Annotated in this window: 86 protein-coding genes (1 of these 86 running past the window's edge); 63 read left to right on the plus strand and 23 right to left on the minus strand. The window is 66.1% G+C overall.

All coding sequences use genetic code 11. The annotated features are described in order from the left end of the window. The 5 genes from guaA to HMPREF2716_RS29535 all read left to right on the plus strand — a co-directional run. On the plus strand, positions 1–1,175 hold the 3' portion of the coding sequence (gene guaA, locus HMPREF2716_RS25885; protein WP_003105901.1) for a glutamine-hydrolyzing GMP synthase. Its footprint begins 403 nt before the window's first position; only the last 1,175 of its 1,578 coding nucleotides appear in the window; the start codon falls outside the window, past its left edge; it ends in the stop codon at positions 1,173–1,175. A gap of 286 nt (positions 1,176–1,461) precedes the next feature. Then, positions 1,462–3,039, plus strand: a complete 1,578-nt coding sequence (locus HMPREF2716_RS25890) for a glucosamine inositolphosphorylceramide transferase family protein (RefSeq protein WP_070622051.1) — start codon at positions 1,462–1,464, stop codon at positions 3,037–3,039. A 135-nt stretch (positions 3,040–3,174) separates the two neighbouring features. Continuing rightward, positions 3,175–3,408 carry a hypothetical protein gene (locus tag HMPREF2716_RS29530; protein ID WP_124173797.1) on the plus strand — a complete coding sequence of 78 codons (234 nt, stop codon included), beginning with the start codon at positions 3,175–3,177 and terminating at the stop codon, positions 3,406–3,408. 269 nt (positions 3,409–3,677) lie between these two features. Beyond that, positions 3,678–4,640, plus strand: a complete 963-nt coding sequence (locus HMPREF2716_RS25895) for an SDR family NAD(P)-dependent oxidoreductase (RefSeq protein ID WP_023099263.1) — start codon at positions 3,678–3,680, stop codon at positions 4,638–4,640. Positions 4,641–4,710: 70 nt separating this feature from the next. Further along, on the plus strand, positions 4,711–5,859 hold the full coding sequence (locus HMPREF2716_RS29535; RefSeq protein WP_033862821.1) for an MFS transporter: 1,149 nt from the start codon (positions 4,711–4,713) through the stop codon (positions 5,857–5,859). 51 nt (positions 5,860–5,910) lie between these two features. On the opposite strand, the gene HMPREF2716_RS25905 is transcribed toward HMPREF2716_RS29535, so the two are convergent. Then, on the minus strand, positions 5,911–6,825 hold the full coding sequence (locus HMPREF2716_RS25905; RefSeq protein ID WP_009313493.1) for an AraC family transcriptional regulator: 915 nt from the start codon (positions 6,823–6,825) through the stop codon (positions 5,911–5,913). 190 nt (positions 6,826–7,015) lie between these two features. Between HMPREF2716_RS25905 and HMPREF2716_RS25910 the strand changes: the two genes are divergently transcribed. The 3 genes from HMPREF2716_RS25910 to tadA all read left to right on the plus strand — a co-directional run bounded on the left by HMPREF2716_RS25910 (position 7,016) and on the right by tadA (position 10,105). Further along, complete coding sequence (locus HMPREF2716_RS25910; RefSeq protein ID WP_033862822.1) at positions 7,016–8,011, plus strand: NADP-dependent oxidoreductase; 996 nt, start codon at positions 7,016–7,018, stop codon at positions 8,009–8,011. A gap of 163 nt (positions 8,012–8,174) precedes the next feature. Further along, a complete protein-coding gene (locus tag HMPREF2716_RS25915; protein ID WP_070622052.1) occupies positions 8,175–9,575 on the plus strand; it encodes a multicopper oxidase family protein in 1,401 nt (466 codons plus the stop codon). After that, positions 9,557–10,105, plus strand: coding sequence for a tRNA adenosine(34) deaminase TadA (tadA, locus tag HMPREF2716_RS25920; protein WP_083318200.1), 549 nt, complete (start codon positions 9,557–9,559; stop codon positions 10,103–10,105). Before HMPREF2716_RS25915 ends, tadA begins: the two co-directional genes overlap by 19 nt. Positions 10,106–10,191: 86 nt before the next feature. On the opposite strand, the gene HMPREF2716_RS29260 is transcribed toward tadA, so the two are convergent. After that, positions 10,192–10,431: a hypothetical protein gene (locus HMPREF2716_RS29260; protein ID WP_152959661.1), complete on the minus strand. Its 240-nt coding sequence runs from the start codon at positions 10,429–10,431 to the stop codon at positions 10,192–10,194. Between the two features lie 62 nt (positions 10,432–10,493). Here HMPREF2716_RS29260 and HMPREF2716_RS25925 point away from each other — a divergent pair, with 62 nt between their 5' ends. Continuing rightward, on the plus strand, positions 10,494–11,750 hold the full coding sequence (locus HMPREF2716_RS25925) for an aromatic amino acid transport family protein (RefSeq protein ID WP_003092694.1): 1,257 nt from the start codon (positions 10,494–10,496) through the stop codon (positions 11,748–11,750). 125 nt (positions 11,751–11,875) lie between these two features. After that, positions 11,876–12,460, plus strand: coding sequence for a DUF2239 family protein (locus HMPREF2716_RS25930; RefSeq protein WP_003113820.1), 585 nt, complete (start codon positions 11,876–11,878; stop codon positions 12,458–12,460). A 13-nt stretch (positions 12,461–12,473) separates the two neighbouring features. On the opposite strand, the gene mltF is transcribed toward HMPREF2716_RS25930, so the two are convergent. Beyond that, positions 12,474–13,946, minus strand: coding sequence for a membrane-bound lytic murein transglycosylase MltF (gene mltF, locus HMPREF2716_RS25935; RefSeq protein WP_034043516.1), 1,473 nt, complete (start codon positions 13,944–13,946; stop codon positions 12,474–12,476). 286 nt (positions 13,947–14,232) lie between these two features. Between mltF and purL the strand changes: the two genes are divergently transcribed. The 3 genes from purL (at position 14,233) to HMPREF2716_RS25945 (ending at position 18,911) form a co-directional block, all read left to right on the plus strand. Continuing rightward, positions 14,233–18,129, plus strand: coding sequence for a phosphoribosylformylglycinamidine synthase (gene purL / locus HMPREF2716_RS25940; protein WP_003104809.1), 3,897 nt, complete (start codon positions 14,233–14,235; stop codon positions 18,127–18,129). A gap of 6 nt (positions 18,130–18,135) precedes the next feature. After that, positions 18,136–18,414 (plus strand): CDGSH iron-sulfur domain-containing protein, encoded by a 279-nt coding sequence (locus tag HMPREF2716_RS29265; RefSeq protein ID WP_003113822.1) that lies wholly within the window; start codon positions 18,136–18,138, stop codon positions 18,412–18,414. A gap of 179 nt (positions 18,415–18,593) precedes the next feature. Further along, entirely contained in the window at positions 18,594–18,911 is a 318-nt protein-coding gene (locus tag HMPREF2716_RS25945; RefSeq protein ID WP_003092679.1) for a YqfO family protein, read from the plus strand. A gap of 167 nt (positions 18,912–19,078) precedes the next feature. Here HMPREF2716_RS25945 and nagE read toward each other — a convergent pair whose 3' ends face one another. From nagE to HMPREF2716_RS25980, 7 genes are all read right to left on the minus strand, one after another. After that, a complete protein-coding gene (nagE, locus tag HMPREF2716_RS25950) occupies positions 19,079–20,791 on the minus strand; it encodes an N-acetylglucosamine-specific PTS transporter subunit IIBC (RefSeq protein ID WP_003117449.1) in 1,713 nt (570 codons plus the stop codon). Between the two features lie 24 nt (positions 20,792–20,815). Next, complete coding sequence (ptsP, locus tag HMPREF2716_RS25955) at positions 20,816–23,344, minus strand: phosphoenolpyruvate--protein phosphotransferase (protein ID WP_003143174.1); 2,529 nt, start codon at positions 23,342–23,344, stop codon at positions 20,816–20,818. 16 nt (positions 23,345–23,360) lie between these two features. Further along, positions 23,361–24,383: an SIS domain-containing protein gene (locus HMPREF2716_RS25960; RefSeq protein WP_003148055.1), complete on the minus strand. Its 1,023-nt coding sequence runs from the start codon at positions 24,381–24,383 to the stop codon at positions 23,361–23,363. Beyond that, the gene (gene nagA / locus HMPREF2716_RS25965) at positions 24,380–25,471 is read right to left on the minus strand and encodes an N-acetylglucosamine-6-phosphate deacetylase (RefSeq protein ID WP_003104817.1); all 1,092 of its coding nucleotides are present in this window, start codon (positions 25,469–25,471) and stop codon (positions 24,380–24,382) included. The genes HMPREF2716_RS25960 and nagA overlap by 4 nt, the downstream gene beginning before the upstream one ends. Positions 25,472–25,487: 16 nt before the next feature. Beyond that, positions 25,488–26,231, minus strand: coding sequence for a GntR family transcriptional regulator (locus HMPREF2716_RS25970; protein WP_003117452.1), 744 nt, complete (start codon positions 26,229–26,231; stop codon positions 25,488–25,490). Positions 26,232–26,473: 242 nt separating this feature from the next. Further along, the gene (locus tag HMPREF2716_RS25975) at positions 26,474–26,974 is read right to left on the minus strand and encodes a L,D-transpeptidase family protein (RefSeq protein ID WP_003092667.1); all 501 of its coding nucleotides are present in this window, start codon (positions 26,972–26,974) and stop codon (positions 26,474–26,476) included. A 62-nt stretch (positions 26,975–27,036) separates the two neighbouring features. Then, positions 27,037–27,591: an NUDIX hydrolase gene (locus HMPREF2716_RS25980; protein ID WP_003092665.1), complete on the minus strand. Its 555-nt coding sequence runs from the start codon at positions 27,589–27,591 to the stop codon at positions 27,037–27,039. Between the two features lie 140 nt (positions 27,592–27,731). Between HMPREF2716_RS25980 and HMPREF2716_RS25985 the strand changes: the two genes are divergently transcribed. Genes HMPREF2716_RS25985 through HMPREF2716_RS26005 form a run of 5 tightly spaced genes read left to right on the plus strand, consistent with a single transcriptional unit; the run spans position 27,732 to position 31,066 of the window. Beyond that, the gene (locus HMPREF2716_RS25985; RefSeq protein ID WP_003092664.1) at positions 27,732–28,343 is read left to right on the plus strand and encodes a CoA pyrophosphatase; all 612 of its coding nucleotides are present in this window, start codon (positions 27,732–27,734) and stop codon (positions 28,341–28,343) included. Between the two features lie 37 nt (positions 28,344–28,380). Next, a complete protein-coding gene (locus HMPREF2716_RS25990) occupies positions 28,381–28,905 on the plus strand; it encodes a gamma carbonic anhydrase family protein (protein WP_003092662.1) in 525 nt (174 codons plus the stop codon). After that, a complete protein-coding gene (locus HMPREF2716_RS25995) occupies positions 28,902–29,096 on the plus strand; it encodes a DUF1289 domain-containing protein (protein WP_003092660.1) in 195 nt (64 codons plus the stop codon). The genes HMPREF2716_RS25990 and HMPREF2716_RS25995 overlap by 4 nt, the downstream gene beginning before the upstream one ends. A gap of 37 nt (positions 29,097–29,133) precedes the next feature. Further along, entirely contained in the window at positions 29,134–30,315 is a 1,182-nt protein-coding gene (purT, locus tag HMPREF2716_RS26000; RefSeq protein ID WP_003092658.1) for a formate-dependent phosphoribosylglycinamide formyltransferase, read from the plus strand. A gap of 1 nt (position 30,316) precedes the next feature. Then, positions 30,317–31,066, plus strand: a complete 750-nt coding sequence (locus tag HMPREF2716_RS26005; RefSeq protein ID WP_023117128.1) for an SGNH/GDSL hydrolase family protein — start codon at positions 30,317–30,319, stop codon at positions 31,064–31,066. A gap of 7 nt (positions 31,067–31,073) precedes the next feature. On the opposite strand, the gene HMPREF2716_RS26010 is transcribed toward HMPREF2716_RS26005, so the two are convergent. From HMPREF2716_RS26010 to HMPREF2716_RS26020, 3 genes are all read right to left on the minus strand, one after another. Continuing rightward, the gene (locus tag HMPREF2716_RS26010) at positions 31,074–32,387 is read right to left on the minus strand and encodes an MFS transporter (protein ID WP_003113829.1); all 1,314 of its coding nucleotides are present in this window, start codon (positions 32,385–32,387) and stop codon (positions 31,074–31,076) included. A gap of 303 nt (positions 32,388–32,690) precedes the next feature. Next, a complete protein-coding gene (locus tag HMPREF2716_RS26015) occupies positions 32,691–33,983 on the minus strand; it encodes an HlyC/CorC family transporter (RefSeq protein ID WP_003111904.1) in 1,293 nt (430 codons plus the stop codon). A gap of 12 nt (positions 33,984–33,995) precedes the next feature. Continuing rightward, positions 33,996–34,796 carry a cytochrome C assembly family protein gene (locus tag HMPREF2716_RS26020; protein ID WP_003092649.1) on the minus strand — a complete coding sequence of 267 codons (801 nt, stop codon included), beginning with the start codon at positions 34,794–34,796 and terminating at the stop codon, positions 33,996–33,998. A 300-nt stretch (positions 34,797–35,096) separates the two neighbouring features. Here HMPREF2716_RS26020 and ffh point away from each other — a divergent pair, with 300 nt between their 5' ends. The 6 genes from ffh (at position 35,097) to HMPREF2716_RS26050 (ending at position 39,208) form a co-directional block, all read left to right on the plus strand. Next, entirely contained in the window at positions 35,097–36,470 is a 1,374-nt protein-coding gene (gene ffh, locus HMPREF2716_RS26025) for a signal recognition particle protein (RefSeq protein ID WP_019681281.1), read from the plus strand. A gap of 209 nt (positions 36,471–36,679) precedes the next feature. Next, positions 36,680–36,931: a 30S ribosomal protein S16 gene (gene rpsP, locus HMPREF2716_RS26030; protein WP_003092643.1), complete on the plus strand. Its 252-nt coding sequence runs from the start codon at positions 36,680–36,682 to the stop codon at positions 36,929–36,931. Positions 36,932–36,946: 15 nt separating this feature from the next. Next, positions 36,947–37,474, plus strand: a complete 528-nt coding sequence (gene rimM, locus HMPREF2716_RS26035) for a ribosome maturation factor RimM (protein WP_003092640.1) — start codon at positions 36,947–36,949, stop codon at positions 37,472–37,474. 6 nt (positions 37,475–37,480) lie between these two features. Next, the gene (gene trmD / locus HMPREF2716_RS26040; protein ID WP_003119312.1) at positions 37,481–38,239 is read left to right on the plus strand and encodes a tRNA (guanosine(37)-N1)-methyltransferase TrmD; all 759 of its coding nucleotides are present in this window, start codon (positions 37,481–37,483) and stop codon (positions 38,237–38,239) included. Positions 38,240–38,280: 41 nt separating this feature from the next. Then, the gene (gene rplS / locus HMPREF2716_RS26045; protein WP_003092637.1) at positions 38,281–38,631 is read left to right on the plus strand and encodes a 50S ribosomal protein L19; all 351 of its coding nucleotides are present in this window, start codon (positions 38,281–38,283) and stop codon (positions 38,629–38,631) included. A 151-nt stretch (positions 38,632–38,782) separates the two neighbouring features. After that, positions 38,783–39,208 carry an acyl-CoA thioesterase gene (locus tag HMPREF2716_RS26050; protein ID WP_003092635.1) on the plus strand — a complete coding sequence of 142 codons (426 nt, stop codon included), beginning with the start codon at positions 38,783–38,785 and terminating at the stop codon, positions 39,206–39,208. A gap of 69 nt (positions 39,209–39,277) precedes the next feature. On the opposite strand, the gene HMPREF2716_RS26055 is transcribed toward HMPREF2716_RS26050, so the two are convergent. Both HMPREF2716_RS26055 and HMPREF2716_RS26060 read right to left on the minus strand, forming a co-directional pair. After that, entirely contained in the window at positions 39,278–39,964 is a 687-nt protein-coding gene (locus HMPREF2716_RS26055; protein WP_003119314.1) for a cyclic di-GMP-binding domain-containing protein, MshE-related, read from the minus strand. 112 nt (positions 39,965–40,076) lie between these two features. Next, positions 40,077–41,912: a cation:proton antiporter gene (locus HMPREF2716_RS26060; RefSeq protein WP_003100653.1), complete on the minus strand. Its 1,836-nt coding sequence runs from the start codon at positions 41,910–41,912 to the stop codon at positions 40,077–40,079. Positions 41,913–42,126: 214 nt separating this feature from the next. Here HMPREF2716_RS26060 and xerD point away from each other — a divergent pair, with 214 nt between their 5' ends. From xerD to thrC, 4 genes are all read left to right on the plus strand, one after another. Then, complete coding sequence (xerD, locus tag HMPREF2716_RS26065) at positions 42,127–43,023, plus strand: site-specific tyrosine recombinase XerD (RefSeq protein WP_003092629.1); 897 nt, start codon at positions 42,127–42,129, stop codon at positions 43,021–43,023. 126 nt (positions 43,024–43,149) lie between these two features. Beyond that, positions 43,150–43,878 carry a bifunctional protein-disulfide isomerase/oxidoreductase DsbC gene (gene dsbC / locus HMPREF2716_RS26070; RefSeq protein ID WP_003092626.1) on the plus strand — a complete coding sequence of 243 codons (729 nt, stop codon included), beginning with the start codon at positions 43,150–43,152 and terminating at the stop codon, positions 43,876–43,878. A 213-nt stretch (positions 43,879–44,091) separates the two neighbouring features. Continuing rightward, on the plus strand, positions 44,092–45,396 hold the full coding sequence (locus HMPREF2716_RS26075) for a homoserine dehydrogenase (protein WP_003100657.1): 1,305 nt from the start codon (positions 44,092–44,094) through the stop codon (positions 45,394–45,396). 52 nt (positions 45,397–45,448) lie between these two features. Further along, positions 45,449–46,858 (plus strand): threonine synthase, encoded by a 1,410-nt coding sequence (gene thrC, locus HMPREF2716_RS26080; RefSeq protein WP_003092622.1) that lies wholly within the window; start codon positions 45,449–45,451, stop codon positions 46,856–46,858. Positions 46,859–46,911: 53 nt separating this feature from the next. Here thrC and HMPREF2716_RS26085 read toward each other — a convergent pair whose 3' ends face one another. Further along, on the minus strand, positions 46,912–48,117 hold the full coding sequence (locus HMPREF2716_RS26085; protein ID WP_030048692.1) for a poly(ethylene terephthalate) hydrolase family protein: 1,206 nt from the start codon (positions 48,115–48,117) through the stop codon (positions 46,912–46,914). 112 nt (positions 48,118–48,229) lie between these two features. On the opposite strand from HMPREF2716_RS26085, the gene HMPREF2716_RS26090 reads away from it, so the two are divergent. Next, entirely contained in the window at positions 48,230–48,514 is a 285-nt protein-coding gene (locus tag HMPREF2716_RS26090) for a DUF3509 domain-containing protein (RefSeq protein WP_003092618.1), read from the plus strand. 184 nt (positions 48,515–48,698) lie between these two features. Here HMPREF2716_RS26090 and HMPREF2716_RS26095 read toward each other — a convergent pair whose 3' ends face one another. Beyond that, the gene (locus tag HMPREF2716_RS26095; protein WP_004351428.1) at positions 48,699–49,928 is read right to left on the minus strand and encodes a CaiB/BaiF CoA transferase family protein; all 1,230 of its coding nucleotides are present in this window, start codon (positions 49,926–49,928) and stop codon (positions 48,699–48,701) included. Between the two features lie 304 nt (positions 49,929–50,232). On the opposite strand from HMPREF2716_RS26095, the gene HMPREF2716_RS26100 reads away from it, so the two are divergent. The 11 genes from HMPREF2716_RS26100 to HMPREF2716_RS26150 all read left to right on the plus strand — a co-directional run bounded on the left by HMPREF2716_RS26100 (position 50,233) and on the right by HMPREF2716_RS26150 (position 66,465). Continuing rightward, a complete protein-coding gene (locus tag HMPREF2716_RS26100; protein WP_003092612.1) occupies positions 50,233–50,853 on the plus strand; it encodes a biofilm formation regulator BacA in 621 nt (206 codons plus the stop codon). Positions 50,854–50,867: 14 nt separating this feature from the next. Then, the gene (locus HMPREF2716_RS26105) at positions 50,868–51,563 is read left to right on the plus strand and encodes a PspA/IM30 family protein (RefSeq protein WP_023517937.1); all 696 of its coding nucleotides are present in this window, start codon (positions 50,868–50,870) and stop codon (positions 51,561–51,563) included. A gap of 55 nt (positions 51,564–51,618) precedes the next feature. Beyond that, positions 51,619–52,260: a hypothetical protein gene (locus tag HMPREF2716_RS26110; RefSeq protein ID WP_003100672.1), complete on the plus strand. Its 642-nt coding sequence runs from the start codon at positions 51,619–51,621 to the stop codon at positions 52,258–52,260. 35 nt (positions 52,261–52,295) lie between these two features. Then, positions 52,296–54,362 (plus strand): flotillin family protein, encoded by a 2,067-nt coding sequence (locus HMPREF2716_RS26115; protein WP_003113833.1) that lies wholly within the window; start codon positions 52,296–52,298, stop codon positions 54,360–54,362. Between the two features lie 149 nt (positions 54,363–54,511). Next, entirely contained in the window at positions 54,512–59,752 is a 5,241-nt protein-coding gene (locus HMPREF2716_RS26120; RefSeq protein ID WP_023517936.1) for a DNA repair ATPase, read from the plus strand. 18 nt (positions 59,753–59,770) lie between these two features. Continuing rightward, the gene (locus HMPREF2716_RS26125) at positions 59,771–60,463 is read left to right on the plus strand and encodes a phospholipase D-like domain-containing protein (RefSeq protein ID WP_003100680.1); all 693 of its coding nucleotides are present in this window, start codon (positions 59,771–59,773) and stop codon (positions 60,461–60,463) included. A 106-nt stretch (positions 60,464–60,569) separates the two neighbouring features. Further along, a complete protein-coding gene (locus HMPREF2716_RS26130) occupies positions 60,570–61,109 on the plus strand; it encodes a YaeQ family protein (protein ID WP_003092594.1) in 540 nt (179 codons plus the stop codon). 43 nt (positions 61,110–61,152) lie between these two features. Further along, on the plus strand, positions 61,153–62,868 hold the full coding sequence (recJ, locus tag HMPREF2716_RS26135; RefSeq protein ID WP_003100681.1) for a single-stranded-DNA-specific exonuclease RecJ: 1,716 nt from the start codon (positions 61,153–61,155) through the stop codon (positions 62,866–62,868). Between the two features lie 286 nt (positions 62,869–63,154). Continuing rightward, positions 63,155–64,651 carry a M4 family elastase LasB gene (gene lasB, locus HMPREF2716_RS26140; protein ID WP_003113835.1) on the plus strand — a complete coding sequence of 499 codons (1,497 nt, stop codon included), beginning with the start codon at positions 63,155–63,157 and terminating at the stop codon, positions 64,649–64,651. Between the two features lie 168 nt (positions 64,652–64,819). Continuing rightward, positions 64,820–65,926 (plus strand): NADH:flavin oxidoreductase/NADH oxidase, encoded by a 1,107-nt coding sequence (locus tag HMPREF2716_RS26145; RefSeq protein ID WP_043494970.1) that lies wholly within the window; start codon positions 64,820–64,822, stop codon positions 65,924–65,926. A gap of 188 nt (positions 65,927–66,114) precedes the next feature. Beyond that, on the plus strand, positions 66,115–66,465 hold the full coding sequence (locus HMPREF2716_RS26150; protein ID WP_003100685.1) for a hypothetical protein: 351 nt from the start codon (positions 66,115–66,117) through the stop codon (positions 66,463–66,465). A gap of 12 nt (positions 66,466–66,477) precedes the next feature. Here the strand turns inward: HMPREF2716_RS26150 and nalC are convergent, their stop codons facing one another. Then, positions 66,478–67,119, minus strand: coding sequence for an efflux system transcriptional repressor NalC (gene nalC, locus HMPREF2716_RS26155; protein ID WP_003109635.1), 642 nt, complete (start codon positions 67,117–67,119; stop codon positions 66,478–66,480). Positions 67,120–67,323: 204 nt separating this feature from the next. Between nalC and HMPREF2716_RS26160 the strand changes: the two genes are divergently transcribed. The 3 genes from HMPREF2716_RS26160 (at position 67,324) to HMPREF2716_RS26170 (ending at position 69,307) form a co-directional block, all read left to right on the plus strand. Then, a complete protein-coding gene (locus HMPREF2716_RS26160; RefSeq protein WP_003143203.1) occupies positions 67,324–67,749 on the plus strand; it encodes a hypothetical protein in 426 nt (141 codons plus the stop codon). A 7-nt stretch (positions 67,750–67,756) separates the two neighbouring features. Continuing rightward, entirely contained in the window at positions 67,757–67,918 is a 162-nt protein-coding gene (gene armR / locus HMPREF2716_RS26165) for a MexR antirepressor ArmR (RefSeq protein ID WP_003100689.1), read from the plus strand. 147 nt (positions 67,919–68,065) lie between these two features. Next, entirely contained in the window at positions 68,066–69,307 is a 1,242-nt protein-coding gene (locus tag HMPREF2716_RS26170; protein WP_004351418.1) for an MFS transporter, read from the plus strand. 98 nt (positions 69,308–69,405) lie between these two features. Here HMPREF2716_RS26170 and HMPREF2716_RS26175 read toward each other — a convergent pair whose 3' ends face one another. Then, entirely contained in the window at positions 69,406–69,747 is a 342-nt protein-coding gene (locus tag HMPREF2716_RS26175; RefSeq protein WP_003092567.1) for an FKBP-type peptidyl-prolyl cis-trans isomerase, read from the minus strand. A gap of 210 nt (positions 69,748–69,957) precedes the next feature. On the opposite strand from HMPREF2716_RS26175, the gene HMPREF2716_RS26180 reads away from it, so the two are divergent. Beyond that, positions 69,958–71,664: a WG repeat-containing protein gene (locus HMPREF2716_RS26180; RefSeq protein WP_003100693.1), complete on the plus strand. Its 1,707-nt coding sequence runs from the start codon at positions 69,958–69,960 to the stop codon at positions 71,662–71,664. A gap of 78 nt (positions 71,665–71,742) precedes the next feature. On the opposite strand, the gene HMPREF2716_RS26185 is transcribed toward HMPREF2716_RS26180, so the two are convergent. The 3 genes from HMPREF2716_RS26185 to HMPREF2716_RS26195 form a co-directional block, all read right to left on the minus strand. Next, entirely contained in the window at positions 71,743–72,546 is an 804-nt protein-coding gene (locus tag HMPREF2716_RS26185; protein WP_003162524.1) for a PA3715 family protein, read from the minus strand. Between the two features lie 120 nt (positions 72,547–72,666). Beyond that, on the minus strand, positions 72,667–73,308 hold the full coding sequence (locus HMPREF2716_RS26190; RefSeq protein ID WP_003092560.1) for a two-component system response regulator TtsR: 642 nt from the start codon (positions 73,306–73,308) through the stop codon (positions 72,667–72,669). 323 nt (positions 73,309–73,631) lie between these two features. Then, positions 73,632–75,494: a flavin monoamine oxidase family protein gene (locus HMPREF2716_RS26195; RefSeq protein WP_003113842.1), complete on the minus strand. Its 1,863-nt coding sequence runs from the start codon at positions 75,492–75,494 to the stop codon at positions 73,632–73,634. Between the two features lie 321 nt (positions 75,495–75,815). On the opposite strand from HMPREF2716_RS26195, the gene HMPREF2716_RS26200 reads away from it, so the two are divergent. Beyond that, a complete protein-coding gene (locus tag HMPREF2716_RS26200) occupies positions 75,816–76,511 on the plus strand; it encodes a tellurite resistance TerB family protein (RefSeq protein ID WP_003092554.1) in 696 nt (231 codons plus the stop codon). 36 nt (positions 76,512–76,547) lie between these two features. On the opposite strand, the gene HMPREF2716_RS26205 is transcribed toward HMPREF2716_RS26200, so the two are convergent. After that, positions 76,548–77,453, minus strand: coding sequence for a LysR family transcriptional regulator (locus HMPREF2716_RS26205; RefSeq protein ID WP_003092552.1), 906 nt, complete (start codon positions 77,451–77,453; stop codon positions 76,548–76,550). 171 nt (positions 77,454–77,624) lie between these two features. On the opposite strand from HMPREF2716_RS26205, the gene HMPREF2716_RS26210 reads away from it, so the two are divergent. The 18 genes from HMPREF2716_RS26210 (at position 77,625) to HMPREF2716_RS26295 (ending at position 98,186) form a co-directional block, all read left to right on the plus strand. Then, a complete protein-coding gene (locus HMPREF2716_RS26210) occupies positions 77,625–79,298 on the plus strand; it encodes a GMC family oxidoreductase (protein ID WP_003159433.1) in 1,674 nt (557 codons plus the stop codon). A gap of 108 nt (positions 79,299–79,406) precedes the next feature. Continuing rightward, positions 79,407–81,026: an MFS transporter gene (locus tag HMPREF2716_RS26215; RefSeq protein ID WP_023517933.1), complete on the plus strand. Its 1,620-nt coding sequence runs from the start codon at positions 79,407–79,409 to the stop codon at positions 81,024–81,026. Between the two features lie 266 nt (positions 81,027–81,292). Further along, positions 81,293–82,921, plus strand: a complete 1,629-nt coding sequence (wspA, locus tag HMPREF2716_RS26220; protein WP_003106291.1) for a Wsp signal transduction system chemoreceptor WspA — start codon at positions 81,293–81,295, stop codon at positions 82,919–82,921. Between the two features lie 4 nt (positions 82,922–82,925). Further along, a complete protein-coding gene (locus HMPREF2716_RS26225) occupies positions 82,926–83,441 on the plus strand; it encodes a chemotaxis protein CheW (protein ID WP_003106290.1) in 516 nt (171 codons plus the stop codon). Further along, the gene (locus HMPREF2716_RS26230; RefSeq protein WP_003122132.1) at positions 83,438–84,706 is read left to right on the plus strand and encodes a CheR family methyltransferase; all 1,269 of its coding nucleotides are present in this window, start codon (positions 83,438–83,440) and stop codon (positions 84,704–84,706) included. Before HMPREF2716_RS26225 ends, HMPREF2716_RS26230 begins: the two co-directional genes overlap by 4 nt. Further along, on the plus strand, positions 84,699–85,388 hold the full coding sequence (locus tag HMPREF2716_RS26235) for a chemotaxis protein CheW (protein ID WP_003103738.1): 690 nt from the start codon (positions 84,699–84,701) through the stop codon (positions 85,386–85,388). The genes HMPREF2716_RS26230 and HMPREF2716_RS26235 overlap by 8 nt, the downstream gene beginning before the upstream one ends. Beyond that, positions 85,385–87,694, plus strand: a complete 2,310-nt coding sequence (wspE, locus tag HMPREF2716_RS26240) for a Wsp signal transduction system sensor histidine kinase WspE (RefSeq protein ID WP_003103736.1) — start codon at positions 85,385–85,387, stop codon at positions 87,692–87,694. The genes HMPREF2716_RS26235 and wspE overlap by 4 nt, the downstream gene beginning before the upstream one ends. Beyond that, positions 87,691–88,698 (plus strand): Wsp signal transduction system protein-glutamate methylesterase WspF, encoded by a 1,008-nt coding sequence (gene wspF / locus HMPREF2716_RS26245; RefSeq protein ID WP_003092534.1) that lies wholly within the window; start codon positions 87,691–87,693, stop codon positions 88,696–88,698. Before wspE ends, wspF begins: the two co-directional genes overlap by 4 nt. A 107-nt stretch (positions 88,699–88,805) precedes the next feature. Beyond that, complete coding sequence (gene wspR, locus HMPREF2716_RS26250) at positions 88,806–89,849, plus strand: Wsp signal transduction system regulator diguanylate cyclase WspR (protein WP_003103734.1); 1,044 nt, start codon at positions 88,806–88,808, stop codon at positions 89,847–89,849. A 122-nt stretch (positions 89,850–89,971) separates the two neighbouring features. Continuing rightward, positions 89,972–91,067, plus strand: a protein-coding gene (gene prfB / locus HMPREF2716_RS26255) for a peptide chain release factor 2 (RefSeq protein ID WP_010895661.1) whose coding sequence is annotated in 2 segments (ribosomal slippage) — positions 89,972–90,043 and positions 90,045–91,067 — 1,095 coding nt in all. Because the reading frame shifts where the segments join, the coding sequence is not laid out codon by codon here. A gap of 181 nt (positions 91,068–91,248) precedes the next feature. Next, positions 91,249–92,754: a lysine--tRNA ligase gene (lysS, locus tag HMPREF2716_RS26260; protein ID WP_003103728.1), complete on the plus strand. Its 1,506-nt coding sequence runs from the start codon at positions 91,249–91,251 to the stop codon at positions 92,752–92,754. A 211-nt stretch (positions 92,755–92,965) separates the two neighbouring features. Continuing rightward, positions 92,966–93,679, plus strand: a complete 714-nt coding sequence (locus HMPREF2716_RS26265; RefSeq protein WP_003092520.1) for a TetR/AcrR family transcriptional regulator — start codon at positions 92,966–92,968, stop codon at positions 93,677–93,679. Between the two features lie 96 nt (positions 93,680–93,775). Then, entirely contained in the window at positions 93,776–94,327 is a 552-nt protein-coding gene (locus HMPREF2716_RS26270) for a hypothetical protein (RefSeq protein WP_003103725.1), read from the plus strand. An 8-nt stretch (positions 94,328–94,335) separates the two neighbouring features. Beyond that, positions 94,336–95,631, plus strand: a complete 1,296-nt coding sequence (locus HMPREF2716_RS26275) for a flavohemoglobin expression-modulating QEGLA motif protein (RefSeq protein WP_003092515.1) — start codon at positions 94,336–94,338, stop codon at positions 95,629–95,631. Positions 95,632–95,699: 68 nt separating this feature from the next. Next, positions 95,700–96,446 carry a TIGR00266 family protein gene (locus HMPREF2716_RS26280; protein WP_003113847.1) on the plus strand — a complete coding sequence of 249 codons (747 nt, stop codon included), beginning with the start codon at positions 95,700–95,702 and terminating at the stop codon, positions 96,444–96,446. Further along, a complete protein-coding gene (locus HMPREF2716_RS26285) occupies positions 96,443–97,348 on the plus strand; it encodes an alpha/beta hydrolase (RefSeq protein WP_017148397.1) in 906 nt (301 codons plus the stop codon). Before HMPREF2716_RS26280 ends, HMPREF2716_RS26285 begins: the two co-directional genes overlap by 4 nt. Then, positions 97,345–97,668, plus strand: a complete 324-nt coding sequence (locus HMPREF2716_RS26290) for a PA3694 family proteiin (protein WP_003092509.1) — start codon at positions 97,345–97,347, stop codon at positions 97,666–97,668. Before HMPREF2716_RS26285 ends, HMPREF2716_RS26290 begins: the two co-directional genes overlap by 4 nt. Beyond that, a complete protein-coding gene (locus HMPREF2716_RS26295) occupies positions 97,665–98,186 on the plus strand; it encodes an O-acetyl-ADP-ribose deacetylase (RefSeq protein WP_003092502.1) in 522 nt (173 codons plus the stop codon). The genes HMPREF2716_RS26290 and HMPREF2716_RS26295 overlap by 4 nt, the downstream gene beginning before the upstream one ends. Positions 98,187–98,314 lie beyond the last annotated feature (128 nt).

Genomic DNA, 98,314 nt, shown 5'->3' on the forward strand with positions numbered 1-98,314 from the left:
TCGGCCTCGACGTGTGGATGAGCCACGGCGACAAGGTCACCGAGATGCCGGCCGGCTTCCACATCCTGGCCAGCACCCCGAGCTGCCCGATCGCCGCCATGGCCGACGATGCCCGCGCCTACTACGGCGTGCAATTCCACCCGGAAGTCACCCACACCAAGCAGGGCCTGCGCATTCTCTCGCGCTTCGTCCTCGACATCTGCGGTTGCGCCGCGCTGTGGACCCCCTCGAACATCGTCGACGACGCCATCGCCACCGTGCGCGCCCAGGTCGGTTCCTCCAAGGTCCTGCTAGGCCTCTCCGGCGGCGTGGACTCCTCGGTGGTCGCCGCGCTGCTGCACAAGGCCATCGGCGACCAACTGACCTGCGTGTTCGTCGACAACGGCCTGCTGCGCCTGCACGAAGGCGACCAGGTGATGGCCATGTTCGCCGAGAACATGGGCGTGAAGGTGATCCGCGCCAACGCCGAGGACAAGTTCCTCGGCCGCCTGGCCGGCGTCGCCGACCCGGAAGAGAAGCGCAAGATCATCGGCCGCACCTTCATCGAAGTCTTCGACGAAGAAGCCACCAAGCTGCAGGACGTGAAGTTCCTCGCCCAGGGCACCATCTACCCCGACGTGATCGAGTCGGCCGGCGCCAAGACCGGCAAGGCCCACGTGATCAAGTCGCACCACAACGTCGGCGGCCTGCCGGAGGACATGCAGTTCGAACTGGTCGAGCCGCTGCGCGAACTGTTCAAGGACGAAGTGCGCAAGATCGGCCTGGAGCTGGGCCTGCCCTACGACATGGTCTACCGCCACCCGTTCCCCGGCCCGGGCCTGGGCGTGCGCATCCTCGGCGAGGTGAAGAAGGAGTACGCCGACCTGCTGCGCCAGGCCGACCACATCTTCATCGAGGAACTGCGCGCCTTCGACTGGTACCACAAGACCAGCCAGGCGTTCGTGGTGTTCCAGCCAGTGAAATCGGTCGGCGTGGTCGGCGACGGCCGTCGCTACGCCTGGGTCGTCGCCCTGCGCGCGGTGGAGACCATCGACTTCATGACCGCGCGCTGGGCGCACCTGCCCTACGAACTGCTGGAGAAGGTCTCGAACCGCATCATCAACGAGATCGCCGGTATCTCCCGGGTCACCTACGACGTGTCGAGCAAGCCGCCGGCGACTATCGAGTGGGAGTGAAGCCACTTCTTCCCTGGTGATTCATCCGAAAGACAACGGCCGTAAGGCCGTTGTCTTTTATGGCTCCGCCAAATGATGTCTGTATAGCGTTGGCTGGTGGTCCGGCAACTGTTTAACGGCCGTTTTACGGTTGAACCGGCCCGTCGATCATGAGATATACTGCTTCGCTTTAATGATGCTTTGCTAATTGTCATGGCAGCTTTTCAGTGAAAAGTGTCGGTTTCTCGGGGCTGTCGAAATTTCGCAGCATTTTTGGGGTTTCATTGTTTCAGAGGCGAGTTTCGGGATGAAAATAAAGGCCGCGTTGATTGTTGATGATCTTTCATTGAGTGAGTGGCAAAAGCGGGCGATTGAAGACTCTTCTGAGTATCTTGATATTCAATTGGTTCTCAGTTGTCGTAATAGCGCGACCAAGAAAAGTGTCATCAAGCATTGCGGGTATTATTTTCTCAATATTCTTTCCCTGAAGAATGATATGACTCGTCGAGTGCAGTTAGACTCTCGTGGCTCAGAAGTCATTCATTTCGATTCTGATTACGAAGGGGCCTGGCAGCGCATCCCGGAAGATGTCTGCGCCCGAATTCTGGATAAGGGAATAAAGCTGGTCATCAAGTTTGGCATGTCTCTGCTCCGCATCGATGGAGGATTGCAGAGGCTGGACATTCTTTCCTACCACCATGGCGATCCAGAGTACTACAGGGGGCGGCCCGCGGGCTTTTATGAGATCTATGAAAATGCAGACAGCGTCGGGATCATAGTCCAGAAGCTCTCCAACAAACTGGACGCCGGCGAGGTCTTGGTGCGCGGGTACTCCAAGGTTCATCACCACTCCTACAAGAAAACCTCAAGAAACTTTTATCTGAATTCGGTCGTGCTGCTTCGCAAGGCGCTTGTCAATTACTCTCGGGGAGAGCAGGTGGTATTAGAAAAGCTGGGCAAAAACTACCGTCTGCCCAGCAATTTCACCGTCTTCAAGTTTTTCTGCAAGACTATCTTCCGGGGGCTTGCCCGGCTATCGTACGGGGCGTTTTTCGAAAAAAAATGGAATGTCGTTGCGCTTCCTTACAACGATATTCCTTCGTTGCAAGAATTGTCCGTCTCAGCAGGAAAGATTCCGAAGGTGGAGAAGGGGTATACTTTCTACGCCGATCCTTTCTTTAGTGCGGACGGTAAGCTGATACGTCTCGAAGCCTTGAATGCTAGCAACGGTCTGGGTGAAATCATTGAATTGAAGGCCCAGAGTCTTGACTTTTCACGTGTGATCTTGAAGGGGAATCATTTTTCCTATCCCTATTCGTTCGAGGCGTCTGGTGTCGAATATCTGATACCGGAAGTCGCCTCTCATTCCGCTCGCTGTCTTCTGCCTCCTCCTTTCGCTCTGGAGAGCAAGAAGCTATTCCAGGGAATGGAGGGTGAGCGGATTCTGGATGGCACGCTTTTCGAACACGGGGGCAGGTACTACCTGTTCTGCGGCCAGGCGGTATCAGGTTCGGACAACCTTTATCTTTATGTCGGCGAGAGCCTGGAAGGACCCTACACTTCCCATCCCTGTAACCCTGTGGTGATGAATCCCGGCTCCGCACGAATGGGCGGGCGTATCTTCAAGGAGGGAGGAAAGCTTTACCGGTTCGGTCAGAACAACTCCTATGGTTATGGAAGCAGTCTGGCCGTAAACGAAATCGAGGTGCTCGATCCAGAGCATTATTCGGAGAAGCGTGTAGCAAACCTGGCGTTCCAGGACGCACGCGGTCCGCATACCATCGACATTCATGGGCAAACCATGATCCTCGATTTCTACCAGGACAGATTTTCGCTTCTGGCGGGGTATCGCCGTTTGGTGGCCAGGCTGCTCAGCAAGGGCTGAGCCATTTCCGCGTCGCCAGCAAGTTACCCACGAACTGGGCGGAGCGACTACTGGTCGTAGAGACGCACATGGGGCAGGGTGGCCGACAGGTCGCCGTCTTCTATGTATGCGTTTTGGCAGGCCGGCGAATTTTTGATGTTAGCCATCGATTTTCTTCGCTCGGCGGCGGAAGCTTCTGTGGTTTTACCTCTTCCCGAGCAAGCGAGGGAGCGGCTTCAACAAGCAAGTACAAGTCAGGCTCATGTCGAACGGTTATCCACCAAAGTATCGCTCTGGATTGATGGCTTGCGCGCAGTGGCGGTGCTTTCCGTCATTGTGTTCCATGCCTTCCCGGAAGTGTTCGGTGGAGTGACCTGCCCCCAGTTTTAGTACAGTTGCCTAGTTAGTAGGCCCTAGGGTTGATATCAATTTTTCCTGCTTCAGCTGCTGTTGGCGAGTTCGCCAACGTACAGCAAATTCTGCGCCGTCCCGTGCTTTTCTTGCAGCGGTGATGAAACAGCTGCTTACGGGATCGGACGATCTCGATAGGAAACTGGATTCCGCTGCATTCGGAATCCAGTTTTCCACTTCGATAATGACCCTCGTCCCAAGAGCCAGCGCTATCCGCCTGGCCGCTTCCGCATGCGAGGAGAGTTCTCATGGCTATCAGGCAAACCCCCATCAATTCGGGATTCGGAGCGAAAACGCAGGCCAGCGAGGTGATGGCGGGGCGAGACCTCTCCGGAAAGACCGCCATCGTGACCGGCGGCTACTCCGGTCTTGGCCTGGAAACCACGAAGGCGCTGGCCGACGCGGGCGCGCGGGTCATTGTTACGGCGCGTAGACCGGATGTGGCAAGGGAGGCGCTGCTCGGGCTCGACGAAGTCGAGGTGCAGGCGCTCGACCTGGTCGAGTTGACCAGCGTGCGTCGGTTCGCCGAGGCCTTCTCCGCCTCGCGCCGTCGTGCCGATATCGTCATCAACAACGCCGGTGTGATGGCCTGTCCTGAGACCCGCGTAGGCCCGGGCTGGGAGGCGCAGTTCGCGACCAATCACCTTGGCCACTACGCCCTGGTGAACCTCTTGTGGCCGTCGCTCGCGGACGACGCGCGAGTGGTCGCCGTGTCCTCCGCCGGGCACCACTACTCGGCGATCCGCTGGGACGACGTGCAGTTCGAACGGGGCTACGACAAGTGGCTGGCTTATGCGCAGTCGAAGACTGCCAACGCCCTGTTCGCCATCCAGTTGGATGCGCTGGGTCGCGAGAGGGGTGTGCGTGCCTTCGCATTGCATCCGGGCAGCATCGCCACACCGTTGCAACGCCATGTTCCACGGGCGGAGATGATCGCCCTGGGCTGGATGGACGAAGCCGGCAACCCGGCCAGCCCCGACACGCTCAAGACCCCGCAGCAGGGGGCTGCCACCCAGCTATGGGCTGCGACCTCTCCGCTGTTGGCGGGGATGGGCGGGCTCTACTGCGAGGATTGCGACATCGCAGGCGTCGCGCCGGACGACTCGCGCACCCTGGCCGGCGTACGCGAGCATGCGATCGATCCGGAGCAGGCCCGCCGCCTCTGGAGGCTTTCGGCGACGCTCACCGGGATCGACGCATTCGCGTCCTAGTCGAGCACACGGAAGACGCCGCGGATACCGCGCTTTCGCTGTCCATCAAACAAGCACCGGGATCGATCGAATGACCTCCAGCAGCGTAGGGAAAGGTATTGCCATCTCCGGCATGTTCTTCATGCTCGGATTGTGTTTCGGGAGCCTCAGCTCCCGGATGGCCACGATAAAAGACGGACTCCAGCTTTCCGACGGGGTGTTCGGCAGTGCGCTTTTCGCCATGTCGGCCGGGGTGGTGCTTTCGTTGCCGGTATCCGGCTGGATGATCGCGAAGCTCGGCAGCAGAAACGTTGGAGTAACGGCGATTCTCACGAACGCCGTTCTGCTGTCCTTGGTTCCCTTGGCTTCTAGCGTCTACCAGCTTGCTGCCCTGTTGTTCGTATCGGGGTTCTCCTATAGCGCGGTCAATGTGTCGAACAATACCCAGGCAAGCCTGTCGGAGGCGCTCAGCGGAAAGACCGAGTTGCCGTTCTTCCACGGTATATGGGGGTTGGCGGGATTCGTCGGCGCCGGGTTCGGGGCGTTGATGATCGGGCAGGACTTTGCCTTGTCCACGCATTTCGGCGTGATATCGGTGATCGCCTTCCTGGCCGCCCTGGTCTGCTGGCGCTTTCTCCACGACCAGCCTGGCGCGGAGCGGGTCGGGCGGGCCTTCGCGATGCCGGACAGGAGGCTTTTCAACTACGGGCTGATCGTTTTTTTCTCGATGGCCTGCGAAGGCATCATGTACGACTGGAGCGTCGTCTATTTCCAGGACGTGGTATCGGCCGAGCGGCAACTGGTCGGAGTCGGCTTCATGGTGTTCATGGGCGCCATGACTGTCGGCCGGCTTCTGCTGAACCGAGTCGCCGACCGTTTCGGTACGCGCAGCACCTTGCAGTGGAGCGGGGGGCTCGCCTTGATCGGCATGGTCACGACGATCGCCTATCCGAGCCTGCTGGCGTCGATCATTGGCTTCTGCCTTGTCGGTCTCGGCATCTGTACCGTCATTCCGCTGGTGGCGGGGGCCGCCGCCCGCTCCTCGAGCATGGCGCCGAGTTCGGCTATCGCAGCCGTTCTGACGATCGGATTCCTGGGCACGTTGATCGGCCCGCCGCTGATCGGCTTTCTCTCCGAAGCGTTCGGCCTGCGTTATGCCTTCGGCGCGTGCGTGGTCCTGGCCATCGGGATCATCCTTCGGGCGGGAAAGATACCGTGGCAAGCTCCGTCGGTCGTTTGACCATGCGCTCGACCGCTCGGGGAACCTGCCGCATGGGCGGTTCGCCGAGCGCTATGCCCTGCTGGCCTGCCGGCTGCGATAGTCTCTGGGCGAGCATTTCATGATGCGTTTGAAGGCGTTGCTGAAGGCGCTGTCCGAGCCGTAGCCCAGGGTTTGCGCGATCGAGGAAATCGTCGCTTTGCTGTCGCGCAGGGCGCGAGCGGCCAATTGCATACGCCAGTGCGATACATATTCCAGCGGCGCCAGTCCCGCGGTTTGCTTGAAACGCAGGGCCAGCGTGGAGCGCGAGGTACCCGCTACGTCGGCCAGGCGCTCGACCGTCCAGACTTTGGCCGGCTCGGCGTGGATCGCCCGGATCGCCGCGCCTATGCGCGGATCGGACAACGCCAGCAGCCAACTGGGCGTGTCGCTGCCCTCGCCGGCGAGATAGAGCCGCAGCACCTGCGCCAGCATGATGTGACCCAGGTGGCGAGCGATCAGCGCGCTACCGGGTGACGGGCAGGAAAACTCATGGGCCAGTCGGTGCAGGGCCCAGCTCAGTACGGATGCCTGGTCCGAATCGCTTTTCACGACGGTCACCGGAGGCAGCCCGTCGAACAGCAGGTTGGCTTCTTCGCCAAAGGCGAAGCGACCGCCGATCAGGAAACAATCCTCGCTTTCCCCATAGTGCGCGACGCCGTCAGGGGCATCTCGGTAGAGCAGCGTGGCGTCGGCGGCGGGAAGGGATAGATCGCTGCCGACCAGCAGCGGACTGCGGCAGGACACCAGAAAGCAGTCGCCCGCTTCCAGTCGGATCGGCTCTTCCATGCCGTCGGTGGCCAGCAGGCAAGCGCCACGGACTACCACGTTGAACTTCACACCTTCCGGTGCCGGAAAGCGGAGTGCCCAATCGCCGCCGGTCTTCAGGGCGCCGAAGGAGGAGTCCTGGCTGTTGACCAGGGAAAGGACTTCGGAGAGAGGATCCATTGATGCTGGACGATCGCGATAGAAGATAGGAGTTTTTTGCATTCTAAGTCCGGAGATGTTCTCTCACAATGAGATTGCATCAGGTTGCCATCGACTCGGAGAACAGCATGCACGACAGACAGTTTCACATGCCTCCCGCTTTCGGCGGTGAGGCCAGCGACAGTGTCGCTCTCGCGGCGGGAGAGAAGCGATGATCAACCGTCAGATCGTTCTGAGTGAGCTTCCCCGGACTGCGCTCGCTGTCCGGCATTTTCAGGGGCGCGAGGTGCGTTGTCCGGTTCCGGCCGACGGTGAGCTGTTGCTTCGTGTCCTGTACATACCGCTGGACGCCGCCAGCCGGGCCTGGATGCACGGCGCGACCTATCGCCCCGGCCTCGTGGCCGGGGAGGTGATGGCGGGGTTGGGGCTGGCCGAGGTGGTGGAATCGCGCTCGGCGTCGTTCCAGCCCGGCGACCTGGTCTGTGCCGAGACCGGCTGGCAGACTTTCGCGGTCGTGCCGGCGGCCGGGCTCATCAGGCTGCCGCGCCTGGAGCCCCTCACGCATCTGCTCAGCGTCTACGGCGTAGCAGGCCTGACGGCCTATTTCGGCCTTCTCGAATGCGCCAGGCCGGTGCAGGGCGAAACGCTGGTAGTGTCTGCCGCCGCCGGTGCCGTCGGCTCTATCGTCGGGCAGATCGCCAGGATCAGGGGCTGCCGTACCGTCGGCATTGCGGGAGGCGCCAGCAAATGCGCCTGGCTGGTTCGTGAACTGGGTTTCGACGCGGCACTCGACTACAAGACGGGGACGCTGGCCGATGACTTGCGGCGGACCTGTCCGGACGGGATCGACGCGTATTTCGACAACACTGGCGGTGCAATCCTCGATGCCTGCCTGGCGAACATGGCGGAGCATGGACGGGTCGCCTGTTGCGGCGCGATTTCGCAATACGACCTGGACCGACCCGCCGCCGGTCCTGCCGGGATCCCCGGGCTACTCATCATCAAGCGCCTGACGTTGCGCGGATTCCTTCTTGGCGACTTTCTCGAGAGCAGAGAGCGGGCGCTCTCCGATCTCAAGGCATGGGTCGACTCCGGGCAGATCAAGGTATACGAGGATGTGCTCTACGGGCTGGAAAGCCTGCCGGCGGCTCTGGTCGGCCTGTTGAATGGCGAGAACTTCGGCAAGCGCATCGTGAAGGTAGCCTGAGCGCAGTCCGCGACCAGCGATCCGCCGCTGGCGCTGGGGAGCTCTTTTGCTTGCTGCAGGTCAGCGGGAGTGTATTTGTTCCGAGCGAGAACTCGCCTTGCGGGCGTGGAAATGAGAAAATCTATCATTTCCCAGCCGCAGTACCCGCGAAGGTGAAGGCTCCATGACATTTACCCGTAGACAAGTGCTCGGCGGCCTCGCCGGGCTGGCGGTGGTCGGCCTCGGCGCCGGCGGCGCGCGCCTCTGGCTGGCGCGTCCGCAGGTGGCGCAGGAGTACGACTACGAACTGATCGCCGCGCCGCTGGACCTGGAGATCGTCCCGGGCTTCAGCAGTCCGGCGCTGGCCTATGGCGGCCAGTGCCCCGGCGTGGAGTTGCGGGCGAAGCAGGGCGAGTGGCTGCGGGTGCGCTTCACCAACAGGCTGGACGAACCGACCACCATCCACTGGCACGGCATCCGCCTGCCGATCGAGATGGACGGCGTACCGTACATTTCCCAGCCGCCGGTGCAGCCGGGCGAGAGCTTCATCTACCAGTTCAAGACCCAGGACGCCGGCAGCTACTGGTACCACCCGCACCTGATGAGCAGCGAGCAGCTCGGCCGCGGACTGGTCGGCCCGCTGATCATCGAGGAGCGCGAACCCACCGGGTTCCGCCACGAGAAGGTTCTCTGCCTGAAGACCTGGCACGTGGACGAGCAGGGCGCCTTCACCCCCTTCAGCGTGCCGCGCCAGGCCGCGCGAGAAGGCACCCGCGGGCGCTATTCGACGATCAACGGCAAGCATGTGCCGACCATCGACCTGCCGGCCGGGCAGATCGTCCGGGTGCGCCTGCTGAACGTCGACAACACCGTCACCTACCGTCTCAACCTGCCCAACGGCGAGGCGAGGATCTATGCCATCGATGGCCATCCGGTGGAACCGCGCGGATTCGAGGGGCAGTACTGGATCGGCCCCGGGATGCGCCTGGAGCTGGCGCTGAAGGTGCCGGAAGCGGGCACCGAGCTGTCCCTGCGCGACGGGCCGGTACGCCTGGCGACGATCCGCAGCGTGGCCAGCGCCGAGGCACCTGCCGGCGACTGGCCGAAGCCGTTGCCGGCGAATCCGGTGAGCGAACCGGACCTGGCCAATGCCGAGAAGATCGGTTTCCGTTTCGAGTGGGTCGGGGCGATGTCCGATACCAGCGGCAAGAATCCCTATCCGTCGTTCTGGCAGATCAACGGCAAGGCCTGGGAAGGCGGCGAGGAGCACAAGCACAACGCGCCGCCGCTGGCCAAGCTCAAGGAAGGCCAGAGCTACATCTTCGAGCTGCGCAACATGGCGCAGTACCAGCACCCGATCCACCTGCATGGGATGGCCTTCAAGGTGCTGGATTCGGATCGCCGGGACATCATCCCGTACTTCACCGACACCTACCTGCTGGGCAAGAACGAGACTGCCCGCGTCGCGCTGGTGGCGGACAATCCGGGCCTGTGGATGTTCCACTGCCACGTCATCGACCATATGGAGACCGGCCTGATGGGGACCATCGCGGTCGGCGAGGCCTGGTGCGGGGGACTAAGCTGATCAGCAACGGCAAGGGCTACCCGACGGTAAAAGGCGTGCGTCCGATCATCGATCGCAGCCGGGACCCGCATTTCATGCGCGAGGCCCTGGCAGAGGCGGAAAAGGCCGCGGCCCTCGGCGAAGTGCCGGTGGGCGCGGTTCTGGTGCGCGAGGGCGAGATCATCGGGCGGGGCTTCAACCGGCCGATCAGCAGCCACGATCCCAGTGCCCACGCCGAAATGCTGGCGATCCGCATGGCAGCGGCGGAGACGGGCAACTACCGGCTGCCAGGCAGCACCCTGTATGTGACCCTGGAACCCTGCAGCATGTGTTCCGGACTGCTGGTGCACGCACGCATCCAGCGCCTGGTGTACGGCACGGTCGAGCCCAAGTCGGGCGCAGTGGAAAGCCGTGGGCGATTCTTCGAGCAGGAGCATCTCAACCATAGGGTCATGGTCGAGGGCGGCGTGCTGGCGGAAGAATGCAGCCAGGCGCTCTCGGCGTTCTTCCGCGCGCGGCGCGAAGCGGCGAAGAAGCCTCGCGAAGACTGACGGATGTTTCTCTTTTCGAACGCTCCGGCTGAAACGTTAAAGCACGCCCTGGCGCCTTCCTCTCCTTCAAAAGCCATCTGCATCAATTATTTATCCGGATATTTCGGACGATCGGCATAGGCGTAAAGTCGTAGTCGCCGCGCGCTTCCTTCGTCGAATTGTGTGATATTTTGCACGGCCGCTTGAGCAAGCGGCCCGCAGGCAATGGCTTCAGGTGAGAGCGAGCCCGCCTGCGGATACCCCCGCCGGACCGCGCAGCCGAAAAGCGCGGCCGGTCCGGAGGCGTCCGCGATTCCCGGCCCTGCATTGTCCTCGAAGAAGGCCATCGGTACGGCGGTCCTGGCCGCCTCCCGCACAATGCCAATTCGAAATGCAGGGAGTTGTTGTCATGAGTGATACCCGGGTCCAGCAGTATCAGGATCACGCCGGGGCGGAAGCCGTCGATTCCTCGGGACTGGAGGTCAAGCGCCTGACGTTCCTCGAGGCGGTGGCGATGATCGTCGGAACCAACATCGGCGCAGGCGTGCTGTCCATGGCCTACGCCAGCCGCAAGGCCGGCTTCATGCCATTGCTGCTCTGGCTGGCGGTGGCCGGCCTGTTCACCACCATTTCCATGCTCTACGTCTCGGAAACCGCCCTGCGCACGCGCACCCACAACCAGTTGAGCGGCCTTGCCCAGCGCTATGTCGGCTCCTTCGGCGCCTGGGCGATTTTCCTGTCCGTGGCGGTCAACAGCATCGGCGCGCTGATCGCCTACATGAGCGGCAGCGGCAAGATCCTCAGCGCCTTCTTCGGTATCAGCCCGGCCCTGGGCAGCGTGCTGTTCTTCATTCCGGCCGCTGGCGTGCTGTACCTGGGGCTGAGCGCCATCGGCAAGGGCGAGAAGTTCATCAGCATCGGCATGGTCAGCATGATCCTGATCCTGGTGGCGGCCACCCTGCTCAACGACAATACCGAGTTCGCTCGCCTGCTCGAAGGCGACTGGATCTACATGGTCCCGGTATTCAACATCGCGGTGTTCTGCTTCTCCGCCCAGTACATCGTCCCGGAGATGGCCCGTGGTTTCAGCCACGCCCCGGAGCGCCTGCCGAAGGCGGTGATCACCGGGATGCTGACCACCTTCGTCCTGCTCAGCATCGTGCCGCTCTCGGTGATCGCCCTGACCGGCCTGGAGAACCAGTCCGAAGTCGCCACCCTGGCCTGGGGCAAGGCGCTCGGCGAATGGGCCTTCTTCACCGCCAACACCTTCGCCCTGTGCGCCATGCTGACGTCCTACTGGGGCCTGGGCGGTAGCTTCCTGACCAACATCTTCGACAAGTTCCACAAGCTCGGTCCGGAGAACCGGCCGAAGACCCGCCTGCTGGTGCTGGCGATCGTCGCGCTGCCGCCGTTCGTCCTGGCCTACAGCGGGCTGGTCGGCTTCGTCAACGCGTTGTACTTCGCCGGGGCCTTCAGCGGGGTGATTCTCTCGATCATGCCGATCCTGATGCTGCGCTCGGCGCGTAGGAACGGCGACTTCGAGCCGGCCTGGAAATGCGGCTGGATCGCCCATCCGGCGATCCAGGCGGTGATCGTGACGATCTACCTGGCCAGCGCCGCCTACGCCATTTGTAGCGCCATGAACCTGCTGCCGGCCGGCTGGTAGGTCATCGCTGCCGGAAGAGGCCGCCATAGGGCGGCCTTTTTCATGGGATTTATTTTATCCGGATAATATTGTCGCTCTATTTATATCCGGGTATTATTCGGGCGTTCCATCCATGGGAGCCTGTCATGGCCAATGATCCATACATCCAATCCTTCACCTGCTTCGACGGCACGCGCCGGCTGCTGACGGCGGCGCTGCCGGAGGTCGCGCTGGCCTTGAAGCAAGCGGTCGCCGGCGGTGCAGCCGGACCGCTGCTGGTATTCGACAATGCCACTGGGCGCTCCGTCGATCTCGATATCCGTGGTTCCAGCGAGGACCTGCTGGCGCGCCTGGTCGTCGCAGGCGAGCGGCAACCGGCGGAGGAGGCCGCGCCGCGCGGGCGCGGGCGGCCGAAGCTGGGCGTGGTGGCGCGCGAGGTGACCTTGTTGCCGCGCCATTGGGAATGGCTCGCCGCGCAGCCCGGGGGCGCCTCGGTGGCGCTGCGCAAGCTGGTCGAGGAGGCGCGCCGCAGCCAGTCCGGGCGTGCGCGGCAGGCGCAGGAGCGCGCCTACCATTTCATGAATGCGATGGCCGGCGACCTGCCGGGCTTCGAGGAGGCGACGCGTGCGCTGTTCGCCGGGGATCGCGAGGGCTTCGCCGAGCGGATCGCCGGCTGGCCGACCGATGTGCGCGAGCACGCCGCCTGGCTGGCAAGCGACGGAGAATCCTGAGGGGAGGGGGCGGCTAGAGTTTCTCGTCGCCGCTGTCTTCTTCCGGGCGCGTCTTGTTCACGCCGGGCAGGTGCAACCCGCTCTCGGCGATCTGGCTGCCTTCCATCTGCGGCTGGGTCACCCAGGTGAGGATGTCGTAGTAGCGCCGCACGTTCTGTACGAAGTGCACGGTCTCGCCGCCGCGCGCATAGCCGTAGCGGGTCTTGGCGTACCACTGCTTCTGCGCCAGGCGCGGCAGCATCTTCTTCACGTCCAGCCACTTGTTCGGGTTGAGGCCTTCCTTCTCGGCCATCTTGCGCGCGTCTTCCAGGTGCGCGCCGCCGATGTTGTAGGCGGCCAGGGCGAACCAGCTGCGGTCCGGTTCCTTGATGCTCTCGGGCAGTTCGCTGCGGATCTGCACGAAATACTTGCTGCCGCCCTGGATGCTCTGCTTCGGGTCGAGCCGGTTGGACACGCCCATCGCCTGGGCGGTCCGGTTGGTCAGCATCATCAGGCCGCGCACGCCGGTCTTGGAGGTGGCGCCGGGCTGCCACAGCGATTCCTGGTAGCCGATGGCGGCGAGCAGGCGCCAGTCGGTATCCAGCTGCTTGCCGCTCTGCTTGAAGTGGCTTTCGTAGCGCGGCAGGCGTTGCTGCAGGTGCTGGGCGAAGGTGTAGGCGCCGACGTAGCCGAGTACGTCGACATGCCCGTAGTAACGGTCCTTCAGGCGTTGCAGCAGGCCTTCCTTCTTGGCCTGGTCGAGGAACGCGTTGACCTCGTTCATCAGGCTGTCGTCGTCGCCCCCCGGCAAGGCCCAGGCCAGCCCGCGGGCTTCGCCGAAGTCGAAGGCGACGCGGACGTTGGGGAAGTACACCTGGTTCATCGCCAGTTCGTTGGAGTCGACCAGGGTCAGGTCGATGTCGCCGACGTCGACCATGCGCAACAGGTCGACCACTTCGACAGCATCGGATTCTTCGTACTTCAGTTCGGGATACTGCTTCTTCAGCTCGGCGAGCTGCTCCGCGTGGCTGCTGCCCTTGAGCACCATGATGCGCTTGCCGACCAGGTCTTCCGGGCGGGTCGGGCGCTGCTGGCCGTTGCGGTAGATGATCTGCGGGGTGACGTCGAGGTAGGTGTGCGAGTAGCGCACGCTGGCGTCGTCTTCGCGTCCCGGGGTCAGGCCGGCCGCGGCGAGCGCCGGGCCGCCCTCGCGGGAAAGCTGGGCATAGAGGTCGTCGAGGTTGTCGGCGGTCTCGATCTTCAGCTCGACGCCGAGGCGCTCGGCGAAGCGCTTGGCCATTTCGTATTCGAAGCCGGTTTCGCCGTTGCGGTCCTGGAAGTAGGTGGCCGGGCTGTTGCGGGTGATCACGCGCAGTACGCCCTCCTTCTGCACGCGCTCCAGGGCGGTAGGGGCTTTCGCCTCGCTACAGCCCGCAAGCAGCAGAAAGATGCCGGTCGCCAACAGCCAGGCGGCGCAACGTAAGCGGTACGCGGTCAGGGCAAACATCGGCGCAGTATACGCAAAGGCGAGACGGCGCCATATCTCGACAGCCGGGACCTTCTCTGCTATCGCCGGGATACCGTTCGTCCGCCGTTTCGCTTGCCCCGTCGCAGAGCGCTGCGGCGCCGTTCTCGAAGTGCTTCGAAGCGGGCCGCCGCGGATCCGATGGAGGGCTATGCGATAGCCATCGGCGCGGGTGCCGCCGGACGGTGCTTTACGGTAGAATGCACGGCCTCTGCGGGCCGGCTCGGCCGGCCCCCACACCTTCCCGTCTCCAGAGGCTGTTCCGACAATGCTGATCCTGCGCGGCGCTCCCGCCCTTTCCGCTTTCCGCCACGGCAAACTGCTCGAGCAACTGACCCAGCACGTACCTGCCGTTACCGGGCTGTACGCTGAGTTCGCGCATTTCGCCGACGTCACCGGCGCGCTCACCGCCGACGAGGAGCAGGTGCTGGCGCGGCTGCTGAAATACGGCCCGAGCGTGCCGGTGCAGGAGCCCAGCGGACGGCTGTTCCTGGTGGTGCCGCGCTTCGGCACCATCTCGCCGTGGTCGAGCAAGGCCTCCGACATCGCCCGCAACTGCGGCCTGGCGAAGATCGACCGGCTGGAGCGCGGCATTGCCTACTATGTGCAGGGCGAACTGTCCGAGAGCGACGCCCAGCAGGTCGCCGCCCGCCTGCATGACCGCATGACCCAACTGGTGCTGGACCGCCTGGAAGGCGCCGCCGAGCTGTTCAGCCATGCGCAGCCCCGCCCGCTCACCGCCGTCGACGTGCTTGGCGGCGGTCGCGCCGCGCTGGAGAAGGCCAACGTCGAGTTGGGCCTGGCCCTGGCCGAGGACGAGATCGACTACCTGCTGAAGAGCTTCGGCGAACTGGGGCGCAACCCGCACGACGTCGAGCTGATGATGTTCGCCCAGGCCAACTCCGAGCATTGCCGGCACAAGATCTTCAATGCCAGTTGGGACATCGACGGGCAGGCCCAGGACAAGAGCCTGTTCGGCATGATCAAGAACACCTACGAGATGAACCGCGAAGGCGTGCTGTCCGCATACAAGGACAACGCCGCGGTCATCGTCGGCCATGTCGCCGGGCGTTTCTTCCCCGATCCGCAGACCCGCGAATACGCCGCCAGCCGCGAGCCGGTGCAGATCCTGATGAAGGTGGAGACCCACAACCACCCGACCGCCATCGCGCCGTTCCCCGGTGCCTCCACCGGTTCCGGCGGCGAGATCCGCGACGAGGGCGCCACCGGCCGCGGCGCCAAGCCGAAGGCCGGCCTGACCGGCTTCACCGTGTCCAACCTGCAGATCCCCGGTTTCGAACAGCCCTGGGAAGTGCCCTACGGCAAGCCCGAGCGCATCGTCACCGCGCTGGACATCATGATCGAGGGCCCGCTGGGCGGCGCCGCGTTCAACAACGAGTTCGGCCGTCCGGCGCTGACCGGCTACTTCCGTACCTTCGAGCAGAAGATCGCTACCCCTCACGGCGAGGAAGTGCGCGGCTACCACAAGCCGATCATGCTCGCCGGCGGCATGGGCAACATTCGCGACGAACACGTGCAGAAGGGCGAGATCAGCGTCGGCGCCAAGCTCATCGTCCTTGGCGGCCCGGCCATGCTGATCGGCCTGGGCGGCGGCGCCGCCTCTTCGATGGCCACCGGCGCCAGCTCCGCCGACCTCGACTTCGCCTCGGTGCAGCGCGACAACCCGGAAATGGAGCGACGTTGCCAGGAAGTGATCGACCGCTGCTGGCAGCTCGGCGAGCGCAACCCGATCAGCTTCATCCATGACGTCGGTGCCGGCGGCCTGTCCAACGCCCTGCCGGAACTGATCAACGACGGCGGCCGCGGCGGTCGCTTCGAGCTGCGCGCGGTGCCCAACGACGAGCCGGGCATGAGCCCGCTGGAAATCTGGTGCAACGAGTCGCAGGAGCGATACGTGCTGTCGGTGGACGCCGCCGACTTCGAGACCTTCAAGGCCATCTGCGAGCGCGAGCGCTGCCCGTTCGCGGTGGTCGGCGAGGCCATCGAGCAGCGCCAACTGACCGTCGCCGACAGCCATTTCGACAACAAACCGGTGGACATGCCGCTGGAAGTCCTGCTCGGCAAGGCGCCGCGCATGCACCGCGCGGTCACCCGCGAGGCCGAGCTGGGCGACGATTTCGACGCCGCCGGGCTGGAGCTGCAGGAAAGCGTCGAGCGCGTCCTGCGCCATCCCGCCGTGGCCAGCAAGAGCTTCCTGATCACCATCGGCGACCGCACCATCACCGGGCTGGTGGCCCGCGACCAGATGGTCGGGCCCTGGCAGGTGCCGGTGGCCGACTGCGCCGTCACCGCCACCAGCTTCGACGTCTACACCGGCGAGGCCATGGCGATGGGCGAACGTACCCCGCTGGCGCTGCTGGACGCCCCGGCTTCCGGGCGCATGGCCATCGGCGAGACGGTCACCAACCTGGCTGCCGCGCGTATCGGCAAGCTGTCCGACATCAAGCTTTCCGCCAACTGGATGGCCGCCGCCGGCCACCCCGGCGAGGACGCGCGCCTGTATGACACGGTCAAGGCCGTGGGCATGGAACTGTGCCCGGAACTGGGCATCACCATCCCGGTGGGCAAGGACTCGATGTCCATGAAGACCCGCTGGCAGGACAATGGCGAGGACAAGAGCGTCACTTCTCCGGTCTCGCTGATCGTCACCGGCTTCGCCCCGGTCGCCGACGTGCGCCAGAGCCTGACCCCGCAACTGCGCCTGGACAAGGGCGAGACCGACCTGATCCTGATCGATCTCGGCCGCGGCAAGAACCGTCTCGGCGGCTCGATCCTGGCCCAGGTCCACGGCAAGCTCGGCCGCGCCGTGCCGGACGTCGACGACGCCGAGGACCTGAAAGCCTTCTTCGCGGTGATCCAGGGACTCAATGCCGACGGCCATATCCTCGCCTACCACGACCGTTCCGACGGCGGCCTGATCACCAGCGTGCTGGAGATGGCCTTCGCCGGTCACTGCGGCGTCGAGCTGAACCTCGATGCCCTGGCCGATAGCCGCGAAGAGCTGGCGGCCGTGTTGTTCAGCGAGGAACTGGGCGCGGTGATCCAGGTTCGCGAGGGCGCCACTCCGGAAGTCCTCGCGCAGTTCAGCGCCGCCGGTCTCGACGACTGCGTGGCGGTGATCGGCCAGCCGGTCAACGGCTACGAGATCAACCTGAACTACAACGGCGAGACCGTCTACAGCGCCCAGCGCCGCATCCTGCAACGCATCTGGAGCGAGACCAGCTACCAGATCCAGCGTCTGCGCGACAACGCCGACTGCGCCGAGCAGGAGTTCGACGCGCTGCTGGACGAAGACAACCCCGGGCTGTCGATCAAGCTCAGCTACGACGTCAACGACGACATCGCCGCGCCCTACATCAAGAAGGGCGTGCGGCCGAAAGTGGCGATCCTCCGCGAGCAGGGCGTCAACGGCCAGGTGGAGATGGCCGCGGCGTTCGACCGCGCCGGCTTCGCCGCGATCGACGTGCACATGAGCGACATCCTCGCCGGGCGGGTCGACCTGGACGCCTTCAAGGGCCTGGTGGCCTGCGGTGGCTTCTCCTACGGCGACGTGCTCGGCGCCGGCGAGGGCTGGGCCAAGTCGATCCTCTTCAACGCCCGCGCCCGCGACGGCTTCCAGGCGTTCTTCGCGCGCAAGGACAGCTTCGCCCTCGGCGTCTGCAACGGCTGCCAGATGATGTCCAACCTGCACGAGCTGATTCCCGGCACCGAGTTCTGGCCGCACTTCGTGCGCAACCGTTCCGAGCAGTTCGAGGCGCGGGTGGCGATGGTCCAGGTGCAGGAGTCGTCGTCGATCTTCCTGCAGGGCATGGCCGGTTCGCGCCTGCCGATCGCCATCGCCCATGGCGAAGGCCATGCGGAGTTCGAGTCGGAGGAAGCGTTGCTCGAGGCCGACCTTTCCGGCTGCGTGTCGCTGCGTTTCGTCGACAACCACGGCAAGGTCACCGAAGCCTACCCGGCCAACCCCAACGGGTCGCCGCGCGGCATCACCGGGCTGAGCAGCCGCGACGGCCGGGTCACCATCATGATGCCGCACCCCGAGCGGGTGTTCCGCGCCGTGCAGAATTCCTGGCGTCCGGACGACTGGCAGGAAGACGGCGGCTGGCTGCGCATGTTCCGCAACGCCCGGGTCTGGGTGGACTGATCCGGCATGGCGGGCGATGCGGACTCCAACTCGTCGCCCGACCTTCTTCCCGAGGTTCGCCGGGTCTCTCCCGGCGACACCTTGCGGCTCTGTACCTGCGGGGCTTCGGCTTCGCTTCCCGATTGTCCCGCCGACTGCCGCAACGGCCTGACGCTCCACGCGACCCGCGAGCGCCTGTTGCTGTTGTGCCGCTGCGGGCGCTCCGCCGACCTGCCGTATTGCGACGGCAGCCATGCGCCTTCCGCCTCCGGGCTGAAGGCCAGGTGGCGGCGTTTCCGCGGCTGAGCGTAAATCTGTGAACGCCCGCACGAAGGTGTTGTGACGAGCGAACAAATGTTGCGCTTATCTGTCGTAAAGGCAGCGTCAAATATTCATCATGTCAAGGCAAAGTGCCATTATTTGGCGTCGGCAGTCGCACAACCACCGACCGCCTCGTGCAGCATTCGATTCGTGCGGAGAAAACGATGTACAAGCTGTGTTTCTATGTGCCTGAGAGCCATCTGGATGTCGTCAAGCAAGCGGTGTTCGCCGCGGGTGGCGGGCGCATCGGGGCGTACGACAGTTGCTGCTGGCAGTCCCTTGGCCAGGGCCAGTTCCGGCCCCTGGACGGTAGCCAACCCTACCTGGGCCAGGTCGGCCAGGTCGAGCACGTGGCGGAGTGGAAAGTGGAGCTGGTGGTGGCCGACGAGCTCATCCACGCCAGCGTCAAGGCGCTGAAGGCGGCGCATCCCTATGAGACCCCGGCCTACGAAGTCTGGCGCCTGACCGACATGGTCTTCTGAGTTTTCCTCGGACAAGCAAGAAGGGCGGCCAATTGCCGCCCTTTTCGTTATCCGCCTCACGGGGAGAGCCCGACCCGGGGCTGTGGCGTGGCGCGAACAACCGCTTCGCGATTATCGAACCCGAACGGGGGAGCTGTGGCGTAGGGCGAGGTCCAGCCCTCCTGCCGTCAGCGCCGCAGTAGCGGTTGCAGGGCCTGGCTCAGGGCCGCGGCGCGGGGGCCCACCAGGATATGGCAGATGCCGCCGGCGAGGGAGCTGACGCCCTGTCCGCCGAGACGACGCAGTTGCTCGGTGGCCAGCTTGCGTTCGTCCGCCACGCTGACCCGCAGGCGGGTCAGTGCGACGTCCCGTACCTCGCGCAGGTTGCCGGCGCCGCCGAGGGCGCCGAGCCAGGCCTGGGCTTCGGCGGCGTCGACGGTGGCCTGCATCGACACCACCTCTTCGGCTGCGTTCGGACTGCCCAGCGGCGGTACGGCTTCGCCCGGTTGCGTATCGAAGGGCAGGGCGCGGCGGATCTCGTCGGCGATGCTGTCGGCCTGTGGGCCGACCACCACCTGCAGGCTGCCGGCCTTGCCCGGACGTACCACGGCCATCGCACCGAGGGCCTTGAGCTGGGCGTCCGAGGCCTTGTCGCGGTCGACCAGGCGCAGACGCAGGCGCGTGGTGCAGGCGTCCACCACTTCGAGGTTGGCTGCGCCACCCAGGGCGCGGATGAATGCCGGGGCGCGCTCGGCTTCGGCGTTGTCGCCCGATTCGCTGCTCGCGTCGTCTTCGCGGCCCGGGGTCTTCAGGTTGAAGCGGCGGATGCAGAAGTCGAACACCAGGTAATAGATGCCGGCATAGAGCAGGCCCAGCGGCCAGAGCATCCAGCCGTGGGTGGAACGGCCCCAGCCCAGGGCGAGGTCGATGGCGCCACCGGAGAAGGTGAAGCCGAGGCGGATGTCGAGCAGGTCGGTGAGGGCCATGGACAGGCCGGTGAGCAGCGCATGCAGCAGGTAGAGCAGCGGCGCGAGGAACATGAAGGCGAACTCCACCGGCTCGGTGACGCCGGTGAGGAAGGCGGTCAAGGCCATCGACAGGAGCAGCCCGCCGATCAGCTTGCGCCGCTCCGGACGGGCGTTGCGGTACATCGCCAGGCAGGCGGCGGGCAGGCCGAACATCATCACCGGGAACATCCCGGCCATGAACTGGCCGCCCTTCGGGTCGCCGGCGAAATAGCGCGCCAGGTCGCCGGTGACGACGCGCCCGGTTTCCGGGTCGGTGAAGCTACCGAAGACGAACCACACCAGGTTGTTGAGGATGTGGTGCAACCCGGTGACGATCAGCAGGCGGTTCAGCACGCCGAAGGCGAAGGCGCCGAAGCTGCCGCTTTCCAGCATGAGTTGGCCGAGGCCGTTGATGCCCTGTTGCAGCGGTGGCCAGATCACCCCGAACAGCAGGCCCAGGCAGACCGCGCTGATCCCGGTGGCGATCGGCACGAAGCGGCGGCCGCCGAAGAACGCCAGGTATTCCGGCAGCTTCACGTCCTTGAAGCGGTTATACAGGGCGCCAGCCACCAGGCCGCTGATGATGCCGGAGAGCACGCCCATGTCGATGCCCGGATCGATCACCTTGAGCACCGAGATCATCACCAGGTAGCCGATGGCGCCGGCGAGGCCGGCGGTGCCATTGTTGTCGCGAGCGAAACCGACGGCGATGCCGATGGCGAAGATCAGCGCCAGGTTGGCGAAGATCGCCTTGCCGGCGTCGTGGACCAGCGGAATGTCGAGCAGGTCGACGTCGCCCAGGCGCAGCAGCAGGCCGGCGATCGGCAGGATCGCGATCGGCAGCATCAGGGCGCGGCCCAGGCGTTGCAGGCTTTCGATCAGGAACGGGGGCATGGCGGTGGTCTCCGATTGTTCTTGTCAGGCCAGCGGCCAGTGTTGCAGGCAGGCGTCGCGCACCGCCCGGGCGCTGCCCAGGTCCAGTAGCGCCTGGGCGTGGCGGCGGCATTCAGCGGCGTCGAGCTGGCGCACCCGGGTCTTGATCTCGCCGACCAGGTTCGGCCCGACGGACAATTCCTCGACCCCGAGGCCGACCAGTACCGGTGTCGCCAGCGGGTCCGAGGCCAGCGCACCGCAGACGCCGACCCAGCGGCCGTGGCGGGCTGCTCCGGCGCAGGTCTGGGCGATCAGCCGCAGCAGCGCCGGGTGCAGGGCGTCGATGCGGTCGGCCAGGCCGGCGTGGCAACGGTCCATGGCCAGGGCGTACTGCGACAGGTCGTTGGTGCCGATGGAGAGGAAGTCGGCGTGTTCGGCCAGTTGATCGGCGAGCAGGGCGGCGGAGGGCACTTCGATCATCACCCCGAGTTCGGGCAGGCGCTCGATCCCCAACTGCGTGGCCAGCTCGCCGAGGCGGCGACGGATGGCGCGCAGTTCGTCGACCTCGCTGACCATCGGCAGCAGTATCCGGCAGCGTTCCAGTGGTTCGACCCTGAGCAGCGCGCGCAACTGCTGGTCGAGCAGCTCCGGGCGCGCCTGGCCGAGGCGGATGCCGCGCAGGCCCAGTGCTGGGTTTTCTTCCACCGGCAGCGGCAGGTAGTCGAGGTGCTTGTCGCCGCCGACATCGATGGTGCGGATGATCACCTTGCGCTGGCCCATGGCGTCCAGGACCTCCTGGTAGGCGTTGCGCTGCTCCTCTTCGTCGGGCGCGGCGCGGCGCTCGAGGAAGAGAAACTCGGTGCGTAGCAGGCCGACCCCGTCGGCGCCGTTGGCGAAGGCTTCGGCGGCCTCGCGCGGCGAGGCGACGTTGGCGCCGATCTCGATGCGCCGGCCGTCGCGGGTGAGCGCCTCGCGCTGCGCATCGGCCTGCTGGCGGCGGTGTTGTTCCTCGCGCTGCGCCACTTGCAAGGCGACCTGCTCCAGGCGTCGAGCGTCGGGGCTGAGTTCCAGCCGGCCCTGGCCGGCGTCCAGTACTACCTGCCGGCCTTCCTCCAGCTCCAGCAGCCCGGCGCCGAGCGCCACCAGGCACGGCAGGCCCTTGCTACGGGCGAGGATGGCCACGTGGGAGGTGGCGCCGCCTTCGGCCATGCACAGGCCAGCCGCGCCGGCATCCACCAGCGGCGCGAGGTCGGAGGGGGTGATCTCCCGGGCGGCGACGATGGCCCCAGCAGGCACCCGCAACGGTGCGGTGTCGCCGAGCAGCACCCGCAGCACGCGTTTTTCCAGGTCGCGCAGGTCGTTGGCGCGCTCGGCCAGCAGCAGGTTGCCCAGCGCCTGGAGAATCTCGCACTGGGCCTGAATCGCCCGGTGCCAGGCGTGGGCGGCGCCGACGCCCTGGTCGATCAGCATGTCGGCGGCGTCCAGCAGACCCGGGTCTTCCAGCAGCGCGAGATGCGCGGAAAAGATCGCCGCTTCGTTCTCGTCGCCGCCGAGCCTGGCCTGCTGCAGGCTCCCCTGTACGTCGTCGCGCACCCGTTGCAGGGCCTGGTCCAGGGCGAGGTGCTGTTCCTCGGGACGATGCCGGCCGTCATCCGCCGGCAGGCTGATGGCGCCGAGCCGCGCCAGGGGACCGCTGGCCAGGCCGGGCGAAGCGCAGACGCCGGCCAGGGTACCGGCGACAGCCGCAGGTCGCGCCGGCTCGCCCGGGGCGATGGCGCGCGGGGCCTCCTTCGGAGCCCCCGCGGTGGCGCTGGCGAGGGCCGCGAGCAGGGCGTCGAGGGCCGCCTCGCTGTCTTCGCCGCGACAGATCACCTCTACCTCGTCCTGTTCGGCGACCCCCAGGCCCATGATGCCGACCAGGCTGTCGACGCTGGCCACCTGCCCGGCGAAGTGCAGTTCGGCCTGGCTGGAAAAGCCCTGCGCGGTCTTCCGTAGCAGCGCTGCCGGGCGTGCGTGCAGACCGCCATGATGGGCGACCCGCGCCCGCCCGCGGACCTGGCGCTGCGCGGAGCCTTCGCCAGGCGCGGGATTGGCCGGACGTTGCTCGGCCTTCTCCGGACTCAGTTGCAGGAGCGGCGCGCCGACCTCCACCGGGTTGGTGGTCAGCGGGCGTACCTGGAAGCCGTCGCCGTTGGTCAGGATCATCACCGTGATCAGACTGCGGCTGCCGCGGGCGACGCGGTCCAGGTCGAAGCGCAGCAGCGGCTGGCCCTCGATCACCCGCGCACCTTCCTCGACCAGCGCCTCGAAGCCTTCGCCTTGCAGCTGTACGGTATCGAGGCCGACGTGCAGCAGCAGCTCGGCACCGTTGTCGGCGCGCAGGCTGAGCGCGTGGCGGGTTCGCGCCAAGTGGCTGACCAGCCCGGCGCAGGGCGCGTGCAGGCAGTCGTTGAGCGGGTCGATGGCGATGCCTTCGCCCAGGGTGCCGCTGGAAAACACCGGGTCGGGTACTCGGTTGAGCGGCATCACGGGGCCGCTCAGGGGCGCTTTGAGGGCGAGATTCTTGTTGTTCATGGGCGCGCGCTCAGGCTCAGTGGGTTCGGGTGACTTTGCTCAGGTGCCGTGGCTGGTCCGGGTCCATGCCGCGGGCTTCGGCCAGGCCGGCGGCCATGACGTAGAAACTCTGGATCGCCAGGATCGGATCGAGCGCCGGATGCGCGGCGCGCTGCAGCGGCAGGTCGCGTTCGGCGATGTCGTCCGGGGCGGCGAGCAATACCTGCGCACCGCGCTGGCGCATATCCTCGGCGAGCGCCAGCAGGCCTTCCTGCTCCGGGCCGCGGGGAGCGAACACCAGCAGCGGATAGCGCTCCTCGACCAGCGCCATCGGTCCATGGCGGACCTCGGCGCTGCTGAAGGCCTCGGCCTGGATCGCCGAGGTTTCCTTGAATTTCAGCGCGGCCTCCTGGGCGATGGCGTAGCCGGCGCCGCGACCGATCACCATCAGCCGCTGGCAGTCGCGCAGGACCTCGATGGCCGGCGACCAGTCGAGCCTGGCGGCCTGCTCCAGCCCGGCCGCCAGGCCCTGGCCTGCGGCCAGCAGGGCATTGTCGCGCTGCCAGTGGGCGAGCAGGCGGGCGCTGGCGCTGAGCGTGGCGATGAAGCTCTTGGTCGCTGCGACGCTGCGCTCGGCGCCGGCGCAGAGCGGCACGACGAATTCGCTGGCGGCTTCCAGCGGCGAATCCTCGGCATTCACCAGGGCGATGCCCAGGGCGCCGCGTTCGCGCAGGATGCGCAGGCTGTCCACGAGATCGGGGCTCTGCCCGGACTGCGAGAAAGCGAAGACGGCCTGCCCGGCGACACGCAGCGGCGAGCGGTTCAGGGTCACTACCGACATGGGCAGCGAGGCCACCGGCAAGCCGGCGTGCTGCATGGCCAGGTAGGCGAAGTAGCTGGCGGCATGGTCGGAGCTGCCGCGCGCGACGGTCAGCGCCAGGTTCGGATCGACCTCCCGCAGGCGCTGGCCAAGCGCCGGCAGGCAAGCGTCGAGCACGGCCAGTTGACGGCTCGCCACCGTGGCGGCGGAGAGCGCTTCCTCGAGCATCAGCGAAGTCATTCGAGTTCTCCTTCCACCATCACGGCGTCGAGTTCCAGGGAGCGATCCAGGCGCACCACATCGGCCCAGGCTGCGGGCGCCAGGCGGCCGCGCTCGGCGAGGCCGAGGTAATCGGCGGGGAATTGCGAAAGGCGTTGCGAGGCTTCGGCCAGGGGCAGGCCGATCTTCACCAGGTTGCGCAGCGCCTGGTCCATGGTCAGGGTGCTGCCGGCCAGAGTGCCGTCGGGCAGGCGCACGCCGCCCAGGCACTTGGTCACCGTGTGGCTGCCGAGCTTGTACTGGCCGTCGGGCATGCCGGCGGCGGCGGTGGAGTCGGTCACGCAGTACAGGCACGGGATCGAACGCAGGGCCACCCTGATGGCGCCGGGATGGACATGCAGCAGGTCGGGGATCAGCTCGGCGTAGCGTGCGTGGGCCAGGGCCGCGCCGACGATACCCGGTTCGCGGTGGTGCAGGCCGGTCATCGCGTTGTAGAGGTGGGTGAAGCTGCTGGCGCCGGCTTCCAGTGCGGCCACGCCATCCTCGTAGCTGCCCAGTGTATGGCCGATCTGCAGGCGTACGCCGCGCTCGGCGAGGGCGCGGATCAGCGGTCGGTGTCCGGCGATCTCGGGGGCGATGGTGATCACCCGGATCGGCGCGCGGCGCAGGTAGTCCTCGACTTCCTCGAGCACCGCGGCATGGGCGAAGTTGGGCTGCGCGCCGAGCTTGCCGGAGTTGATGTAGGGGCCTTCCAGGTGCACGCCGAGTATCCGTGAACCGCCCTCCAGCGAGCGGCGGCAGTAATCGCCGAGCTGGCTGAGGATGTCGGCGATCTCCTCGCGCGGTGCGGTCATGGTGGTGGCCAGCAGCGAGGTCGTGCCGAAGCGCCGGTGGGTACGGGCGATGGTGGCGAAGGCGTCGCCACCTTCCATGATGTCGCGGCCGCCGCCGCCGTGCACATGCAGGTCGATGAAGCCTGGCAGCAGGTACGGATCGGCGTTGCCGGCCGGATCGCAGGGCTCGCCTTCGATCCGCTGGATACGCCCGTCCTGGATGTGCAGGCGGCCGAGGACCCAGCCTTGCGGGGTGAGAATGTTGCCTTCGAGCATGGCGGCTCCGTGTCGGTCAGCGTCGCAGTTCGGCGACGAAGTCGTAGTAGTCGTTGCGGCAGTAGGTGTCGGTCAGCTCGATCGGGGTGTTGTCCTCGAGGTAGCCGATCCGGGTCATCAGCAGCATCGCGGTGCCCGGCGCGATGCCGACCAGCGCGGCATCGGACGCGGACGCGTTGATCGCGCGCACGTGCTGGAGGGCGCGGACCACTGGGCGACCGATGCCGTCCAGGTATTCGTAGAGGGAATCGCCGACCGCTGTCGGGTCCGGCAGCAGGCGCGCCGGCAGGGTGCTGTTCTCGATCGCCATCACTGTGCCGTCGGCCTTGCGCAGGCGCTTCATGCGCGTGACCTTCTCGGTCGGCGAGAGGCCGAGGCGGATCAGTTCGTCGTGGGTGGGCAGGGCGATGCCGCGCTCTAGCCAGGTGGAGCCGGGGGTGAAGCCTTTCAGGCGGAGCATCTCGCTGAAGCTGGAGAGACGCGACAACGGTTGTTCGAGACGCGGCGTAATGAAGGTGCCGGAGCCCTGGTTGCGGCGGATCAGGCCCTGCTCGAAGAGTACTTCGAGGGCCTTGCGCGCGGTGACGCGGGAAATGTTCAGGGTTTCGCTGAGGTTGCGTTCGGAGGGCAGCGCTTCCTCCGCTTTCCACTGGCCGGCATGGATCGCGCTCTCGAGATTGCGCGCCAGCTGCAGATAGAGGGGGGTGGGTTGCGCCTCGTCGGGACGCAGGGCCAGGAGCAGGTCGTGGGCTGTCTTCATGAGAGGTTCCGATGCGGATTGTGTTGTTGTCGCCCGGTAATGCTGGGAAAACTAATACCACTTGAATACCACGTCAATGCCAGTTGTGCGTCGCGCACGCGTCAGCCAGCCGTCCCGTCGATTGACTCGGCCTGAGTAAGGGATGCAAGGGTTTGACGGATAAAAGAAAACGCCGCCGGAAAATCTCGCGGCGGCGTTCCTGGCGTGGCTGACGGCTGACGAGTGGTATCAGCCTGGTTCTGTCAGGGGCGGATCTCGATCAGCGTGCCGTCTTTCACCACGCTCCAGACTTCGCGCATGTCGGTGTTGTTCATGGCGATACAGCCATTGGTCCAGTCCAGGGTGGAGAAGTACCACTCCGGGTATTCGTCATCCAGCGGGGTGCCGTGGATCATGATCATGCCACCGGCCGGCAGGCCCTTTTCCCGGGCCTTGGCCACGTCGCGGGCGTTGGGGTAGGAAATGTGCATGGAGAGGTTGTAGTTGTTGCTGGTCTTGCGCCAGTCGATCCAGTAGAAGCCTTCCGGGGTGCGGTTGTCGCCTTCGGCCAGCTTCGGGCCGGTCGGGCGCTTGCCCAGCGAGACACGGTAGCTTTTCAGGACGTTGCCTTTGTTGAGGAGCAGCAGTTTTCGCTCGGACTTGAGCACCAGGACCTTGTCCACCTTGCCTTCCAGGCTCGGCGCGGCATTGGCCTGGGTCAGACTGGCGAAGGTCAAGCACAGCAAAGCAAGCAACCAGCGCATGGAAGTGAAATCCCCGATGTTCCCTTGAGCCGCAACGGCGGCGGTGTTCGAGTGTTTGGCGTTCAGTCTTTCTTATAGGAAGCCAGCATAGGTGCAATGGCTTCGTTGCGCACCGGGAAGCAGCCTTCGCGGCGGTCGCTGAAGTAGCATTCTAAGGTACGGCCGATGGTCGGAAAAGCCAGCTCCGACCAGGGAATCTCCGCTTCGTCGAAAAGCCGCACCTCCAGGCTTTCATCGCCGGCGGAGAAATCCAGGTCGAGCAGCTCGGCGCGGAAGAACAGGTAGACCTGGCTGATGTGCGGCAGGTCGAAAAGGGTATAGAGCTGCAGGTCGCCGATCCGCGCGTTGGCTTCTTCCTCTGTCTCGCGGGCCGCCGCCTGGGCGAGGGTCTCGCCGTTCTCCATGAAGCCGGCCGGCAGCGTCCAGTAGCCCAGGCGCGGCGCAATGGCGCGACGGCAGAGCAGGACCTGGCCGTCCCACACCGGCAGGCTGCCGGCGACGATACGCGGGTTCTGGTAGTGCACGGTGTGGCAGGCGTCGCAGACGTAGCGCAGGCGGTTGTCGCCGTCCGGGATGCGCTGGACCACCGTGGCGCCGCACAGGCTGCAGAATTTCATGCCAGGTTCTTCTTCGGGGAAAGGCCTATCTTGCTCGGCTGGCCGGGAGGCGACAAGGCCCCGTGCGGGAGGGGTGGGCTGGCCGGGGCTTTCGTGCCATGATCTCGGGGAAACGACAAGACCTCGGAAACCCCGGCAGTATGAACTGCACGCTCGACGAGCTGCGCCAACGCATCGAGGCGCACCGCCCCCGCCAACTGGATACCGACCAGCGCTTCCCCCAAGCGGCCGTGCTGGTGCCCATCACCCGCAGCGACGATCCGGAGCTGGTGCTGACCCTGCGCGCCGCCGGTTTGTCCACCCATGGCGGCGAGGTCGCCTTCCCCGGCGGGCGGCGCGACCCGGAAGATGCCGACCTGGTGCGCACCGCCCTGCGCGAGGCGGAGGAGGAGATCGCCTTGCCGCCGGGCCTGGTGGAAGTGGTCGGGCCGCTGAGCACCCTGGTCTCGCGGCATGGCATCGAGGTCACTCCCTATGTCGCCTTCATTCCCGACTTCGTCGAGTACCAGCCCAACGACGGCGAGATCGCCGCGGTGTTCAACGTGCCGCTGAGTTTCTTTCGCGACGACCCGCGCGAGGTCACCCACCGTATCGACTACTTCGGCCGCAGCTGGTACGTGCCCAGCTATCGCTTCGGCGAGTTCAAGATCTGGGGCCTGACGGCCATCATGGTGGTGGAGTTGGTCAACCTGCTGTACGACGACCCCATCGACCTGCACACGCCGCCGGCTTCGTTCATCAAACTGAGTTGACCGACGGGGCGCAGACCCCGGCCATGAGGAGATCGCGATGAAATACCGCCTGGGCGATGCCCGCGTCGAAACCCATCCCGACAGCTGGATCGCGCCCAGCGCAGCGGTGATCGGCAAGGTTCGCCTGGATGCCGGCGCCAGCGTCTGGTTTGGCGCGGTGCTGCGCGGCGACAACGAGCTGATCCATATCGGCGAGCACAGCAACGTCCAGGACGGCTCGGTGATGCACACCGACATGGGCTATCCGCTGACCCTCGGCAAGGGCGTCACCGTCGGCCACAACGCCATGCTGCATGGTTGCAGCGTGGGCGACTACAGCCTGGTGGGGATCAACGCGGTGATCCTCAATGGGGCGAAGATCGGCAAGTACTGCATCATCGGCGCCAACGCGCTGATTCCCGAGGGCAAGGAGATTCCCGACGGCTCGCTGGTGATGGGCTCGCCGGGCAAGGTAGTGCGCGAGCTGAGCGAGCCGCAGAAGAAAATGCTCGAGGCCAGCGCCGCCCACTATGTGCACAATGCCCGCCGTTACGCCCGCGACCTCGTCGAGGACCCGGCGTGAACGAGCGACCGGTGGCTTCGCCCTGCGTGCATGTCTGCGCGCTGGACGAGCAGGACATCTGCATCGGCTGCCAGCGCACGGCGGCCGAGATCACCCGCTGGGGCCTGATGAGCAACGACGAGCGCCGCGAGGTGCTCGGTCGCTGTTTCGAGCGCGCCAAGGCGCAAGGGCTGGTCAGCGGTTCCGCCTGAAGCGGATTCCGTTTTCTTTCATTTCCGAGGTTCTTCCATGACCCGTATCGGTACCCCCCTGTCGCCGAGCGCGACCCGCGTCCTTCTCTGTGGCTCCGGCGAGCTGGGCAAGGAAGTCGCCATCGAGCTGCAACGCCTGGGTTGCGAAGTGATCGCCGTCGATCGCTATGGCAACGCGCCGGCCATGCAGGTGGCACATCGCAGCCACGTGATCAGCATGCTCGACGGCGCCGCCCTGCGCGCGGTGATCGAGCAGGAGAAGCCGCACTACATCGTGCCGGAGATCGAGGCCATCGCCACCGCGACCCTGGTCGAGCTGGAGGCCGAAGGCTACACCGTGGTGCCCACCGCCCGCGCCGCGCAACTGACCATGAACCGCGAGGGTATCCGCCGGCTGGCTGCCGAGGAGCTCGGCTTGCCGACCTCGCCCTATCACTTCGCCGATACCTTCGAGGACTACCGCCGTGGCGTCGAGCGCGTCGGCTACCCCTGCGTGGTGAAGCCGATCATGAGTTCGTCGGGCAAGGGCCAGAGCGTCCTGAAAGGCCCCGACGACCTGCAGGCGGCCTGGGACTATGCCCAGGAAGGCGGGCGCGCCGGCAAGGGCCGGGTGATCGTCGAGGGCTTCATCGATTTCGACTACGAAATCACCCTGCTCACCGTGCGCCACGTCGACGGCACCACTTTCTGCGCGCCGATCGGTCACCGCCAGGTCAAGGGCGACTACCACGAGTCCTGGCAGCCGCAGGCGATGAGCGCGCAGGCTCTGGCCGAGTCCGAGCGGGTCGCCCGGGCAGTGACCGAGGCCCTCGGCGGACGCGGGCTGTTCGGCGTCGAACTGTTCGTCAAGGGCGACCAGGTGTGGTTCAGCGAGGTGTCGCCGCGTCCGCACGATACCGGCCTGGTGACCCTGATTTCCCAGGATCTTTCCGAGTTCGCGCTGCACGCGCGGGCGATCCTCGGCCTGCCGATCCCGGTGATCCGCCAGCTCGGCCCGTCGGCCTCGGCGGTGATCCTGGTGGAAGGCAAGTCCCGGCAGGTCGCTTTCGCCAACCTCGGCGCCGCGCTGAGCGAGGCGGATACGGCGCTACGCCTGTTCGGCAAGCCGGAAGTGGATGGCCAGCGGCGAATGGGCGTGGCCCTGGCGCGCGACGAGTCGATCGACGCCGCCCGCGCCAAGGCGACCCGGGCCGCCCAGGCGGTTCGCGTCGAACTCTGAGATGCGCCGGCTGGCAACGCTGGCCTGGTGGGCGGCGGCTCTGCCGTTGCTGCCGCTGGCGGTGCCGCTGGCTATCCGCACCCGCCGCCGAGCCTTGCGCCTGGCGCCCGCGGCGGGACCTCGCGAAGGGCTGGTCGGTGGGGCCGGTGCCGAAGAGCCGCTGCGCTTGCTGTTGTTCGGTGAGTCGACAGTGGCCGGGGTCGGCGCCAGTTGCCTGGACTACGCCCTGGCCGGCCGCCTGGCCGCGGCGCTGGGCGAGCGTCTGCGGCGCCCGGTGGCCTGGCAGGCGCTGGGCGAGAACGGTATCACCAGCGGCGAGGCGCGCGAACGCTTGCTACCGCAGGTGGCGGGACGTTTCTTCGACCAGGTGATCCTGGTCTTCGGCGTCAATGACACCACCAGCCTGCGCTCCCTCGAACGCTGGCGCGCCGACTGCGCGGCCCTGATCGACGGCTTCCAGGCGGCCGGCGCGCAGGTGACCTGCACCGCGGTGCCGCCGCTGCAGCATTTTTCCGCCTTGCCCGGGTTGCTGCGGGCCCTGCTGGGGTGGCGCGGGCGGCTGCTCGACGAGGCGCTGTGCGATCTCGCTGGCGCGACCGGCGCCGGCTACTGCCCGATCTCGCTGGACCTGCTTCCGGGCTACCTGGCCATCGACGGCTTTCATCCGTCGCAGCTGGGCTACCAGGTCTGGGCCGGGGCCCTCGCCGACTGGTTGGCGGCGAGGGAGAAGGGCGGCGTCGCGGTAGTCTGAGCGAGACTCAGGACACTGCGCCGAGGTCGTTGTCGCGGGTTTCCTTCAGGCACAGCACCGCCAGCAGGCTGAGCAGCGCCGCTGCGGAGACGTAGCCGCCGACCCAGCCCAGGCCGCCGATGCCGACCAGCTTCTGGGCGATATAGGGCGCCACCGAGGCGCCGAGAATGCCGCCCAGGTTGTAGGCCGCCGACGCGCCGGTGTAGCGCACGTGGGTGGGGAATATTTCCGGCAGCAGCGCGCCCATCGGGGCGAAGGTGACCCCCATCAGGAACAGCTCGATGCAGAGGAACAGGGCGACGCTGAACGTCGAGCCCTGGCTGAGCAGCGGCTCCATGGCGAAGCCGGAGGCGATCGCCGCCAGGCTGCCGAGCAGCAGTACCGGCTTGCGTCCGAAGCGGTCGCTGAGCCAGGCCGACAGCGGCGTGGCGGCGGCCATGAAGAGCACCGCGAGGCACAGCAGACCAAGGAACTCCTCGCGGCTGAAGCCGAGGCTGGCCACCCCGTAGCTCAGCGAGAACACCGTGGAGATATAGAACAGCGCATAACACACCACCATCGCCAGGGCGCCGAGCAGGGTCGGCCGCCAGTGCTGGGCGAACAGCTCGGCGATCGGCAGGCGGACCCTCTCGTGCTTGGCCATGGCCTTGGCGAACACCGGGGTTTCCGCCAGCTTCAGGCGTACGTAGAGGCCGACCACGACCAGCGCCGCGCTGAGCAGGAACGGGATCCGCCAGCCCCACTCACGGAACTGCTCCTCGCTGAGCAGCATCGCCAGGGCCAGGAACAGGCCGTTGGCGGCGAGGAAGCCGATCGACGGGCCGAGCTGGGGAAACATGCCGAACCAGGCGCGCTTGCCGGCCGGCGCGTTCTCCGTGGCCAGCAGCGCGGCGCCGCCCCACTCGCCGCCGAGGCCGAGGCCCTGGCCGAAGCGCAGCACGCAGAGCAGCAACGGCGCCCAGTAGCCGATGCTGTCGTAGCCGGGGAGGACGCCGATCAGGGTGGTGGATACCCCCATCAGCAGCAGCGAGGCGACCAGGGTCGACTTGCGCCCGATGCGGTCGCCGAAGTGGCCGAACAGCGCCGAGCCCAGCGGACGGGCGAGGAAGGCGATGCCGAAGGTGAGGAAGGCGCTGAGCATCTGCGCGGTGCCGGATGTCTGCGGGAAGAATACCGGACCGATCACCAGGGCGGCGGCAGTGGCATAGACGTAGAAATCGTAGAACTCGATGGCGGTGCCGATGAAGCTGGCGACTGCGACCCGGGTGGTCGAGTTGGCCGGTTCCGGAGCGGCGTCGGCGGCGAGGGTGGCGGCGGTCATGGTGGGAAGGTCCCTGGCAGTCGGGGCACGACGGAGTGCTTCCGTGCGGCCGGATGGTTATGGCCAGTGCGCCGATGCGGCGGCGCGGCGCCCGGGTGGGGCGGACGAGATCGGTCGCGCAGGGAGGATGGGGCTGCGCGCCGTGCGCCGGCTGGTACCGTCGGCATCGGGGCCGGGCGGGCAGGCGGGACTGGCGGGTGACTGGCCGGGGCTCGGGCTGCGGGTAGCGGCGGAACCGGCGGCAGGGCTGGATAAGCTGGGGTCGATTATAGAGCGCCGCGGGGCCGGTTCGGCAATCCCGGATCAGACGCTGGCGTCGCTTTCGACCAGCGGGGTCAGCGCGCGGGGATGCCAGGCGCGCACGCTTTTCACACGGTTTTCCGCCGACTGCTGGATTTCCAGGCAGTAGGGGCCGATGCGCAGGCACACCGCGCAATCGGGGATCTGCTCCAGGGCTTCGGTGACCAGGCCGTTGAGGGTCTTCGGGCCGTCGCAGGGCAATTGCCAGCCAAGCGACTTGTTCAGCTCGCGCAGGTTGGCGCTGCCGTCGATGACGAAGCTGCCGTCCTCCTGTGCCTGGATATCCGGGTTGTCGAGGCTGTCGAGGTCGTTGAAGTCGCCGACGATCTCTTCGAGGATGTCCTCCAGCGTGACGATGCCGATCACCTCGCCATATTCGTCGACCACCACGCCGATACGGCGCTTCTCCTTCTGGAAGTTCACCAACTGGGTCGACAGCGGCGTGCTTTCCGGCACGAAATACGGCTCCATGCAGGCCTGGCGGAGATTCTCCTTGGTCAGGCGGCCCTGGGTCAGCAGGCGCGCGATCTGGCGCATGTGCACGACCCCTTCGATCTGGTTGACGTCGTCGCGGTAGACCGGCAGGCGGGTGTGGCTGGTGGTGCGCAACTGCTCGACGATGACCTCGAGTTCGTCGTCGAGGTCGATGCCTTCGATTTCGTTGCGCGGGATCATCAGGTCGTTGACCGTGACCTTCTCCAGGTCCAGCAGGCCGAGCAGCATGTCATGCCGGTTGACCTCGCTGGCCTGGGGGTTGTCGGCCGGATGCAGGGCCTCTTCGTCGCGGCTGCGTCCGCTGTCGTCCTGTTCCGCCGCGGCGACGCCGAGCAGGCGCAGCAGCGCGTTGCTCAGCAGGGTCAGTAGCCACAGCAGGGGCCAGCACAGGCGCTGCAGGATCAGGAGCGGCAGGCTGAGCGGCAGGGCGACGCGTTCCGAGCGAAGGGCGCCGTAGCGGCGCGGCAGCAGGGCGCCGAACAGCAGCAGGAGCAGGGTCATGCCGGGGATGGCGACGGCCAGGCCGATGACGCCCCAGTGGCGCAGCGCGGCCCAACTGGCCAGGGCGGCGGCGCTGACGTTGACCAGGGTGCGGCCGAACAACAGGGTGCCGCGCAGGCGGTCGTCGTGCAGCAGCAGCCAACTGCTGCGCCGGGCCCCGCGCAGGCCTTGCTTGGCCTGCAGGCGCAGGCGGTAACGGTCGAGGTTGAGCAGGGCGGTCTCGACGCAGGAGAAGAACGCCGAGCAGGCGACCAAGAGAACCAGCAGGCCGACCAGGTACCCGGGGTGCAGCTCATCCATGAAGGAGGCCCATCAGATGTGCAGGATGAATTCCCGCACCAGCTTGCTGCCGAAGTACGCCAACATCAACAGGCAGAAACCGGCCAGGGTCCAGCGGATCGCCTTGTGGCCCCGCCAGCCGAGCTGGTGGCGACCCCAGAGGAGCACGGCGAAGACCACCCAGGCGAAGCAGGACAGGATGGTCTTGTGCGCCAGGTGCTGGGCGAACAGGTTGTCGACGAACAGCCATCCGGACAGCAGCGACAGCGAAAGCAGCGACCAGCCGCCCCAGAGGAAGCCGAACAGCAGGCTTTCCATGGTTTGCAGGGGCGGGAAGTTGCGGATCAGCCCGGACGGATGCTTGTGCTTGAGGCGGTAGTCCTGGAGCAGCAGCAAGAGCGCCTGGAACACCGCGATGGTGAGCAGGCCGTAGGCCAGGATCGAGAGCAGGATGTGGGCCAGGATGCCCGGCTGTTCGTTGATCGGCTCGACGGTGCCGTGGGGGATGAGTACCGCCAGCAGGGTGGTGAGGGCGCCCAGCGGGAATAGAAGGAGGAGCAGGTTCTCCACCGGTATCCGCAAGGTCGCCAGCAGGGTCAGGAGAATTACCGCGGCGGCGATCAGGCTGGCGGCGTTGAAGAAGTCCAGCACCAGGCCGGCCGGGGTCAGCAATTGCTGGTAGAGGCTGAAGGCGTGGGCGACCAGTGCCAGGAGTCCGAACAGGAGCAGCAGGGGTTTGCCCGGCGCGGTGCGCTTGGACACACAGGCACCCTGGTAGGCGGCGGTGCCGAGATAGAGAACAGCAGCGATGAGGCTGGGCAGCAGGGGATGCATAAGTCCTTGTAATCGCGGGCCCGAAAGGAAGGGAGTTTGGCATAGATCGAGCGTCGCGAGAAAGCCGTTGCGAACAGTTCTCTCGTACCTGTGGCCGGGTTGGCGGGCCGCCTGCCGCGGGCGCCGCGACCTCCTGGCCCGGCAGTCGCTTCGGCAAAGACGGAACGCATCGGCAAATCAAGGACTTGAGGCTGGCCTCCGGTCGTCGCCGGACACACACTCCGTCTTTCATCGCGTGTCCCGCGACGCGCTCTTGGTTATAATCCGCCGCTTGCCGCAACCCCCGTGGAAGGATCGCGCATGTTCGAAAACCTTACAGACCGCCTCTCGCAGACGCTTCGCCATGTCACCGGCAAGGCCAAGCTGACCGAGGACAACATCAAGGACACTCTGCGCGAAGTGCGCATGGCCCTGCTCGAGGCCGACGTGGCCCTGCCGGTGGTCAAGGACTTCGTCAACAAGGTCAAGGAGCGCGCCGTCGGTACCGAGGTCTCGAAGAGCCTGACCCCGGGACAGGCGTTCGTGAAGGTCGTCCGCGCCGAGCTCGAGGAGCTGATGGGGGCGGCCAACGAGGACCTGGCGCTGAGCGTCGCACCGCCGGCGGTGATCCTGATGGCCGGCCTGCAGGGCGCGGGCAAGACCACCACCGCGGGCAAGCTGGCGCGCTTCCTTAAGGAACGCAAGAAGAAGTCGGTGATGGTGGTTTCCGCCGACGTCTACCGACCCGCCGCGATCAAGCAGCTGGAAACCCTGGCGGGCGAGGTCGGCGTAACCTTCTTCCCTTCCGACGTCAGCCAGAAGCCGGTGGCCATCGCCGAGGCGGCGATCCGCGAGGCGAGGCTGAAGTTCATCGACGTGGTGATCGTCGATACCGCAGGCCGCCTGCACATCGATGCCGACATGATGGACGAGATCAAGCAGGTGCACGCGGCGATCAAGCCGGCGGAAACCCTGTTCGTGGTCGATGCCATGACCGGCCAGGACGCCGCCAACACCGCCAAGGCCTTCAATGACGCCTTGCCGCTGACCGGCGTGGTCCTGACCAAGGTCGACGGCGACGCGCGTGGTGGTGCCGCGCTCTCGGTGCGGGCGATCACCGGCAAGCCGATCAAGTTCCTCGGCATGGGCGAGAAGAGCGAAGCGCTCGATCCGTTCCATCCCGACCGCGTGGCCTCGCGCATCCTCGGCATGGGCGACGTGCTCAGCCTGATCGAACAGGCTGAGCAGAACCTCGACCGCGACAAGGCCGAGAAGCTGGCGAAGAAGATCAAGAAGGGCAAGGGCTTCGACCTGGAAGACTTCCGCGACCAGTTGCAACAGATGAAGAACATGGGCGGCCTCGGCGGGCTCATGGACAAGCTGCCGATGCTCGGCGGGGTCAACCTGGCGCAGATGGGCAATGCCCAGGGTGCTGCGGAGAAACAGTTCAAGCAGATGGAGGCGATCATCAACTCGATGACGCCCGGCGAACGGCGCGATCCGGAAATGATCAGCGGCTCGCGCAAGCGCCGCATCGCCCTTGGCTCCGGTACCCAGGTGCAGGACGTCGGCCGGCTGATCAAGCAGCACAAGCAGATGCAGAAGATGATGAAGAAGGTCACCGCCAAGGGCGGCATGGCCAAGATGATGCGAGGCATGGGCAGCATGTTCCCGGGGGGCATGCCCAAGCTTTGATCGGACGCGCGGCCGCTGGCCACGCCGACGGTTTCGCGCCGTCGGCCGGCGGGCGGACCGTGTGCTTCCCGCGCTCTCCGCGCCGGCCGATGGGTGGCCGAAAAAGAGATTTGCAAATTCCCCGATAATCCTTAGAATATGCGGCCTTTCGGGCCGTGGGCCCAGCGTGCATTCATTTTGCAAGCACCGACTACAGGAACGAAGTTCACATGGTAACCATCCGTCTTGCTCGTGGCGGCTCCAAAAAGCGCCCCTTCTACCACCTGACCGTGACCAACAGCCGCAATGCGCGCGATGGTCGCTTCGTCGAGCGCATCGGTTTCTTCAACCCGGTTGCGACTGGTGGCGAAGTGCGTCTGTCCGTCGACCAGGAGCGTGCTACCTACTGGCTCGGCCAGGGTGCACAGCCGTCTGAGCGCGTTGCTCAGCTGCTCAAGGACGCTGCCAAGGCAAACGCCTAAGCCGTCATGAGTGAAATGCCGACACCCGCCGACGACCTGGTCGTGATCGGCAAGATCGTTTCGGTGTACGGCATCCGCGGTGAGGTGAAGGTGTATTCCTTTACCGACCCGTTGGACAACCTGCTGGACTATCGCCGCTGGACGCTCCGGCGCGACGGCGAGATTCGGCAGGCCGAGCTGGTCAGGGGGCGCCTGCATGGCAAGGTCCTGGCCGCCAAGCTCAAGGGGCTCGACGATCGCGAAGAGGCCCGCACCTTCACCGGTTACGAGATCTGCATCCCGCGTAGCGAGTTGCCCTCTCTCGAGGAAGGTGAGTACTACTGGCACCAGCTGGAAGGCCTGAAGGTGATCGACCAGGGCGGGCAGTTGCTCGGCGTGATCGACCATCTGCTGGAAACCGGTGCCAACGATGTCATGGTGGTCAAGCCCTGCGCGGGCAGCCTGGACGACCGCGAGCGCCTGTTGCCCTACACCGGGCAGTGCGTGCTGTCGATCGACCTGGCCGCTGGCGAGATGCGGGTGGACTGGGACGCGGACTTCTGATCATCCATGGACAAGCGTTTGTGGGTGGGCGTCGTCAGCATCTTTCCGGAGATGTTCCGCGCGATCAGTGACTATGGCATCACCAGCCGTGCGGTAAAGCAGGGGTTGCTCACGCTGACCTGCTGGAATCCACGGGACTACACCGAGGACCGCCACCAGACGGTGGACGACCGGCCCTTCGGCGGTGGCCCTGGCATGGTGATGAAGATCAAGCCTCTGGAGGGCGCGCTGGCGGATGCCAGGCAAGCCGCCGGGGGCAGGAAGGCGAAGGTGATCTACCTTTCGCCGCAAGGCCGCCAGCTGACGCAGGCGGGCGTACGCGAACTGGCCGAAGAGGAAGCGTTGATCCTCATCGCCGGGCGCTACGAAGGCATCGACGAGCGCTTCATCGAAGAGCACGTCGATGAAGAATGGTCGATCGGCGATTATGTCCTGTCCGGCGGTGAGTTGCCGGCCATGGTGCTGGTCGATGCAGTGACGCGGTTGCTGCCCGGTGCATTGGGTCATGCAGATTCCGCCGAGGAGGACTCCTTCACGGATGGCCTGCTCGACTGCCCGCACTACACCCGACCCGAGGTGTATGCGGACAAACGTGTTCCTGAAGTGTTGCTCAGTGGCAACCATGAACACATCCGGCGTTGGCGTTTGCAGCAGGCCCTTGGGCGGACCTGGGAACGACGCGCCGATCTTCTGGATAGCCGCTCGCTTTCTGGAGAAGAGCAGAAGCTGCTGGCGGAATACATCCGTCAGCGGGACGATAGTTAACGTATCGATGGCTGGCCGATTGCCGGTCTTAGGAGCACAGCATGACCAACAAGATCATTCAGCAGATCGAAGCTGAACAGATGAACAAAGAGATCCCGGCGTTCGCCCCCGGCGACACCGTGATCGTCCAGGTCAAGGTGAAGGAAGGCGACCGTCAGCGTCTGCAGGCCTTCGAAGGCGTCGTCATCGCCAAGCGCAACCGTGGCCTGAACAGCGCCTTCACCGTGCGCAAGATCTCCAACGGCGTGGGCGTGGAACGTACCTTCCAGACCTACAGCCCGATCGTCGACAGCCTGAGCGTCAAGCGTCGCGGCGACGTGCGCAAGGCCAAGCTGTACTACCTCCGCGCCCTGTCCGGCAAGGCCGCGCGCATCAAGGAAAAACTGGTCTAATCCGGTTCTTCTCCGAGAAAAGCAGCCCGAGGGCTGCTTTTTTCATGTCTGGCGTTCGTCTTTCCGGCGGCGCTTCCTACTGCCCACGGCAGCGCATAACCAGTACAACATCCGCGGCACCCAGGCAGCCACTCCATCCGGTATTCGTGGCATGACCCCCAGAGAGCAAGAAATCCTGCGTCGCACCGAGCTTTCCGAAACCCGTGTGACCAAGGCGGTATTCCCGCCCACCACCAATCACCACAACACCCTGTTCGGCGGGACTGCGCTGGCCTGGATGGACGAGGTCTCGTTCATCACCGCGACCCGTTTCTGCCGCCTGCCGCTGGTGACCGTTTCCACCGATCGCATCGACTTCAACCACCCGATCCCGGCGGGCTCGATCGTCGAACTGGTCGGACGGGTGGTCAAGGTCGGCAACACCAGCCTCAAGGTGGAGGTCGAGGTGTACCTGGAAAGCATGTACGCCGACGGTCGCGAGAAGGCCATACACGGCCTGTTCAGCTTCGTTGCCATCGACGACGAAAAGCGGCCGGTTCCGGTCCTGCCGGGGTTCCCGGCCAGCCAGGCGGCTTGAGACAGGCGGAAAGAAGGCACCCACGGGTGCCTTTTCCATATCCCCGGACGATCCGGCCCTGGGTTGGGATCAGGGCCGCAGGCTGATCTTCAGGGAGGCCTGGGACAGGTCGATCTGTTGCAGGCTGACGCTGCCGAACGTCTGCTCGCGCGGCGCGCCGGCAATGCGGATATTGTCGAAGCGCACCTCGCCGATACTGCTCGGCAGGCGCAGGTTGACCGAGCCGTCGGGGTTGAGCGTGCTTTGCGTCTTGCCGGTTTCGTAGCGAACGTCGCTCATCGAGGTTTCCGCCTCCAGGCTGTCGAGCATCGGCATCACCAGCTTCGCCAGTTGCTTCACCGCGGCCAGTCCGTCGCCGCCCTCGGCCTTCAGGAACAGGCCCTCGAGGCTTTCGTTGAGGCCCTGGGCGTTGACGTTGCTCATCTCGACGTCGGTCAGCGGACGCAGGTTCTTCGGCAATTCCTGGCGGCTCATGGCCGCTGGCGGCTGCATACGCTGGATGTCGGCGCTGGCCATCTGGAACGGACTGAGCAGGGCGGCGACCAGGGTCGCGGCCAGGCGCAGGTTGGTCTGCTTCTTCAGCGCCTTCTTCAGTTGCCGTTCGCTCAGCAGGCCCTGCTCGATCAGGGTTTCGCCCAGGCGCTTGTGGTTGCTCAACTGCGCCTGGATCGCGGCGTCCAGTTGGGCGGCGCTAATCAGCCCCTTGTTGATCAGGATCTGGCCCAGGCGGGAATGTTGTTGATTGGACATGGTCATGGCCTGATGAAAAAAGAGGATGATGGCTAGATGCAATCATCCTCTTCGTGGGCTTCGTTTGTCACCCAACCTTGGATAGGGTGACGACGGTCTTTCGTCGGTTCGTTGAAGTCTAGTCGGCGATTTCCGTAGCCTGCGACTTGCTGACTGACGGTTCCGCGTCGATCAGCGACAGCAGCGTCCAGCCGGTGCCCGGCGCCAGCGTGGACTGTGGCGTGGCGACGTGCATCCTGCCGTTCGGATCGCGGGCGAACAGCAGGATCGCGGACTCGCCGTGCAGCGCCTGGTAGTCGTTCCAGCCGAAGGTGTCGGTGAGCAGGGTGGTGCGGATTTCGGCGCCGCGCGACAGCAGGCTGGCGAACTGCGCGTAGGTCAGCGGTCGCTGGCCAAGTGGGCGGCCACGGTGTTCGTCGCTGGAGCGGTGCTTGTCGGTACGCTTGGCTTCCTGGCTGGTCGGCAGGCCGAACAGCTGGCGATGGCCGAACTCGTGGCGGAAGCGCATGGCCGCCAGGGTATTCAGCTCGCCGGCTGGAGAAACCCCCAGCAAATGCCCGATGCCGACCAGGTCGAGGTGGGCTTCGGCGTGCTGCGAGGTGGGATTGCCGAAATAGGTGGGCAGGTTGTCCATGCGGGCGGCGCGGATGTTTTCCCAGCTCGAATCAGTCAGCAGCACGCGGCTGCCGAGGCTCTTCAGGGCCTTGCCGATGGCGCGCCCGACCGGATTGGCGCCGACGATCAGGTAGCCGCTGGGCGAGGGCTCGGCGACCTTCAGCAGGCGCGCCAGGGGGCGGGCGGTGGCGCTTTGCAGGACCACCGTGCCGATGATCACCAGAAAGGTCAGCGGCACCAGCAGCGCCGCCTGGGCATGGCCTTCGGCGCTCAGGCGGATGGCGAAGATCGCCGAGACCGCCGCGGCGACGATCCCGCGCGGGGCGATCCAGCTGAGCAGGGCGCGCTCGCGCCAGCTCAGCGGCGAACCCCAGGTCGACAGCGCCACGTTCAGCGGCCGGGCGACGAACTGGATCAGCAGCAGTACCAGCAGCGCCGCCGGGCCCAGGCCGAGCAGGGCATTGATGTCCAGGCGCGCGGCCAGGAGGATGAACAGGCCGGAAATCAGCAGGACGCTGAGGTTTTCCTTGAAGTGCAGGATCTGCCGTACGTCGACGCCCTTCATGTTGGCCAGGCCCATTCCCATCAGGGTGACGGCGAGCAGTCCGGATTCGTGCATCACCCGGTTCGAGGCGATGAATACGCCCAGCACCGCGGCCAGCGTCGCCAGGTTGTGCAGGTAGTCCGGCAGCCAGTGGCGGCGCAGGACGATGCCCAGCGCCCAGCCGCCGAGGATGCCGAACAGGCTGCCGCAGAGGATCACTCCACCGAAGGTCTGCAGGCTGTGTAGCCAGCCATCGCCTTCGCCGCTGGAGATGATGAAGCTGTACACCACTACCGCCAGCAGGGCGCCGATGGGATCGATGACGATGCCTTCCCAGCGCAGGATGTTCGCCACCGCGGCCTTGGGCCGGACCACCCGCAGCATCGGAACGATCACCGTGGGCCCGGTGACCAGGGTCAGGGTGCCGAACAGCAGGGCCATTTCCCAGCTGAAGTCGAGCAGGTAGTGGGCGGCCAGGGCGATCACGCCCCAGGTCGAGAGCGCGCCGATGGTCACCATTCGGTGCACCACGGTGCCGATTTCCTTCCATTCGCTGAAATGCAGGGTCAGGCTGCCCTCGAAGAGGATCAGCGCCACTGCCAGGGATACCAGTGGGAACAGCAGGGGGCCGAACATCTCGTCCGGATCGAGCCAGCCGAGTAGCGGGCCGGCGACGATCCCGGACAGCAGCAGGAAAAGAATGGCTGGCAGGCGCAGGCGCCAGGCCAGCCATTGACTGAGCAGGGCGGCGGCACCGATGCCGCCGAGGGCGAGCAGGATAGCGTTCTGGTCCATCGAGGATTCCTTGTCAGCGTCGCTCCGCTCGTCCTGAGCCGGGGCGAACCATCGAGCCACATGGCTCCGCTTTTTCCCGCGGGCACGGGAAGCCGGCCGACCTCCTGTCGACCGGCCTGACTAACCATTACGTGGCGATGACGGCCAACGCTCGCGATAGCGCCCAGGCTATGAAAGACTAGCCGCGCTTTCATTTGGTTCGCAGCCTTCATCCATGAGTACCCTCGAACATCCCCTGATCGACCGTTTCCTCGATGCCCTGTGGCTGGAAAAAGGCCTTGCCGACAACACCCGCGAGGCTTATCGCAACGACCTCCAGCAGTTCAACGCCTGGCTCGATGGCCGCGGGCTGCGCCTGGAGGGCATCGGCCGCGACGCCATCCTCGATCACCTGGCCTGGCGCCTGGAACAGGGCTACAAGGCCCGCTCGACCGCGCGCTTCCTCTCCGGCCTGCGTGGCTTCTATCGCTATTGCCTGCGCGACGGCCTGATCGCCGAGGATCCCACCTTGCAGGTGGACCTGCCGCAACTGGGCAAGCCGTTGCCGAAATCCCTCTCCGAAGCGGACGTCGAGGCATTGCTGGCGGCGCCGGAAGTCGACGACCCGCTGGGCCTGCGCGATCGCACCATGCTCGAAGTGCTGTATGCCTGCGGCCTGCGGGTCAGCGAACTGGTCGGCCTGACCCTGGAGCAGGTCAACCTGCGCCAGGGCGTGGTCAAGGTGTTCGGCAAGGGCAGCAAGGAGCGCCTGGTGCCGCTCGGCGAGGAAGCCATCGGCTGGCTCGAACGCTACCTGCGCGAGGCCCGCGGCGACCTGCTTGGCGGGCGGCCCAGCGACGTGCTGTTCCCCAGCCTGCGCGGCGAACAGATGACCCGCCAGACCTTCTGGCATCGCATCAAGCATCACGCGCAGGTGGCGGCGATCGGCACGTCGATTTCGCCGCACACCCTGCGCCACGCCTTCGCCACCCACCTGCTCAACCATGGCGCCGACCTGCGGGTGGTGCAGATGCTGCTCGGCCACAGCGACCTGTCGACCACCCAGATCTATACCCATATCGCCCGGGCCCGCCTCCAGGATCTGCACGCACGCCACCACCCGCGAGGCTGACGCTTTGTCCGAAAAATCCGTACCTACCCGAAAAGAGGCGCTTTCGTAGCGTTCTGCGACAAGCGTCGGGCCCGTCGGGATAGCGGTCTATGGTAGGCTTCGCCGATCGCACGACAGGAGTGACACATGCGCGTGACCCGTTTTCTGGCTGCTGCCGCCCTCGGCCTGATGAGTACCCTGGCCCTGGCAGACAATGCCGATCAGAACATCCGCAAGACCCTGCAGGCCCTGCAACCGGACCTGCCCATCGACTCCATCGCCAGCAGCCCGCTGCAGGGGCTCTACCAGGTGCAGCTGAAGGGCGGCCGGGTGCTCTACGCCAGCGCCGACGGCCAGTTCGTCATGCAGGGCTACCTCTACCAGGTGAAGGACGGCAAGCCGGTCAACCTGACCGAGAAGGCCGAGAGCCAGGCGATCGCCAAGGCGATCAACGGCGTGCCCGCCAGCGAGATGGTGGTGTATCCGGCCAAGGGCCAGGCCAAGGCGCACATCACGGTGTTCACCGATACCACCTGCCCGTACTGCCAGAAGCTGCATGCCGAGGTGCCGGACCTGACCGAGCAGGGGATCGAGGTGCGCTACATGGCGTTCCCGCGCCAGGGGCCGCAGTCGGCGGGCGACAAGCAACTGCAGGCGGTCTGGTGTGCGAAGGAGCCGACCAAGGCGATGGACGCCATGATGAACGGCAAGGAGATCAAGTCTTCCGAGTGCAAGAACCCGGTAGACAAGCAGTTCCAGATGGGCCAGATGGTTGGGGTGCAGGGAACGCCGGCGATCGTCCTCGCCAATGGCCAGTTGCTCCCCGGCTACCAGCCGGCCAAGCAGTTGGCCAAGCTGGCGCTGGAGGCCAAATAGCGCCGGGTCTGCCGAACAATTGACTAATAAAGAGCCGCTTCGTAATGTGCGGCTCTTTTGTTTTCATCATTGGCGATTTCCGCCGCCCGCTGGCGGAATCCATCGCCAGGATGTGTCGTGGCCCGTACAGTGGTCGCGTCAACCTCGATTCGCTCGGGGAACCATAGCAGGCCGGCGCGTCCGGCCGTCGTAGGTGAGATGGGGAGTTCCAGCGTGAAACCGGTCAAAGTAGGCATCTGTGGGTTGGGGACCGTCGGTGGCGGTACCTTCAATGTACTCAAACGCAACGCCGAGGAGATTGCCCGCCGTGCCGGGCGCGGTATCGAGGTTGCGCAGATCGCCGCCCGCCGGCCGAACCCGAAGTGCGATACCGGTGCGACCCCCATCACCGCCGATATCTTCGACGTAGCGTGCAATCCCGAGATCGACGTGGTCGTCGAGTTGATCGGCGGCTACACCCTGGCCCACGAGCTGGTGCTCAAGGCCATCGAGAACGGCAAGCACGTGGTCACCGCGAACAAGGCGCTGATCGCCGTGCACGGCAACGAGATCTTCGCCAAGGCCCGCGAGAAGGGCGTGATCGTCGCCTTCGAGGCCGCTGTCGCCGGCGGCATCCCGGTGATCAAGGCGATCCGCGAGGGGCTGTCGGCCAACCGCATCAACTGGCTGGCCGGGATCATCAACGGTACCGGCAACTTCATCCTCAGCGAAATGCGCGAGAAGGGCCGTACCTTCCCCGACGTGCTCGCCGAGGCCCAGGCCCTGGGCTATGCCGAGGCCGACCCGACCTTCGACGTGGAAGGCATCGACGCCGCCCACAAGCTGACCATCCTCGCCTCGATCGCCTTCGGCATTCCGCTGCAGTTCGACAAGGCCTACACCGAAGGCATCTCGAAGCTGACCAGCGCCGACGTCAACTACGCCGACGCCCTCGGCTATCGCATCAAGCACCTGGGCGTGGCGCGTCGCACCGAGAGCGGCTTCGAGCTGCGCGTGCACCCGACCCTGATTCCCTCGGATCGCCTGATCGCCAACGTCAACGGCGTGATGAACGCGGTGATGGTCAACGGCGACGCCGTCGGCTCGACCCTCTACTACGGCGCCGGTGCCGGCATGGAGCCGACCGCTTCCTCGGTGGTGGCCGACCTCGTCGACGTGGTCCGCGCCATGACCTCCGATCCGGAGAACCGCGTACCGCACCTGGCATTCCAGCCGGACGCGCTGTCCGACCACCCGATCCTGCCGATCGAAGCCTGCGAAAGCGCCTACTACCTGCGCATCCAGGCCAAGGACCACCCGGGCGTACTGGCCCAGGTGGCCACCATCCTGTCCGAGCGCGGCATCAACATCGAATCGATCATGCAGAAGGAGGCCGAGGAACAGGACGGCCTGGTGCCGATGATCCTGGTTACCCACCGGGTCATCGAACAACGCATCAACGATGCCATCGCCGCCCTGGAAGCGCTGGAAGGCGTGTCCGGGCCGGTGGTCCGTATCCGTGTCGAACAACTGAATTGATCGAACGCCGGGCGCCGTTCGCGGGCCCGCGTCAACAGCGAAGGTTTTGAACATGCGTTACATCAGCACCCGCGGCCAAGCGCCCGCCCTGAACTTCGAAGATGTCCTCCTCGCCGGCCTGGCCAGCGACGGTGGCCTCTACGTCCCGGAAAACCTGCCACGCTTCACCCTCGAGGAGATCGCCTCCTGGGTCGGCCTGCCCTACCACGAGCTGGCCTTCCGGGTGATGCGCCCGTTCGTCGCCGGCAGCATCGCCGATGCCGACTTCAAGAAGATCCTCGAGGAAACCTATGGCGTCTTCGCCCATGACGCAGTGGCGCCGCTGCGCCAGTTGAACGGCAACGAATGGGTGCTGGAGCTGTTCCACGGCCCGACCCTGGCCTTCAAGGACTTCGCCCTGCAACTGCTCGGCCGGCTGCTCGACCATGTGCTGGCCAAGCGCGGCGAGCGCGTGGTGATCATGGGGGCCACCTCCGGCGATACCGGCTCCGCGGCCATCGAAGGCTGCCGCCGTTGCGACAACGTCGACATCTTCATCATGCACCCGCACAACCGCGTGTCCGAGGTGCAGCGCCGGCAGATGACCACCATCCTCGGCGACAACATCCACAACATCGCCATCGAAGGCAACTTCGACGACTGCCAGGAGATGGTCAAGGCCAGCTTCGCCGACCAGGGCTTCCTCAAGGGTACCCGCCTGGTAGCGGTGAACTCGATCAACTGGGCGCGGATCATGGCCCAGATCGTCTACTACTTCCATGCCGCGCTGCAGCTCGGCGCGCCGCATCGCTCGGTGGCGTTCTCGGTGCCGACCGGCAACTTCGGCGACATCTTTGCCGGCTACCTGGCGCGCAACATGGGCCTGCCGGTCAGCCAACTGATCGTCGCGACCAACCGCAACGACATCCTGCACCGCTTCATGAGCGGCAACCGCTACGACAAGGACACCCTGCATCCCTCGCTGTCGCCGTCGATGGATATCATGGTCTCGTCCAACTTCGAACGCCTGCTGTTCGACCTGCACGGCCGCAACGGCAAGGCCGTCGCCGAACTGCTGGATGCCTTCAAGGCCAGCGGCAAGCTGTCGGTGGAAGACCAGCGCTGGACCGAGGCGCGCAAGCTGTTCGACTCCCTGGCGGTCAGCGACGAGCAGACCTGCGAGACCATCGCCGAGGTATACCGCTCCTGTGGCGAGTTGCTCGACCCGCACACCGCCATTGGCGTGCGTGCCGCCCGCGAATGCCGGCGCAGCCTGAGCGTGCCGATGGTGACCCTGGGCACTGCGCACCCGGTCAAGTTCCCCGAAGCGGTGGAGAAGGCCGGCATCGGCCAGGCGCCGGCGCTGCCTGCGCACCTCGCCGACCTGTTCGAGCGCGAGGAGCGCTGCACCGTATTGCCGAACGAGCTGGCCAAGGTGCAGGCCTTCGTCAGCCAGCACGGCAATCGCGGCAAGCCGCTCTGAGCCTGTCGTGAAAGGAAGAAGCCCGCCTTGATGGCGGGCTTTTTCATGTCTTCTCAAAGGGCGGCGGCGAGTTTGTTGCGCGAGGGGCGGAGCAGTCTCAGCGGGTCGTTGAACTGGATGTCGCTGGCCAGCTTGTAGTAGCGCCCGACGAAATAGTCGCGGGCCTGGGCATCGTTCTTTCCCTGGTACAGCACCCAGGCGACGCTGATGCCGGCGAACTCGTTGTACTCGATCTGTCGCAGCGGGCTGAAGTGGGTCGCCGTGGTGGCCGTGGCGCCCCAGGCGGGCACGTCGCGGATCAACGGGCCCTGCCAGAGGATCGGCCAACTGAGCGGCGGCACGACCACATCGGCCAGTCCGGTCAGCAGCAGGGTCGGGGTCTTTACCGTGGAACCGATGGCCAGGGGGCCTGGCTCGATCGGCAGGGCGCCGACCAGCTTCAACCGTGGCTCGATGAGTTGCAGGGCTTGTGCAGAGAGGCTGGCGCTCTGCAGTGTGGCCTGGCCGCCGGCGGAGTGCCCGGCGACCAGCGTCCGGGAAAAGTCGGCCCGGTCATGCAGGGCCGAGCCCGGGTCCCTGTCCAGTTTCGCGACCTCAAGGATGCCGAGGGCGTGCATCAGCGGGAAGGAATTGATGAAGTCGGAGGAGATCACCACGATGAAGCCGTGGCTGGCCCACAGTTTCATCAGTTCGTGATAGTTGCCGGCGTTGGAAAGTATGCCGCCGACGAAAGTGATGACCGGAAGCTTGGCGTCGGACGCGGCGATGTCCGCCGGATAGTAGACGCTGGTACTGATCGGGCTGGCGAAGCCATAGGGAAAAGCCTCGTTGCAGCGGATCGAGCCGTCCAACAGGACGATCCTGGCGATGGTCCCGACGAAGCCACGACAATCGGCGAGCACGGCGGTGCTGGCGATCTCGGTGTCGGCGACCGGACGCGCGTACTGGTCGTTGGCCAGGCCCACGGCGCCGAACAGCAGCGAGCCCTGTGCCGTGCCGGCGGCGAATGCCAGCGCGAGGATGAAGGCGCGCCAGGCGCTGCGGGGGGATGCGAAGGCAGTCATGAGATCCTCGCTGTTCGATGCGCAGGGGGAAGTCTCGTTGTTACTGCCTGACGGACGCGCCGGATACTGCAATTTCAAGCAGGTGAAGGCGTTGCGCGAGGGTGGGATGGTTGGAGTTTTTCCCGGTGCTTCCCTTATAGCGGGCTGATCGTTGCGTTGGCCTGGTTCGGCTCGAATGGCTATTTGCGCCGGCACGTGGCCTTTCGCCAGATGCTGCCGTTAGTCCGGTAAATGCTTGCATCGACGAACCCTATTCGCGTTTTTTCGGTCTTTGACGAGTCTTATTCGTCGAAACAGGAGACCTGATTTGGACAGCCTGAAGCAACGACTGGCCGATGCCTTCGCTCCCCATCCCTTCACCCTCAGCCAGCCCCGGCCCGATGGCGGACGGGTGGTCACGCTGGTCGATCCGCAGGGGGAAACCCTGTTGCAGCGGGTCATCGCCAAGGTGCAGTTGAACGACGAAAGCTATCTCGAGGATGCCGTGCAGACCATTCGCCGGGAATTGCAGGTGCTGGTCGGGCGGATGGAGGAAGACGTGCTGGCGACCTTCCGCGAGCGGGATCACGTGCTGCTGTATTCGTCGCGCTAGCACCGTCTCGTTCGAGGGCGCGTTGCGCATCGGGCGGTCAGGCCGAAGGCGCGCGCCGGTGCAGCGGCTCTTGCCGGATGGCGCCATGCTCGTGGAAGCGTGCGGATAACCCCCTCTCCCTGGCTGGATAGGGGAGAGGGGCCGCCCTGTCCGCGGAGCACCGATGAAGGGCTCCGCGTACCGTTCAGATGGCGCCTTCCCGGCGCAGGGCGGCGATGCCCTCGCTGTCGTAGCCCAGCTCGGCGAGCAGGGCATCGGTATGCTCGCCCAGTTCCGGGCCTACCCAATCCGCCGAGCCTGGCGTGGCGGACAGCTTGGGCACGATGCCAGGCATGCGGAATGGCTTGCCGTCCGGCAAGCGTGCCGAGAGGAACATCTCGCGGGCAAGGAATTGCGGATCGCGGAACATGTCTTCGGCGGAGTAGATGCGGCTGGCCGGGACTTCGGCTCGCGCCAGCACTGCCAGCACTTCCTCCAGGGACTGCGAGGCGACCCAGCGGTCGATAACCCCATAGAGTTCGTCGCGGCGCGCATCGCGCCCGTCGTTGCTGGCCAGTTGCGGGTCGCTGGCCAGGTCGTCGCGGCCGATGGCCTGCATGAAGCGGCGGAAGATCGCGTCGCCGTTGGCGCCGATCTGTACGTGGCGGCCATCGGCGCTGGTGTGGATGGAGGAGGGGGTGATGCCCGGCATGATGTTGCCGGTGCGCTCGCGGATGAAACCGAACACGTCGAATTCCGGAACCATGCTTTCCATCATGGCGAAGATCGCCTCGTAGAGGGCGACGTCGACCATCTGTCCCTCGCCGCCGTTGACCTCGCGGTGTCGCAGCGCCATCAGCGCGCCGATCACGCCCCACAGGGCGGCGATCGAGTCGCCGATGGAAATCCCGGTGCGAACCGGCGGGCGGTCCTCGAAGCCGGTAATGTAGCGCAGTCCGCCCATCGACTCGCCGACCGCGCCGAAGCCCGGCTGGTCCTTGTAGGGGCCGGTCTGGCCGAAGCCCGACAGGCGCACCATCACCAGGCGCGGGTTCAGCGCGTGGAGGACATCCCAGCCCAGGCCGAGCTTTTCCAGTACGCCGGGGCGGAAGTTCTCGATCAGGATGTCGGCATCGCCGAGCAGGCGTTTCAGGATCGCCTGGCCTTCGGCGTGCTTGAGATTGAGGGTCAGGGATTTCTTGTTGCGTGCCTGAACGAACCACCACAGCGAGGTGCCTTCGTAGAGCTTGCGCCACTTGCGCAGTGGATCGCCGCCGTCGGGCGACTCGATCTTGATCACTTCGGCGCCGAACTCGGCGCAGATCCGCGAGGCGAAAGGGCCGGCGATCAGGGTGCCGAGCTCGACCACCTTCAGGCCGGCCAGCGGTTTGGGCGAATGTTCCATGCGGTGTCCGTCAGGCTGCAGTGTGCGCATAGCCTAGAGCATTTGCCGGCGGTGCGGGCGGGTGCCGCGGTAGGGTGAGACGTTTCCCGTTTTTTCCCGATATGCCCGGCGGTCCTTCAATTCCTTTTGCATAGAGGGTTTAATGCGGGAGTCGATACAGGATGTAGCGCGCCAGACACCGAGCCAGGGAGGCCCCTCGTGCCATTTCTTTCTCTCTTTCCTCCCCGTGTTTCTTTTCCATGCTCCGGCCGGCCCGGCGTAGATATGCGCGTGCGTTGGATTTTATTACATGTGATCTGTTGAAATCTTACATGTGATCTCGTAGTGTGAGTCCATGCAACGGAAATCATCAGCCCATTATCAGCGTGTCTTTCGCCAGCGCCTGCGCGAGCAGGGCCTGGTGAAGAAGGAAGTCTGGATCTTGCCGGAGAACGCCGCGGCGCTCGCCGGCATCGAGCGGATGCTGCGTCGCCCGGCTGCCGGAGCGGCTCATTTGGAGAAGGAGGAAGACATGACGGAAGCCCGGGTATGGAACGCTCGCTCGCTGGCCGAGGCCCTGAGCGGCACCGAGCTGTTCAGCAGCGGCGAGGCCCAGATCGAGCTGATCGAGGGGGCGGAAGCGAGTCTCTATGTGATCATGCGCGAATACGGCGACCTGCCGGTGTTCGTCGCGCCCCAGGGCGAGCAGATCATCGTCGAGGCGCTGCTCTGGCCGGAAAGCGACGTTACCGACGCGACCGCCTTCAACGAAGAGGTCCTGCTCAGCCGGCAACTGTTCCCGCTGTCGAGCATCGGCCTGCTCAACCTGCCGGGCGAGGAGCGCTGCTACAGCATGTTCGGCGCGTTGAGCACGACTTCGTCGCTGGCCAGCGTGCTGCACGAAATCGAAACCCTGGCCGGCAACGTGATCCGCGCCACGGAAGTCTACGCCGGCTACCTGAAAGCCCGGGCCTGAGGGAGGACACCATCATGACGGTATGGAGCAAGCTGCTGAGCGCCCTGCGCGGCGGAGCCAACGAGGTTGGCGAGGCGATCGTCGACAGCCAGGCGCTGCGCATCCTCGACCAGGAGATCCGCGACGCCGACGTCGAACTGCGCAAGTCGCGGGAAGCGCTGGCCTCGATCATGGCCCGCCACCGCCTGGCCCAGGAGCGCGTCGAGAAGGGCGCGGCCCAGGTCGCCGAGTACGAGCAATACGCGATCAAGGCACTGGAGGCCGGCAACGAGGAGCTGGCCCGGGAGGTCGCGGAGAAGATCGCGACCCTGGAGAACCAGCTCGAGGGCGAGCGTGCCCAGGTCGCGGAATTCGCCGCCAGCGTAGCCCAGTTGCGCAAGTCGGTGAGCCAGGCCGAGGGCAACATCCGCCAGCTCAAGCAACAGGTGGATACGGTCAAGGCCACCGAGAGCGTGCAGAAGGCGCAGATGGCCGTTGCCCAGCGCTACGGTAACTCGAAGAGCAAGCTGCAGACCGCGGTGGACTCCCTGGAGCGGATCAAGCAGCGCCAGGCCGAACGCGCGGCGACCATGGATGCCGCGGCCGAACTGGCCAGCGCGGCGGCGCCGGACGATGCGCTGGACGCCAAGCTGCGCGCGGCTGGGATCAAGGCCTCGGGCTACAGCGTGGATGGCGTGCTGGCGCGCCTGAAGGAAAAGGGCAAGGCCTGATAGGCCCGCGGCCCGGCGAAGGCGTCCGGGCCCGTTTTTCAGGGATAGAGCGACAATGGAAGGTTTCCTGCAGACGGCGCTGTCGTTCCCGACCGTGCTGTTCAGCTTTCTTCTGATCCTAGCGATCATCTACTGGGGCATCGTCGCCCTGGGCATGGTCGAGATCGATGTGCTCGATCTCGACGCCGAGTCGGTCGTCGATGGCGCCGGCCAGGCCGAAGGCCTCGCCGCGCTGCTGGCGAAGCTGAAACTCAACGGCGTACCGGTCACCCTGGTGCTGACCCTGCTGTCCTTCTTCGCCTGGTTCCTCTGCTACTTCGTCCAGCTGTGGCTGCTCAGCGCATTGCCGCTCGGCTGGCTGCGCTACCCGTTGGGCGCCGTGGTGGCGGTGGGCGCGCTGTTCCTGGCGGCGCCGCTGGCGGCCACGCTGTGCCGGCCGTTGCGGCCGCTGTTCCGCAAGCTGGAAAGCACCAGCAGCAAGTCGGTGCTGGGCCAGGTCGCGGTGGTGCGCAGCGGGCGGGTCACCCTGCAACATGGCGAGGCGTTGCTGGAAGACGGCGGCGCCGGGCTGATCCTGAAAGTTCGTGCGGAAGAAAACAAAGGCTTCAAGCGCGGCGATCGCGTCGTGCTGCTGGAGTACCTGGAGGCGGAGCACGCCTATCGGGTCGTTACCGAGGAAGAGTTCCGCGGTATCTGACCCGGGCTCGGTGAGAATCAAGGAGAACTGCTGCTATGGATATGACGTCGCTGATGCCCCTCCTGCTGGGAGTGGGCCTGGTCGTTCTGCTGGTCGTGGGCCTGCTGGCCCTGTTCAAGGCCTTCTACATCAAGGTCCCGCAAGGCACCGCGCTGATCGTCAACGACATGTCGTCGACGCCCAAGGTGCATTTCACCGGTGCGCTGGTCTATCCGGTGATCCACCTGAAGGAGTTCATGCGCATCTCGCTGATCACCCTGGAGGTCGACCGGCGCGGCAAGGACGGCCTGATCTGCCGCGACAACATGCGCGCGGACATCACCGTTGCCTTCTACCTGCGGGTCAACGAGACCCAGGACGACGTGCTCAAGGTGGCCAAGGCCATCGGCGTCGACCGTGCTTCCGACCGTTCGGCGGTGAACGAGCTGTTCAATGCCAAGTTCTCCGAGGCGCTGAAGACCGTCGGCAAGCAGTTCGACTTCGTCCAGCTGTTCGAGAATCGCCAGGACTTCCGTGACCGCATCATCGAGGTGATCGGCAACGACCTGAACGGCTACGTCCTGGAAGACGTCGCCATCGACTACCTGGAGCAGACCGCGAAGAACTCGCTGGACCCGAGCAACATCCTCGATGCCGAGGGCATCCGCAAGATCACCGAGCTGACCGCCACCCAGAACGTCATCACCAACGAACTGGAGCGCAACGAAGAGCTGGCGATCAAGAAGAAGAACGTCGAGACCCGCGAGGCGGCCCTGGCCCTGGAGCGCCAGCAGGCTGACGCCGAGGCCCGGCAGAAGCGCGAGATCGAGACCATCCGAGCCCGCGAGGAAGCGGAAACCGCGCGGGTCAAGGAAGAGGAGCGGCTGAAGGCCGAGCAGGCGCGGATCCAGGCGCAGCAGGAAATCGACGTGCGCACCGAGAACCACCAGCGCGAGGTCGAGGTGGCGCAGCAGAACCGCCAGCGCGCGGTGGTCATCGAGGTGGAGAAGGTCACCCGCGCCAAGGACCTGGAGATCGTCGCCCGCGAGCGTGAGGTGGAGCTGCAGAAGATCGAGAAGGAAAAGGCGCTGGAAGAGCAGCGCAAGAACATCGCCAATGTGATTCGCGAGCGCGTCGCGGTGGAAAAGACCGTGGCCCAGGAGGAGGAGCGGATCAAGGAGGTGCGCGAGGTTTCCGAGGCCGAGCGGGTCAAGCAGGTGATCCTGCTGCAGGCCCAGGCGGAAGCCGAGCAGGAGCTGGTACGCCAGGTCAAGCAGGCGGAAGCCGACGAGGCCCGCTCCAAGCACAAGGCGGTGGAAATCAACACCATGGCGCAGGCCGAGCTGGAAGCGGCGTCGAAGCAGGCCGAGGCGAAGAAGCGTCTGGCCGAGGGCATCGAGGCCGAGCGCGCAGCGCCGGGCCTGGCCGATGCGCGGGTGCTGGAAGTCACCGCCGCGGCTAAGGAAAAGGATGGCTTGGCAGCGGCGCGGGTACGTGCCGAACAACTGATCGCCGAAGCCAGGGGCGACGAGGAGCGCGGCCTGGCCGACGCCCGGGTGCTCGAGGCGCAGGCCGCAGCCAAGGAGAAGGACGGCCTGGCCGAAGCCAAGGTGCTGGCCGAGAAGCTCGGCGCCCAGGCGCGCGGCGAGGAGCAGCTCGGCGCGGCCAAGGCCAAGGCCACCAAGGACCAGGGCAGCGCGGAAGCGGAAGTACTGCTGCAGCGCCTGAATGCCGAGGCCGAGGGGCTTGGCAAGAAGTTCGGCGCCCTGGATGCCCTCAGCGACAGCGCTCGCCAGCACGAAGAGTTCCGCATGCAGCTGGAGAAGAGCTTCGAGGAGGCCATGGCGGCCATCGCCGCGAACAAGGACATCGCCAAGGACCAGGCCGAGGTGCTCGCCACCGCGCTGGGCAAGGCGAACATCGAGATCGTCGGCGGCGAGGGCGACTTCTTCAACTCCTTCGCCAAGTCGCTGTCGGTGGGCAAGGCCATCGAAGGTGTGGTCGGCAAGAGCCCGGTGGTGCAGGACGTCCTCGCCCGCCTGCTCAACGGCCGTGGCGCAGCCGCTGCGGTGATGCCGGAACGCAAGAGCGGCCACGAGAACGAGCCGGCGGCGGAAGTCTGAGTCGACCCGCAGCCTCCTCCGCCAACTGCGGAGGCGTTCCGCCCGCGCCCTGAGCGGCGCAGCCCCTGGCGTGGCCTGTTGGCTGCGCCCGGGGCAGGCCGCTCGGGCCGGTTTCCATCGATGACCGCCGTAGACCCAGGAAGACCAGGATGTCGGACACTCAAGCCGCAACTCCCGCGCAGGACGTATTGGACAAGGCCGTTGCCGAGGGCGGCGCCTACGAGGTGCTGCACAAGCGCCTGCTGGAGCAGGGCCAGCGCCTGCGGCAGACCGCCGAAAGGCTCAACGCCAGTCGCCTGGAGGAGTTCGGCGACAGCCAGATGGATGTGATCGGCCGGGTCCGCATCCGTACCGAGAACAACTGCATCGCCCGCGATATCGTCCAGGTCGGCGATTGCCTGCTGTTCGGCTACAACGTGTTCATCGGCCTGCGCAAGGAAACCGGCGTGGCCGACGTGTTCTCCCTCTACCGCCTGGTGGAGGGCAGCGAAGGCTACGAGGCGGAGCCTGTGCCACTGGGGGACAGCTTTCTCGCCGCGCCGGGCTTCGTCAACGACTTCAACGAGCTTTACACCTACTACAAGAACACCCGCCTGCTGCAACTGGCGATCCGCGACGGCAAGCTGCTGGCCAGCTTCCAGATCGGCGAGCGGATCACCGACATCCGCGTGTTCCGCTGGTCGATCTCCAGCGACGGCAGCGAGGTCCGCTACATCGACAACCGCGGCGAGCGCGACATCGCCTTGCCGGCACCGTTCGACTTCGAATGGCAGCGGGCTACCCGCGAGATGGTGGTGGAGGGCCGCTTCCCGCACCTGAACATCCTCGACACCCTGTTCGTCGAGACCATTGGCGGCGACCTGACCATCAAGGTCGAGAACAACACCGAGGTCGGCCTGGGCATCTATCGCGAAGAGGTGATGGACAAGACCCAGTCGCTGGACGACGCGCAGGTTGAGTTCGCCCGCCTCGGCAGCCTGCTGCTGCTCAAGGTCCTGCCCTATCGCGAGGAGCAGTGGCGCTACCTGGTGTTCAACAGCCTGACCGGCAAGGTCGAGCGCATCGACGCCATCGGCCTGGCCTGCATCCAGTTGCCGGAGGACCACGGGATCATCTTCCCCGGCGGCTACTACCTGCAGAACGGCGAGTACCGCACCTTCGAGCAATCCATGGAAGGCATGCGCTTCAAGCGCTCGGTACGCTCGCCCAACGGCGAGGACGTGCAGTACGTTTTCTACCATCCCGAGCAGGGGCGGAACGTGCTGCTCACCTACAACCTGATCAACCGCCAGTTGCAGAATCCGCTGTTCGGCCACGGCTACGCGCGCCTGGAGGACGGGCGCATGGTGATCTTCGCCGCCGAAGGCGAGGAACCGACCCGCATCCATCCGATGCAGGTCTGGCAGACGCCGTTCTGCACCGAGGAGTACGCGGCCCGCCAACCGGCGCGTAGCGGTTTTCTCGGGCGGATCGGCAATGCCGAGCTGGTGCGCGGCGTCTCCGACCTCTACGACTTGTGCCGGGAGATCGAGACCCCGGCGGTTTCGATCCAGCGCTACTCGCTGCTGTGCCAGAACACCCAGCGCCTGTTCGACGTCTACCACTGGCTCGGCAGCGACCAACTGGACGGCTTGGCGCCGCTGTTGCGCGAAGTGGCGGCGACCGCCGAGCTGGTGCTCGACGAGTACGAGAAGGTCGAAAGTATCCGCCGCCAGTCGGCCCAGGCGATGGTCGACGCGGAGGAGCGGCACAAGGCGCTCCTCTCCGGCTTGCTGCCCGACGGCTGGGACCGGGTGCAGCAGTTCGTCGACGGGCTCAACGGCATCACCGCCCAGCGTGGGTTGCTGCTGACCATCCGCGAGTACCGCTACATCGACGTGGCGCGACTCGACGCCATGGAGGCCGAACTGCTCGCGGCCCACGAGCGGGTGGCCGCCGCCACCGCGACCTTCCTCGCCAGCGAACAGGCCCTGCAGCCCTTGCTGGAGCGCCTGCAGAGCCTCGATGGCGAGGCGCAGAAAGCCGAGACCGTGGCCCAGCTCGGCGAGCCGCTGGCGGCCCTGGAGGCGATGGCCGGCGACCTCGACATGCTGTCCTCGCTGATGGCTTCGCTGCGCATCGACGACGCGACCCAGCGGACCCGCATCATCGAGTCGATCTCGGAGATCTACGCCCGCCTGAACCAGGCCAAGGCGCGCGCCGAGCAGCGGCGCAAGGGACTCGGTTCGAGCGAGACCGTGGCCCAGTTCGGCGCCCAGTTCAAACTGTTTGGCCAGGGCATCACCAACGCCCTGGCCCAGGCCCAGGACCCCGAGCGCTGCGACGAGCAACTGTCGCGCCTGCTGGTGCAACTGGAGGAACTGGAAAGCCAGTTCGGCGACCATGAGCAGTTCCTCGGCGACATCCTGGCCAAGCGCGAGGAGCTGCTGGAAACCTTCGAAGCGCACAAGCAGACCCTGCTCGACGAGCGCCAGCGCAAGGCCCAGGGACTGCTCGACGCCGCCCGGCGAATTCTCGACAGCCTGCAACGACGCACCGCGCGCTTCACCCAGGCGGAGGAACTGAACGCGTTCTTCGCCGCCGACCCGCTGATCCTCAAGTTGCGCGAACTGGCCGAACGTCTTCGCGAATTGAAGGACAGCGTCAAGGCCGACGACGTCGAGGCGCGCCTGAAGGCCGCGCGCGACCAGGCGGTCCGCGCATTGCGCGACAAGAGCGAGCTGTTCGAGGAGGGCGGCGACGTCATCCGCCTGGGCCCGCGCCACCGCTTCAGCGTCAACACCCAGGAACTCGACCTGACCCTGATGCCGCGCGGCGACGCGCTGTACCTGCACCTGACCGGCACCGATTTCCTCGAACCGCTGCAGGACCCGCGGCTCGATGAGCTGCGCGAGTTCTGGCAGGTGAACCTGGAATCCGAATCGGAGACGCTGTACCGCGCCGAATATCTCGCCGGCGAAGTGCTCGCCGCCGCCGACGCGGGCCGCGATGGCTTCAGCCTGGAGCGCTTGCAGGCGCTGCTGGCGCAGCCGGACGAGCTGGCGCGGGCGATCCGCGATTTCGCCGCACCGCGCTACAAGGAGGGCTACGAGAAAGGCATTCACGACCACGATGCGGCGGCGATCCTGGTTCGCCTGCTGCCGTTGCGCGAGAGCGCCGGACTGCTACGCTACGCACCCTCGGCGCGGGCCTTCGCCAGCCTGTTCTGGAGCCGCCGGCGCGAGGAGCGGGAAGTCGCCGGCTGGCCCGAGCGGGCACGCAGCAGCCGCAGCATCCAGCAGATGTTCGGTCGTGACGACGGCCTGCTCGCCCTTCGCGGCGAAGTGGCCGCGGCGATGCGTGCGCTGCTCGCCGAACAGCCCATCGCGCTGGACCCGCAGCATATCGACGAGGCGGCCGAGTACCTGGTCTGGGAATTGTCCGCCGAGCGTCCCGAATTCACCTTCAGCAAATATGCCCGGCAATTGCAGGAAGGACTCAAGCTGCGCCTGCAAGGCGTGCGTCTATGGGACGACTACCGGCAGACCCTGGAGCGTCTCGGCGAGCGGCCCGCCGCCCAGTGGGAACTGGCCGGCAACTGGCTGCGCGGACTATGTGGCGACGCCGAGTTCCAGCCGCTGGCGGCCTACCTGGACGAGGCGGTGGCGCTCTCGTTGCTGGACGAGGAGATGCCACGACGGATCACCGAGGTCGACCTGCGCTTCCAGGTCGACGGCCTGATGGGCGAGCATCCGCGCATCTTCGAACGCGGCCTGGCGCTGGCGGTGGACGACTTCTTCGGCCGCCTGCGTCGCCATCGCCAGCAATTCCTGCCGGGGCTGCGGCGCTACCAGGCGCTGCGCCAGGAGATCGTCGAACACGAGCGCGAGGCATTGCGCCTGGCCGAGTTCAAGCCGCGACCGCTGTCCTCGTTCGTTCGCAACAAGCTGATCAATGACGTCTACCTGGGTGTCATCGGCGACAACCTGGCCAAGCAGATGGGGACGGTGGGCGAGAACAAGCGCACCGACCTGATGGGCCTGCTGATGCTGATCTCCCCGCCAGGCTACGGCAAGACCACCCTGATGGAGTACGTGGCGCACCGCCTGGGGCTGATCTTCATGAAGATCAACGGTCCTGCCCTCGGCCACGAGGTGCGCTCGCTCGACCCCGGGCAGGCGCCGGACGCGACTTCGCGGCAGGAACTGGAGAAGCTCAACCTGGCGCTGGAGATGGGCAACAACGTGATGCTCTATGTCGACGACATCCAGCACACCCATCCCGAGTTCCTGCAGAAGTTCATCTCCCTCTGCGACGGCACGCGCCGGGTGGAAGGGGTGTGGAAGGGCCGGACCAAGACCTACGACATGCGTGGGCGGAAGTTCTGCGTGGTGATGGCGGGCAACCCCTACACCGAGTCCGGCGAGGTCTTCCGCATTCCCGACATGCTCGCCAACCGCGCCGACATCTACAACCTCGGCGACACCCTCAGCGGCATGCAGGAGGCGTTCTCCCTCAGCTACATCGAGAACGCCCTGACCTCCAACCCGGTTCTCGCGCCGCTGGCCACCCGCGACATGGCCGACGTCTATCGCTTCGTCGCCAAGGCCGAGGGCAAGCCGTTCTCCAGCAACGAGCTGGCCCACGGCTACAGCGGTGCCGAGATCAACGAGATCAGCAGCACCCTGCAACGCCTCATGCAGGTGCGCGACGTGGTGCTCAAGGTCAACCAGCAGTACATCGCCAGCGCCGCCCAGGCCGACCAGTACCGCAGCGAGCCGCCGTTCAAGCTGCAGGGCAGCTACCGCAACATGAACAAGATGGCGGAGAAGATCTCCGCGGTGATGAACGATGCCGAGCTGCTGCAACTGATCGCCGACCACTACCAGGGCGAGTCGCAACTGCTGACCACCGGAGCCGAGGAGAACCTGCTGAAGCTCGCCGAACTGCGCGGCAACCAGAGCCCCGAGCAGGCCGAGCGCTGGGCGCAGATCAAGCGTGACTTCCTGCGCAACAAGTCCATGGGCGGCAGCGACGCCGACGTCGGCGGACGGCTGGTTGCGCAGCTCAACGACCTTGTGGAAAGCGTCCGTGGCCTGGCTCGCGAACCCCAGCCGGTACAACCGGCGCCCTGGGACGAGTTGTTGGCTGGATTGCGCCAGCTCGGCCAGGGTGCGCCGGCGCTGAACGTCGAGGTGACGGCGCCTGCGCAGCCGGGCGTGCAGCAGGTGCTGGAGAGCCTTGCCGCCTGCCTGCAGGACAGTTTCCTGCCGCTGATCAAGGTGATGGACCGCAAGATCGACGTCGACCTGCGCACGCACAACCGCATCAACGAGATATCCAGCCGCCTCGACGAACTGGGCCGGTTGCTGGGCGGCGAGCAGAGGCCGCTGGAGAACGATCAACCCTGAGGACACGAGGAGCGGGAAATGGACTTCGACGGATTGGACCGCCAGCTGCGCGACAGCCTGGCCGATCTGAAGCTGAGCAACGAGGAGCGGGACGAACTGCGCCAACTGGGCAGCGAGCTGGCACCCGACCAGGTGCGTTTCCTGCGCAACCGTGCCTTCGACCTGGTGCGTGAGCTGGTCCTCCTGGAGGAGCAGGGCGAACGGATAGCCGCCCTGAAGTGGCTGGAGCAGGTGGTGCGCACCCTGGAGGTTACCGCGGCGCCGCCGCGCAGCCGCGCCAGCGCCTATTTCAGTCCCGGCGAGGAGTGTCGGCGGAAGATCCGCGAACTGTGCCGGCAGGCCAGGCAGAGCCTGGACATCTGCGTGTTCACCATCTCCGACGACCAGCTCAGTGCGGAAATCCTGGCCTGCCATCGGCGCGGCGTTCCGGTGCGGATCATCAGCGACGATGACAAGCAGTTCGACGAAGGCAGCGACATCCATGCGCTGCGCGAGGCCGGCGTACCGCTGCGAATCGACGACAGTCCCTTCCACATGCACCACAAGTTCGCCCTGGTGGATGGCGCCTGGCTGCTCAACGGCAGTTTCAACTGGACCCGCAGCGCCAGCGTCAACAACGAAGAGAACCTGCTGGTAACCGACGACGCCGTGCTGATCGGCGCCTATCGGCGCGAGTTCGAGGAACTCTGGGGCCGCTACGCCCCGCGCTGAGCGGCAGCGACGCGAGAAAGGCAGGGCAGGCGGTCGGCCGGCGGACCGCACGCGGGCGGGTTTCAGGTTAGACTTGCGCCCTTTCGCTTCCCACGCCGGTATTCCCATGGCCCTGCAATCCACGCCCTATAAAGCCGATATTTCCCTCACCGACCTGGACCGCGGGGTCTACGAGACGTTGCGCCTGACCGTGGCCCGGCACCCCTCCGAGACCGAGGAGCGCCTGGCCGTGCGCTTGCTGGCCTACGTGCTGTGGTACGGCGAGCAGATCGCCTTCGGGCGTGGCCTGTCGGACGTGGACGAACCGGCGCTCTGGGAAAAGAGCCTGGACGGCCGGGTCCTGCACTGGATCGAAGTCGGCCAGCCGGACGCCGAGCGCATCACCTGGTGCTCGCGTCGCTGCGAGCGCTTCAGCCTGCTCGCCTATGGCAACCTGCGGGTCTGGCAGACCAAGGTGCTGGACAGCGTGCGCAGCCTGAAGAACATCAACGTCGCGGCAGTGCCCCAGGAACCCCTGGAGAGCCTGTCCCGCGACCTGCCGCGTTCGATCAACTGGACCGTGATGATCAGCGAGGGCACCCTGTTCGTCACCGACGAGAACGGCCAGCACGAGTTGCAGCTGGAGTGGCTGCAGGGCGAGCGTTGATCGCCGCCGCCGTTTCCTTCCGTCGAGCCGAACGAGTGACCTGATGCGTATCGAACCCCGCCCCCTGCCCGAAACCCTGCCCGATCTCGGCGACCTTCCGCCATTGCTGGCGCGCCTGTACGCGGCTCGTGGCGTGCGTTGCGCCGAGGAGCTGGACAAGGGCCTGGCGCGGCTGATTCCCTACCAGCGGCTGAAAGGCATCGAGGAGGGCGTGGCGCTGCTGGTGGACGCCCTGGAGGGCGGCCAGCGGATTCTCATCGTCGGCGACTTCGACGCCGACGGCGCCACCGCCAGCAGCGTCGGCGTGCTGGCCCTGCGCATGCTCGGCGCGGCCTGGGTCGATTACCTGGTGCCGAACCGCTTCGAGTACGGCTACGGCCTGACCCCGGAGATCGTCGGCGTGGCCCTGGAGAAGCGTCCCGACCTGCTGGTGACGGTGGACAACGGCATCTCCAGCGTGGACGGCGTCCAGGCGGCGAAAGCCGCGGGGCTCAAGGTGCTGGTCACCGACCACCACCTGCCTGGCCCGGAACTGCCGGCGGCGGATGCGATCATCAACCCCAACCAGCCGGGCTGCGAATTCCCCAGCAAGGCCATGGCCGGGGTCGGGGTGATCTTCTATGTGATGCTGGCGTTGCGGGCGCGCCTGCGCGAGCTGGACTGGTTCGCCCGGCGCGGGCTGAAGGAACCGAACCTCGCCGAGCTGCTCGACCTGGTGGCGCTGGGCAGCGTCGCCGATGTGGTGCCGCTCGATGCCAACAACCGCATCCTGGTCCACCAGGGCCTCGCGCGCATCCGCGCCGGCCGCGCCCGGCCGGGCTTGCGCGCGCTGCTGGAGGTGGCCGGGCGGCCTCCGGTACGGATCACCTCCACCGACCTGGGTTTCATCCTCGGTCCGCGCCTGAACGCGGCGGGTCGGCTCGACGACATGTCCCTCGGCATCGAATGCCTGCTCTGCGACGACGAAGCGCTGGCCCGCGACATGGCGGTGCAGCTCGACCAGTTGAACCAGGACCGCAAGGCCATCGAGCAGGGTATGCAGCGCGAGGCGCTGGCGCAGCTCAAGGAGCTGAGCCTGGAGCAACTGCCGTTCGGCTTGTGCCTGTTCGACGCCGACTGGCACCAGGGCGTGATCGGAATCCTCGCCTCGCGCCTGAAGGAGCGCTACCACCGGCCGACCATCGCCTTCGCCGATGCCGGCGACGGCAGCCTGAAAGGCTCGGCACGGTCGATTCCCGGCTTCCACATCCGCGACGCGCTGGACGCGGTAGCCGCCCGTCATCCCGGGCTGATCAGCAAGTTCGGCGGCCACGCGATGGCTGCCGGACTATCGTTGCCGCAGGAAAACTTCGGCGCTTTCTCCGCCGCCTTCGATGCCGAAGTACGCCGCCAACTGGCCGAGGAGGACCTGGCCGGGCGCCTGCTCTCCGATGGCCAGTTGAGCATCCAGGAGTTCCACCTGGAGCTGGCGCGCGCGTTGCGCCAGGCCGGTCCCTGGGGCCAGCACTTTCCCGAGCCGATGTTCCACGGGGTGTTCCAGCTGGTGCAGCAGCGGATCGTCGGCGAGCGTCACCTGAAGCTGGTGCTGAAAAGCGAATGCGGCTCGCTGCAACTGGATGGCATTGCCTTCAACATCGACCGCGAGCAGTGGCCCAACCCTACCGTGCGCTGGGCCGAGCTGGCCTACAAGCTCGACGTCAACGAATTCCGCGGCCAGGAAAGCGTGCAACTGATGATCGTCCACATGGCTCCTCGCTGAACGCGCCACGGGGCCACGGGCAACCTAGCTGCCCCCTGCTTTTCTGTTAGCTATTCCAGCGAAAACATACAGATTTCCGGCGAAATCAAGGCTACCTGCCAGTTCTGGCAGGTTTGGCCGCGGGTTCTTTTTGGTACACGAAAGCACCGTCGAAAACGGGACCGAGCCAGGGGAGTGCAGTTCCTTCTACCCGAAGGACTGATACGGCTGTTCCGATCAGCCCACAAGGCGGCGGTAAGCGTCGGCCGAGTACTTCGGCCTGAAAAAACCAGGAGAACTGAACAAGATGAAGAAGGTTTCTACGCTTGACCTGTTGTTCGTTGCGATCATGGGTGTTTCGCCGGCCGCTTTTGCCGCCGACCTGATCGACGTGTCCAAACTCCCCAGCAAGGCTGCCCAGGGCGCGCCCGGCCCAGTCACCTTGCAAGCCGCGGTCGGCGCTGGCGGTGCCGACGAACTGAAAGCGATCCGCAGCACGACCCTGCCCAACGGCAAGCAGGTCACCCGCTACGAGCAATTCCACAACGGCGTACGGGTGGTCGGCGAAGCCATCACCGAAGTCAAGGGTCCCGGCAAGAGCGTGGCGGCGCAGCGCAGCGGCCATTTCGTCGCCAACATCGCCGCCGACCTGCCGGGCAGCACCACCGCGGCGGTATCCGCCGAGCAGGTGCTGGCCCAGGCCAAGAGCCTGAAGGCCCAGGGCCGCAAGACCGAGAATGACAAAGTGGAACTGGTGATCCGCCTGGGCGAGAACAACATCGCCCAACTGGTCTACAACGTCTCCTACCTGATTCCCGGCGAGGGACTGTCGCGGCCGCATTTCGTCATCGACGCCAAGACCGGCGAAGTGCTCGATCAGTGGGAAGGCCTGGCCCACGCCGAGGCGGGCGGCCCCGGCGGCAACCAGAAGATCGGCAAGTACACCTACGGTAGCGACTACGGTCCGCTGATCGTCAACGACCGCTGCGAGATGGACGACGGCAACGTCATCACCGTCGACATGAACAGCAGCACCGACGACAGCAAGACCACGCCGTTCCGCTTCGCCTGCCCGACCAACACCTACAAGCAGGTCAACGGCGCCTATTCGCCGCTGAACGACGCGCATTTCTTCGGCGGCGTGGTGTTCAAACTGTACCGGGACTGGTTCGGCACCAGCCCGCTGACCCACAAGCTGTACATGAAGGTGCACTACGGGCGCAGCGTGGAGAACGCCTACTGGGACGGCACGGCGATGCTCTTCGGCGACGGCGCCACCATGTTCTATCCGCTGGTGTCGCTGGACGTGGCGGCCCACGAGGTCAGCCACGGCTTCACCGAGCAGAACTCCGGGCTGATCTACCGCGGGCAATCAGGCGGAATGAACGAAGCTTTCTCCGACATGGCCGGCGAGGCTGCCGAGTTCTATATGCGCGGCAAGAACGACTTCCTGATCGGCTACGACATCAAGAAGGGCAGCGGTGCGCTGCGCTACATGGACCAGCCCAGCCGCGACGGGCGATCCATCGACAACGCGTCGCAGTACTACAACGGCATCGACGTGCACCACTCCAGCGGCGTGTACAACCGTGCGTTCTACCTGTTGGCCAATTCGCCGGGCTGGGATACCCGCAAGGCCTTCGAGGTGTTCGTCGACGCCAACCGCTACTACTGGACCGCCACTAGCAACTACAACAGCGGCGCCTGCGGGGTGATTCGCTCGGCGCAGAACCGCAACTACTCGGCGGCTGACGTCACCCGGGCGTTCAGCACCGTCGGCGTGACCTGCCCGAGCGCGTTGTAAGCTCGGTGGTCCCGGCTGGCACTCCAGGAAGGAATGCCGGTCGGGGTCGCTCAAGCCGTCTTCCGCCAGGAGGGCGGCTGCTTTATGTCGCTTGGGCCGTTGGCCTCCGCGAACCCGGTCTAAAGTTCAGGTGTGAGCTTTATTCCAAGACCGACCGGGAGTCCTGCCATGAGTCTGCTGTTCGAGCCTCTTAGCCTGCGTCAAATCACCTTGCCCAACCGCATCGCCGTATCGCCCATGTGCCAGTACTCGGCGCAGGAGGGCCTGGCCAACGACTGGCATCTCGTGCACCTGGGCAGCCGCGCGGTGGGCGGCGCCGGCCTGGTGATAGTCGAAGCCACCGCGGTGTTGCCCGAGGGGCGCATCACCGCTGACGACCTCGGCATCTGGAGCGACGCGCATGTCGAGCCGTTGCATCGCATCACCCGTTTCATCGAGTCCCAGGGCGCGGTCGCCGGGGTCCAGCTGGCCCACGCCGGGCGCAAGGCGAGTACCTGGCGGCCGTGGCTGGGCAAGCACGGCAGCGTGCCGATCGGCGACGGCGGCTGGATACCGGTGGCGCCGTCGGCGATCCCGTTCGATCCCCAGCACACGACCCCCGAGGCCCTGAGCGAGGCGCAGATCGAGGCGCTGGTGCAGGCCTTCGTACGCGCCGCCGAGCGCTCCCTGGCTGCCGGCTTCAAGGTCGCGGAGGTGCATGCGGCCCACGGCTACCTGTTGCATCAGTTCCTCTCGCCGCTGTCGAACCAGCGTCGCGACCAGTACGGCGGCTGCTTCGAGAACCGCATCCGCCTGCTTCTGCAGGTCACCGCCGCGGTGCGCAAGGCCTGGCCGCAAGAGTTGCCGCTATTCGTGCGGCTGTCCGCCACCGACTGGGTGGAGGATGGCTGGAACCCCGACGAGACCGTGGAACTGGCCCGGCGCCTGAAGGACCTAGGCGTGGACCTGATCGACGTGTCTTCCGGCGGTACCGCGGCGAATGCGGAAATCCCGGTAGGACCGGGCTACCAGACCGAGTTCGCCGAACGGGTGAAGAAGGAGGCCGGCATCGCCAGCGGCACGGTGGGCATGATCACCGAGCCTGTGCAGGCCGAGCATATCCTGCGCACCGGTCAGGCCGACCTGATCCTGCTTGCCCGTGAACTGCTGCGCGATCCGTACTGGCCGTTGCACGCCGCCGACGAACTGCGCAACGAGCAGATGCCCTGGCCGCCGCAGTACCTGCGAGCCGCTCATCGCAGCACGCCGCTGCGCAAATCCCTGGAAATGCAGTGAGCCGTCGGGGCCGTCGGCGCGGCGAGGCGCTGGCGGCCCACCTGATGGAAACCTTTGCCGACCTTGGCGGTCTGCCTGGCATCAGGAAATCAACCTGGGCGTTTCGTGGGAGATATTGCGTAATGGCAATATGATGTTATTCTCCCGCGACGTTCGCTCCGGACCGCACTTCGAGAAAGGATGCTCGCATGCACGCCAACGCCGGTTCTCCCCACGCCTCCCTGCCTGACAGCGATGTCGCCCTGCTGGCCAATATCCTGGTCCTGGCGACACGCAACATGAACAACATGACCACCATGCTGGCGCACCTTTCGGTGGAGCTCAGCCAGAGCGAAGAGCCACGCCTGCAACGGGTCGGTCATCGGGTCCTGAACGAACTCTCGGAGCTGGGGGCCGCCCTGGAGACCCAGTGGGACCTGATCGGCGCGCTGGCGCGTTTCTCACCCCTGCTCGAACGTACCCTGCCGCGCCAGGAACCCCTGGTCACCGAGATCCACCTCACCGAACTGCCGGGCCAGGCGCTGCCGCCCTCCGCCTGATCGGCGCGTCGCTCAGCCCTGCGCGGGGCGCTGCGACAGGTGTTCCAGGTAGCAGGCGATGATGTCCACCGACAGCTTGAGGCGGGTTTCCAGCAGCGCCATGGTCGGCTGGAAGTCGGCCACGCTGAGGGCCTTGAGGAACAGGTCGGCCTTGAGCATCTCGAGAAACTGGCAGGCCACCGCGTAGAGCGTTTCCTCGTCCATGTGAGGAGCGACCGCGGCCAGTCGCTCGCTGAGCAGCAGATAGCTCTGCTGCGGCCCCTGCTCGTAGAAGGACTTGCCGATCGCCGGAAACCGCGGGGATTCCGCCACCACCAGGCGATAGAGGCTCTGGCAGCGGGGATCGAGCAGGCTGGTGAGAAAGCGCCGGCCGAAATGCTCGAGGGTGGCGCTCAGCGTGGCGGCGGGGCGCGGCTGATCGGCGCTGTCGTCGAAGATTTCCTCGATCATGTGGGCGATCACCGCGGCGAACAGGCCCTCCTTGCCGCCGAAGGAGCTGTACAGGGTCCCCCGTGAACCACCGGCCCGTTCTATCACCATGTCCAGGGTGGTGCCTTCGAAACCGTGTTCGAGAAAGGCCTGGGTAGCGGCGTCGAGCATGGCGCGGCGGCGTTGCCTGCCGCGTTCGGTCAGACGGGGAGAAGCATCGTTCATGAGCGGTATCGGGCCTCGCGGGGTGGCGGTCGGAAGGTGCGCATGGTGGGCCGTCGGGACGGTCCGTTCAAGCCTCCAGGCGGTTTGCTGAGAGCGTTTCTCGTTAGGGTTGACGCTGGTCATTTAAGAACTGTATCGTACAGTACTGTTTTGGCAAGCACTTCCGCTCATTCCTCCGCCTTGCCTCCCCGCAGGAGTCCCCCCATGAATGCCCCCGCTAAGAGCCTGTTGGATATCGATGCCTTTCCCTTGGTCCAGGTCCGCGAGATGCCCCGCGAGCTGGCCGATGTCGAGCGCTGGTTGGAGGAGGTCGAAGCGCTGCTGGCCGTCGAGCGCGATTTCGCCCTGGTCTATCCGCCGCTCCCGCAGGAAGAAGCTGAAGGCGACCAGCAGGCGCGCAAGCGCCTGGTGTTGTGGCTCAAGGAAAATCGCCAGCGCTTCGTCGAGCATTGCCGGGGCATCCTGCTCAGTGCCAACGGCCAGCCGGACAACCTCGCCGACCTGCAGCAACTGGCGCCGGTGCTGCAGGCTGTCTACGGCCCGCCGGTGAGCGTGGCGCCGGACCTGGCGTCCGCCCGCGGCATGGCGAAGGCACTGCTGAGCGGGCCGGCGACGGGGATGAACTGGTGACGCCGCCATGTCCCTGAACACTCCGCGCAACAAACCGTCCCGCACCGAGACCGAAGCTGTCGCTGCCAGCTCGGGACGATCCGCCGTCGGCCGGCGGGATTACACCGAGCAGCTGCGCCGGGCAGCCCGGCGCAATGCCTGGGACCTCTACGGCGAGCACTTCTACTGAGCGGGCGTGCCGGATTGCCATTGGTGCGGGCGATGGAACACATCGTTTGATTCCTGGGCTCTTTACCTCAAGTTAACTTGAGCTATCAGAATCCGCGCAGAGCGTCTGGCGATCTTGCCGGGCGCCACTCCATGCCCGGAGGCAACGATGGATAGCCCGTCCACTCTCGCTCGTCCGCACCCCCAGGCCAGCCCGCGATGGCTGGCAGTTGCCAATGTGATCTTCGCCGGCATCGCCGCTGCCCTGCATGTCGGCAAGGCGACCATCGCCCTGCCGTCGCTGCAACGGAGCTTCGGCGGCGACCTCGCCGCGCTGAGCTGGATCATGTCCGCCTTTCCGTTCGTCGGCGTATTCGGCGGCATCGCCGCCGGCCTCCTGGTGCGTCGTTGGGGAGATCGCCGGCTGCTGACCGTTGGGCTGGCGATTCTCGGCGGGGCGAGCCTGCTCGGTGCGTCGATGCAGGACTTCGCCTGGTTGCTTGCCACTCGCTTCGTCGAGGGGCTCGGTTTCCTCATCGTGGTAGTGGCGGCGCCCGCCGTGTTGCACAGGATCACCAGCGAGACGCGGCGCAGCGTGGTGTTCGGTCTGTGGAGCACCTTCATGGCAGGCGGAATCGCCCTCTCGATGCTGTTCGGGCCGCTGCTCGCGGACTGGCGTGCCGACTGGCAACTGAGCGCACTGCTGGTACTGGTCGCGGCGCTGCTGCTGCCGCTCAGCGTCCCTGCCGACGATGGGTGCAGGGCGGCAGGCGTGAGGCCGGCCGGTCTTGGCACGTTGCTCAAGGTTCCGGCGATCACCCTGCTGGCGCTCGGCTTCACCACCTACAACCTGCAGTTCTTCGCCCTGATGACGTTCCTCCCCGTGTTCCTCATGCAGCGCCTGGGCGTCGCCCTGGAGACTGCGGGACTCATCGGCGCGGCCATCGTCGCGGCGAACGCCCTGGGCAATGTCGCGGCGGGCTTCATCCTTTCCCGCGGCATACGTCCCGGCGCCTTGCTGGCGAGCACCGCGATCCTGATGGGACTCACCGGTGCGGCGTTCTTCCATGCCGCGACGCCGGGACTCCTGGCGATTGCGCTGGGGTTCGTCTTCTCGGCGGTCGCCGGCATGCTCCCCACCACCGTGCTGGCGACCGCGCCGCTGGCCTCGCCCGCGCCTTCGCTGACGCCACTGGCCATCGGCTGGGTAATGCAGGGCAACTACCTGGGGCAGGTGATCGGCCCCTTGCTGATCGGCCTGATCGTCAGCCGTTTCGACTGGTCGGGCGCGATCGGCCTGATGCTGGTCGCGGGCGCGGCGGGGGCCGTCCTGGGGTTCTGCCTGCTGCGTGCGCTGGACGGCCTGCCTCGCGCCATTGCCACGGGTTCCGCGGCTCGCCCCGCGGATTAGAAGAGAAACCGGCTTCGTGCAGGGCGGGTAGCCGAGCGACTATTCGTCCTGCGCATTGGTTCGGCACGGGCGGCCAGAGGCCGCCGCCGTCCCTCGGCTCAGTCGTCGCGGGTGAGCACTTCCAGCAGTTCGATCTCGAACAGCAGGTTGGAGTGGGGCTTGATGTGCGCGCCGACCTGCCGTTCGCCGTAGGCCAGGTGGGAAGGGACGAACAGCCGTCGCTTGCCACCGACCTTCATGCCCATCAGGCCCTGGTCCCAACCCTTGATCACTCGTCCGGTGCCGATCACGCACTGGAATGGCCGGCCGCGCTCGTAGGAGGAGTCGAACAGCGTGCCGTCTTCCAGGGTGCCCTTGTACTGGGTGGTGATCAGCGCACCCTTCACTACCTCCTTGCCGTCGCCCAGGAGGAGGTCTTCGATCTGCAGTCGGTCGTTCATGGGGCGGTACCTGCGCGGTTTGCGGAAAGCCGCGATTCTGCCAGCAAGCGCGCCGCCTGTCGCCGAGCCGACGGATCAGGGCATTGCCAGGCGGTCCGCGGCACGGGCATCATGCCCGCGCCTTTCTGTCGGGAAGGCTACCGCGTTCCGCGATGTCGCGCGCATCGCGGCTGGACACATATCTCAGGGATCATACGAGAACATATCCGCATGCAAAGACTGTCGCGTATCGGCCGCAACACCCTCGCCGTCTCCGTTTCCACCTTGCTCCTCAGCGCCTGCAACCAGGGCGACGATGCGCCGAAGCCTGCGGCGGTCGCGCCGCAACCGGCCGCACCGAGCATGGCTGCACTGAGCATCCCGCTATGCCTCAACGGCCAGTGCGCGGTGATCGACCAGGACGCCAAGCTGCTCGTGCCGTTCGACAACGACTACGACAATATCGTCGCCAGCGCCTACCAGGGCACCCTGATGGCGGCGCGCGAGGAGCGCTGGAACCTGATCCAGGCGAAGGACGGCAAGGTGTTGCGCGACGATATCGGCGAAGCCCTGTCGCTGCTCACCCCCAACCTCTATGGCTTCGTCCGCGATGGCAAGTACGGCGTGGTCGACGGCCAGGGCAAGGAAGTCCAGGCGCCGCGTTTCGACGACATCTACCCCAACAGTGCCAACGAATTCATCATCTACGAGATCGATGGCAAGCGCGGCATCCTCGATGCCAAGGGCAAGCAGCTCACCGAGGCGCTCTACGACACCACCCTGGTCAACGGCAGCGTCGCCGAACACGGCGGCTTGATCAGCGCCGAGCGTGGCGAGGAGAAGTGGATCATCAACCTCGCTACCGGCGAACAGAAGGCCGTGGCCTACGAGAGCCTGGGCGACCTCCACGACGGCGTGATGAGCGCCAGCGTCATCGGCAAGGGCTCCCAACTGGTGGATGCCAAGGGCGACGTGGTCGGTGACGGCAAGAGCTACGATTACCTGGGCACCCCGGCCAACGGCCTGGTCGCGTTCCGCGAGAAGTACGACAGCCCCTGTGGCTACCTCGACTACCAGGGCAAGGTGGCGATCGCCGCCCAGTTCGCCGGTTGCGGCGCCTTCGGCAAGCAGGGCGGGCTGGCCCAGCAGCGCATGGAAGATGGCTCGTCGGGCAAGTACGGCCTGATCGATCGCAGCGGCGCCTGGAAGGTGCAGCCGCAGTACGATTCGGCCGACAGCGCCGGCCTCACCGCGCTTGGCTACACCGTCGACGTGCCCGGCCTGGCTGCCGTCGGCGTGAGCACCGGCCTGTTCAGCGCCGACTTCGGCATCTTCAACCTCGACGAAGGCAGCGAGTGGGTGAAGCCGGGTTATGCGCAGATCGGCGCGCTGGGCAACGACCTGTTCGTCGTGGCGAAGAAGGGCGGGCCGCAGAAGACCGTCAGCTTCATGGGTTCGGAAAGCCAGGTGCCGGTGGTGGGCCTGATGGACCGCAGCGGCAAGATGCTGCTGGAGCCGGGCGAACTGATCAGCATCCAGTCTGCGTATGACGGTCGTTTCCTGGAAGGTCTCGACGGTATGGACAACGCTGCCCACACCGTGTTGCTCGATCGCCAGGGACGCACGCTGGTTCCAGCGCTCTGGCAGAAGCTGGAGGTGAATCCGCAGCAGGGTTACATCCTGGGCTACGAAGTCAGCGGCACTGGCGACGAGGCGACGGAAACCTTGCGCGCACTGTACGACCTGAACGGCAAGCCGCGCTTCACCGTGGCCACCACCGATTGCGGCGCCGAACAGTTGCTCGACGGCAATGGCAAGGCGATCTGGCCGCAGGACCCGACCCCGTATTGCCAGTCGGACGACGAGCAGGACGACGAAGGCGAGCCGGAGCAGGAGCCGGCGCCCGTCGAAGAGAGCGAGGAAACCAGCGAGAGCTGAGTTCCCCGAGCGCGTCCGTCCCTTGCGGCGGGCGCGCGGTTCCGCTGTTTCGCCGTGGCTGCTGGCCACGGTCTCCCCTCACTGGCGGTGCCAGAAGTCCGAATACTCCTCTAACGGGTAGCGCTCGCCGTCATAGCGCAGCGTGCGCTTCACCGTGCGCAAGGGTTTGCCGTTCTCCGTTTCGCCGTCGCTGACCCGCGAGGTGATGACCAGGTCGGCAAAGCCGTTGGAGCGTCCGCGGCCGAGTTCCAGGGTCAGGTGCGAGACTTCCTGTTCGAACCCGGGCTCGGCGGAGCAGACCGAGCCTTTCAGCGTCCTCCACTGGTCCAGGTAGGTATTGAGCACCGGCCGCAGCTTGCCTTCGCCGGCCGGCACCACCAGGGTCAGCAGGTTGTCGAAGCCGGCTTCCGGACAACTGGCGCCACGCGCCACGCTATGGAATACCACGCCGAAGGCGCGCACCGTCGGGCTCAGGCGATAGCGCGCGGTGTCCAGCCAGAGGCTGTCGCTGCCGACGGCGACGGAGGCGTCTTCTTCGAAGTCGCTGTCGTAGCGTTCGAGCAGCCTGCCGCTGCGGCTGTCGGCCTTGGCCAATAGCAGATGCGGGTGGCGTTCGCCTTCCACTGCGGTGTCGCCCGGATCCAGGTAGGCCATGGCGATCACCGTCTGCGCGGGGTCGTCCGGCCAGGGCTTGCAGGCCACGGCGAGGAACGGACCGGAAGATTCGTACGAAGGGGCTATCCAGCCATCGTGGCCGACCTGCCTGGCTACGGCGTCAAGCAGTCGCGACGCGCAGGGCTGCGGTTCGCGGGCTTCGGCCTGGCTGGCGAGTCCCAGCAGCAGGAGGCAGAGTCGGGCGGAGAGGCGGCGGTTACGGTCCATGTGAAAAGAGTCCTTTGGTGGAGGCGGGCACGGAAGACGCCCGGCGCTGCGGGACATTCTAGCGGCTGCGCGGACCTTGCGAAGCGGGCTGGCGGGGCGGACATATCGCGGCCGCGCTGCTCAGGCCAGGCCGTTTTCCCGGATGTAGATAAAGAGTCCGGCATTGCTGTCCAGGCCAAGCTTGCGCATGGCGCTGCTCTTTTGCGCGCTGATGGTCTGCTTGCTGCGGCACAGTCGGATGGCGATTTCCCCGACCGCCAGGCCGCTGCCGTACAGGCGCAGCACTTCCACTTCGCGCGGGGTGAGTTGTTCGAGGCTGGCCAGCGGCTTGCCGTGCTCGGCTTCGCCCACTTCCAGCAGGTGTGCGATGGAGCGCGAGATGAATGGTCGACGGCCGGCGTGGCGGATTGCCTTGGGCAGATCGTCGAGCATGCCGCGTTTGCTCACCAGGCCGTGAATGCCCAGCTTGAGCAGGGATGAAACGAGTGCCGGGTTGCCGAGCATGGTGACGACGATGATCGGCAGGTCCGGATAGCGCCGCCGGACCTTCTGCACCAGGCGCAAGCCGTCGGCCTGCTGGCTGCCGGGCATCATCAGGTCGGTGATCAGCAGGTCGCAGGGGTGCGCTTCGAGCTGCGCCAGCAAGCCATCGGCGTCCTGGGCCTGGGCGACGATCCGCAGGTCGTCGTACGCACTCAGCAGATAGCGCATGCCGATCAGGGTGAGGGCGTGGTCGTCGACGAGGATGACGCGTGTTTTCATGAAATCGAACCCGATCGAGGTGGAGGTTTCCGCAGCGGCTACCGGCAACGCCGGCAGGCGGATAATCCGCCAGGAGGCAGCTCCGGACGGGCTCGAATTCTAGCGATGGTGTCTGTCGGTTTAATCAGGACTTTTCTGAATGCTAGTAGGAAATTTCCTATGTGTTTTCCCTAGGTTATTTCGAGGGGAGGCCGAGAAACATAGGGTCTTTGAACGGCTTTCGTGGAGTAGGGGTTGAAATCGCTGTCAGTACATTTCTGTCAGTCTTGCTGGACATCGGAAGGGCGCGACGGCAGCGCGGGTTCCGCTGCCGTCGCCGTCCTTCAACCCAGTTCGCGGACTGCCCGCACCGCCTGGTCGATGGCGGCATGGGCGTAGGCATCCCAGGCCGCATCCGAGTTGGCGATGGCGACATTGCCGACCTTGCTTCGCGCCAGTTCCATCAGCGCTTCGCTTTCCGCCTCGTCGTCGTAGAGGGTATTCATGAAGTAGGAGTAGCCGTGCGACCAGCGGTTCACGGTGATGCCGGTGATGTCGCGGCGGTGGTCGAAGCCCGCCGGGCCGAGCATGGCCTGGAGCTGGTCGCGGATGTCCTTTTCCAGTTGCTCGAAGCTCATCGCGTAGAGCTTGCTGCGGCCTACGCGAGCCTGGGTGCGGGCGTCCATGCCGGCGTTCGGGGTGGTCGGCACGTAGACCATGTGCACGCCGATCGGCTGCCGCGGGTCGCGTGGATGCCGGTAGCTGCCGAGGTCGACCGGGAAGTCCAGCTTGATCCGCGAGTAGGGCAGGGTCGGCGCGTAGATCTCGTGGATGCCGAGGGTCTTCCAGGCCTGCCAGTTGCGCAGCAATACCTTGGTGTACACCAGCGGGAACTTGACGTTCTGGCTCAGCGCGTGGGCCTGCTCCTCGGAGAGGTCGCGCAGCAGGTACGGCACCATCATGTTGTAGCAGGCCATCACGCAGTGCTTGCCGCGTACCCGGTGCAGGCGGCCGGCGCGGCTGTAGCCGACATCGACGCCGCCGGCGCGGTTGCGCACGCTGACGGCGGTGCTGTTCAGGCGCAGGCGCACCGGGTGCCCGGCGAGGTCCAGCTTCGAGTAGTCGAAGCGGGCCATGACGATGTCCTCCATGCCTCGGCCCGGCGCCACCGCGGGGATCAGGTCGCGCACCATGAGCCGAGCCAGCGAGGCGTTGCCGTCGGGGAAATGGTAGATGTACGGCTCGTCCATTTCCGCCTGGGCCTCCTCGCTGGGTTGCGGCAGGCCGAGGGCGTCGAAGCCGGGGAAGCCGGCGGCGTATGCGTCGGCCGCCGGCAGGGCGTCGGCGCCGAGGGCAGAGAAGTCGTTGCTGCGGCCCTGGAAGTACTTCACCGAGGTTTCCGAGAGCCCGACGTTCTTGAGCAGGTAGTCGCGGTAGCTGGTCTTCGCCAGGTAGGTTTCCTTTTCTTCCACGCTCTTGCCGGCAAGATAGTCGCGAGGTGATTCGTACAGCGCGATGAGCGCCTCCCGGTCTTCGCGGCTCAGCGGGAAGTCGCCGATGAAGGCGCGCCAGGAGCGGGCATTGAGACGATCGCGGGGGACCTCGTCGGCAACCATCGGCGTCGGGTCGCCGCTGACCAGCTTGTCCACGCCGAAGCTGGCCTTGTCGAAGAACACCGCGCGGGACAGGCCCAGGCCGGGGTAGAAGTCGGTGTCGAAGGCTGTCTCGAAGCGCTTGAGCTCGACGCCCAGGCGTTTCAGCAGGTGTTTGGCGTCTTCGCTGTAGAGGGCGTTCGGCGATTGCAGCGACTCGCTGCCGCCGTAGCCGAGGATGGTGCGCCCGCCGGCCTGGAATTCGTTGCGCTTGGCATGGCCGCCGAAGTCGTCGTGGTTCTCGATGACGAGGATGCGCGCCGCGGGGTGCCGTTCGCGATAGAACCAGGCGGCGGCGAGGCCGCTGATGCCGCCGCCGACCACCACCAGGTCGTATTCCTCTTCGATCGGCAGGTGGTCGACATCGAAGGTCTTCTTCTCCCAGCCCATCTGGTGTGCGACTTCGAAGGCGCCCGGATGGCTACCGCGCAGGCCGGTGAGCGCGGGCGGATAGTAGCGGCCGCCGGGGGCGGCGCGGAGGATCTCGGCGGGGGTCAGGCCTGCGGCGATGGTCAGGGCTACGCCGTTCAGGAAGTCGCGGCGGGAGATGGTCATGGGAAGTCCTTTGCGAGGCAGTGGGTGGCTCGGGGGAGCCATGTTCACAGTTTGCTGTTGCGAATGCGCGCGGAGCGGCTGGCGTTGGACGCCGACCCGCAGTCGCGGGCGGGCGCGGAGTTTAGAGGGCCATGCCGGCGCGTCGAAGGGCTTTCTGCTGGCACTAGGCCTCTATCTGGAAAAATGTGACATGCGTCGCGCTTTGCCAAGGTGTCCGCGGAGGCCGGCAATATCTCGAAGCAAACTCCCGGCGGGCAGCGCGGACGCGAAGGGCTAGAGTCGGTCGAATCCGGTTGTTACCGAACGTCCTGGAGGTTCCTCATGAATACCCGTGGTTTGCTCGACCAATTGCTCAAGTCCGGGCAGGAAATGTTGCAGAACAAGACCGGCGGCAAGCCCGGCGCCAGCGGCGGCGGACAGCTCGGCAGCCTGCTTTCCGGCGCCGGCGGCGGAGCCCTGGCGGCTGGCGCCATCGGCCTGCTGCTGGGAAACAAGAAGGCGCGCAAGTTCGGTGGCAAGGCGATCACCTACGGCGGCCTCGCCGCGCTCGGGGTGATCGCCTACAAGGCCTACAACAACTGGCAGCAGCAACAGAACGGCGCCGCGCCGCAGGCGCAGCCGCAGACCGTCGACCGCCTGCCGGAAGCCCAGGCCGAAGTGCATAGCCACGCGATCCTCCAGGCCATCGTCGGTGCGGCCAAGGCCGACGGCCACATCGACGAGCGCGAACGGCAGATGATCGAAGGCGAGGTGGCCAAGCTGACCAGCGACCGCGAGGTGCAGGGCTGGCTGGAGCGCGAGCTGAACAAGCCGCTGGACCCGGCCGAGATCGCCCGTGCCGCGAGCACCCCGGAGATCGCCGCGGAGATGTACCTGGCCAGCCTGCTGATGGTCGACGAGGAAAGCTTCATGGAGCGCTCCTACCTTGAGGAGCTGGCGCGGCAGCTGCGCCTGGAACCCTCGTTCAAGCTGGAGCTGGAGAACCAGGCCAGACAGGCGCTGCAACGCCTGGCCTGAGACGGCGGAGTGTCGTTCCGCGGATAACCGCCGCCATCATGGCGGCGGCGTTGCCGAAGGGCCGAGCAGAACCTCTCGCTCGCGCTGGCACAGCTCCAGCAGGAAGTCCCAGACCACCCGCAGGCGCACCGAGCGGTGCAGCTCCCGCCGGGTGCTCATCCAGTACTCGCGCTGGATGCTTTCCTCGGGCAGCACCGGTACCAGCAACGGATCGCGGCTACCCATGAAGTGCGGCAGGATCGCCAGGCCGATGCCGGCCTGTGCCGCCTGCTGCTGGGCGACCACGCTGGTGCTGCGGAACACGACCTGCGGGTGGCGGCAGAAACTGTGGTGGAACATCAGTTCCTGGCTGAACAGCAGGTCGTCGACGTAGCCGATCCACTGGTGCCTGCCGAGGTCGTCGCGGTCGCGTAGCGGCGGCGCCTGTTCCAGGTAGGCGGGGCTGGCGAACAACGCCAGGCGATAGCGGGTCAGCAGGCGGGTGATCACCAGGTCGGCGCTCGGCCGGTCTAGGGAGATGGCGATGTCCGCTTCGCGGTTGGTGATGCTGACGAAGCGCGGCACCGAGACCAGCTCGACCTCCAGGCCCGGGTAGTGGCGCATCAATTGCGCCAGGCGCGGAGCGAGGAAGACGCTGCCGAGGCCTTCGGTGACGCCGATGCGGATCTGCCCCAGCGGCGAGATGCTTTGGCTCATTTCTTCCTGGGCGAGCAGCGCGGTGTTCTCCATCGCCTCGGCGTGCTTGAGCAGCGCCTGGCCGGCCGGAGTCAACTGGTAGCCGCCGGTGTGCTGGGCAAACAGTTGGGTGCCGAGGTCGCGCTCGATGTTCTCGATGTGCCGGGCCACCGTGGCGTGAGTGGTGCCGAGACGCTTGGCGGCGGTCAGCAGGCGACCGCTGCGCTGCAACTCGAGGAAGAAACGCAGGTCATTCCAGTCGAACATGGGGAGCGCCTTCTGCCGGGCCGAGGGGGTGCTGTTAGAAAACGAACAATAGCTGCCCCGAAACGTTTGTTTTTTTATCGCGAATGAACGACTAGCCTCAAGCCGTTCGAGACTTGCCGGTCATCCGCAGGTCCGACGGCCCATCACAAGAACGACAAGACGAGGCTCGCCATGCCCGAGGTACTGGATACCTACGACTACCTCATCGTTGGCGCCGGACCTGCCGGCTGCCTGCTGGCCAACCGGCTTTCCGCCGACCCTGCCAACCGTGTCCTGCTGCTGGAAGCCGGCGGCCCGGACAACTATCCCTGGATCCACATTCCCGTCGGCTACCTCTACTGCATCGGCAACCCGCGTACCGACTGGTGCTTCGACACCGACGAGGTCCCCGGGCTCAACGGTCGTTCCCTGAAGTACCCGCGCGGCAAGGTGCTCGGAGGATGCTCCTCGATCAATGGCATGATCTACATGCGTGGCCAGGCCCGCGACTACGACCAGTGGGTGGCCGAAGGCAATCCGGGCTGGAGCTGGAGAGAGCTGCTGCCGCTGTTCCGCAGGATGGAGGACCATTTCGCCGGGACCAGCGAAATGCACGGCGCCGGCGGCGAATGGCGGGTAGAACGCCAGCGGCTCTCCTGGAAGCTGCTCGATGCCTTCCAGCAGGCGGCGGCGCAGACCGGAATCGCCAGCGTCGAGGATTTCAACGGTGGCGACAACGAAGGCTGCGGCTACTTCCAGGTCAACCAGCGCGGCGGGGTGCGCTGGAATGCCTCGAAAGGCTTCCTGCGCGGCATCGCCCAGCGCGCCAACCTGACGGTTCTGACCCATGCCGAAGTCCAGCGGGTGCTCCTCGAGGACGGCCGCGCCAGGGCTCTGTCGGTCCGTTGGCAGGGCCGCGAGCAGCGCTTCGAGGCGCGCCGCGAGATCGTCCTGAGCGCTGGCGCGATCGGTTCGCCGTGCCTGCTGCAACGCTCCGGGATCGGCCCGCGGGACCTGCTGGAGCGGCTCGGTGCCGGGGTCGTCCACGAGTTGCCCGGGGTCGGCGGTAACCTCCAGGATCACCTGCAACTGCGCATGATCTACAAGGTCGACGGCGTTCCCACCCTCAACCAGATCGCCGGCAGCCTATGGGGCAAGCTGGGCATGGGCCTGCGCTACCTGGCGAGCCGCAGCGGGCCGTTGTCGATGGCGCCGAGCCAACTGGGCGCCTTCGCCCGCTCCGATCCGCAGCAGCCCTCGGCCAACCTCGAATACCACGTCCAGCCGCTCTCGCTGGATCGCTTCGGCGAGCCGCTGCATGCCTTCCCGGCGTTCACCGCGTCGGTCTGCGACCTGCGTCCGCACAGCCGGGGAACGGTGCGCATCCGCTCGCTCGACCCGGGCGAGGCGCCGTCGATCCAGCCCAACTACCTGAGCGATCCGCGCGACCTGAAGGTCGCTGCCGACGCCATACGCCTGACCCGCCGCATCGCCGCCGCGCCGGCGCTGGCCGCCTTCCGTCCGCAGGAGTACAAGCCCGGCCCGGAATACCGCAGCGAAGAGGATCTGCAGCGCGCCGCGGCGGAGATCGGCACCACCATCTTCCACCCTGCCGGCACCTGCCGCATGGGCCAGGGGCCGCAAGCGGTGGTGGATGCGCAATTGAGGGTGCACGGAATCCCCGGCCTGCGTATCGCCGATGCCTCGATCATGCCCAGCCTGACCTCCGGCAACACCTGTTCGCCGGTGCTGGTGATCGCCGAGAAGGCGGCGCAGATGATTCTCGCCGAGCGCCGCCGCGAGGCCGCGCCGCAGGTCGTCGAAAGCGCCATGGCCGCCGGCGGCAAGGAGGCGGTGGAGGCCTGAGGATCGCTACACCCCGTATCGCGTGGCGCCCGGCGCCGCAGCGGTCGACGCTGAAAACGGAAATGGCAGACAACAATAAGAGCCCCCACAAGGGGCGGGAGAGCCGCAATGACCGAGTACGCAACGACCCCTTCCTACACAGTGCCTGCGACCACGCCCCAGGAGGAGCGCAAGGTGATCTTCGCCTCCTCGCTGGGCACGGTCTTCGAGTGGTACGACTTCTTCCTCTACGGCGCCCTGGCGGCGGTGATCAGCAAGCAGTTCTTCGCCGGCGTCAACGACACCACCGCCTTCATCTTCGCCCTGATGGCCTTCGCCGCCGGCTTCCTGGTGCGGCCCTTCGGCGCGCTGGTGTTCGGCCGCCTGGGCGACATGATCGGGCGCAAGTACACCTTCCTGGTGACCATCCTGCTGATGGGGCTGTCGACCTTCGCCGTCGGCCTGCTGCCCACCTATGCCTCGATCGGTGTCGCCGCGCCGATCATCCTGGTCACCTTGCGCATGCTCCAGGGCCTGGCCCTGGGCGGCGAGTACGGCGGCGCGGCGATCTACGTCGCCGAGCACGCCCCGGCGAACAAGCGCGGTAGCTACACCAGTTGGATCCAGTCCACCGCGACCCTCGGCCTGTTGCTCTCGCTGCTGGTGATCCTGGCTTGCCGCCAGTTGACCGGCGACGAGTTCGAGACCTGGGGCTGGCGCCTGCCATTCCTGCTGTCCATCGTCCTGCTGGGCATTTCCACCTGGATCCGCCTGTCCATGCGCGAGTCGCCGGCGTTCCTCAAGATGAAGGCCGAGGGCAAGGTCAGCAAGGCGCCGCTGCGCGAGTCCTTCACCCAGTGGGGCAACCTCAAGGTGGTGCTGACCGCGCTGTTCAGCATCAATGCCGGCCAGGCGGTGACCTTCTACACGGCGCAGTTCTACGTGCTGTTCTTCCTCACCCAGGTGCTCAAGGTCGATGGTGGCACCGCCAACGGTCTGCTGATCGTCGCCCTGGTGCTTGGCGCGCCGTTCTTCATCGTCGCCGGCTGGCTGTCCGACCGCATCGGCCGCAAGCCGGTGCTGCTGGCCGGCCTGCTGCTCGCCACGCTGTTCTACTTCCCGCTGTTCAAGGGCCTGACCCACTACGCCAATCCGGCCATCGACCAGGCCAGCCGGCAGTCGCCGATCAGCGTGGTGGCCGACCCGGCGACCTGCACCTTCCAGTTCGACCCGGTAGGCAAGGCGACCTTCGACAGCCCCTGCGACAAGGTCAAGACCTTCCTGGTCAAGGCCGGCCTGCCCTACTCGACGGTGGCGGCGCCCGCCGGCAGCGACGTCAGGGTGCGGATCGGCGAGACCGAGATCGCCGGCTTCGACGCCGAAGCGATGGCGGCCGCGGTGAAGGCGGCAGGCTACCCGCAGCAGGCCGACGGTAGCCAGGTGAACAAGCCGATGGTGATCGCCATCATCTTCGCCCTGGTGCTGATCTCCACCCTCTGCTACGGCCCGCTGGCGGCGCTGATGGTCGAACTGTTCCCGACCCGCATCCGCTATTCCTCGCTGTCCCTGCCGTACCACATCGGCAACGGCTGGTTCGGCGGCTTCCTGCCCACGGTCTCGTTCGCCCTGGTGGTGTACACCGGCGACATCTTCTACGGCCTCTGGTATCCGGTGCTGATCACCGGCGGCAGCCTGGTCTGCGCCCTGCTGTTCCTCCGCGAAACCCGCCATACCGATATCCACCGGTGACATCGCGCCCCGTTCCCGGCATGGGGACGGGGCGCACATTCCCTCCGTGATGTGCCTGTCTTCTCAGAAAAGTCTGGCTTGCCAGTTTTCTTTCTTTGTCTTTCTGCCACACTTCTGGCGTCAAAAAACGCCTTTCCAGCGCCTACAATAGCGGGAAAACCCTATGGCGCTGCTTGCCGGTGCCGGGGACGGCCTATACAGTCCGCGCGATTGACGGGCCGTTGTGGTGGCAGGAACGAATCCGGACTCGAGTCTTGGGGAAAAATGTGAAGAACTGGACTGTTCGCCAGCGAATCCTGGCAAGTTTCGCCGTGATCATCGCGATCATGCTGCTGATGGCCGCTACTGCGTACGTGAAGATGTTGACGGTGGAAAAGGGCGCCTACCGTGTCCAGGACGACGCCATGCCGGGGATGTACTTCATCACGCTGGTACGCAGTTCGTGGACCGACAACTACTTGCAGACCCAGGAACTGTTCGGCATCACCGACGACCACGAGCTGAGCAAGGCCGAGGCCGACAGTATCCTCGCCAGCGAGGAACGCCTGGACCAGCAGATCGCCTCCTACCAGAAGACCATGAACCCGGACGAGGCCCGCGACCACGAGTTGCTCGCCGGTTTCCAGGCCGTGCGCAAGAACTACCTGGAGCAGCACGACAAGGTGCTCGAGCTTTACCGCGAGAAGCGCTTCGAGGAAGCCGGCAAGCTCGTCGCCGGCCCGTTGACCGAGCACTGGCGCGAGGGCCGCAAGTACCTCAACGAGATGATCGAGCTGAACAAGGACATCGCCGACCGCGCCTCGGACAACATCGTAAACGCGGTGGACGATGCCGAACTGAGCATGCTGGTGACCCTGCTGCTGGCGGTGGTGGTAGCCGGCATCTGCGGGTTCCTGCTGTTGCGGGCGATCACCCAGCCGATCCAGAAGATCGTCCGCAGCCTCGACCTGATGGCCGGTGGCGACCTCACCGCACGCCTGAACCTCGGCCGGCGTGACGAATTCGGCGCCATCGAGACCGGTTTCAACGGCATGGCCGAAGAGCTCAAGGGCCTGGTGTCGCAGGCCCAGCGTTCTTCGGTGCAGGTCACCACCTCGGTCACCGAGATCGCCGCGACCTCCAAGCAGCAGCAGGCCACCGCCACCGAAACCGCCGCGACCACCACGGAGATCGGCGCCACTTCTCGCGAGATCGCCGCCACCTCGCGCGACCTGGTGCGGACCATGAGCGAAGTCTCCGGCGCCGCCGAGCAGACTTCGACCCTGGCCGGTTCCGGCCAGTTGGGCCTGGCGCGCATGGAGGAAACCATGCACCACGTGATGGGTGCGGCCGACCTGGTCAACGCCAAGCTGGCGATCCTCAACGAGAAGGCCGGCAACATCAACCAGGTGGTCACCACCATCGTCAAGGTCGCCGACCAGACCAACCTGCTCTCGCTGAACGCCGCCATCGAGGCGGAGAAAGCCGGCGAGTACGGCCGCGGGTTCGCCGTGGTGGCCACCGAGGTGCGCCGGCTGGCGGACCAGACCGCGGTCGCCACCTACGACATCGAGCAGATGGTGCGCGAGATCCAGTCGGCGGTATCGGCCGGGGTGATGGGCATGGACAAGTTCTCCGAGGAGGTCCGCCGCGGTATCGCCGAGGTCGGCCAGGTCGGCGAGCAACTGTCGCAGATCATCCAGCAGGTGCAGGCGCTGGCGCCGCGGGTGCAGATGGTCAACGAGGGTATGCAGGCCCAGGCTACCGGTGCCGAGCAGATCAACCAGGCGCTGGTGCAACTGGGCGAGGCCACCGGGCAGACCGTGGAGTCGCTGCGCCAGGCCAGCTTCGCCATCGATGAGCTGAACCTGGTGGCGAACGGGCTGCGCAACGGCGTATCCCGCTTCAAAGTCTGAGGCTGTGACCGTGTCCCGCTCCACCGGCGATCATCGACGCACCAGCAAGCTGTTCCTGCTGTTCCGCATGGAAGGCGACCGCTATGCCCTGGATGCCCGCGAAGTGGTCGAAGTGCTGCCGCTGCTGCGCCTGAAGCGCATTCCGGAGGCGCCGGAATGGGTCGCCGGGGTGTTCTCCCATCGCGGCGTCCTGGTCCCGGTGCTCGACCTCTGCGCAATGGCCTTCGGCCGCGCGGCGCTGGCCCGCACCAGCACGCGCATCGTGCTGGTCGAATACCGCGCCCGCCAGGACCGGGAGCCGGTCTGGCTCGGACTGATCCTCGAACAGGCCACCGATACCCTGCGCTGCGAACCGTCGGCGTTCCGCGACTATGGCCTGGACAACGGCGGGGCCCGCTATCTCGGTCCGGTCTATGAAGGACCACGGGGACTGGTGCAATGGGTGCGGGTCGAGGCATTGCTGCCCGACGAAGTGCGCGCCCTGCTGTTCCCGCCGGAGTGCGGCGAGGGGACGGCATGAACGATCGCTTCGAACGCCTGCTCAAGAGCAGGATCGGCCTGGATGCCAGCTCGGTGGGCAGCGCGGTGATCGAGCGCGCGGTACGCCAGCGCATGAGCGGCCTCGCGCTGCACGACGAGGACGAATACTGGATGCGCCTGAACGGCTCGCCGGGCGAGGTGCAGGCGCTGATCGAAGCGGTGGTGGTGCCGGAGACCTGGTTCTTCCGCTACCCGGAGTCGTTCACCACCCTCGCCAGGCTGGCCTTCGAGCGCCTGCCGAGCCTGGGCGGCGGACGCGCGCTAAGGATCCTCAGCCTGCCCTGTTCCACCGGCGAGGAGCCGTATTCCATCGTCATGGCCTTGCTCGATGCCGGGCTCTCCGAGTACCTGTTCGAGGTCGACGCCCTGGACGTCAGCGCTCGGGTGATCGAGCGCGCCAGCCTCGGGGTGTACGGCAGGAATTCCTTTCGCGGCGACGAACTGGGGTTTCGCGACCGCCATTTCAGCGAGGTTGCCGAGGGCTACCAGTTGGCCGAGCAGGTTCGCCGCAAGGTGCGCTTCCGCTGCGGCAATTTGCTCGATCCCGGGCTACTGGCGGGCGAGGCACCCTACGATTTCGTGTTCTGTCGCAACCTGCTGATCTATTTCGACCGCCCGACCCAGAGCGAGGTGGTCGAGGTGCTCAAGCGCCTGTTGCGGTCGGACGGCGCGATGTTCATCGGTCCGGCCGAGGCGAGCCTGCTCAGCCAGCACGGCATGCAGCCGATCGGCGTGCCGCTGTCTTTCGTGTTCCGCCGGACCAGCGAGGCGCCCCGCGGCGCGCGGCCCAAGGCGGTGAGCGACGGAGCGCGCCCGGTCGTTGCCGCCGCCGTGGAGCGTGCGAGTATTCGGCCTTCGCCGCCGCCACCGGCGAAACCGCGCCAGCGGCTGTCCAGCCTGGTTCCGCCAGCCAGCGGCCAGCCCCTCGCCAGTCCCGTCGGCGAGTTCGACGAAATCGCCCGCCTGGCGGATGCCGGCCAGCACCGCGAGGCGCGCGCCGCCTGCGAGCGCCAACTGGCCGCGCGTGGGCCGTCGGCCACGGTCTTCTACTGGCTCGGGCTGCTCAGCGATGTCGCCGGGCAGGAGCAGGAAGCCCAGGATTTCTACCGCAAGGCCCTGTACCTGGAGCCGCAGCACGCCGAGGCGCTGGCGCACCTGGCGGCGCTGCTCGCCGCTCGCGGCGACCATGCCGGCGCCCGGCGCCTGCAGCAACGTGCGGCCCGTGGAGTGAACAAAGATGGTTGAGGCGAGCCTGACCTTGCTCGATACCCAACAGGTGGATGACTGCTGGAACCGCATCGGCGTGCATGGCGACAAGTCCTGCGAACGCCTGGCCGAGCATGTCCATTGCCGCAACTGCGAGGTTTACGCTGCCGCGGCGACCTACTTGCTGGACCGCATCGCCCTGCGCCAGGACCAGCTCGACAGCGCCGAAACGATGGACAGCCAGCGCGAACAGAGCGACCTCGGCGAGACGCGTTCGATCCTGGTGTTCCGCCTGGGCGAAGAGTGGTTCGGCCTGGCCACCGGCAGCCTGGTGGAAGTGGCGCCGATGAATCCTATCCATTCCCTGCCGCACCAGCGCTCGCGCGCCCTGCAAGGGGTGACCAACGTGCGCGGCGCGCTGGTCGCCTGCCTTTCCCTCGGCGAACTGCTGGATCTCGAACCCGGCGCCGCGCCGGTCAGCGAGCGCCGGGTGGTTCCGCGCATGCTGATCATTTCCGCCGCCGGCGGTCCGGTGGTGGCGCCGGTGGAGGAAGTCGACGGCATCCATGCGATTCCGCTGGCGCGGATACTGCCGCCCAACCACGCCGACGGCCAGGCCTCGCGCCGGCACGTGGCCGGCGTGCTGCAATGGCGCGAGCGGAGCATCACCCTGCTCGACGAAGGCCCTCTCCTGCAAGCCGTAGCGCGGAGCCTGGCATGACCCCGGACCAGATGAGAGACGCGTCGCTGCTCGAGCTGTTCCGGCTCGAGGCGGAGGCCCAGACCCAGGTGCTCAACGCCGGCCTGATGGCGCTGGAGCGCAGCCCGACCCAGGCCGACCAACTGGAAGCCTGCATGCGCGCCGCGCACTCGCTGAAAGGCGCGGCGCGGATCGTCGGGCTGGACGCCGGCGTGCGCGTGGCGCACGTCATGGAGGATTGCCTGGTGGAGGCGCAGGACGGACGCCTGCTCCTGCAATCGGAACATATCGATGCGTTGCTCCAGGGCTGCGACCTGTTGCTGCGTATCGGCACCCCGCCAGCCGGCGACGCAGGCTGGGCCGAAGGCGCCGGGCGGGAAGAGATCGACGGCCTGGTGCTGCGCCTCGAAGGCCTGGTGCGCAGCGGCCTGCCGCTGGCCCGCGCGGAGCTGCCGGCGACGACTCCCGGTCTGCCGGAAGCGGTCCCCGAGGCGCCGCCAGCGGCGTCAGCGGCCGCCAGCGACGACAACGACGAGGAGCCCGCCGGGCAGGCGGGCGGCGAACAGGCCGAGGAGCGCCGCAGCCGGGTCTTGCGGGTCACCGCCGAACGCCTGGACAGGCTGCTGGATATCTCCAGCAAGTCGCTGGTGGAGTTCCAGCGCATCAAGCCGCTGGCCGATTCCCTGCAACGCCTGCGTCGCCTGCAGTCCAGCGCCAGCCGCGCGCTCGACGTGGTACGCGAGACGGTCCAGGAAACCGCCCTCGACCCGCAGGCCCAGGCCATGCTCGGCGAGGCGCGGCAACTGATTGGCGAATGCCAGCAGATGCTGGTGCAGCACATCGCCGATCTCGACGAGTTCGCCTGGCAGGGCGGCCAGCGTGCCCAGGTGCTCTACGACGCGGCGCTGGCCTCGCGGATGCGGCCATTCGCCGACGTCCTTAGCGGCCAGGCGCGGATGGTTCGCGACCTGGGCCGCTCGCTGGGCAAGCAGGTGCGCCTGCTGGTCGAGGGCGAAAGCACCCAGGTCGACCGGGATGTCCTGGAAAAACTCGAAGCGCCGCTCACCCACCTGCTACGCAATGCCGTCGATCACGGTATCGAGGCGCCGGAAACCCGCCTCGCCGCCGGCAAGCCGGCCGAGGGCAGGATCACCATCCGCGCCCGCCACCACGCCGGCATGCTGGTCCTGGAACTGAGCGACGACGGCGGCGGCATCGATCTGCAGCGCCTGCGCGAGACCGTGCTCAATCGCCAGTTCGCCACCGCCGAGACCGTGGCGCAACTGAGCGAGGAGGAACTCCTGGCGTTTCTCTTCCTGCCCGGCTTCAGCATGCGCGAGCAGGTCACCGAGGTGTCCGGTCGCGGCGTCGGACTGGACGCCGTGCAGCACATGGTCCGCCAGTTGCGCGGCGGCGTGCGCATGGAGCAACGCCAGGGGCAGGGAGCGCTGTTTCACGTCGAGGTGCCGCTGACCCTGTCCGTGGTGCGCAGCCTGGTGGTGGAGATCGGCGAGGAGGCCTACGCCTTCCCGCTGGCGCACATCGAGCGCATGTGCGAGCTGGAAGCGGAGGAGATCGTCCAGCTCGAAGGTCGCCAGCACTTCTGGTACGAGGGTCGCCATGTCGGCCTGGTCTCGGCTGCGCAACTGCTGCAGCGGCCCGAGAGCAGCCGCACCGAAGGGGCCATCCCGGTAGTGGTGGTGCGCGACCGCGATGCGGTCTACGGCGTCGCCGTGGAGCGTTTCGTCGGCGAGCGTACCCTGGTGGTGATGCCTCTCGATCCGCGCCTGGGCAAGGTGCGCGACGTTTCCGCCGGCGCCTTGCTGGACGACGGTTCGCCGGTGCTGATCCTGGACGTCGAGGACCTCCTGCATTCGGTCGGCAAGCTGCTCAGCAGCGGCCGCCTGGAGCGCATCGATCGCAGCCGGCGGCAGGCCGGCGGGGCGCAACGCAAGCGCATCCTGGTGGTCGACGACTCGCTCACGGTGCGTGAGCTGGAACGCAAGCTCCTGCTCGGCCGCGGCTACGACGTGGCAGTGGCGGTGGATGGCATGGACGGCTGGAACGCCCTGCGCTCGGAGCATTTCGACCTGCTCATCACCGATATCGACATGCCGCGCATGGACGGTATCGAACTGGTCACCCTGGTGCGTCGCGACAGCCGCCTGCAGTCGCTGCCGGTGATGGTGGTGTCCTACAAGGATCGTGAGGAGGACCGTCGGCGCGGTCTCGACGCCGGCGCCGACTATTATCTGGCGAAGGCCAGTTTTCACGATGAGGCCTTGCTGGATGCCGTCGTCGTCCTGATCGGAGAAGCACAGGGTTGAGGATCGGAATCGTCAATGACATGCCGTTGGCCGTCGAGGCGCTGCGCCGCGCGCTGGCCTTCGAGCCGCAGCACCAGATCGTCTGGGTCGCCAGCAACGGTGCCGAGGCGGTGACCCAGTGCGCCGCCGATACGCCCGACGTGGTGCTGATGGACCTGCTCATGCCGGTGATGGACGGCGTCGAGGCAACTCGTCGGATCATGGCGGAAAGTCCTTGCGCGATCGTGATTGTTACCGTCGATATCGAGCAGAATGTGCACCGGGTTTTCGAAGCGATGGGATATGGGGCGCTCGATGCGGTGAACACGCCGGCGCTGGGCATCGGCAACCCGCAAACGGCGGCGGCGCCGTTGTTGCGCAAGATTCAGAACGTCGGCTGGCTGATCGGCCAGCGCGATAACCGTGGCAAGGTCCAGGTGGTGCCGCCGAAGGCCGGCGGGGCGCGCCAGCGTCTGGTGGCGATCGGCGCCTCGGCTGGCGGTCCGGCGTCGCTCGCGGTGTTGCTCAAGCAACTGCCGGCCAGTTTCAATGCCGCAGTGGTGCTGGTGCAGCATGTCGACGAGGTATTCGCCGCCGGCATGGCCGAATGGCTGGCCAGCGAATCGAAGCTGCCGGTGCGCCTGGCGCGCGATGGCGAGCCGCCGATACCGGGGCAGATCCTGCTGGCGGGGACCAACAATCACATCCGCCTGCTGCGCAACGGTTCGCTGGTGTACACCGCCGAACCGCGTTCTTTCGTCTACCGGCCGTCCATCGACGTGTTTTTCGAGAGCGTGGCGAATTATTGGCGTGGCGATGCCGTGGGCGTGCTGCTGACCGGCATGGGCCGCGACGGCGCCCAGGGCCTCAAGCAGATGCGCGAGCGCGGTTTCCTCACCATCGCCCAGGACCAGGCCAGTTGCGCAGTCTACGGGATGCCGAAGGCCGCGGCGGCGATCGATGCAGCGGTGCAGATCCTTTCCCTGGAAAAGATCGCCCCGCGCCTGGCGGAGGTATTCGATTAGCCGGGTTCGACTCCGGCCAGGCGCCAGGGTAGGCGCCGGCGCCCGCCGCGGCGGTGCGTGGAACAGCATTCAATTTGATACGAGGGGCCCCGGTCCCGGAGAGAAACATGCACAACCCTCATGAGAGCAAGACCGACCTGGGCGCCCCTCTGGACGGCGCGGTCATGGTACTGCTTGTCGATGATCAGGCCATGATCGGAGAGGCTGTGCGTCGCTCACTGGCGAGCGAGGCGGGCATCGACTTCCATTTCTGTTCCGATCCGCAGCAGGCGGTGGCGGTGGCCAACCAGATCAAGCCGACGGTGATCCTCCAGGACCTGGTGATGCCCGGCGTCGACGGCCTCACGCTGCTCGCTGCCTACCGCGGCAACCCGGCGACCCGCGACATCCCGATCATCGTCCTGTCGACCAAGGAAGAGCCGACGGTGAAGAGCGCGGCGTTCGCCGCCGGCGCCAACGACTACCTGGTCAAGCTGCCTGACGCCATCGAGCTGGTGGCGCGGATCCGCTACCACTCGCGTTCGTACATCGCCCTGCAGCAACGCGACGAGGCCTATCGGGCGCTGCGCGAGAGCCAGCAGCAGTTGCTGGAGACCAACCTGGTGCTGCAGCGGCTGATGAACTCCGACGGCCTGACCGGGCTCTCCAACCGTCGTCACTTCGACGAATACCTGGAGATGGAGTGGCGCCGCTCGCTGCGCGAGCAGTCGCAACTGTCGCTGCTGATGATCGACGTGGACTATTTCAAGAGCTACAACGACACCTTCGGCCACGTCGCCGGCGACGAGGCCTTGCGCCAGGTCGCCGGGGCCATCCGCGAGGGCTGCAGTCGCTCCTCGGACCTGGCGGCTCGGTACGGCGGCGAGGAGTTCGCCATGGTCCTCCCGGGCACCTCGCCGGGCGGCGCACGGTTGCTGGCGGAGAAGGTCCGGCGCACGGTGGAGAGCCTGCAGATCAGCCACGACCAGCCACGCCCGGGCTCGCACCTGACCGTCAGCATCGGCGTCAGCACCCTGGTGCCGGGCGGCGGCGGGCAAACCTTCCGGGTTCTCATCGAGATGGCCGACCAGGCGCTCTACCAGGCCAAGAACAATGGCCGCAACCAGGTCGGCCTGATGGAACAGCCGGTGCCGCCGGCCCCGGCGGGCTGAGCGGCGCGCGGCGGCCATGCGTCGCCGGCCGGCATTAAATAGAGGCCGGCGTACTGCCTGTGGGGCGCAAGTGCAGTATACTTCGCAGCTTTTCGACGTTTTCCCGCGAGTGAGCGCCAGCCATGGAAATCAACCCGATCCTCAACAGCATCAAGGACCTCTCCGAGCGCACCCAGACCATTCGGGGGTATCTTTGACTACGATCAGAAGCATGATCGCCTGGTCGAAGTAAACCGCGAGCTCGAAGACCCCAACGTCTGGAACAACCCCGAATACGCCCAGAACCTCGGCCGCGAGCGCGCCCAGCTGGCGCAGGTGGTGGAAACCCTGGACGACCTGACCAGCGGCCTGGCCGACTCCCGCGACCTGCTGGACATGGCGGTCGAGGAAGACGACGAGGGCGCCGTCGACGACGTTGCCAACGAAGTCGAGCGTCTGCGCGAGATCCTCGAGAAGCTGGAGTTCCGCCGCATGTTCAGCGGCGAGATGGACCCGAACAACGCCTACCTGGACATCCAGGCCGGCTCCGGCGGCACCGAGGCCCAGGACTGGGCCAACATGCTGCTGCGCATGTACCTGCGCTGGGCCGACAAGCACGGCTTCGACGCCACTATCATCGAGCTGTCCGAGGGCGAGGTCGCCGGCATCAAGGGCGCCACCGTGCACATCAAGGGCGAGTACGCCTTCGGCTGGCTGCGCACCGAGATCGGCGTGCACCGCCTGGTGCGCAAGAGTCCGTTCGACTCCGGCAACCGTCGCCACACCTCGTTCACCGCGGTGTTCGTATCGCCGGAAATCGACGACAACATCGAGATCGAGATCAACCCGGCCGACCTGCGCATCGATACCTACCGCTCCTCCGGCGCGGGCGGTCAGCACGTGAACACCACCGATTCGGCGGTGCGGATCACCCACGTGCCGACCAATACCGTGGTGGCGTGCCAGAACGAACGCTCCCAGCACGCCAACAAGGACACCGCGATGAAGATGCTGCGGGCCAAGTTGTACGAGCTGGAAATGCAGAAGCGTACCGCCGCGTCCCAGGCCCTGGAGGACTCCAAGTCCGACATCGGCTGGGGCCACCAGATCCGCTCCTACGTGCTCGACCAGTCGCGGATCAAGGACCTGCGTACCGGTATCGAGCGCAGCGACTGCGACAAGGTGCTCGACGGCGATCTAGACGAATACCTCGAAGCCAGCCTCAAACAGGGGCTGTAAAGCTGCTGCGCCTGGCCAGGCCGCGTTGGAAAATGGTTCGGACTGCTCGTTTTTTTATGATCGTGAACTCCGTGTCCTCGCCATTTCCCGCCTTGCCTGGCCGGCGTTCGCTACGCTTTTCGCCCCTGTTGCGCAATCCGTTTCCACAGGCAAGAGAGCCTAACCAGGAACCACCAAGACCATGAGCGACCAACAACTCGACCAGCACGAACTGCAACAGGAAGAAAACAAGCTGATCGCCCAGCGCAAGGAAAAACTTGCCGCCGTGCGCGAAGCCCGGGCCATCGCCTTCCCCAACGACTTCCGCCGCGACGCCTACTTCGCGGACCTGCAGAAACAGTACGCCGACAAGACCAAGGAAGAGCTGGAAGCCGCAGCGATCCCGGTCAAGGTGGCCGGTCGGATCATGCTCAACCGCGGTTCCTTCATCGTCCTCCAGGACAGCAGCGAGCGCCTGCAGGTCTACGTCAACCGCAAGACCCTGCCGGAAGAAACCCTGGCCGAGATCAAGACCTGGGACCTGGGCGACATCATCGGCGCCGAAGGCGTGCTGGCCCGCTCGGGCAAGGGCGACCTGTACGTCGACATGACCAGCGTGCGCCTGCTGACCAAGTCGCTGCGTCCGCTGCCGGACAAGCACCATGGCCTGACCGACACCGAGCAGCGCTACCGCCAGCGCTACGTCGACCTGATGGTCAACGAGGAAACCCGCCACACCTTCCGCGTGCGTTCCCAGGTCATCGCCCACATCCGCCGTTTCCTCAGCGAGCGCGGTTTCCTCGAAGTGGAGACCCCGATGCTGCAGACCATCCCCGGCGGCGCCGCGGCCAAGCCGTTCGAGACCCATCACAACGCGCTGGACATGGCCATGTTCCTGCGCATCGCCCCGGAGCTGTACCTCAAGCGCCTGGTGGTCGGCGGTTTCGAGAAGGTCTTCGAGATCAACCGCAACTTCCGTAACGAAGGCGTCTCGACCCGGCACAACCCCGAGTTCACCATGCTCGAGTTCTACCAGGCCTACGCCGACTACGAAGACAACATGGACCTGACCGAGGAACTGTTCCGCGAACTGGCCCAGGCGGTACTCGGTACCACCGACGTGCCCTACGGCGACAAGGTCTTCCACTTCGGCGAGCCGTTCGTGCGCCTGTCGGTGTTCGATTCGATCCTCAAGTACAACCCGGAGATCACCGCCGCCGACCTCAACGACGTCGAGAAGGCGCGGGCCATCGCCAAGAAGGCCGGCGCCAAGGTCCTCGGCCACGAAGGCCTGGGCAAGCTGCAGGTGATGATTTTCGAGGAACTGGTGGAGCACAAGCTGGAGCAGCCGCACTTCATCACCCGCTACCCCTTCGAGGTTTCGCCGCTGGCCCGCCGCAACGACGAAGACCCGAGCGTCACCGACCGCTTCGAGCTGTTCATCGGCGGCCGCGAGATCGCCAATGCCTATTCCGAGCTGAACGACGCCGAGGACCAGGCCGAGCGCTTCATGTTGCAGGTCAAGGAGAAGGACGCCGGCGACGACGAGGCGATGCACTACGACGCCGACTTCATCAATGCCCTGGAATACGGCATGCCGCCGACCGCCGGCGAAGGCATCGGCATCGACCGCCTGGTGATGCTGCTGACCAACTCGCCGTCGATCCGCGACGTGATCCTGTTCCCGCACATGCGCCCGCAGGCCTGAGCGCCGCAACAGTCCATGGAAAAGCCGCCTTCGGGCGGTTTTTTCATGGCCGCGCGGTGTCCCGGCCGCCGGGCCAGGGGCCGATAGCCGCCGATCCGCCGGCTGACCACGGAAGGTGCGGGTGGGATCGGAGCTTCCCCGATAGCGGCCGATTGATTCCACGCGAAAAAGTCCGAACAATGCCCCATCGTCCGCGAGCGGAGGAAACACCGTGTCCCGAGTAGCTCCCAGAGACAGCGCCGCGCAGGCCGCCAGCGCGGTAGCCGAAAGCGTTCGTTACCAGGGCCGCAAGGCCAGCCGCCAGGGCAGCGAGCAGCGGCGCCAGGCGATTCTCGATGCCGCCATGCGCCTGATCGTCCGCGACGGCGTACGGGCCGTGCGCCACCGCGCGGTGGCCGCCGAGGCCCAGGTGCCGTTGTCGGCCACCACCTACTACTTCAAGGACATCGACGATCTCATCACCGACACCTTCGCCCTCTTCGTCGAGCGCAACGCAGAGGCGCTGTCGGCGTTCTGGAGCAGCGTGGAGGGCGACCTCCAGGAGATGGCCGCGGTGCTGGCCGACGACCCCGGCGCCCGTGGCTCGCTGGTGGAACGGATCGTCGAGCTGGCCGTGCAGTATGTCCAGGTCCAGCTCACCGAGCGCCGCGAGCACCTGCTGGCCGAGCAGGCCTTCCGCCAGGAGGCGTTGCTCAACCCGCGCCTGCGCGAACTGGCCGATGCCCACCAGCGGATTCTCTCCCTCGGCGCCGTGCATTTCTTCCAGGTGCTCGGTTCCGGGCAGCCCGAGCAGGACGCCAAGGTGTTGACGTCGATTATTCTGCAGATGGAATATCAGGGCCTCGTGGACGGGGTCGAGCAACTGGCCGTGGACGAAATGCGCGCCATACTCAGACGGTACCTGAATCTGGTCATGGGCCTGTGACCTGAGCGTCAACCCCGCCATGGCGGGGTTTTTCATACCCGAACCTTCCCTCGGCCAGCCGGTCGCAGGTTGCGGAGGGTTCCTAAGGAGCGTGTGATGAAAGCCTGGCGTTGCCTGGTGGTCCTGAGTTTCCTGCTGTTGGGCGGTTGCCTGGTCACCTTCAAGGAGCCGATACCGCCGCGCGAGGCGGCGCCGAGCCATCTGCTCGGGACCTGGAGCCGCGAGAACGAGTGGAAGGAAGAACAATTCCTGGAGATCACCCGTTCCGGCAGCAATGTCTACCGTGCGCTCAGCTACGTGGACAGCAAGGACAATACCGAGAGCCTGGAAGACTACGGCTTCACCGTCTCCCACCAGGGCAAGCGCTGGTACCTGTCGGCCGGCCTGCCGAAGAGCCTGGGCGGCAACTTCATCATCGCCGGCTTCGAGATCACCGACGGTGACGAGCTGGTGATCTACAACCTCGACGTCGAGCGCATCGTCGAGGACCTCGGCGCCGGCCAGCTCGACGGCGAGACCGTCGACAGCGATCAGGGCAAGGGCGCGCTGGTGCGCAGCCCGTTGGCGAAGGTCTTCGCCTACCTGAACGATCCCGCCAATTCCGACGTGTTCGTCGAGGCCGCCCGCTTCCAGCGGGTCACCCAATGAGATTGCCGATGAGCCAGCGCAAGGCGCAGAACGACTACCAGAAGATCATCCGCTCCCTGTCCGATCGCATCGTCGAGGCGCAGACGCCGATCCGCGTGCTGGATGCGATCAAATGGGACGACGGGATCCGCCAGGACTTCCTCAAGGGCCGCGGCAAGCATGCGCCGAAGGTCGACCGCGGCTACTACGACAGCCGCCCGCTGGCCTTCGACGCCAGCGCCAAGAAGCAGGAATTCCAGAACATCGAGCGCGACATCACCCGCCAGTTGGGCCAGTTCAACCCGGTCGGGCAGATCATGCGGCGGATGTGCAAGGAATACCGAATGGTCATTCGCATGCTCGAGGCGCGCGGCACCCCGGACCTCGGGCTGATCTCCCAGGAACTCTACGGCTCGGCCTCGGACGCCTTCCATGCCGGCGATCCGACCCTGGCCGACCTCGGCCTGATGCTCTCCGACTACCTGAACAACATCGCCGACCGCGGCGATCTCAAGGACGAACCCAAGACCCTGACCGCCAAGGAGGTCGTACCGATCCTCCAGGCGCGGCTGAACACCGTGTTCGGCGAGGAGGAGGGCACCATCCGCGTGTTCGAGTCCGACGGCATCGTCGCCGACGCGGCGGCCGGCGCCGACTACATCAAGGTACGCGCCGACGCCCTGTTCAACGAGCGCGACGTGCGCGCGCTGGAGGTCCACGAGGGCCTGGTGCACGTCGGCACCACCCTGAACGGCCTGAGCCAGCCGATCTGCACCTTCCTCGCCAAGGGACCGCCGTCCTCCACCGTGACCCAGGAAGGCCTGGCGATCCTGATGGAGGTGATCGCCTTCGCCTCCTACCCGACCCGCCTGCGCAAGCTGACCAATCGCACCCGGGCGATCCACATGGCCGAGGAGGGCGCCGATTTCCTCGACGTGTTCCACTTCTACCGCGAGCAGGGCTACAGCCTGGAGGACAGCTACCAGAACGCCAGCCGGGTCTTCCGCGGCTCGACCCCGGATGGCCTGCCGTTCACCAAGGACCTGTCCTACCTGAAGGGCTTCATCCTCATCTACAACTACATCCAGCTCGCCGTGCGCAAGGGCAAGCTCGAACAGATCCCCCTGCTGTTCTGCGGCAAGACCACCCTGGAAGACATGCGCACCCTGCGCCAACTGGTGGACGAGGGCCTGGTGGCGCCGCCGAAGTACCTGCCGCCGCAGTTCCGCGACCTCAACGCGCTGTCGGCCTGGATGTGCTTCTCGAACTTCCTCAACCACCTCAGCCTGGACCGCATCGAAGCGGACTACGCGAACATCCTCTGACCGTTCCCCGCCGTGCCGGTCTTTCCCGGTGCGCGCGGGCGGTCGGCCGGCAAGCAAGGAGAACGGCGATGGCCAGCCACGAACTCGACTACCGCATCCTCGGCGAATCCATGCAGACCGTGGAGATCGAACTCGACCCCGGGGAAACCGTGATCGCCGAGGCCGGGGCGATGAACTACATGACCGGCGACATCCGCTTCACCGCGCGGATGGGCGACGGCTCCGACGGCAGCCTGCTGGGCAAGCTGTGGAGCGCCGGCAAGCGCAAGCTCGGTGGCGAGTCGGTGTTCATGACCCACTTCACCAACGAAGGCCAGGGCAAGCAGCACGTGGCCTTTGCCGCGCCCTATCCGGGCAGCGTGGTGGCGGTGGACCTGGACGATGTCGGCGGGCGCCTGTTCTGCCAGAAGGACTCGTTCCTCTGCGCAGCCTATGGCACCCGGGTCGGCATCGCCTTCACCAAGCGCCTGGGCGCCGGTTTCTTCGGCGGCGAGGGCTTCATCCTGCAGAAGCTCGAGGGCGATGGCCTGGTCTTCGTCCACGCCGGCGGCACGCTGATCCGCCGCCAGTTGAATGGCGAGACGCTGCGGGTCGACACCGGTTGCCTGGTGGCCTTCACCGACGGCATCGACTACGACGTGCAACTGGCCGGCGGCCTGAAGAGCATGCTGTTCGGCGGCGAAGGATTGCTGCTGACCACCCTCAAGGGCAGCGGCACCGTCTGGCTGCAGAGCCTGCCGTTCTCGCGCCTGGCCGGGCGCATCTACGACGCCACCTTTCGCGCCCGCGAAGAGGTAAGGACCAACAACGGATGAAGCGCCTGCTGATCCCGCTGCTGGTACTCGGCGCGCTGTTCCTCGGTGGCTGCAGTTCGCTGCTGTTCTATCCCGAGCCGGTGGTGCAGATCACTCCGGCGCGCGCCGGGCTGGAGTACCGCGACGTCACCCTGACCACCGCCGACGGCGTGCGCCTGCGCGCCTGGTGGCTGCCGGCGAAGAAAGGCGTGCCGGTGAAAGGCACTGTGCTCTACCTGCACGGCAACGGCGGCAACCTGTCCTGGCACCTCGGCGGCACCTGGTGGCTGCCCGCCGAGGGCTACCAGGTGCTGATGCTCGACTATCGCGGCTACGGCCAGTCGGAGGGCCAGCCGGGACTGCCGGAGGTCTACCGCGACATCGACGCGGCGTTCGCCTGGCTCGACCAGGCGCCGGAGGTGAAGGGCACCGAGCGCGTGCTGCTGGGGCAGAGTCTCGGCGGCGCGCTGGCGGTCCACTACCTGGCCGAGCATCCGCAGCGCCAGGGCCAGTTCAAGGCGCTGGTGTTCGACGGGGTACCGGCGAGCTACCGCGGCATCGCCCGGCACATGCTGGACGGTTCCTGGCTGACCTGGCCGCTGCAGGTGCCGCTGTCCTGGCTGGTGCCCGACGACGACAGCGCCATCCATTCGGTGGCGCGGCTTTCTGGCGCACCCATGCTGTTCTTTCACAGCATCGACGATACCATTGTGCCCCTCGAGAACGGCATCGCCCTGTACCGCCAGGCGCGGCCGCCGAAGGTCCTGCAACTGACCCGAGGCGGCCACGTGCAGACCTTCGCCGAAGCGACCTGGCAGGAAGTGATGCTGCGCTTCCTCGACGATCCCCATGGCTTCACCGGCCTGCGCCGGCTGGCCGAAATCCCGAACCGCGAATCCGCGAAACCCGAAGGCAATCCATGAGCGACCGTAACGTACTCCCCTGCATCCTGACCGGCATCGGTACCATCTTCGTCACCGTCGGCGTGCTCTGGTACTACGGCTACCTGCATTTCGCCAAGCCGCAGGACGCCCTGTTGCTGGCCGACTTCACCATGCTGAAGAGCCTGCCCGGCGAAGATGTGAAGCTGTCCCTGGAGCCGGCCAAGCAGGTCGCGCAGTGCATCGATGGCGTCCTGGTGCTGTTCGACACCGAGCAGAAGGGCCTTTCCGGCGTGCTGGTGGACAACAGGAAGCACGCCGTGCGCTGCGCCGGACAGGAAGTCCCGCAGGAAGTGAAATGACCGAGGTCCGCGTCTGGCAGGGAGACATCACCCGTCTTGCGGTGGATGCCATCGTCAACGCGGCGAACTCCTCGCTGCTCGGTGGGGGCGGTGTCGACGGCGCCATCCACCGCGCCGCCGGTGCCGAACTGGTGGCGGCCTGCCGCCTGCTGCACGGTTGCAAGACCGGCGAGGCGAAGATCACCCGTGGGTTCCGTCTGCCGGCGGCCCACGTGATCCACACCGTCGGCCCGGTCTGGCGCGGCGGCGACAACGGCGAAGCGGAGCTGCTGGCCAGCTGCTACCGGCGCAGCCTGGCGCTGGCCGAGCAGGCCGGGGCGGCCAGCGTCGCGTTCCCCGCCATCAGCTGCGGCATCTACGGCTATCCCTTGGAGCAGGCCGCGGCCATTGCCGTCGAAGAGGTCTGCCGGCAACGCCCGGCGCACAGCAGCCTGGAGGAAATCGTCCTGGTTGCCTTCGATAGCTCGATGGCCGAGCGCTACCAGCGCTTGCTCGGCGAGCGGCCTGTGGCCCGCTGATACCTGGAAAGCTCAAGCCCCGCCCATGAAAAAGCCCCGCCGGATGGCGGGGCTTTTGGGCTTCCGTAGGGCTTATCAGCCGCTGACGGAGGAGCGTGGCGCGACCGGCTTGGCGTCGTTGGAAATGG

The organism is Pseudomonas sp. HMSC076A11 (assembly GCF_001810205.1).
GTDB classification, from domain to species: Bacteria; Pseudomonadota; Gammaproteobacteria; order Pseudomonadales; family Pseudomonadaceae; genus Pseudomonas; species Pseudomonas aeruginosa.

Bases quoted from the DNA above. Each gene is read 5' to 3' on its own strand.
- HMPREF2716_RS25890 (WP_070622051.1), top strand. From the start codon at position 1,462: ATGAAAATAAAGGCCGCGTTGATTGTTGATGATCTTTCATTGAGTGAG.
- HMPREF2716_RS29530 (WP_124173797.1), top strand. From the start codon at position 3,175: ATGTTAGCCATCGATTTTCTTCGCTCGGCGGCGGAAGCTTCTGTGGTT.
- HMPREF2716_RS25895 (WP_023099263.1), top strand. From the start codon at position 3,678: ATGGCTATCAGGCAAACCCCCATCAATTCGGGATTCGGAGCGAAAACG.
- HMPREF2716_RS29535 (WP_033862821.1), top strand. From the start codon at position 4,711: ATGACCTCCAGCAGCGTAGGGAAAGGTATTGCCATCTCCGGCATGTTC.
- HMPREF2716_RS25905 (WP_009313493.1), bottom strand. From the start codon at position 6,825: ATGGATCCTCTCTCCGAAGTCCTTTCCCTGGTCAACAGCCAGGACTCC.
- HMPREF2716_RS25910 (WP_033862822.1), top strand. From the start codon at position 7,016: ATGATCAACCGTCAGATCGTTCTGAGTGAGCTTCCCCGGACTGCGCTC.
- HMPREF2716_RS25915 (WP_070622052.1), top strand. From the start codon at position 8,175: ATGACATTTACCCGTAGACAAGTGCTCGGCGGCCTCGCCGGGCTGGCG.
- HMPREF2716_RS29260 (WP_152959661.1), bottom strand. From the start codon at position 10,431: ATGGCCTTCTTCGAGGACAATGCAGGGCCGGGAATCGCGGACGCCTCC.
- HMPREF2716_RS25925 (WP_003092694.1), top strand. From the start codon at position 10,494: ATGAGTGATACCCGGGTCCAGCAGTATCAGGATCACGCCGGGGCGGAA.
- HMPREF2716_RS25930 (WP_003113820.1), top strand. From the start codon at position 11,876: ATGGCCAATGATCCATACATCCAATCCTTCACCTGCTTCGACGGCACG.
- mltF (WP_034043516.1), bottom strand. From the start codon at position 13,946: ATGTTTGCCCTGACCGCGTACCGCTTACGTTGCGCCGCCTGGCTGTTG.
- purL (WP_003104809.1), top strand. From the start codon at position 14,233: ATGCTGATCCTGCGCGGCGCTCCCGCCCTTTCCGCTTTCCGCCACGGC.
- HMPREF2716_RS29265 (WP_003113822.1), top strand. From the start codon at position 18,136: ATGGCGGGCGATGCGGACTCCAACTCGTCGCCCGACCTTCTTCCCGAG.
- HMPREF2716_RS25945 (WP_003092679.1), top strand. From the start codon at position 18,594: ATGTACAAGCTGTGTTTCTATGTGCCTGAGAGCCATCTGGATGTCGTC.
- nagE (WP_003117449.1), bottom strand. From the start codon at position 20,791: ATGCCCCCGTTCCTGATCGAAAGCCTGCAACGCCTGGGCCGCGCCCTG.
- ptsP (WP_003143174.1), bottom strand. From the start codon at position 23,344: ATGAACAACAAGAATCTCGCCCTCAAAGCGCCCCTGAGCGGCCCCGTG.
- HMPREF2716_RS25960 (WP_003148055.1), bottom strand. From the start codon at position 24,383: ATGACTTCGCTGATGCTCGAGGAAGCGCTCTCCGCCGCCACGGTGGCG.
- nagA (WP_003104817.1), bottom strand. From the start codon at position 25,471: ATGCTCGAAGGCAACATTCTCACCCCGCAAGGCTGGGTCCTCGGCCGC.
- HMPREF2716_RS25970 (WP_003117452.1), bottom strand. From the start codon at position 26,231: ATGAAGACAGCCCACGACCTGCTCCTGGCCCTGCGTCCCGACGAGGCG.
- HMPREF2716_RS25975 (WP_003092667.1), bottom strand. From the start codon at position 26,974: ATGCGCTGGTTGCTTGCTTTGCTGTGCTTGACCTTCGCCAGTCTGACC.
- HMPREF2716_RS25980 (WP_003092665.1), bottom strand. From the start codon at position 27,591: ATGAAATTCTGCAGCCTGTGCGGCGCCACGGTGGTCCAGCGCATCCCG.
- HMPREF2716_RS25985 (WP_003092664.1), top strand. From the start codon at position 27,732: ATGAACTGCACGCTCGACGAGCTGCGCCAACGCATCGAGGCGCACCGC.
- HMPREF2716_RS25990 (WP_003092662.1), top strand. From the start codon at position 28,381: ATGAAATACCGCCTGGGCGATGCCCGCGTCGAAACCCATCCCGACAGC.
- purT (WP_003092658.1), top strand. From the start codon at position 29,134: ATGACCCGTATCGGTACCCCCCTGTCGCCGAGCGCGACCCGCGTCCTT.
- HMPREF2716_RS26005 (WP_023117128.1), top strand. From the start codon at position 30,317: ATGCGCCGGCTGGCAACGCTGGCCTGGTGGGCGGCGGCTCTGCCGTTG.
- HMPREF2716_RS26010 (WP_003113829.1), bottom strand. From the start codon at position 32,387: ATGACCGCCGCCACCCTCGCCGCCGACGCCGCTCCGGAACCGGCCAAC.
- HMPREF2716_RS26015 (WP_003111904.1), bottom strand. From the start codon at position 33,983: ATGGATGAGCTGCACCCCGGGTACCTGGTCGGCCTGCTGGTTCTCTTG.
- HMPREF2716_RS26020 (WP_003092649.1), bottom strand. From the start codon at position 34,796: ATGCATCCCCTGCTGCCCAGCCTCATCGCTGCTGTTCTCTATCTCGGC.
- ffh (WP_019681281.1), top strand. From the start codon at position 35,097: ATGTTCGAAAACCTTACAGACCGCCTCTCGCAGACGCTTCGCCATGTC.
- rpsP (WP_003092643.1), top strand. From the start codon at position 36,680: ATGGTAACCATCCGTCTTGCTCGTGGCGGCTCCAAAAAGCGCCCCTTC.
- rimM (WP_003092640.1), top strand. From the start codon at position 36,947: ATGCCGACACCCGCCGACGACCTGGTCGTGATCGGCAAGATCGTTTCG.
- trmD (WP_003119312.1), top strand. From the start codon at position 37,481: ATGGACAAGCGTTTGTGGGTGGGCGTCGTCAGCATCTTTCCGGAGATG.
- rplS (WP_003092637.1), top strand. From the start codon at position 38,281: ATGACCAACAAGATCATTCAGCAGATCGAAGCTGAACAGATGAACAAA.
- HMPREF2716_RS26050 (WP_003092635.1), top strand. From the start codon at position 38,783: ATGACCCCCAGAGAGCAAGAAATCCTGCGTCGCACCGAGCTTTCCGAA.
- HMPREF2716_RS26055 (WP_003119314.1), bottom strand. From the start codon at position 39,964: ATGACCATGTCCAATCAACAACATTCCCGCCTGGGCCAGATCCTGATC.
- HMPREF2716_RS26060 (WP_003100653.1), bottom strand. From the start codon at position 41,912: ATGGACCAGAACGCTATCCTGCTCGCCCTCGGCGGCATCGGTGCCGCC.
- xerD (WP_003092629.1), top strand. From the start codon at position 42,127: ATGAGTACCCTCGAACATCCCCTGATCGACCGTTTCCTCGATGCCCTG.
- dsbC (WP_003092626.1), top strand. From the start codon at position 43,150: ATGCGCGTGACCCGTTTTCTGGCTGCTGCCGCCCTCGGCCTGATGAGT.
- thrC (WP_003092622.1), top strand. From the start codon at position 45,449: ATGCGTTACATCAGCACCCGCGGCCAAGCGCCCGCCCTGAACTTCGAA.
- HMPREF2716_RS26095 (WP_004351428.1), bottom strand. From the start codon at position 49,928: ATGCGCACACTGCAGCCTGACGGACACCGCATGGAACATTCGCCCAAA.
- HMPREF2716_RS26100 (WP_003092612.1), top strand. From the start codon at position 50,233: ATGCAACGGAAATCATCAGCCCATTATCAGCGTGTCTTTCGCCAGCGC.
- HMPREF2716_RS26105 (WP_023517937.1), top strand. From the start codon at position 50,868: ATGACGGTATGGAGCAAGCTGCTGAGCGCCCTGCGCGGCGGAGCCAAC.
- HMPREF2716_RS26110 (WP_003100672.1), top strand. From the start codon at position 51,619: ATGGAAGGTTTCCTGCAGACGGCGCTGTCGTTCCCGACCGTGCTGTTC.
- HMPREF2716_RS26115 (WP_003113833.1), top strand. From the start codon at position 52,296: ATGGATATGACGTCGCTGATGCCCCTCCTGCTGGGAGTGGGCCTGGTC.
- HMPREF2716_RS26120 (WP_023517936.1), top strand. From the start codon at position 54,512: ATGTCGGACACTCAAGCCGCAACTCCCGCGCAGGACGTATTGGACAAG.
- HMPREF2716_RS26125 (WP_003100680.1), top strand. From the start codon at position 59,771: ATGGACTTCGACGGATTGGACCGCCAGCTGCGCGACAGCCTGGCCGAT.
- HMPREF2716_RS26130 (WP_003092594.1), top strand. From the start codon at position 60,570: ATGGCCCTGCAATCCACGCCCTATAAAGCCGATATTTCCCTCACCGAC.
- recJ (WP_003100681.1), top strand. From the start codon at position 61,153: ATGCGTATCGAACCCCGCCCCCTGCCCGAAACCCTGCCCGATCTCGGC.
- lasB (WP_003113835.1), top strand. From the start codon at position 63,155: ATGAAGAAGGTTTCTACGCTTGACCTGTTGTTCGTTGCGATCATGGGT.
- HMPREF2716_RS26145 (WP_043494970.1), top strand. From the start codon at position 64,820: ATGAGTCTGCTGTTCGAGCCTCTTAGCCTGCGTCAAATCACCTTGCCC.
- HMPREF2716_RS26150 (WP_003100685.1), top strand. From the start codon at position 66,115: ATGCACGCCAACGCCGGTTCTCCCCACGCCTCCCTGCCTGACAGCGAT.
- nalC (WP_003109635.1), bottom strand. From the start codon at position 67,119: ATGAACGATGCTTCTCCCCGTCTGACCGAACGCGGCAGGCAACGCCGC.
- HMPREF2716_RS26160 (WP_003143203.1), top strand. From the start codon at position 67,324: ATGAATGCCCCCGCTAAGAGCCTGTTGGATATCGATGCCTTTCCCTTG.
- armR (WP_003100689.1), top strand. From the start codon at position 67,757: ATGTCCCTGAACACTCCGCGCAACAAACCGTCCCGCACCGAGACCGAA.
- HMPREF2716_RS26170 (WP_004351418.1), top strand. From the start codon at position 68,066: ATGGATAGCCCGTCCACTCTCGCTCGTCCGCACCCCCAGGCCAGCCCG.
- HMPREF2716_RS26175 (WP_003092567.1), bottom strand. From the start codon at position 69,747: ATGAACGACCGACTGCAGATCGAAGACCTCCTCCTGGGCGACGGCAAG.
- HMPREF2716_RS26180 (WP_003100693.1), top strand. From the start codon at position 69,958: ATGCAAAGACTGTCGCGTATCGGCCGCAACACCCTCGCCGTCTCCGTT.
- HMPREF2716_RS26185 (WP_003162524.1), bottom strand. From the start codon at position 72,546: ATGGACCGTAACCGCCGCCTCTCCGCCCGACTCTGCCTCCTGCTGCTG.
- HMPREF2716_RS26190 (WP_003092560.1), bottom strand. From the start codon at position 73,308: ATGAAAACACGCGTCATCCTCGTCGACGACCACGCCCTCACCCTGATC.
- HMPREF2716_RS26195 (WP_003113842.1), bottom strand. From the start codon at position 75,494: ATGACCATCTCCCGCCGCGACTTCCTGAACGGCGTAGCCCTGACCATC.
- HMPREF2716_RS26200 (WP_003092554.1), top strand. From the start codon at position 75,816: ATGAATACCCGTGGTTTGCTCGACCAATTGCTCAAGTCCGGGCAGGAA.
- HMPREF2716_RS26205 (WP_003092552.1), bottom strand. From the start codon at position 77,453: ATGTTCGACTGGAATGACCTGCGTTTCTTCCTCGAGTTGCAGCGCAGC.
- HMPREF2716_RS26210 (WP_003159433.1), top strand. From the start codon at position 77,625: ATGCCCGAGGTACTGGATACCTACGACTACCTCATCGTTGGCGCCGGA.
- HMPREF2716_RS26215 (WP_023517933.1), top strand. From the start codon at position 79,407: ATGACCGAGTACGCAACGACCCCTTCCTACACAGTGCCTGCGACCACG.
- HMPREF2716_RS26230 (WP_003122132.1), top strand. From the start codon at position 83,438: ATGAACGATCGCTTCGAACGCCTGCTCAAGAGCAGGATCGGCCTGGAT.
- HMPREF2716_RS26235 (WP_003103738.1), top strand. From the start codon at position 84,699: ATGGTTGAGGCGAGCCTGACCTTGCTCGATACCCAACAGGTGGATGAC.
- wspE (WP_003103736.1), top strand. From the start codon at position 85,385: ATGACCCCGGACCAGATGAGAGACGCGTCGCTGCTCGAGCTGTTCCGG.
- wspR (WP_003103734.1), top strand. From the start codon at position 88,806: ATGCACAACCCTCATGAGAGCAAGACCGACCTGGGCGCCCCTCTGGAC.
- lysS (WP_003103728.1), top strand. From the start codon at position 91,249: ATGAGCGACCAACAACTCGACCAGCACGAACTGCAACAGGAAGAAAAC.
- HMPREF2716_RS26270 (WP_003103725.1), top strand. From the start codon at position 93,776: ATGAAAGCCTGGCGTTGCCTGGTGGTCCTGAGTTTCCTGCTGTTGGGC.
- HMPREF2716_RS26275 (WP_003092515.1), top strand. From the start codon at position 94,336: ATGAGCCAGCGCAAGGCGCAGAACGACTACCAGAAGATCATCCGCTCC.
- HMPREF2716_RS26280 (WP_003113847.1), top strand. From the start codon at position 95,700: ATGGCCAGCCACGAACTCGACTACCGCATCCTCGGCGAATCCATGCAG.
- HMPREF2716_RS26285 (WP_017148397.1), top strand. From the start codon at position 96,443: ATGAAGCGCCTGCTGATCCCGCTGCTGGTACTCGGCGCGCTGTTCCTC.
- HMPREF2716_RS26290 (WP_003092509.1), top strand. From the start codon at position 97,345: ATGAGCGACCGTAACGTACTCCCCTGCATCCTGACCGGCATCGGTACC.
- HMPREF2716_RS26295 (WP_003092502.1), top strand. From the start codon at position 97,665: ATGACCGAGGTCCGCGTCTGGCAGGGAGACATCACCCGTCTTGCGGTG.